Annotated in this window: 109 protein-coding genes, 7 tRNA genes and 5 pseudogenes (2 of these 121 running past the window's edge); 31 read left to right on the top strand and 90 right to left on the bottom strand. The window is 60.9% G+C overall.

Going from position 1 to position 112,163, the window contains the following annotated elements; genetic code table 11:
* The 5 genes from prpF to PFZ56_RS15160 form a co-directional block, all read right to left on the bottom strand.
* Positions 1-153, bottom strand: the 5' portion of a protein-coding gene (gene prpF / locus PFZ56_RS15180; protein WP_170003339.1) for a 2-methylaconitate cis-trans isomerase PrpF. Its footprint begins 1,038 nt before the window's first position; the window shows 153 of its 1,191 coding nt (coding positions 1-153); it begins with the start codon at positions 151-153; the stop codon falls past the left edge of the window.
* A 61-nt stretch (positions 154-214) separates the two neighbouring features.
* Positions 215-2,809, bottom strand: a complete 2,595-nt coding sequence (gene acnD, locus PFZ56_RS15175; protein WP_102878966.1) for a Fe/S-dependent 2-methylisocitrate dehydratase AcnD — start codon at positions 2,807-2,809, stop codon at positions 215-217.
* Between the two features lie 202 nt (positions 2,810-3,011).
* Complete coding sequence (gene prpC, locus PFZ56_RS15170) at positions 3,012-4,139, bottom strand: 2-methylcitrate synthase (protein WP_170003341.1); 1,128 nt, start codon at positions 4,137-4,139, stop codon at positions 3,012-3,014.
* A 69-nt stretch (positions 4,140-4,208) separates the two neighbouring features.
* The gene (gene prpB, locus PFZ56_RS15165; RefSeq protein WP_011060181.1) at positions 4,209-5,102 is read right to left on the bottom strand and encodes a methylisocitrate lyase; all 894 of its coding nucleotides are present in this window, start codon (positions 5,100-5,102) and stop codon (positions 4,209-4,211) included.
* Entirely contained in the window at positions 5,099-5,821 is a 723-nt protein-coding gene (locus PFZ56_RS15160; RefSeq protein ID WP_102863858.1) for a GntR family transcriptional regulator, read from the bottom strand. Before PFZ56_RS15160 ends, prpB begins: the two co-directional genes overlap by 4 nt.
* 267 nt (positions 5,822-6,088) lie before the next feature.
* Here PFZ56_RS15160 and PFZ56_RS15155 point away from each other — a divergent pair, with 267 nt between their 5' ends.
* The 4 genes from PFZ56_RS15155 (at position 6,089) to pabB (ending at position 10,656) form a co-directional block, all read left to right on the top strand.
* Entirely contained in the window at positions 6,089-6,625 is a 537-nt protein-coding gene (locus PFZ56_RS15155) for an ATP-dependent zinc protease (protein ID WP_102863859.1), read from the top strand.
* 5 nt (positions 6,626-6,630) lie between these two features.
* Positions 6,631-8,163 carry an inactive transglutaminase family protein gene (locus PFZ56_RS15150; protein ID WP_102863860.1) on the top strand — a complete coding sequence of 511 codons (1,533 nt, stop codon included), beginning with the start codon at positions 6,631-6,633 and terminating at the stop codon, positions 8,161-8,163.
* Entirely contained in the window at positions 8,163-9,149 is a 987-nt protein-coding gene (locus PFZ56_RS15145) for an alpha-L-glutamate ligase-like protein (protein WP_102878964.1), read from the top strand. Before PFZ56_RS15150 ends, PFZ56_RS15145 begins: the two co-directional genes overlap by 1 nt.
* Before the next feature lie 163 nt (positions 9,150-9,312).
* Positions 9,313-10,656: an aminodeoxychorismate synthase component I gene (pabB, locus tag PFZ56_RS15140; RefSeq protein WP_170003343.1), complete on the top strand. Its 1,344-nt coding sequence runs from the start codon at positions 9,313-9,315 to the stop codon at positions 10,654-10,656.
* 114 nt (positions 10,657-10,770) lie between these two features.
* On the opposite strand, the gene thrH is transcribed toward pabB, so the two are convergent.
* On the bottom strand, positions 10,771-11,388 hold the full coding sequence (gene thrH / locus PFZ56_RS15135; RefSeq protein WP_102863862.1) for a bifunctional phosphoserine phosphatase/homoserine phosphotransferase ThrH: 618 nt from the start codon (positions 11,386-11,388) through the stop codon (positions 10,771-10,773).
* Between the two features lie 175 nt (positions 11,389-11,563).
* On the opposite strand from thrH, the gene PFZ56_RS15130 reads away from it, so the two are divergent.
* The 3 genes from PFZ56_RS15130 (at position 11,564) to PFZ56_RS15120 (ending at position 15,156) form a co-directional block, all read left to right on the top strand.
* Positions 11,564-12,298, top strand: a complete 735-nt coding sequence (locus tag PFZ56_RS15130) for a phosphoadenylyl-sulfate reductase (RefSeq protein ID WP_170003345.1) — start codon at positions 11,564-11,566, stop codon at positions 12,296-12,298.
* A 526-nt stretch (positions 12,299-12,824) separates the two neighbouring features.
* Positions 12,825-14,372 carry an NCS1 family nucleobase:cation symporter-1 gene (locus tag PFZ56_RS15125; RefSeq protein WP_110595225.1) on the top strand — a complete coding sequence of 516 codons (1,548 nt, stop codon included), beginning with the start codon at positions 12,825-12,827 and terminating at the stop codon, positions 14,370-14,372.
* A gap of 55 nt (positions 14,373-14,427) precedes the next feature.
* Positions 14,428-15,156 carry an aspartate/glutamate racemase family protein gene (locus PFZ56_RS15120; protein ID WP_170003347.1) on the top strand — a complete coding sequence of 243 codons (729 nt, stop codon included), beginning with the start codon at positions 14,428-14,430 and terminating at the stop codon, positions 15,154-15,156.
* 36 nt (positions 15,157-15,192) lie between these two features.
* Here the strand turns inward: PFZ56_RS15120 and PFZ56_RS15115 are convergent, their stop codons facing one another.
* Positions 15,193-16,116, bottom strand: a complete 924-nt coding sequence (locus PFZ56_RS15115; RefSeq protein WP_110595224.1) for a LysR family transcriptional regulator — start codon at positions 16,114-16,116, stop codon at positions 15,193-15,195.
* Between the two features lie 126 nt (positions 16,117-16,242).
* Between PFZ56_RS15115 and PFZ56_RS15110 the strand changes: the two genes are divergently transcribed.
* Positions 16,243-16,989 carry a 3-oxoacyl-ACP reductase family protein gene (locus tag PFZ56_RS15110; protein ID WP_110595223.1) on the top strand — a complete coding sequence of 249 codons (747 nt, stop codon included), beginning with the start codon at positions 16,243-16,245 and terminating at the stop codon, positions 16,987-16,989.
* A 133-nt stretch (positions 16,990-17,122) separates the two neighbouring features.
* On the opposite strand, the gene PFZ56_RS15105 is transcribed toward PFZ56_RS15110, so the two are convergent.
* The 4 genes from PFZ56_RS15105 to PFZ56_RS15090 all read right to left on the bottom strand — a co-directional run bounded on the left by PFZ56_RS15105 (position 17,123) and on the right by PFZ56_RS15090 (position 19,476).
* Entirely contained in the window at positions 17,123-17,818 is a 696-nt protein-coding gene (locus tag PFZ56_RS15105) for an HAD-IA family hydrolase (RefSeq protein WP_170003349.1), read from the bottom strand.
* A 159-nt stretch (positions 17,819-17,977) separates the two neighbouring features.
* Complete coding sequence (locus tag PFZ56_RS15100) at positions 17,978-18,139, bottom strand: hypothetical protein (protein ID WP_162884120.1); 162 nt, start codon at positions 18,137-18,139, stop codon at positions 17,978-17,980.
* 109 nt (positions 18,140-18,248) lie between these two features.
* A complete protein-coding gene (locus PFZ56_RS15095) occupies positions 18,249-18,614 on the bottom strand; it encodes a glycine zipper domain-containing protein (protein WP_102863869.1) in 366 nt (121 codons plus the stop codon).
* Positions 18,615-19,011: 397 nt separating this feature from the next.
* Positions 19,012-19,476 (bottom strand): hypothetical protein, encoded by a 465-nt coding sequence (locus PFZ56_RS15090; RefSeq protein WP_222933773.1) that lies wholly within the window; start codon positions 19,474-19,476, stop codon positions 19,012-19,014.
* A gap of 1,183 nt (positions 19,477-20,659) precedes the next feature.
* On the opposite strand from PFZ56_RS15090, the gene PFZ56_RS15085 reads away from it, so the two are divergent.
* Positions 20,660-20,929 carry a hypothetical protein gene (locus PFZ56_RS15085; protein ID WP_123392221.1) on the top strand — a complete coding sequence of 90 codons (270 nt, stop codon included), beginning with the start codon at positions 20,660-20,662 and terminating at the stop codon, positions 20,927-20,929.
* A gap of 1,220 nt (positions 20,930-22,149) precedes the next feature.
* Entirely contained in the window at positions 22,150-22,587 is a 438-nt protein-coding gene (locus tag PFZ56_RS15080) for a hypothetical protein (protein WP_170003351.1), read from the top strand.
* A 65-nt stretch (positions 22,588-22,652) separates the two neighbouring features.
* On the opposite strand, the pseudogene PFZ56_RS15075 reads toward PFZ56_RS15080, so the two are convergent.
* Positions 22,653-22,763 (bottom strand): annotated as a pseudogene (locus PFZ56_RS15075) (IS5/IS1182 family transposase); the annotation flags it as partial.
* An 838-nt stretch (positions 22,764-23,601) separates the two neighbouring features.
* Here PFZ56_RS15075 and PFZ56_RS15070 point away from each other — a divergent pair.
* Positions 23,602-24,676, top strand: a pseudogene (locus PFZ56_RS15070) (tyrosine-type recombinase/integrase); the annotation flags it as partial.
* A 121-nt stretch (positions 24,677-24,797) separates the two neighbouring features.
* On the opposite strand, the gene PFZ56_RS15065 reads toward PFZ56_RS15070, so the two are convergent.
* Together PFZ56_RS15065 and PFZ56_RS15060 are read right to left on the bottom strand one after the other, a co-directional pair.
* Positions 24,798-25,586, bottom strand: coding sequence for a hypothetical protein (locus PFZ56_RS15065; RefSeq protein WP_170003353.1), 789 nt, complete (start codon positions 25,584-25,586; stop codon positions 24,798-24,800).
* A gap of 357 nt (positions 25,587-25,943) precedes the next feature.
* A tRNA-Ser gene (locus PFZ56_RS15060) sits at positions 25,944-26,033 on the bottom strand.
* 319 nt (positions 26,034-26,352) lie between these two features.
* Here PFZ56_RS15060 and PFZ56_RS15055 point away from each other — a divergent pair.
* From PFZ56_RS15055 to PFZ56_RS15045, 3 genes are all read left to right on the top strand, one after another.
* Positions 26,353-27,042: a crotonase/enoyl-CoA hydratase family protein gene (locus PFZ56_RS15055; protein WP_102878956.1), complete on the top strand. Its 690-nt coding sequence runs from the start codon at positions 26,353-26,355 to the stop codon at positions 27,040-27,042.
* A gap of 212 nt (positions 27,043-27,254) precedes the next feature.
* Positions 27,255-27,977 (top strand): 1-acyl-sn-glycerol-3-phosphate acyltransferase, encoded by a 723-nt coding sequence (locus PFZ56_RS15050; RefSeq protein ID WP_170003355.1) that lies wholly within the window; start codon positions 27,255-27,257, stop codon positions 27,975-27,977.
* Positions 27,978-28,135: 158 nt separating this feature from the next.
* Entirely contained in the window at positions 28,136-29,107 is a 972-nt protein-coding gene (locus tag PFZ56_RS15045) for a magnesium and cobalt transport protein CorA (protein ID WP_102878954.1), read from the top strand.
* Positions 29,108-29,148: 41 nt separating this feature from the next.
* Here PFZ56_RS15045 and PFZ56_RS15040 read toward each other — a convergent pair whose 3' ends face one another.
* From PFZ56_RS15040 to PFZ56_RS15030, 3 genes are all read right to left on the bottom strand, one after another.
* On the bottom strand, positions 29,149-29,871 hold the full coding sequence (locus tag PFZ56_RS15040) for an amidotransferase (protein WP_102878953.1): 723 nt from the start codon (positions 29,869-29,871) through the stop codon (positions 29,149-29,151).
* A gap of 105 nt (positions 29,872-29,976) precedes the next feature.
* On the bottom strand, positions 29,977-32,121 hold the full coding sequence (locus PFZ56_RS15035; RefSeq protein WP_170003413.1) for a 3-hydroxyacyl-CoA dehydrogenase NAD-binding domain-containing protein: 2,145 nt from the start codon (positions 32,119-32,121) through the stop codon (positions 29,977-29,979).
* A 25-nt stretch (positions 32,122-32,146) separates the two neighbouring features.
* Positions 32,147-33,352 carry an acetyl-CoA C-acetyltransferase gene (locus PFZ56_RS15030; RefSeq protein ID WP_102863878.1) on the bottom strand — a complete coding sequence of 402 codons (1,206 nt, stop codon included), beginning with the start codon at positions 33,350-33,352 and terminating at the stop codon, positions 32,147-32,149.
* 561 nt (positions 33,353-33,913) lie between these two features.
* Here PFZ56_RS15030 and PFZ56_RS15025 point away from each other — a divergent pair.
* On the top strand, positions 33,914-34,210 hold the full coding sequence (locus tag PFZ56_RS15025) for a hypothetical protein (protein ID WP_262379722.1): 297 nt from the start codon (positions 33,914-33,916) through the stop codon (positions 34,208-34,210).
* The gene (locus PFZ56_RS15020; RefSeq protein ID WP_170003415.1) at positions 34,207-35,013 is read left to right on the top strand and encodes a cytochrome c; all 807 of its coding nucleotides are present in this window, start codon (positions 34,207-34,209) and stop codon (positions 35,011-35,013) included. Before PFZ56_RS15025 ends, PFZ56_RS15020 begins: the two co-directional genes overlap by 4 nt.
* Positions 35,014-35,095: 82 nt before the next feature.
* Here the strand turns inward: PFZ56_RS15020 and PFZ56_RS15015 are convergent.
* From PFZ56_RS15015 to PFZ56_RS14945, 15 genes and pseudogenes are all read right to left on the bottom strand, one after another.
* Positions 35,096-35,378, bottom strand: a pseudogene (locus tag PFZ56_RS15015) (transglutaminase family protein); the annotation flags it as partial.
* The gene (locus PFZ56_RS15010) at positions 35,375-36,325 is read right to left on the bottom strand and encodes an alpha-E domain-containing protein (protein ID WP_170003417.1); all 951 of its coding nucleotides are present in this window, start codon (positions 36,323-36,325) and stop codon (positions 35,375-35,377) included. The gene PFZ56_RS15010 and the pseudogene PFZ56_RS15015, both read right to left, overlap by 4 nt.
* An 11-nt stretch (positions 36,326-36,336) precedes the next feature.
* A pseudogene (locus PFZ56_RS15005) lies at positions 36,337-36,444 on the bottom strand (hypothetical protein); the annotation flags it as partial.
* 384 nt (positions 36,445-36,828) lie between these two features.
* Complete coding sequence (locus PFZ56_RS15000) at positions 36,829-37,170, bottom strand: ribonuclease E inhibitor RraB (RefSeq protein ID WP_102878950.1); 342 nt, start codon at positions 37,168-37,170, stop codon at positions 36,829-36,831.
* A gap of 214 nt (positions 37,171-37,384) precedes the next feature.
* Complete coding sequence (locus PFZ56_RS14995) at positions 37,385-37,618, bottom strand: hypothetical protein (protein ID WP_102878949.1); 234 nt, start codon at positions 37,616-37,618, stop codon at positions 37,385-37,387.
* Between the two features lie 145 nt (positions 37,619-37,763).
* The gene (locus PFZ56_RS14990; RefSeq protein WP_170003419.1) at positions 37,764-38,372 is read right to left on the bottom strand and encodes an START domain-containing protein; all 609 of its coding nucleotides are present in this window, start codon (positions 38,370-38,372) and stop codon (positions 37,764-37,766) included.
* A 38-nt stretch (positions 38,373-38,410) separates the two neighbouring features.
* On the bottom strand, positions 38,411-38,665 hold the full coding sequence (locus PFZ56_RS14985; RefSeq protein WP_102863885.1) for a YkgJ family cysteine cluster protein: 255 nt from the start codon (positions 38,663-38,665) through the stop codon (positions 38,411-38,413).
* A 169-nt stretch (positions 38,666-38,834) separates the two neighbouring features.
* A complete protein-coding gene (locus PFZ56_RS14980; RefSeq protein ID WP_102878948.1) occupies positions 38,835-39,338 on the bottom strand; it encodes a translation initiation factor 2 in 504 nt (167 codons plus the stop codon).
* 76 nt (positions 39,339-39,414) lie between these two features.
* Positions 39,415-40,854, bottom strand: a complete 1,440-nt coding sequence (locus PFZ56_RS14975) for a PLP-dependent aminotransferase family protein (protein WP_110652120.1) — start codon at positions 40,852-40,854, stop codon at positions 39,415-39,417.
* Positions 40,855-41,059: 205 nt separating this feature from the next.
* On the bottom strand, positions 41,060-41,872 hold the full coding sequence (locus PFZ56_RS14970; protein ID WP_102863888.1) for an OmpA family protein: 813 nt from the start codon (positions 41,870-41,872) through the stop codon (positions 41,060-41,062).
* Entirely contained in the window at positions 41,869-42,225 is a 357-nt protein-coding gene (locus PFZ56_RS14965) for a DUF4398 domain-containing protein (protein WP_102863889.1), read from the bottom strand. Before PFZ56_RS14965 ends, PFZ56_RS14970 begins: the two co-directional genes overlap by 4 nt.
* Before the next feature lie 9 nt (positions 42,226-42,234).
* Positions 42,235-43,059, bottom strand: coding sequence for an ABC transporter substrate-binding protein (locus PFZ56_RS14960; protein WP_102878945.1), 825 nt, complete (start codon positions 43,057-43,059; stop codon positions 42,235-42,237).
* Between the two features lie 80 nt (positions 43,060-43,139).
* A complete protein-coding gene (locus PFZ56_RS14955) occupies positions 43,140-44,069 on the bottom strand; it encodes an electron transfer flavoprotein subunit alpha/FixB family protein (protein WP_025128724.1) in 930 nt (309 codons plus the stop codon).
* Positions 44,070-44,071: 2 nt separating this feature from the next.
* Positions 44,072-44,821: an electron transfer flavoprotein subunit beta/FixA family protein gene (locus tag PFZ56_RS14950; RefSeq protein ID WP_015634720.1), complete on the bottom strand. Its 750-nt coding sequence runs from the start codon at positions 44,819-44,821 to the stop codon at positions 44,072-44,074.
* 257 nt (positions 44,822-45,078) lie between these two features.
* Positions 45,079-45,270, bottom strand: a complete 192-nt coding sequence (locus PFZ56_RS14945; protein WP_102863892.1) for a hypothetical protein — start codon at positions 45,268-45,270, stop codon at positions 45,079-45,081.
* 99 nt (positions 45,271-45,369) lie between these two features.
* On the opposite strand from PFZ56_RS14945, the gene PFZ56_RS14940 reads away from it, so the two are divergent.
* Positions 45,370-47,034 carry an electron transfer flavoprotein-ubiquinone oxidoreductase gene (locus PFZ56_RS14940; protein ID WP_110652122.1) on the top strand — a complete coding sequence of 555 codons (1,665 nt, stop codon included), beginning with the start codon at positions 45,370-45,372 and terminating at the stop codon, positions 47,032-47,034.
* A 163-nt stretch (positions 47,035-47,197) separates the two neighbouring features.
* Here the strand turns inward: PFZ56_RS14940 and PFZ56_RS14935 are convergent, their stop codons facing one another.
* A complete protein-coding gene (locus PFZ56_RS14935; protein ID WP_102878943.1) occupies positions 47,198-48,094 on the bottom strand; it encodes an AraC family transcriptional regulator in 897 nt (298 codons plus the stop codon).
* 180 nt (positions 48,095-48,274) lie between these two features.
* Between PFZ56_RS14935 and PFZ56_RS14930 the strand changes: the two genes are divergently transcribed.
* Complete coding sequence (locus PFZ56_RS14930) at positions 48,275-49,327, top strand: NAD(P)-dependent alcohol dehydrogenase (protein WP_102878942.1); 1,053 nt, start codon at positions 48,275-48,277, stop codon at positions 49,325-49,327.
* 114 nt (positions 49,328-49,441) lie between these two features.
* Here PFZ56_RS14930 and PFZ56_RS14925 read toward each other — a convergent pair whose 3' ends face one another.
* Positions 49,442-49,921, bottom strand: a complete 480-nt coding sequence (locus PFZ56_RS14925; RefSeq protein ID WP_102863896.1) for a GNAT family N-acetyltransferase — start codon at positions 49,919-49,921, stop codon at positions 49,442-49,444.
* A 204-nt stretch (positions 49,922-50,125) separates the two neighbouring features.
* Between PFZ56_RS14925 and PFZ56_RS14920 the strand changes: the two genes are divergently transcribed.
* Positions 50,126-51,343 carry a sugar MFS transporter gene (locus tag PFZ56_RS14920; RefSeq protein ID WP_262379724.1) on the top strand — a complete coding sequence of 406 codons (1,218 nt, stop codon included), beginning with the start codon at positions 50,126-50,128 and terminating at the stop codon, positions 51,341-51,343.
* An 83-nt stretch (positions 51,344-51,426) separates the two neighbouring features.
* Complete coding sequence (locus tag PFZ56_RS14915) at positions 51,427-51,753, top strand: hypothetical protein (RefSeq protein WP_102863898.1); 327 nt, start codon at positions 51,427-51,429, stop codon at positions 51,751-51,753.
* 53 nt (positions 51,754-51,806) lie between these two features.
* On the opposite strand, the gene PFZ56_RS14910 is transcribed toward PFZ56_RS14915, so the two are convergent.
* The 20 genes from PFZ56_RS14910 to PFZ56_RS14815 all read right to left on the bottom strand — a co-directional run bounded on the left by PFZ56_RS14910 (position 51,807) and on the right by PFZ56_RS14815 (position 69,766).
* Entirely contained in the window at positions 51,807-52,724 is a 918-nt protein-coding gene (locus PFZ56_RS14910; RefSeq protein WP_110595209.1) for a PfkB family carbohydrate kinase, read from the bottom strand.
* Entirely contained in the window at positions 52,717-54,183 is a 1,467-nt protein-coding gene (locus PFZ56_RS14905; protein WP_170003421.1) for a cytosine permease, read from the bottom strand. Before PFZ56_RS14905 ends, PFZ56_RS14910 begins: the two co-directional genes overlap by 8 nt.
* 122 nt (positions 54,184-54,305) lie before the next feature.
* Positions 54,306-55,304 carry an ADP-ribosylglycohydrolase family protein gene (locus PFZ56_RS14900; RefSeq protein WP_110652125.1) on the bottom strand — a complete coding sequence of 333 codons (999 nt, stop codon included), beginning with the start codon at positions 55,302-55,304 and terminating at the stop codon, positions 54,306-54,308.
* Entirely contained in the window at positions 55,301-56,014 is a 714-nt protein-coding gene (locus PFZ56_RS14895; protein WP_102864106.1) for a GntR family transcriptional regulator, read from the bottom strand. Before PFZ56_RS14895 ends, PFZ56_RS14900 begins: the two co-directional genes overlap by 4 nt.
* A 70-nt stretch (positions 56,015-56,084) precedes the next feature.
* The gene (locus PFZ56_RS14890; RefSeq protein WP_102878938.1) at positions 56,085-56,648 is read right to left on the bottom strand and encodes a DUF1285 domain-containing protein; all 564 of its coding nucleotides are present in this window, start codon (positions 56,646-56,648) and stop codon (positions 56,085-56,087) included.
* A gap of 18 nt (positions 56,649-56,666) precedes the next feature.
* A complete protein-coding gene (locus PFZ56_RS14885) occupies positions 56,667-57,269 on the bottom strand; it encodes a DUF4823 domain-containing protein (protein ID WP_102863903.1) in 603 nt (200 codons plus the stop codon).
* A 100-nt stretch (positions 57,270-57,369) separates the two neighbouring features.
* Positions 57,370-58,338: a GTP 3',8-cyclase MoaA gene (locus PFZ56_RS14880; RefSeq protein WP_102878937.1), complete on the bottom strand. Its 969-nt coding sequence runs from the start codon at positions 58,336-58,338 to the stop codon at positions 57,370-57,372.
* A gap of 138 nt (positions 58,339-58,476) precedes the next feature.
* Positions 58,477-59,115, bottom strand: coding sequence for a TetR/AcrR family transcriptional regulator (locus PFZ56_RS14875; protein WP_011060125.1), 639 nt, complete (start codon positions 59,113-59,115; stop codon positions 58,477-58,479).
* 802 nt (positions 59,116-59,917) lie between these two features.
* Positions 59,918-60,709 carry a TatD family hydrolase gene (locus PFZ56_RS14870; protein WP_102878936.1) on the bottom strand — a complete coding sequence of 264 codons (792 nt, stop codon included), beginning with the start codon at positions 60,707-60,709 and terminating at the stop codon, positions 59,918-59,920.
* 84 nt (positions 60,710-60,793) lie between these two features.
* Entirely contained in the window at positions 60,794-61,780 is a 987-nt protein-coding gene (locus tag PFZ56_RS14865) for a DNA polymerase III subunit delta' (protein ID WP_102878935.1), read from the bottom strand.
* Positions 61,773-62,405, bottom strand: coding sequence for a dTMP kinase (tmk, locus tag PFZ56_RS14860; protein WP_102863907.1), 633 nt, complete (start codon positions 62,403-62,405; stop codon positions 61,773-61,775). Before tmk ends, PFZ56_RS14865 begins: the two co-directional genes overlap by 8 nt.
* A gap of 19 nt (positions 62,406-62,424) precedes the next feature.
* Positions 62,425-63,600: an endolytic transglycosylase MltG gene (gene mltG / locus PFZ56_RS14855; protein ID WP_102878934.1), complete on the bottom strand. Its 1,176-nt coding sequence runs from the start codon at positions 63,598-63,600 to the stop codon at positions 62,425-62,427.
* 3 nt (positions 63,601-63,603) lie between these two features.
* The gene (gene pabC / locus PFZ56_RS14850) at positions 63,604-64,419 is read right to left on the bottom strand and encodes an aminodeoxychorismate lyase (RefSeq protein ID WP_110652127.1); all 816 of its coding nucleotides are present in this window, start codon (positions 64,417-64,419) and stop codon (positions 63,604-63,606) included.
* Positions 64,419-65,663 carry a beta-ketoacyl-ACP synthase II gene (gene fabF, locus PFZ56_RS14845; RefSeq protein ID WP_102863910.1) on the bottom strand — a complete coding sequence of 415 codons (1,245 nt, stop codon included), beginning with the start codon at positions 65,661-65,663 and terminating at the stop codon, positions 64,419-64,421. Before fabF ends, pabC begins: the two co-directional genes overlap by 1 nt.
* 110 nt (positions 65,664-65,773) lie before the next feature.
* Positions 65,774-66,010 carry an acyl carrier protein gene (gene acpP, locus PFZ56_RS14840; protein ID WP_003175607.1) on the bottom strand — a complete coding sequence of 79 codons (237 nt, stop codon included), beginning with the start codon at positions 66,008-66,010 and terminating at the stop codon, positions 65,774-65,776.
* 196 nt (positions 66,011-66,206) lie between these two features.
* Positions 66,207-66,947, bottom strand: a complete 741-nt coding sequence (fabG, locus tag PFZ56_RS14835; protein WP_011060118.1) for a 3-oxoacyl-ACP reductase FabG — start codon at positions 66,945-66,947, stop codon at positions 66,207-66,209.
* A gap of 16 nt (positions 66,948-66,963) precedes the next feature.
* Entirely contained in the window at positions 66,964-67,902 is a 939-nt protein-coding gene (gene fabD, locus PFZ56_RS14830) for an ACP S-malonyltransferase (RefSeq protein WP_102863911.1), read from the bottom strand.
* Between the two features lie 126 nt (positions 67,903-68,028).
* Complete coding sequence (plsX, locus tag PFZ56_RS14825) at positions 68,029-69,039, bottom strand: phosphate acyltransferase PlsX (protein ID WP_102863912.1); 1,011 nt, start codon at positions 69,037-69,039, stop codon at positions 68,029-68,031.
* A 3-nt stretch (positions 69,040-69,042) separates the two neighbouring features.
* A complete protein-coding gene (rpmF, locus tag PFZ56_RS14820; protein ID WP_003179396.1) occupies positions 69,043-69,225 on the bottom strand; it encodes a 50S ribosomal protein L32 in 183 nt (60 codons plus the stop codon).
* A 13-nt stretch (positions 69,226-69,238) separates the two neighbouring features.
* Positions 69,239-69,766 carry a YceD family protein gene (locus PFZ56_RS14815; RefSeq protein WP_011060115.1) on the bottom strand — a complete coding sequence of 176 codons (528 nt, stop codon included), beginning with the start codon at positions 69,764-69,766 and terminating at the stop codon, positions 69,239-69,241.
* Between the two features lie 105 nt (positions 69,767-69,871).
* Here PFZ56_RS14815 and PFZ56_RS14810 point away from each other — a divergent pair, with 105 nt between their 5' ends.
* The gene (locus tag PFZ56_RS14810) at positions 69,872-70,450 is read left to right on the top strand and encodes a nucleoside triphosphate pyrophosphatase (RefSeq protein WP_170003423.1); all 579 of its coding nucleotides are present in this window, start codon (positions 69,872-69,874) and stop codon (positions 70,448-70,450) included.
* 51 nt (positions 70,451-70,501) lie between these two features.
* On the opposite strand, the gene sppA is transcribed toward PFZ56_RS14810, so the two are convergent.
* From sppA to rluC, 3 genes are read right to left on the bottom strand one after another with little or no spacing between them, the layout of a single operon-like run.
* Entirely contained in the window at positions 70,502-71,491 is a 990-nt protein-coding gene (sppA, locus tag PFZ56_RS14805; protein WP_170003425.1) for a signal peptide peptidase SppA, read from the bottom strand.
* Between the two features lie 21 nt (positions 71,492-71,512).
* A complete protein-coding gene (locus PFZ56_RS14800; protein ID WP_102863915.1) occupies positions 71,513-72,175 on the bottom strand; it encodes an HAD-IA family hydrolase in 663 nt (220 codons plus the stop codon).
* Positions 72,165-73,121, bottom strand: a complete 957-nt coding sequence (gene rluC / locus PFZ56_RS14795) for a 23S rRNA pseudouridine(955/2504/2580) synthase RluC (protein ID WP_102863916.1) — start codon at positions 73,119-73,121, stop codon at positions 72,165-72,167. The genes PFZ56_RS14800 and rluC overlap by 11 nt, the downstream gene beginning before the upstream one ends.
* 715 nt (positions 73,122-73,836) lie before the next feature.
* Between rluC and rne the strand changes: the two genes are divergently transcribed.
* Positions 73,837-77,076 (top strand): ribonuclease E, encoded by a 3,240-nt coding sequence (rne, locus tag PFZ56_RS14790; RefSeq protein WP_170003427.1) that lies wholly within the window; start codon positions 73,837-73,839, stop codon positions 77,074-77,076.
* Positions 77,077-77,138: 62 nt separating this feature from the next.
* On the opposite strand, the gene PFZ56_RS14785 is transcribed toward rne, so the two are convergent.
* The 12 genes from PFZ56_RS14785 to PFZ56_RS14730 form a co-directional block, all read right to left on the bottom strand.
* Positions 77,139-77,735, bottom strand: coding sequence for an NTP transferase domain-containing protein (locus tag PFZ56_RS14785; RefSeq protein WP_170003429.1), 597 nt, complete (start codon positions 77,733-77,735; stop codon positions 77,139-77,141).
* Complete coding sequence (locus PFZ56_RS14780; RefSeq protein ID WP_102863919.1) at positions 77,732-78,727, bottom strand: XdhC family protein; 996 nt, start codon at positions 78,725-78,727, stop codon at positions 77,732-77,734. The genes PFZ56_RS14785 and PFZ56_RS14780 overlap by 4 nt, the downstream gene beginning before the upstream one ends.
* Entirely contained in the window at positions 78,727-81,042 is a 2,316-nt protein-coding gene (locus PFZ56_RS14775; RefSeq protein ID WP_170003431.1) for a xanthine dehydrogenase family protein molybdopterin-binding subunit, read from the bottom strand. Before PFZ56_RS14775 ends, PFZ56_RS14780 begins: the two co-directional genes overlap by 1 nt.
* Positions 81,039-81,509: a (2Fe-2S)-binding protein gene (locus PFZ56_RS14770; protein WP_102878924.1), complete on the bottom strand. Its 471-nt coding sequence runs from the start codon at positions 81,507-81,509 to the stop codon at positions 81,039-81,041. The genes PFZ56_RS14775 and PFZ56_RS14770 overlap by 4 nt, the downstream gene beginning before the upstream one ends.
* A 251-nt stretch (positions 81,510-81,760) precedes the next feature.
* A complete protein-coding gene (gene murB / locus PFZ56_RS14765) occupies positions 81,761-82,780 on the bottom strand; it encodes a UDP-N-acetylmuramate dehydrogenase (protein ID WP_102878923.1) in 1,020 nt (339 codons plus the stop codon).
* Positions 82,777-83,241, bottom strand: coding sequence for a low molecular weight protein-tyrosine-phosphatase (locus tag PFZ56_RS14760; protein ID WP_110595198.1), 465 nt, complete (start codon positions 83,239-83,241; stop codon positions 82,777-82,779). Before PFZ56_RS14760 ends, murB begins: the two co-directional genes overlap by 4 nt.
* Complete coding sequence (kdsB, locus tag PFZ56_RS14755) at positions 83,241-84,005, bottom strand: 3-deoxy-manno-octulosonate cytidylyltransferase (protein ID WP_170003433.1); 765 nt, start codon at positions 84,003-84,005, stop codon at positions 83,241-83,243. Before kdsB ends, PFZ56_RS14760 begins: the two co-directional genes overlap by 1 nt.
* Positions 84,002-84,187, bottom strand: coding sequence for a Trm112 family protein (locus PFZ56_RS14750; protein WP_011060103.1), 186 nt, complete (start codon positions 84,185-84,187; stop codon positions 84,002-84,004). The genes kdsB and PFZ56_RS14750 overlap by 4 nt, the downstream gene beginning before the upstream one ends.
* 23 nt (positions 84,188-84,210) lie before the next feature.
* Complete coding sequence (gene lpxK / locus PFZ56_RS14745) at positions 84,211-85,221, bottom strand: tetraacyldisaccharide 4'-kinase (RefSeq protein ID WP_110595196.1); 1,011 nt, start codon at positions 85,219-85,221, stop codon at positions 84,211-84,213.
* The gene (locus PFZ56_RS14740; RefSeq protein WP_102863926.1) at positions 85,221-85,649 is read right to left on the bottom strand and encodes a biopolymer transporter ExbD; all 429 of its coding nucleotides are present in this window, start codon (positions 85,647-85,649) and stop codon (positions 85,221-85,223) included. Before PFZ56_RS14740 ends, lpxK begins: the two co-directional genes overlap by 1 nt.
* Positions 85,646-86,281, bottom strand: a complete 636-nt coding sequence (locus PFZ56_RS14735) for a MotA/TolQ/ExbB proton channel family protein (protein WP_162884118.1) — start codon at positions 86,279-86,281, stop codon at positions 85,646-85,648. The genes PFZ56_RS14740 and PFZ56_RS14735 overlap by 4 nt, the downstream gene beginning before the upstream one ends.
* A 102-nt stretch (positions 86,282-86,383) precedes the next feature.
* Positions 86,384-88,615, bottom strand: coding sequence for a DNA internalization-related competence protein ComEC/Rec2 (locus tag PFZ56_RS14730; RefSeq protein WP_170003435.1), 2,232 nt, complete (start codon positions 88,613-88,615; stop codon positions 86,384-86,386).
* A gap of 139 nt (positions 88,616-88,754) precedes the next feature.
* Here PFZ56_RS14730 and PFZ56_RS14725 point away from each other — a divergent pair, with 139 nt between their 5' ends.
* Positions 88,755-89,270, top strand: coding sequence for a DUF2062 domain-containing protein (locus tag PFZ56_RS14725; RefSeq protein WP_102863929.1), 516 nt, complete (start codon positions 88,755-88,757; stop codon positions 89,268-89,270).
* A 53-nt stretch (positions 89,271-89,323) separates the two neighbouring features.
* On the opposite strand, the gene PFZ56_RS14720 is transcribed toward PFZ56_RS14725, so the two are convergent.
* The 4 genes from PFZ56_RS14720 to PFZ56_RS14705 form a co-directional block, all read right to left on the bottom strand.
* Positions 89,324-90,103: an ABC transporter permease gene (locus tag PFZ56_RS14720; protein ID WP_102863930.1), complete on the bottom strand. Its 780-nt coding sequence runs from the start codon at positions 90,101-90,103 to the stop codon at positions 89,324-89,326.
* A complete protein-coding gene (locus PFZ56_RS14715) occupies positions 90,100-91,032 on the bottom strand; it encodes an ABC transporter ATP-binding protein (protein WP_102863931.1) in 933 nt (310 codons plus the stop codon). The genes PFZ56_RS14720 and PFZ56_RS14715 overlap by 4 nt, the downstream gene beginning before the upstream one ends.
* 132 nt (positions 91,033-91,164) lie before the next feature.
* On the bottom strand, positions 91,165-91,788 hold the full coding sequence (locus PFZ56_RS14710; RefSeq protein WP_110652138.1) for a glutathione S-transferase family protein: 624 nt from the start codon (positions 91,786-91,788) through the stop codon (positions 91,165-91,167).
* Between the two features lie 42 nt (positions 91,789-91,830).
* The gene (locus tag PFZ56_RS14705) at positions 91,831-92,490 is read right to left on the bottom strand and encodes a transglutaminase family protein (RefSeq protein WP_170003437.1); all 660 of its coding nucleotides are present in this window, start codon (positions 92,488-92,490) and stop codon (positions 91,831-91,833) included.
* 228 nt (positions 92,491-92,718) lie between these two features.
* On the opposite strand from PFZ56_RS14705, the gene PFZ56_RS14700 reads away from it, so the two are divergent.
* Both PFZ56_RS14700 and PFZ56_RS14695 read left to right on the top strand, forming a co-directional pair.
* Positions 92,719-95,166 (top strand): acyl-CoA dehydrogenase, encoded by a 2,448-nt coding sequence (locus PFZ56_RS14700; RefSeq protein WP_102878916.1) that lies wholly within the window; start codon positions 92,719-92,721, stop codon positions 95,164-95,166.
* Between the two features lie 85 nt (positions 95,167-95,251).
* Entirely contained in the window at positions 95,252-95,659 is a 408-nt protein-coding gene (locus PFZ56_RS14695) for a PA2817 family protein (protein ID WP_016968255.1), read from the top strand.
* 161 nt (positions 95,660-95,820) lie between these two features.
* Here PFZ56_RS14695 and PFZ56_RS14690 read toward each other — a convergent pair whose 3' ends face one another.
* Positions 95,821-96,774: a LysR family transcriptional regulator gene (locus PFZ56_RS14690; RefSeq protein ID WP_102863935.1), complete on the bottom strand. Its 954-nt coding sequence runs from the start codon at positions 96,772-96,774 to the stop codon at positions 95,821-95,823.
* An 89-nt stretch (positions 96,775-96,863) separates the two neighbouring features.
* Between PFZ56_RS14690 and PFZ56_RS14685 the strand changes: the two genes are divergently transcribed.
* Both PFZ56_RS14685 and PFZ56_RS14680 read left to right on the top strand, forming a co-directional pair.
* The gene (locus tag PFZ56_RS14685) at positions 96,864-97,490 is read left to right on the top strand and encodes an alanyl-tRNA editing protein (protein ID WP_170003439.1); all 627 of its coding nucleotides are present in this window, start codon (positions 96,864-96,866) and stop codon (positions 97,488-97,490) included.
* Positions 97,491-97,533: 43 nt separating this feature from the next.
* Entirely contained in the window at positions 97,534-98,166 is a 633-nt protein-coding gene (locus PFZ56_RS14680; RefSeq protein ID WP_102863937.1) for a LysE family translocator, read from the top strand.
* Between the two features lie 124 nt (positions 98,167-98,290).
* On the opposite strand, the gene PFZ56_RS14675 is transcribed toward PFZ56_RS14680, so the two are convergent.
* The 6 genes from PFZ56_RS14675 to PFZ56_RS14650 all read right to left on the bottom strand — a co-directional run bounded on the left by PFZ56_RS14675 (position 98,291) and on the right by PFZ56_RS14650 (position 98,962).
* Positions 98,291-98,366 (bottom strand) — tRNA-Gly (locus PFZ56_RS14675).
* Positions 98,367-98,369: 3 nt separating this feature from the next.
* A tRNA-Glu gene (locus tag PFZ56_RS14670) sits at positions 98,370-98,445 on the bottom strand.
* Between the two features lie 104 nt (positions 98,446-98,549).
* Positions 98,550-98,625, bottom strand: a tRNA-Gly gene (locus PFZ56_RS14665).
* A 3-nt stretch (positions 98,626-98,628) separates the two neighbouring features.
* A tRNA-Glu gene (locus PFZ56_RS14660) sits at positions 98,629-98,704 on the bottom strand.
* Positions 98,705-98,808: 104 nt separating this feature from the next.
* Positions 98,809-98,884 (bottom strand) — tRNA-Gly (locus tag PFZ56_RS14655).
* 2 nt (positions 98,885-98,886) lie between these two features.
* A tRNA-Glu gene (locus PFZ56_RS14650) sits at positions 98,887-98,962 on the bottom strand.
* A gap of 379 nt (positions 98,963-99,341) precedes the next feature.
* Between PFZ56_RS14650 and PFZ56_RS14645 the strand changes: the two genes are divergently transcribed.
* A complete protein-coding gene (locus tag PFZ56_RS14645; RefSeq protein ID WP_170001250.1) occupies positions 99,342-100,100 on the top strand; it encodes a hypothetical protein in 759 nt (252 codons plus the stop codon).
* A 69-nt stretch (positions 100,101-100,169) separates the two neighbouring features.
* Here the strand turns inward: PFZ56_RS14645 and PFZ56_RS14640 are convergent, their stop codons facing one another.
* From PFZ56_RS14640 to PFZ56_RS14630, 3 genes and pseudogenes are all read right to left on the bottom strand, one after another.
* A complete protein-coding gene (locus PFZ56_RS14640) occupies positions 100,170-100,874 on the bottom strand; it encodes a methyl-accepting chemotaxis protein (RefSeq protein ID WP_394304652.1) in 705 nt (234 codons plus the stop codon).
* Between the two features lie 204 nt (positions 100,875-101,078).
* Positions 101,079-101,132 (bottom strand): annotated as a pseudogene (locus tag PFZ56_RS14635) (hypothetical protein); the annotation flags it as partial.
* A gap of 1,205 nt (positions 101,133-102,337) precedes the next feature.
* Entirely contained in the window at positions 102,338-103,099 is a 762-nt protein-coding gene (locus tag PFZ56_RS14630) for an SDR family oxidoreductase (RefSeq protein ID WP_110595189.1), read from the bottom strand.
* A gap of 237 nt (positions 103,100-103,336) precedes the next feature.
* Here PFZ56_RS14630 and PFZ56_RS14625 point away from each other — a divergent pair, with 237 nt between their 5' ends.
* A complete protein-coding gene (locus PFZ56_RS14625; protein WP_110595188.1) occupies positions 103,337-104,341 on the top strand; it encodes an NADP-dependent oxidoreductase in 1,005 nt (334 codons plus the stop codon).
* Positions 104,342-104,383: 42 nt separating this feature from the next.
* On the opposite strand, the gene pyrF is transcribed toward PFZ56_RS14625, so the two are convergent.
* Positions 104,384-105,085, bottom strand: coding sequence for an orotidine-5'-phosphate decarboxylase (gene pyrF, locus PFZ56_RS14620; protein ID WP_162884117.1), 702 nt, complete (start codon positions 105,083-105,085; stop codon positions 104,384-104,386).
* A gap of 316 nt (positions 105,086-105,401) precedes the next feature.
* On the opposite strand from pyrF, the gene PFZ56_RS14615 reads away from it, so the two are divergent.
* Both PFZ56_RS14615 and PFZ56_RS14610 read left to right on the top strand, forming a co-directional pair.
* Positions 105,402-106,163 (top strand): response regulator, encoded by a 762-nt coding sequence (locus PFZ56_RS14615; RefSeq protein ID WP_102878909.1) that lies wholly within the window; start codon positions 105,402-105,404, stop codon positions 106,161-106,163.
* Positions 106,163-107,212 (top strand): HAMP domain-containing sensor histidine kinase, encoded by a 1,050-nt coding sequence (locus PFZ56_RS14610; protein WP_102878908.1) that lies wholly within the window; start codon positions 106,163-106,165, stop codon positions 107,210-107,212. Before PFZ56_RS14615 ends, PFZ56_RS14610 begins: the two co-directional genes overlap by 1 nt.
* A gap of 197 nt (positions 107,213-107,409) precedes the next feature.
* On the opposite strand, the gene PFZ56_RS14605 is transcribed toward PFZ56_RS14610, so the two are convergent.
* From PFZ56_RS14605 to PFZ56_RS14580, 6 genes are all read right to left on the bottom strand, one after another.
* The gene (locus PFZ56_RS14605) at positions 107,410-108,462 is read right to left on the bottom strand and encodes an AI-2E family transporter (RefSeq protein WP_102863944.1); all 1,053 of its coding nucleotides are present in this window, start codon (positions 108,460-108,462) and stop codon (positions 107,410-107,412) included.
* A gap of 69 nt (positions 108,463-108,531) precedes the next feature.
* Positions 108,532-109,335, bottom strand: a complete 804-nt coding sequence (locus PFZ56_RS14600) for a DUF4892 domain-containing protein (protein WP_170001252.1) — start codon at positions 109,333-109,335, stop codon at positions 108,532-108,534.
* A gap of 8 nt (positions 109,336-109,343) precedes the next feature.
* Positions 109,344-110,003 (bottom strand): glutathione S-transferase family protein, encoded by a 660-nt coding sequence (locus PFZ56_RS14595; protein WP_170001253.1) that lies wholly within the window; start codon positions 110,001-110,003, stop codon positions 109,344-109,346.
* Between the two features lie 50 nt (positions 110,004-110,053).
* Positions 110,054-110,908, bottom strand: a complete 855-nt coding sequence (locus PFZ56_RS14590; RefSeq protein WP_102878905.1) for an alpha/beta hydrolase — start codon at positions 110,906-110,908, stop codon at positions 110,054-110,056.
* On the bottom strand, positions 110,905-111,711 hold the full coding sequence (locus tag PFZ56_RS14585; RefSeq protein ID WP_102863948.1) for an alpha/beta fold hydrolase: 807 nt from the start codon (positions 111,709-111,711) through the stop codon (positions 110,905-110,907). The genes PFZ56_RS14590 and PFZ56_RS14585 overlap by 4 nt, the downstream gene beginning before the upstream one ends.
* 114 nt (positions 111,712-111,825) lie before the next feature.
* On the bottom strand, positions 111,826-112,163 hold the 3' portion of the coding sequence (locus tag PFZ56_RS14580; protein ID WP_102863949.1) for a hotdog fold thioesterase. It continues 106 nt past the right edge of the window; the window shows 338 of its 444 coding nt (coding positions 107-444); the start codon falls outside the window, past its right edge — the gene reads right to left on this strand; the stop codon is at positions 111,826-111,828.

The following is a 112,163-nucleotide window of genomic DNA, read 5'->3' as shown; positions in this document are numbered from 1 at the left end:
GGGGCTGCCGATCACCCGCAGCAGCAGGGCATCGCGGGCCGCGCCCGGCAACTGCGCGGCCTCGGGCAGGTCCTTGAGGTTGAAGAACACACCCTTGCTGGTGCCGCCACGCATGTAGGTGGCCGGAATCTTGATTTGCGCTACAAATGCCATGGATTTCTGGTCCTGATAAAGACCGGGGGCGGCGCCTTGCGGCCCGCCCCCGGTACGTCATTTAGCTGGCGACTGCCGATTCCAGGAAGTCCTGGGCGAAGCGTTGCAGCACCCCGCCCGCCTCGTAGATCGACACCTCTTCGGCGGTGTCGAGGCGGCAGGTTACCGGCACCTCCAACCGCTCGCCGTTGCGGCGATTGATCACCAGGGTCAACTGCGCCCGTGGTGTGCGTTCGCCGATCACGTCGTAGGTTTCGGTGCCGTCGATGCCCAGGGTCTTGCGGTCGGTGCCCGCCAGGAACTCCAGGGGCAGCACGCCCATGCCCACCAGGTTGGTGCGGTGGATGCGCTCGAAGCCTTCGGCGACGATCGCCTCCACACCCGCCAGGCGCACGCCCTTGGCCGCCCAGTCGCGGGACGAGCCCTGGCCGTAGTCGGCGCCGGCAATGATGATCAGCGGCTGCTTGCGCTGCATGTAGGTTTCGATGGCTTCCCACATCCGCGTCACTTTGCCTTCCGGCTCGATGCGCGCCAGGGAACCCTGCTTGACCTTGCCGTTTTCCTCGACCATTTCGTTGAACAGTTTCGGGTTGGCAAAGGTCGCGCGCTGAGCGGTCAGGTGGTCGCCACGGTGGGTCGCGTAGGAGTTGAAGTCCTCTTCCGGCAGACCCATTTTCGCCAGGTACTCACCGGCCGCACTGTCGAGCATGATGGCGTTGGACGGCGACAGGTGGTCGGTGGTGATGTTATCCGGCAGCACCGCCAGCGGGCGCATGCCCTTGAGGCTACGCTCCCCGGCCAGGGCCCCTTCCCAGTAAGGCGGACGGCGGATGTAGGTGCTCTGCGGACGCCAGTCGTACAGCGGCTCGACTTTCGGACCGGTGTCCTCGTGGATGGCGAACATCGGGATGTAGACCTTGCGGAACTGCTCCGGCTTCACCGCGGCCTTGACCACGGCGTCGATTTCTTCGTCGCTCGGCCAGATGTCCTTGAGGCGGATTTCCCGGCCGTTGGCGTCCAGGCCCAGCACGTCCTTCTCGATATCGAAGCGGATGGTGCCGGCAATCGCGTAAGCCACCACCAGCGGCGGCGAAGCCAGGAACGCCTGCTTGGCATAGGGGTGGATACGCCCGTCGAAGTTGCGGTTGCCCGAGAGCACAGCGGTGGCGTACAGGTCGCGATCAATGATCTCTTTCTGGATCACCGGGTCCAGGGCGCCGGACATGCCGTTGCAAGTGGTGCAGGCAAAAGCCACCACGCCAAAGCCCAGCTGTTCCAGTTCATGGCCCAGGCCGGCTTCTTCCAGGTACATGGCCACGGTTTTCGAACCCGGAGCCAGGGACGATTTGACCCACGGCTTGCGGGTCAGCCCCAGCTTGTTGGCATTGCGCGCCAGCAGGCCGGCAGCAATCACGTTGCGCGGGTTGCTGGTGTTGGTGCAACTGGTGATGGCGGCGATGATCACCGCACCGTCGGGCATCTGCCCCGGCACTTCGGACCACTGCCCAGCGATGCCCTTGGCCGCCAGGTCGCTGGTGGCGACCCGGGCGTGGGGGTTGCTCGGCCCGGCCATGTTGCGCACCACCGACGACAGGTCGAACTGCAGGCCACGCTCGTAACGCGCGCTCTTCAGGCTGTCGGCCCACAGGCCAGTGTGCTTGGCGTAGCTCTCTACCAGACGCACTTGTTCGTCTTCACGACCGGTGAGCTTGAGGTAATCGATGGTCTGCTGGTCGATGTAGAACATCGCCGCAGTGGCACCGTATTCCGGGGCCATGTTGGAGATGGTGGCGCGGTCGCCCAGGGTCAGCGCCGCGGCGCCTGTGCCGAAGAACTCCAGCCAGGCTCCCACCACTTTCTGTTTGCGCAGGAACTCGGTCAGCGCCAGCACCATGTCGGTGGCGGTGATCCCGGGCTGCAACTTGCCAGTGAGCTCGACACCGATGATTTCCGGCAAGCGCATCCACGAAGCGCGACCGAGCATGACGTTCTCGGCTTCCAGGCCGCCCACGCCGATGGCGATCACCCCCAGGGCATCCACGTGCGGGGTGTGGCTGTCGGTGCCGACGCAGGTATCCGGGAAGGCCACCCCGTCGCGCACCTGGATCACCGGGGACATTTTCTCCAGGTTGATCTGGTGCATGATGCCGTTGCCCGGCGGGATCACGTCGACGTTCTTGAAGGCTTTCTTGGTCCAGTTGATGAAGTGGAAACGGTCTTCGTTGCGCCGGTCTTCGATGGCGCGGTTCTTGTCGAAGGCATCCGGGTCGAAGCCGCCGCACTCCACGGCCAGGGAGTGGTCGACGATCAACTGAGTCGGCACCACCGGGTTGACCAGCGCCGGATCACCGCCCTGGTCGGCGATGGCGTCGCGCAGGCCGGCCAGGTCCACCAACGCAGTCTGGCCAAGGATGTCATGGCACACCACGCGGGCTGGGAACCAGGGAAAGTCCAGGTCGTCACGACGTTCGATCAACTGGCCCAGGGACGCCTTGAGGGTCGCCGGATCACAGCGACGCACCAGGTTCTCCGCCAGCACGCGGGAGGTATAGGGCAGGCTGTCGTAAGCGCCTGGCTGAAGCGCATCGACCGCCGCACGGGCGTCGAAGTAGTCCAGCTGGCTGCCGGGCAGCGTCTTGCGAAATTCAGTGTTCATGGTCAGGGGACTCGATCACGGTAGTTTCAAAGGGAGCGCCTGGCAGCGTGTTGAATGGACCTCTATCCCTTGTCGGAGCGAGCTTGCTCGCGATGACTGAAGCAGATCCAACATGGCTGTCGGCTGATCCATCGCTATGGCGAGCAAGCTCGCTCCTACAGGTTTGTGGTTCATTCAAGCCACAGTGCCGGCGCCCTCCCGGTCAGCGGCGTTCGATTGGCACGAACTTGCGCTGTTCAACGCCGATGTACTCGGCGCTTGGACGGATGATGCGGTTGTTGCCACGCTGTTCGAACACATGAGCAGCCCAGCCGGTCAGGCGCGAACACACGAAGATCGGCGTGAACAACTTGGTGGGGATGCCCATGAAGTGGTACGCCGAGGCGTGGTAGAAGTCGGCGTTGGGGAAGAGTTTCTTCTGCTCCCACATGGTCTTGTCGATGGCTTCGGATACCGGGAACAGCACCTTGTCGCCCACTTCGTCGGCGAGCTTCTTCGACCAGCCCTTGATCACCTCGTTGCGCGGGTCGTTGTCTTTGTAGATCGCGTGACCGAAGCCCATGATCTTGTCCTTGCGCTCCAGCATCCGCAGCAACTCGGCAGTCGCCTCCTCGGGGCTCTGGAAGCGCTCGATCAGCTCCATGGCTGCCTCGTTGGCACCACCGTGCAGCGGGCCGCGCAGCGAACCGATGGCTGCAGTAATGCACGAGTACAGGTCCGACAGGGTCGAGGCACAGACCCGGGCGGTGAAGGTGGAAGCGTTGAATTCGTGCTCGGCGTAAAGGATCAGCGAGACGTTCATCACCTTGACGTGCAACTCGCTGGGCTTCTTGCCGTGCAACAAGTGCAGGAAGTGGCCGCCGATGGTCTGCTCGTCGCTGACACAGCTGATGCGCACGCCTTCGTGGCTGAAGCGGTACCAGTAGCACATGATCGCCGGGAAAGCCGCCAGCAGACGGTCGGTGACGTCATGCTGCTGGGAGAAGTCCGCCTCCGGCTCGATATTGCCGAGGAACGAGCAGCCCGTACGCATCACGTCCATCGGATGGGCCTGGGCCGGAATCCGCTCCAGCACTTCCTTGAGCGCCTGAGGCAGGTCCCGCAGCTTGCTCAGCTTGGCGCGGTAAGCGGCCAGTTGCTCCTGGGTCGGCAGATCGCCGTACAACAGCAGGTAGGCCACTTCCTCGAACTGCGCATCGGCCGCCAGTTCGCGCACGTCATAGCCGCGATAGGTCAACCCGGCACCGGCCTGGCCCACGGTGGACAGCGCGGTTTGCCCAGCCACCTGTCCGCGCAGACCTGCGCCACTCAATACTTTTGCTTCGGCCATTGCTCTCTCCAATCTTGAATTTGTTAGGGACTTGGCAACTTCATCAACGGTTTGTTCGTGGTTCGCGAATCAACCTTTCTTCTGCGCGAACAGCGCGTCGAGCTTCTGCTCGAAGCTGTGGTAGTCGATACGCTCGTAGAGCTCCATGCGGGTCTGCATGGTGTCGATCACGTTCTGCTGGGTGCCGTCGCGACGGATCGCGGTGTAGACGTTTTCCGCCGCCTTGTTCATGGCACGGAACGCCGACAGCGGGTACAGCACCAGGGAAACATCCACGGATTTCAACTGTTCGGTGGTGTACAGCGGAGTCGCGCCGAATTCGGTGATGTTGGCCAGGATCGGCGCTTTCACCCGGTCGGCGAAGATCTTGTACATCTCAAGCTCGGTGATGGCTTCCGGGAACACCATGTCGGCACCGGCCTCGATGCACGCCGCGGCGCGCTCCAGGGCCGACTCCAGGCCTTCCACCGCCAGGGCGTCGGTACGCGCCATGATCACGAAACTGTCGTCGGTGCGGGCATCCACCGCGGCCTTGATGCGGTCGACCATTTCCTGCTGGGACACGATCTCTTTATTAGGACGGTGACCGCAGCGCTTGGCGCCGACCTGGTCCTCGATGTGGATCGCCGCCGCGCCGAACTTGATCATCGACTTGACGGTGCGGGCCACGTTGAAGGCCGAGGAACCGAAACCGGTGTCCACGTCCACCAGCAGCGGCAGGTCGCAGACGTCGGTGATGCGGCGCACGTCGGTGAGGACGTCGTCGAGGCCGGTGATGCCCAGGTCAGGCACACCGAGGGAACCGGCGGCGACCCCGCCGCCCGACAGGTAGATCGCCTTGAAACCGGCGCGTTTGGCCAGCAGGGCGTGGTTGGCGTTGATCGCGCCCACCACTTGCAACGGCTGTTCGCTGGCGACCGCATCGCGGAAACGCTGGCCTGGAGTGCTCTTGTTGGAACTCATGACTCACCTCGTGGAGTGGCTGTCTGATGGGCGCTGTCCTGGTAGTGACGCGCGATGTTGCGTTTCGAGGCGCCGATGTGGCGGCGCATCAGTAGCTCGGCCAGTTCGCCGTCGCGATCGGCAATGGCGTCGAGAATCCGGTGGTGTTCGGCAAAGGCCTGGTGCGGGCGGTTAGGGGTCGCGGAGAACTGGATGCGATACATGCGCACCAACTGATACAGCTCGCCACAGAGCATTTGCGTGAGGGTGCGGTTGCCCGCGCCCTGGATGATCCGGTAGTGGAAGTCGAAATCCCCTTCCTGCTGGTAGTAGCCGACCCCGGCCTGGAACGCCGCATCGCGCTCATGGGTATCGAGCACCCGGCGCAATTCGTCGATTTCCTCGCTGGTCATGCGCTCCGCCGCCAGGCGACAGGCCATGCCCTCCAGGGATTCGCGAATTTCGTAGAGTTCGATCAGCTCGGCGTGGCTCAGGGATACCACCCGGGCCCCGACATGAGGCACCCGCACCAACAGGCGCTGGCCTTCCAGGCGGTGGATGGCTTCGCGCAGCGGGCCGCGACTGATGCCGTAGGTTCGGGCCAGCTCAGGCTCGGAGATCTTGCTGCCCGGGGCGATCTCGCCCTTGACGATGGCGGCCTGGATGCGCCGGAAGACGTTTTCGGACAGGGTCTCAGAATCGTCCTGTGTCGGCAGCGGATGTTCCAGTTGATCCAACATATTGTCGACACCTTTAAAATCAATGAGGCAAAAACTAGCCAATAACCCCTAAACAGTCAAAGGAAAAATTGAGATTGTCGACAATCGTCTAATAACCCTTTGCACCCAAACGAGACAAAAGGCCCGCCCCCGACGCTGGCGCCATAAAACCAGCATGCTAGAATGCTGCCCGCATTGGCCTGTCATCTTTTTATGACACGCATACGAGGGAGCTTGCGCAGCAATGCCGGTCGCCTTGAACTGAAGAACCCAAGCCCATCAGGATCTATGAGACTCAAGGCCCTTCCCCTACTCCTCTGTCTGCCTGCCCTGCCCGGTCTCAGTGCCGCCGCCGGCAAGACGGTCTACGGTTTGAACGAGTACGCTCATCTATCAGGTATCGACCTGGAAGTTGCTGCCAAGCTCGACACCGGCGCCAAGACTGCGTCCTTAAGTGCCCGCGACATCAAGCGCTTCAAGCGCAATGGCGAGTCCTGGGTGCGTTTCTACCTGGCCATCGACACCGCCCATTCCCACCCCATCGAACGGCCCCTTGCCCGGGTCAGCAAGATCAAGCGCCGCGCTGGCGACTATGATCCCGATGAGGACAAGAATTACACCGCGCGTCCGGTGATCGCTCTGGATGTCTGCATGGGCAGTGCCTTGCGCAGCATCGAAGTGAACCTGACCGACCGCAGCACTTTCCAATACCCGCTGCTGATTGGCTCCGAAGCGCTGAAACGCTTCGACGCGCTGGTCGACCCCAGTCTTAAATACGCTGCTGGCAAACCCGCCTGCGCCACCGACGCTCATACCGCAGAGTAATTCCAATGCGCTCTCTTACCCTTCATCTGAAAGTCCTGATCGCCATCCTGGTGGTGCTGGGCATTTCGATCACGGCCTATCAGATCTTCGTGCTCGGCATTCCGGTGACCGAAGACGCCACCGACGATCTGTGGAACATCGACGCCAAGGTCGAGTTCGTCGCCAACGGCAAGGACCCGATCAAGATCCAGATGTTCGTGCCGCCCCTGAGCCGCGACTACGTGAGCCTCAACGAGAGCTTCATTTCCAACAACTACGGGGTGGCGGTCAACCGCGTCGACGGCAACCGCAAGGTCACCTGGTCGGCACGCCGGGCCAAGGGCAACCAGACCCTGTACTACCGCCTGGTGCTGACCAAGCGCTACAGCGCCGAGAAGTCCAAGGTCAAGGGCCCGACCTTCCGCGACAGCATGGCCGTGGAAGGCGCGGAAAAGATCGCCGCCGAAGCCCTGCTGGCGCCAATCCGCCAGCACTCGGCGGACGTCGAGACCTTCATCAGCGAAGCCATCAAGCGCGTCAACAACGCCAATGACGACAACGCCAAGCTGCTGCTGGCCGGCGACCCCTCCAGCGCCAACAAGGCCAGGATCGTCGAGCTGCTGCTGTCCATCGCCCACGTGCCGATGGAGAAGGTCCACACCATCCGCCTGGTGGCCGATCAGCCGCAGACCCCGGAACTCTGGCTGCGCAGCTTCAACGGCACCGACTGGCTGTACTTCAACCCGGAAACCGGCGAACAGGGCATGCCCAGCGACCGCCTGCTGTGGTGGACCGGCGATGACAACCTGATCACCGTCGATGGCGGCAAGAAGGCCAACGTCACCTTCAGCCTCAACAACAGCGAAATGAACGCCATTCGCCTGGCCAAGCTGACCGACGAGAACACCGACGCCAACTTCCTCGAATACTCGCTGTACGGCCTGCCGCTGCAGACCCAGCAGACCTTCATGATCATGGTGATGATCCCCATCGGCGTACTGGTGATCCTGGTGTTGCGCAACCTGATCGGCCTGCAGACCCTGGGCACCTTCACCCCGGTGCTGATCGCCCTGGCATTCCGCGAGACCCAGTTGGGCTTCGGTATCGTGCTGTTCACGGTGATTACCGCGCTGGGCCTTTCCTTGCGCTCGTACCTGGAACACTTGAAGTTGCAGATGCTGCCGCGGCTGTCGGTGGTGCTGACCTTCGTCGTGGTGCTGATCGCCGCCATCAGCCTGTTCAGCCACAAGCTGGGCCTGGAGCGCGGGCTGTCGGTGGCGCTGTTCCCGATGGTGATCCTGACCATGACCATCGAACGCCTGTCCATCACCTGGGAAGAACGTGGCGGCGGCCACGCGATGAAAGTCGCCATTGGCACCCTGTTTGCCGCGTCCCTGGCGCACCTGATCATGAGCGTGCCGGAGCTGACGTACTTCGTCTTCACCTTCCCGGCGATGCTGCTGATCCTGGTGGGCTTCATGCTGGCGATGGGTCGCTACCGCGGCTACCGCCTGACGGAGCTCGTGCGTTTCAAAGCCTTCGTCAAGGCTGACTCCTGATGTTCGGCCTGTGGAAAACCTGGAAAGCCCTGGAAGCGCGGGGAATCATGGGCATCAACCGGCGTAATGCCGACTACGTGCTCAAGTACAACAAGCGCAGCCTGTACCCCATCGTCGATGACAAGATCATCACCAAGGAGCGGGCGATCAAGGCCGGCATCCATGTGCCGGAACTGTACGGGGTGATCTCCACCGAGAAGGAAATCGACAAGCTCGACGAGATCATCGGTGGGCGCAACGACTTCGTGATCAAGCCGGCGCAAGGCGCCGGTGGTGACGGCATCCTGGTGATCGCCGACCGCTTCGAAGGCCGTTACCGCACCGTCTCCGGGAAGATCATCAGCCATGAGGAGATCGAGCATCAGATCTCCAGCATCCTCACCGGCCTGTATTCCCTGGGCGGCCACCGCGACCGGGCACTGATCGAGTACCGGGTGACCCCGGACCAGATCTTCAAGAGCATCAGCTACGAAGGCGTGCCGGACATCCGCATCATCGTGCTCATGGGCTACCCGGTGATGGCCATGCTGCGCCTGCCAACCCGCCAGTCCGGAGGCAAGGCCAACCTGCACCAGGGCGCCATTGGCGTCGGTGTCGATCTGGCTACCGGCCTGACTCTGCGCGGCACCTGGCTGAACAACATCATCACCAAGCACCCGGATACCACCAACGCCGTGGACGGCGTGCAACTGCCCTACTGGGACGGTTTCATGAAGCTGGCAGCCGGCTGCTACGAGCTCTGTGGCCTGGGCTACATCGGCGTGGACATGGTGCTGGACCAGGACAAGGGCCCACTGATTCTCGAGCTCAACGCCCGGCCCGGGCTGAATATCCAGATCGCCAACGACTGCGGCCTGACCCAGCGTACCCACGCTATTGAAGCCCACCTTGAGCAACTCAAGGCCCGGGGCATCGAGGAAACCGTCGAAGAGCGGGTGCGCTTCGCCCAGGAGCTGTTCGGCCACATTCCGCCGGTGGAAGGCTGATAACGGCTGCCGCGGGGTGCGAAGGCAATTTTCGCAGCCTGCGGCAGCGGCTACAGGTCGGTGAATGCGCCCTGAATCAGGCAATCGCCGACATACCCTCTAGGAGCAATTCCTGCACAGGCATACAATCGCCAACCGCGCTCCGATGGCTGATTTGCCCCGCATGTTGACCTGTTCCGTACACCCGCTTCCTTATCGCGCCAACCCCGCCGAGTATTTCGCGGCAATCGAACACGCCCCCGGTGCCGTGCTGCTGGACAGCGGCCGGCCCGATGCCGAGCGCGGTCGCTATGACCTGCTCAGTGCCTGGCCGCTGGCCGAGCTGACGGTGGCCGCCGACGAAAGTGGCGGCGACTTCCTCCAGCGTCTGCGGCACAACCTGCAGCAGCTGGGCCCGGCCGAGGTCCCGGCGCCCTATGAATTGCCCTTCGCCGGCGGCCTGATCGGCTACCTCAGCTACGACTTCGGCCGCCACCTGGAACGCCTGCCGAACCTGGCCCAGGATGACCTGCACCTACCGGACGCGCGCTTTGGCCTGTATGGCTGGGCGCTGATCAATGACCACCAGACGGGCACCAGCCAACTGCTGTTCCACCCCAGCCTGGACACCGCCGAACGCCAGCGCCTGATCCAGCTGTTCAACCAGCCACTGCCCGCGTCGCAGTCGGCATTCAAGCTGACCAGCGCCATGCAGCCTGATCTGAGCGCCGAGGATTACCGCCAGGCCTTCCAGCGCATCCAGCACTACATCCAGGCCGGCGACTGCTATCAGGTGAACTTCGCCCAGCGCTTTCGCGGCCAGTACCAGGGCGATCCCTGGGTCGCCTACTGCGCGTTGCGCGCGGCCTGTCCGACGCCCTTCTCCGGTTTTCAGCGCCTGCCGGACGGTGGCGCGGTGCTCAGCCTGTCGCCGGAGCGCTTCGTTCATGTCAGCCAGGGCCGGGTGGAAACCCGGCCGATCAAGGGCACTCGTCCCCGGGGCCGGGACGCCGCAGAAGACGCTGCCAACGCCGCCGAGCTGCTGGCCAGCCCCAAGGACCGCGCGGAAAACCTGATGATCGTCGACCTGCTGCGCAACGACCTGGGGCGCACTTGCCGCACCGGCTCGGTGCGCGTGCCGGAGCTGTTCAGCCTGGAAAGCTACCCCAACGTGCACCATCTGGTGAGCAGCGTGACCGGCGAGCTGGCGCACGACAAGGACGCCCTGGACCTGATCGCCGGCAGCTTCCCCGGCGGCTCGATCACCGGCGCGCCGAAGATCCGCTCGATGCAGATCATCGACGAACTGGAGCCCACGCGACGGGCGCTGTACTGCGGCTCGCTGCTGTACCTGGACGTGCGCGGGGAAATGGACAGCTCGATCGCCATCCGCAGCCTGTTGGCCAAGGACGGGCAGATCTGTTGCTGGGGCGGTGGCGGAATCGTCGCGGATTCGGACTGGCAGGCGGAGTACCAGGAATCCATCACCAAGGTGCGGGTGCTGCTGGAAACGCTGCAGGGGCTCTGAACCCCTGTAGCCGCTGCCGCAGGCTGCGACAAGCCCTGCAGGGGCTTCAAGACCTCAAGAGCGACGCCTGCTTCGGAGTCGATCGCAGCCTGCGGCAGTGACTACAGGTGCTGCTTACAGGCTCAAGGTGCGGTTGGAAGCCTTGATGAACTCCTGCTTCAGCTCGGCAAAACTGTGCACCGCGGGGAACTGCGGGAACTCGCGGATCACGTTGTCCGGGGCATGGAACAGGATGCCGGCATCGGCCTCGCCGAGCATGGTCGTGTCGTTGTAGGAATCCCCCGCCGCGATCACCCGGTAGTACAGGCTCTTGAAGGCCAGCACCGATTGACGCTTGGGGTCCTTCTGGCGCAGCTGGTAACCGGTGACCCGACCAGCGTCATCGGTGATCAGGCGGTGACACAGCAAGGTCGGGAAACCCAGTTGGCGCATCAGGGGCTGGGAAAACTCATAGAAGGTGTCGGAGAGGATCACCACCTGGAAACGTTCGCGCAGCCAGTTGACGAACTCCACCGCGCCGTCCAGGGGCTTGAGGGTGGCGATCACTTCCTGGATGTCGGACAGCTTCAGGCCATGCTCGTCGAGAATCCGCAGGCGCTGCTTCATCAATACGTCGTAGTCGGGAATATCCCGGGTGGTTGCCTTGAGGGATTCAATCCCGGTTTTTTCGGCAAAGGCGATCCAGATTTCCGGGACCAAGACACCTTCCAGATCGAGACAGGCAATTTCCACAAGACACTCCCATTGGTTCTGATTATTGAAGTTGAGCGAGCAAAAGGACTGCCGAACTCTAGCGATTCGCCTGCGCAGGCGCAACGCAGAGGAGCGCGCCAGGGCCGGGTGGATTTTGTTAAGATCGCCCCCCTATAGAGCGCACAGCGCCACCGACCTGTAGGAAACCGCCCTGATGACCCCATCGTTCGACGTCGCTGAACTCGCCGCGACCTATGCCAACAAATCCGCCCAGGACATTCTCAAGCTGGCCTTCGCCCAGTTCGGTGACGACCTGTGGATCTCCTTCAGCGGCGCCGAGGATGTGGTGCTGGTGGACATGGCCTGGAAGCTCAACAAGAACGTCAAGGCGTTCAGCCTGGACACCGGGCGCCTGCACCCGGAAACCTACCGTTTCATCGATCAGGTGCGCGAACACTACAAGATCGACATCGAACTGATCTCGCCGGACCACAGCAAGCTCGAACCCTTCGTCAAGGAAAAGGGCCTGTTCAGCTTCTACAAGGACGGCCACGGCGAATGCTGCGGCATCCGCAAGATCGAACCGCTGCGACGCAAACTGTCCACCGTCAGCGCCTGGGCCACCGGCCAGCGCCGCGACCAGAGCCCGGGCACCCGCAGCCAGGTGGCGGTGCTGGAGATCGACAGCGCCTTCTCCACCCCGGAACGTCCCCTGTACAAGTTCAACCCGCTGGCGCAGATGAGCAGCGAAGAGATCTGGGGCTACATCCGCATGCTCGAACTGCCGTACAACAGCCTGCATGAGCGCGGCTTCATCAGCATCGGCTGCGAGCCCTGCACCCGCCCGGTACTGCCCAACCAGCACGAGCGCGAAGGCCGCTGGTGGTGGGAAGAAGCCACCCAGAAGGAATGCGGCCTGCACGCCGGCAACCTCATCAGCAAAGCCTGACCCTCCCCCTTCTCCCCTGGAACCGGCTTGCCGGCGAAAGCTCCTCGGCCTGAGGACGCGTTCGCCGGCAAACGGAACGCCAACCGACGCACCCGCAAAACCTGTACACATAAATGTCACCAAGGGTGCCATTTATGTGTGCACTTTCAGCACCCTCCGCCCCAAAAAGTGACAGGCCTTTCTGCCGTCAGCATTCATACGACAGCCAATCGCATCCGCCGAAAAATAAATACCTGTTCAAACGGTCAATTTTTAATCCATCTGTTTCATACAGTTAGGGACATCCCATAACAAAACGAAATCAGCAGCCGATTTCATAGTTTCAAAACTGGCACAGAAGTGGCTTTAGTCGACCTATGTTTTGTATACAAAAACAGCAAAACATACATACACTAACCGTCCGCACGCCTGATCCACGACTCAAGCTGCAGATGCCCAGAACCCAGTGATTCCGCCCCCGCGACGAAGATTGTCGAGCCTTGCGCTCAAGCACAGTCATCCGGGGCCGGAATCAGGAGCCGCCGGAATGCACACCAGCCCTTCCAACAACATCGCACTGGATCTGCCCTCCTCGCCGCACTCGCACCACCTGCAACAGCCCATCGCCACAACCGACCCGGACAGCGTCATCCTCAGCCCGCGCCTGCACAACCGCGACCTGGCGCCAACCAAGGTCGAAGGCCGGCGCTGGGGTGGCTACAGCATCTTTGCCCTGTGGACCAACGATGTGCACAACATCGCCAACTACTCCTTTGCCATCGGCCTCTACGCCCTGGGCCTGGGTGGCTGGCAGATCCTCCTGTCGCTGGGAATAGGCGCGGCGCTGGTGTACTTCTTCATGAACCTGTCCGGCTACATGGGACAGAAGACCGGGGTGCCGTTCCCGGTGATCAGCCGCATCAGCTTCGGCATCCATGGCGCACAGATACCGGCACTGATCCGCGCGGTGATCGCCATCGCCTGGTTCGGCATCCAGACCTACCTGGCCTCGGTGGTATTTCGCGTGTTGCTCACGGCCATTCATCCGGGGTTCGCCGACTATGACCACAACTCGATCCTCGGCCTCTCGACCCTGGGCTGGGCCTGTTTCGTGCTGATCTGGCTGGTGCAGTTGGTGATCCTCGCCTACGGCATGGAGATGATCCGCCGCTACGAAGCCTTCGCCGGGCCGATCATTCTGCTGACCGTGGCCTGCCTCGCCGGGTGGATGTACACCCAGGCCGACGGGCAGATTGCCTGGTCGATCCGCGAACCTTTGACCGGCGGAGAAATGTGGCGGCAGATCTTCGCCGGCGGCGCCTTGTGGCTGGCGATCTACGGCACGCTGATCCTCAATTTCTGCGACTTCGCCCGCTCCTCGCCGTGCCGCAAGACCATCAAGGTCGGCAACTTCTGGGGCCTGCCGGTGAACATCCTGGTGTTCGCCACCATCACCGTGCTGCTGTGCGGAGCGCAGTTCCAGATCAACGGCCAGGTCATCGAAAGTCCGACCCAGATCATCGCCTCGATCCCCAACACCCTGTTCCTGGTCCTGGGTTGCCTGGCCTTCCTGATCGTCACCGTGGCGGTGAACATCATGGCCAACTTCGTCGCACCGGCCTTCGTCCTCAGCAACCTGGCCCCCAAGTACCTGACCTTCCGCCGCGCCGGGCTGATCAGTGCGGCGCTGGCGGTGCTGATCCTGCCGTGGAACCTGTACAACAGCCCGCTGGTGATCGTGTACTTCCTCTCCGGCCTCGGTGCCCTGCTAGGCCCGTTGTACGGGGTGATCATGGTGGACTACTGGATCCTGCGCAAAGCCCAGATCCACGTGCCACAGCTGTACAGCGAAGACCCGCAAGGCGCGTACTTCTACAGCCGCGGAGTCAATCTGCGAGCGGTGGCGGCCTTCGTGCCCGCGGCGCTGATTGCCATCGTGCTGGCCCTGGTGCCGGGCTTTGCCAGCGTCTCGCCCTTTTCCTGGCTGATCGGCGCCGGCATCGCCGGCCTGCTGTACCTGATCATCGCCAAGCGCCAGCCCAATTACGCGGACGTCAGCGGCGAATCCATCGCCGTGGAAAACGTCAGTCATTGAAACTGAACGGCCCGGTGCGCCGGGCCTTGAACTGCCCAACCTGCAAGGAACCCCCATGCGCATTCTCGTGGTCAACGTCAACACCACCGACAGCATCACCCAGGCCATCGCCCGCCAGGCACAAAGCGTGGCAGCGCCGGGTACGGAAATCGTCGGCCTGACTCCCTACTTCGGCGCCGAATCGGTGGAAGGCAACTTCGAAAGCTACCTGGCGGCCATCGCCGTCATGGATCGGGTGCTGGCCTACGACCAGCCCTATGACGCAGTGATCCAGGCCGGTTACGGCGAGCACGGCCGCGAAGGGCTGCAGGAGCTGCTGAATGTGCCGGTGGTGGACATCACCGACGCCGCCGCCAGCACGGCGATGTTCCTCGGCCACGCCTACTCGGTGGTGACCACCCTGGATCGAACCGTGCCGCTGATCGAGGACCGGCTCAAGCTGTCCGGCCTCTATGAGCGCTGCGCCTCGGTACGGGCCAGCGGCCTCGCGGTGCTGGAGCTGGAGGAAGACCCGCTGCGGGCGGTGGAGTCCATCGTGCACCAGGCCGAACTGGCGGTGACCCAGGACAAGGCCGAGGTCATCTGTCTGGGCTGTGGCGGCATGGCCGGACTGGATGAACAGATCCGCCAGCGCACCGGGGTGCCGGTGGTGGATGGGGTCACGGCGGCGGTGACCATTGCCGAATCGCTGGTACGCCTGGGGCTGTCCACCTCGAAGGTGCGCACCTACGCGACGCCACGGCCAAAAAAGGTGCTTGGCTGGCCGCTGCGTTCAGGGCGCTGAGTCAGGCAACTGCCGGGTTCGCCGGCAAGCCGGCGCCTACAGGGCGCTGAAGGTTTGCGCCAGGCCCTGTTCGGCGAACTGCTCGATGACGAAGTCGACGAACGCCCGGGTCTTGCCCGGGAGCATCTTGTGCTCGGCGTAGTAGATCGAGGTGTAGCCATCATCGACGTACCAATCCGGCAAGACCCGTTGCAGCGCGCCGGAACGCAGGTAGTTGACGGCAAACGGCATGCTCACCAGGGCCAACCCCAGGTCCTGGGCGGCCGCCACGCAGGCGGCTTCGGAATCGCTCATGGTCATGCTGGCCTTGAGCTCCAGCGGGCGCACACCGCCTGCGCGGCCAGTCAGTTGCCAGGGACGGATGCGGCCGGTCTGCGGAGAACGGATCAGGATCCCCCGGCAATGCTGCAGGTCTTCCGGATCACGGATCGGCGCTCGCCCCGCGAGATAGGCCGGGCTGGCCACCAGCACCCGATGGGCCGGTGCCAGGCGCCGGGCGACCACCCCTTGCGGCAGTTCGAAACCGCCACCGATGGCGGCATCGAAGCCCTGGCCGATCAGGTCCACCTGGCGATTGTCGAAATGCCAGTCCGGCTGGATGTCCGGGTAACGCTGCAGGAAGCTTGCGAGCATCGGCACGATGTAAAAACAGCCAAATACCGTTCCCATGCTGACCTTGAGCGTGCCTGCCGGGCGCCCCTGGACGGTGGACAGGCTGCTCACGGCATTCTGGATGGTCTGCAGGCTGTCGCTGACTTCTGCCAGGAACAAGCGTCCGGCCTCGGTCAGGGTCAAACGCCGGGTACTGCGCTGGAATAGACGCACACCCACCCGCGCCTCCAGCTTGGCTACGCTCTTCCCCACCGCGGCCGGGGTCAATCCCAGGCGTCGCGCCGCCTCGGCAAAGCTGCCGACTTCAGCGCTGCGGACAAAACATTCGATACTGCCGAAAGCTTCCATCACTGACCATTCCATACTTTTGGTTTACACAGAGTATAGGAATTACCCGCTACACAGCGGCCAATCAGCAGTCGATACTCGACGCCAAGCACAAGGCAACCCGACCTTGAATCTCTGGAGAAACACATGAGCAAGCACAACCTCAGCGGCAAAGTGGCCTTGATCCAAGGCGGTTCCCGCGGTATCGGCGCCGCCATCGTCGAGCGCCTGGCCGCCGAAGGCGCCAGCGTCGCCTTCACCTATGTCAGCTCCGCGAGCAAGGCCAAGGCCCTGCAGGACAGCATCATCGCCAAGGGCGGCAAGGCCCTGGCCATTCAGGCCGACAGCGCCGACGCCGACGCCATTCGAGAGGCCGTGCAACGTACCGCCCAGGCCTTCGGCCGCCTCGACATCCTGGTCAACAATGCTGGCGTGCTGGCAATGGCCCCGCTGGACGAATTCAAGCTGGAAGACTTTGACCAGACCCTGGCCATCAACGTACGCAGTGTGTTCATCGCTACCCAGGAGGCTGCGCGGCACATGGGCGAAGGCGGACGCATCATCAATATCGGCAGCACCAATGCCGAGCGCATGCCCTTCGCCGGTGGCGGTCCCTACGCCATGAGCAAGGCCGCGCTGGTAGGCCTGACCAAAGGCCTGGCGCGGGACTTGGGACCACGGGGCATCACCATCAACAACGTACAGCCCGGCCCAGTGGACACCGACATGAACCCAGCCGACGGCGCCTTTGCCGAAAGCCTGCTGGATCTCATGGCCGTACGTCGCTATGGCCGCGCCGAAGAAATCGCTGGCTTCGTGGCCTATCTCGCCGGGCCCGAAGCGGCCTACATCACTGGCGCCAGCTTGAGCATCGACGGCGGTTTCAGCGCCTGATCCGTCAACGCAAAAAAACCGGGCCACCTGTAGCGGGTGGCCCGGTTGCTTGCGCGGCATCCGCCAACGGCTGCCGCAGGGGGCTAACCGGCTGGCAACGCCCTCCTTTCTCCCTACCCGTTTCCTTGCGACCTCAGGCCCACACCAGATGCGGCAAACCACAGGCGGCGGGCTGAAACCCCTTGAGCGAGCGCAGAATCCCGTCAGCTTGGGCGAACTTGGTATCCGCCATGGCCGGATCGGGCACCGCAAGCACCCGCATCCCTGCGGCCTTGGCGGCCGTCACGCCGAAGGGCGAGTCCTCGAACACCAGGCACTCCCCTGGGGCTACCCCCAGGCGCCGGGCCGCGGTGAGGAAGATATCCGGCGCCGGCTTGGCCGCCGTCACTTCCGGGTCATCGGCGGTGACGATGGTGTCGAACAGCGCAAACCAATCGCCATGGCGGGTGATTTTCTCGCCGAAGGACATCTGCGACGAGCTGGTGCCCACTGCGATTGGCACCTGGTGCTGCTTCAAATGGCGTACCAGTTGCTGAGCCCCCGGCATGGCCTCGGCTCGAGGAAAGCGCTCACGCATCAAGGGCTCGCGCATGACCAGGAACTCTTCGGCGCTGATGGGCAGGTCCAGGGCCTCGACCACGTAACGCGCCAGATCGGCGGCACCACGTCCGATGATGTTTTGCTTGATGGTCCAATCGTAGGTGCGGCCATAACGCTCGGCGATCAACTGCGTGATCTCGGTGTAGATACCTTCGGTATCCAGGAGCAGACCGTCCATATCGAAAATGATCGCCTTGATCGGCCCCAAATCATTCAACTGTGCATTCATCGCATCTGATCCGTTAGCAAAAGTACATTCCAGGGAGCGGCTCAGGTACGGCCCGTTATGTTCGGCAACGCGTCAATTAAAGGATTCAGCAGCATAGCGGCGGGGCTGGGTCAGGAGCAACCGAGGGGCAAGGTACAGAGTGCGAGAGGCGGGATAGTTTCAGTCGCCAGGATCGAGCTCGCTCTCTCCTTCTTCAGGCCCTTCCTGCAGTGGCACCAGCGCATCATCCATCAAGGAGCCGGGATCTTCATTCCCCGGGTCGTTGATCACCAACGGTGACGCTGGGCCTGGCTCGACATTAGCAGGCATTTCACGGGGCATGATCCTCTCCTTAAACAGCGGGACGGGCTGCATCAAGTATGGCGAAGCCTTGGGCAACACGCACAAAAAACCCGGCGCGGGGCCGGGCTATTTTGAACGAGAGCCTAAATCAATGACGCTTCTTGTGCCCCATGCTGCTCCCCAGGGCACCACCCGCCGCACCACCAATGCCGGCACCCACGGTGGACCCAGTGCTGCCGCCCAGGCGATTGCCGATCAGCGAGCCACCAGCCGAGCCCAGGCCACCGCCAATCGCAGCCTTGGTCCGGCTGCCCTTGCGCGCACCCGCCGCACTACCGGCCGCCCCGGCCACACCCGCACCAATAGCCGCCCCGGTGCTGCCGCCGAGCTGTTGCCCGACCACGTTGCCCAGCGCACCGCCGAGACCACCACCAATGGCGGCAGTGCCATCGCCAGCCATCGCACCTTGAGCCAGCAGAAGTCCTACAACCAGGGCAGGTAAAGTTGAACGCATGACTTGAACCTCAAAAAAAGACTGTCGAACTGACACAAAAGCCCAGCGCGCGCCACCCGCTGCGGAGCGTAACGGCAACACCCGGTTGCTCTCCGGTGGGTTGGACCGCGGATTCTAAAAGAGTTTTATCGTCGCGCAAAAAAAAGCCCGCTGGGGAACGGGCTAGGGGTACTGCTTTTAACGGATGGTTTGAGCGTACGCAGGCAGATGTGAAGATTCTGTGAAAAGTACCCGCGACTGGGAGCAACAGACGCGGATCACACAATTTCCCATCCTGCCAACATCTTCAGTTCACCTTCTGAAGATGCTCGAAGCCGATCAATACAGGCCAGCCCCTTGGTTGGCTACCCCGCCACTGCTTCGATAACGGCCTGATCGCTCACTGGCAACAGTGATCTCAGCGAATGCTGCGAATGCTGCCCTTGTTGCCTTTGACAGTGACCGAGACTTTCTTGAAGACGAAGTAGTTTTCTTCGCTGACTTCATAGCGTGGAGCCACGATCAGGTCGGCACCGGAAGACTTGACTGCCTTGAAGGCAGCAGCCGACTTGACCGCACTCACTGGATCCAGGCCCAGACCACCCAGACCGCCGCCGGTAGCACCGCCGTAGGTCACACCATCAGCAAACTGGCTATCGCCACCAAACTGCAGGAAACCAAAGAGGATATTAACCGACGACTGGCCCGAGATTGCCTCGCCCACTGCTACATCTGCCTTCAGGTCAGCCTTGACCTGGCTATCGATGGGCGACGATGGCTGGCTGATGTTGTAGCTAGTGCAACCAGTGGCTGCGGCTACAAGAGTGGACAGTGCGAGGAGTTTGAAAATAGCTTTCACGTTTATTTCCTTATCGCTTTTCATATAAAGGCATCATCGCTGGATGCGCAGCCCCGTTTGAATCGGGATAAGGAACATATCGCCAGTTATAGCCAATTGAGATAAGAAAATTCCTAAAAGCACAAAGGATGCCTCTTCAATTACCCCCTCTCACTGGCGATAAACTATTAATACGACTACCAAAAAAATCGGAAAAAAATAATACGCAAACAACGGCAAGAACGTTATGCCCCCAACCAACCACCGAAAATGAACCCGCCTACTTCGTGACCAGCCTTCACGTTTGGCAGCACGATAAAGCCCCATTACAGATGCATCGCTCGGCGCAAACAGGGATCTCTATTGCCAGCAGGACTATTGGCGACATCAGGTCTTTTCTCAAACTACTCATTTCTTCCAATTACAACTATCAATCCTGATAGACATTCGAACTTAACGATTTGCGGACAATAAAAAGCCCCGCATCTAACGGGGCACTCAAAACTTAAGATTACTTTCTCTTTGGCATTGCCTTGGGAAAGAACATCGTGCTACTGGCTACCGGCAGCGGCGCAGTTTTCTTTCTGCTACTGACTCGGGATTGTTCTTCGACTTCAAATGCGGCCTGACCGCAACGCACCAAGTTGTTGATTGGGAACTCATCCCCGTTGTCTTCGATATAGGCAAGACTCCTCATATTCCAGCTCCCTCCAACAACCGATCAGTACCGGCAAGCTCCTGATTGCCTGGAAAATACTGACCGTCACGGCGCTTCAGACTAGCCAGTCATTTGTCGACCTGCCGTCCAAACCAGACAAGTGCCGACGAGTGGCAAGGCATCAGAGGAAAAAATGATCCAGAGCACATTTCCGGGCCCATGAACCCGACGACCACTTGATATGGCAGCACGTCCATTCAGAAATTAGCGGGGGCTTGGCATCCAATTGCCTTATGAAGTGGTGCAGTACATGTCTAGGGATGGAGACATTTTCAGGGAGAGCATCAACACCAGGCTCATCAAATTCGAACCCCTGGCAGCTCTTTCCATGAAAAAACCCAGACCACTATCAGCTTGTCAATAGTGCTGTTGAGCGACTGAGCGGGAGGTCGCGCGGTGGTAGGCTTTCATGGCGTCACATTACGCGCGTGCCCGATCTGTTCGGATTACTGATAAAGGCAGGTCAGGCTATGCATAAGCCGCATATCAGCTAACTGAAAGGATTCGAACATGAAAAAATCCATAACTGTTCTGGCCGTTTCCGCGACGCTCGCTTTCACCGCAACTGTCGCGAACGCCTCCGTGCATCAGGCCCCCATCAAGGCTCCCCAGACCGTCAATCAGATGACAGCCTCTGTTGACACTCCTTTCGGACCCCATCAGACAACTGGCGAAATCCAGATGGCCAGCCTGGCCAGTAGTTGCTCCGATGATCGATATTCCTGGTGGGAATACAGCGGCTGGGAAATCGTCGGCTGTCTCATAAGCGGTCAGTGGTAACTATTCTGACAGGCCTGGTGCGCGACTTACGCGGTCAGCACGCACCAGAGCCTGTCAGCCCAGCCACACACGACTTCGAAGATACAGACGCCTTCATACTTTTTACCCGGCAATAGCCCTCGCCAGCAGACAATTGCTTCTGGTTTAGAGGCAACCCTTGTTGCCTCTTCAAAATGGGACTAGAGCAACAAAATACCTTTCCATGTGTATGCTGCTGCGGACATCGCTCGGCGAATTCGACCTCGGCCATTTCGCCTAAATATATACAGCTCATTCACTGCGCAAAGGGGGTAACGCTTAACCAGTTGTTATCCACCCAACGCCACTGAAAAACACCCACCGGCCCATGCTGGGCCCAGGGGGCCATTTTTTAGACGCCAAAAACCACAAACCCCCGACTTTCTCTAGGAAAATCAGGGGTTTGTGTTTGTAGAATGTGGCGTTGAAGCAGAGATTCGAAACTACCCGCAAATCCACTTCCATCATGCAAGCACCCGGATTACAAGGGCTGCCGCCTGATTGCTTTCGTAAAAATCGAGGTCCGCCAGTCCCATGGCTTTGTAAGCCAGGATGCTGCGAGACGCCCCAAATGCCATTTCCCCCCGATTTATGTTGAGCCCTGGGAAAAAGGTAATTTTGGTAACGCGCTGTCAGAGAACCAAGAAAACACAATAAAATCAGTTACTTATTGACCCCTTCAAGAGGTAATAAAAAGGTCAGTAATTGGTTAGAAAATTACCTTCAGTCTGAGTAATACCTAACAGCCCCAAACCCCAGCAAAATAAGGGCTTTAACAAAATATTACCTTTCTTATTACCTAAAATCACCCTCCAAGGTAATGCCTGAAAGCCACGTTATATAAGGGCTCCAGCCCGTTTTGACCCATCGATTACCAAAATTACCTTTTTCCCAGCCCGCATCTGAAAAACAGTCCTGAATCATCAGTCCAGGTGATTTTTCACGTCTTCTATAAAGGTTGCAATGTACAATAGGTTGCCGTTTTAAATAGACAATAGACGTTTGGTTGCCTTTAATCCTGCAGGGGTTAAAATTTACAAATTAATTGAGTGAGCCTTAAGGAGCCAGTTGTTAGCAAGATATTTTTGGGTCGTTTCGACCCTATTGGAGGTAAGGAAAAAATATTGTATTAGCTAAGAGCTCAGAGCAAGGATGGGCTAAACGATTTTTATTAGATGCTGGACTGATAAAAGGAAGAAGGCATGAGTAGTAATGCAAAAGAGTCCCCTGGCAAGGCGGATTATCAAGAGCACTCCATGTGGAAGTATGATGATGAAAGCGATCTTTACTATCCAGTTATTTCTCCGAAAGATTTGCCAGATGCAGAGTCAGATTTGTCGATATATACAAAATTTACGCTGCCTAATGGCAAAAATGTAGAAGGTTATACTGTTGGGGTGGAACGCGTATTTTCAATGGGCTTGTTTGGCGACAATAATATATTTTTCATAAATAAAAACATGCCGGACCTCTCCACCGAACAAATTAAGATGTTTTTAGTCGAGCAGCCACTTCTTGAAATAGAAAAAGCTTCCGATATATTTCCCTTGAAGTATCGAACATTAATTAACGCGGATGGCTTTTCCGATGTGACCGGTACTTTTGATATGGGCGAGACATTTGGGCTTACAGATAAGTGATTTTTTAAGTTTAAGAGTTAGTCAAAGCGATTATTTTAATGTTGTTACCTTGATTTTTTCGAAAGTTACTGCCACATACAACGCAGCTTGCAGAGCAATGTGGCTATAGCTGCAAAGTTTCTGGCCAGCGTCTCATAGTGGGTACCTATTCTGCGGTTCTCTTTTAGCCAGCCATGGCGATGCTGCAGAACATGAGATAGCCACGCCGGCTGGGCCTCAAAGCTGTTTTGATAACAAGCTGACCAGTGAATTGTGCGCACCTGGTGCGAACGACATCAGAAACGAAAACCCAACCTTCCGCAGCTTTTCGTAGCTCACGCCCTTGTAAACTGGGCGCATCCCCACCCAGCCCAATTCGCCAGAGCCGCATACCCCTATGCAATGCCGCTGCACCTCTTCACAAAACCTTGGCACACCGTGTAATCACTAAACGCCCGACAGACCCCGCAGCGGGCCTGGGCGGGGGCATGGTTTGCACCACCACCTGGCTTTGCACAAAAAAGGGATGCAGAACCCGTCGGCGGGAGGGGGATAAGTGATTTTCTATCCAGATTTTTTCGCCGCCTGCGATTTTCCAGCGTCATGGCTGCACCTAGTCGGAAACGGCTATATTGGAATTCGTACTGAGAGGGTTTGAGGTGATTGATGGATGCACTTATGCACAACCCTAATGTTTATCGCTTAGACTGAATTTAACAAAGCAAGGAAGCATGCAATGAACGCTGAATGTGTGTAATGCGGTCAAGTTAATGAGTTCAATGGGGAGCACATGTTTCCAGCTGGTTTAGGCGGCGACAAACGATTCATGATAAAGGACTGTGTCTGTAAGGTCTGTAATACCTACTTCTCTAAACTCGAGGGTGAGCTATCCAGAAGAACCCCAAGTGCATTGGCCAGACTTATTAAACAGTCACAAGGGCGCAACCGTAGTAGGAGATCAAGCTAGCCTGTTATTCAAACCGAAAGCAGCTACATCATCGATGACGGCCGGCTTCTCGAAGCAAGATTTTCTGCACACCAGCAACTATTGCCCAGGCAAAGCGCCTGATCGACATCATCGAATACGAGATCCAGACCGGCACCTTTGATTACGCAAGGCACTTCCCAAATTCGTCCAAGCTGGTCGAAAACACTTTCGGCCACTACCTAGATCTGTGGCTGAAGATCAAAGCCAACAGCGTGGCAGCATCGAGCTATCGAGGCTACGCAAACAAGGCGGAGGTTCATGTACGGCCACGCCGGGGGGAAGGTGCAGATCAATGCGATTGATCACCTGGACCTGCAGGAGTGGATCCAGGGCACCCTGTCGAAGACACTCAAGAACAAGACCATCCGCGACATCATCAGCAACGTGCGACAGGTGTTCAGGCTGTACCGCACCAGAATGAAAGTTGCGCACGACCCCACCGAGGGCCTGATGGTTCACCTGCCAGATCCCGAGGCCCCCGACCCATTCACCAGGGCGGAGATCCGACAGATCCTCGAAACCCCGACCAGTCGCACGCAAGTGCTGCTGATGGTTCAGTTCATGATTTGGGCTGGTCCTCGAGTATCCGAAACCATCGCCCTGGCCTGGGAGGACGTAGACCTGGAGCAAGGCACCGTGACCTTCCGCAGATCAAAGGTCCGCGGAGCCTACCGAGTGACGAAAACCCGGCGCTCGACACGCAAAGTGCGCCTGCTCGCTCCCGCATGGGATGCACTGCGCAAGATCGATGCACTCAATAGAAAGAAGAAGGCGGAAACCGTCGAAGTCGTTGAACGGGACAACAAGACGGTCAGGAAACACAAACTGCACTTTGTATTCCTGAACACCAAAAGCGGCCTGCCCCACGCCAATGACTTTGTCGTACGAGACAGGTTCTTCAAGGCACATTTGTTAGCGGCCGGGGTTCGCTATCGCGGCCCCGGCCAGTGCCGGCACACCTACGCCAGTCAGCTGCTGACAACCGGCGTGGCCTCGATCGACTGGATAGCCGAACAGATGGGACATACCAACGGGAACATGATCCGTCAGCACTATGGGACATGGATCAATGAAGACGGGCCAGATGTTGTTGGGATACTGCAGTTAGCATTAAAGCTATAGCCAACCAAACACCCTCTGCTCGGTATACCAGTCCAGAGGAGTTTGATACACGTGAGCCAATAAAAAGGCCCCCGCGCTTGGCTTAAGTGTGGGGGCCTTTTGTACATAAGCGGCGTTTTATCTATCCGTTGTCGACATCAGCAATCGGTAGCCAATCATTAGACTGGTAGTCGGTGCTTGTTGCTCGTAGAAAGCTAACCTCAAATTCGCGGATTGACACAAACAACTCGTCATCACCAAACGCCTTCGCTGTTAAACAACAAGACATGATGCCTCGAAACATATAATTCCAAAAATCAGCACGATGCTCAGCTTGTCTTGTAGTCTCGTGCATACCTCGCATAAAAAATCCGCAAGTGACTCCCCCATACATATCCATGATTTGAGGTGATGCTGCATGAACGTAACCTGAATATGCCTTGCTGAGCGTTCTAGCAGTATCCAAGTTCTGGCTTGAACCTTTTGTGCCACTCACACACCGATCCAAATAAGCACGAATTTTTTTTCTAGGAACCATCCCCCTATCCGTAGACGACGTGGACTCACCATCGGGATCAAATTCTTCTTGGAAGAAAAACTCCAAGTATTTCTCATGTAAAGGAGTCGACTCTCCGAGTATTACAGAGAATGCCAAGAACGAAATATCTTCGGTAATTTCGTCGAGAATACGTTGTAGAGAAGCCTGCTCTTGAACAAACCCCGCTTCTAAAAGCAGCCTTGCAGCATGGAGACTGCTCACCATCCGCGCGAGCTTCTGCACCAATGCCTGATGTATCGTTTTTTCTACATGCCGATATACAAACGAACGCCTAAATCGGACAGGTTTGGGAGCAGGAACACGGTTTGAAAAAACGTTAACGATGCGCTCCATGTAATCTAAGGCTTGTTCGTAAGGCTCGTTTTCGATCATGGGCAATGAAACCAGGTGTGATTATCCGAAAATACACTTTTGAATGGTTGTACGTCGATGCCATCGCAGGACGCTAGGAGCCCCACGGCTTTACATCCGCTTTAGACCGTAACCAGTAAAGCAGTGAGCCTTCATTATCACCCAAGAGCTGTAAAGCTCTTATGCCCCAAATGCGGGGGAAATCAACGCAAATTTCTTGTCGTCGCTGGCGACGGCCACTCACTGCATTAAAGCCTGTTTCTGCACCAGAGCAGCGCACCAGTCCCATGACGGTCCCATGGGATCATTTTTCAGACGCCAAAAACCACAAACCCCCGACTTTCTCTAGGAAAATCAGGGGTTTGTGTTTGTAGAATGTGGCGGTGAAGGAGAGATTCGAACTCTCGATACAGTTTCCTGTATACACACTTTCCAGGCGTGCTCCTTAAGCCACTCGGACACTTCACCGTATCTCTTCAAACCGATTCAGTCTGTCGAGGCGCGCTAATGTAGTCGATAGCTTTTCAGATGGCAAACTTTTTTTTCAGAATTTTCATGCGCTTAAGGCCGATCCCTGCTTGAAGGGGATTCGCCCTCCATCGACGACAAGGCAAACCGGCCATTCTCCAGCCTTGCCTACAGCTATATAGAAGAAACCACCCGTTACCCGCAGCGCCATACAGGCCAATGTCAGGTCCCAAGCCTGACTCACCAGTCAGTCACGGCGCTTTACCAGATCTATCGTGGTGGGTAACTTCTGCTGCACTTCAATACAAGGAATTGCGTCATGAGTGAGTTGATTTCCTACCATCTCGAAGACGGTATCGCGACCCTGACCTTGAGCAATGGCAAGGTCAATGCCATCTCCCCGGACGTGATTGCCGCTTTCAATGCCGCGCTGGATCAAGCAACGGCCGATCGCGCAGTGGTGATCATTACTGGTCAGCCAGGGATTCTTTCCGGTGGCTACGACCTCAAAGTGATGACTGCCGGCCCTAAAGAAGCCGTGGCGCTGGTGACCCTGGGTTCGACCCTGGCTCGCCGCCTGCTGTCCCACCCCTTCCCGGTGATCGTCGCCTGCCCCGGCCATGCTGTGGCCAAGGGCGCGTTCCTGCTGCTGTCGGCGGACTACCGTATCGGCGTCGACGGGCCGTTCAGCATCGGCCTCAATGAAGTACAGATCGGCATGACCATGCACCACGCGGGGATCGAGCTGGCCCGTGACCGTCTGCGGCGCTCGGCCTTTCATCGCTCGGTGATCAATGGCGAGATGTTCGATCCCCAGAGTGCTGTGGATGCCGGCTTCCTCGACAAGGTGGTGAGCGCCGAGGAACTGCAAGGCGCCGCCCTGGCTGCCGCGCGTCAACTGAAGAAAATCAACATGCTGGCCCACAAGAACACCAAGCTGAAAGTGCGCAAGGCGCTGCTGGAGACTTTGGACAACGCCATCATCCAGGACCAGGAACACCTGGGCTAAAACACCTGCCGTCCCCGATCCAGCCCGACCTGCGTGTCGGGCTTTTTGCATTCGGCTGAACACCCAGCACCAACCGCTCTAGACCGCTGCCGGCCATCGCAGCCGGAAACATGCCCTTAAACATCGCCCATCTCCCGGCTGAGAACGGTAATTGCCGAAAACAGTGCACATCCGTACACTGCGCCACCTTTTGTCCCCGGTGAGCCGTTTAGATGCTGTATCTGTTTCGTATGTCGTTGATGGGCCTGCACTTTATCCTGGCCGGCAGCCTGGGCCTGCTGCTGGGGCTGTGCCGCCCGTTCAACCCCGACAACAGCCGCCTGTGCGCCCGCCTCTACGCCTGGCCGGCCATGTGCATTCTGCGCCTGCGGGTCAAAGCCGAAGTCGGGCCACTGATGGACAAGCCCGAGAGCTGCGTGATCATCGCCAACCACCAGTCCAACTACGACCTGTTCGTGTTCGGCAACGTGGTACCACGGCGCACCGTGTGCATCGGCAAGAAGAGCCTGAAATGGATGCCTTTGTTCGGCCAACTGTTCTGGTTGGCGGGCAATGTTCTGATCGATCGCGGCAACCCGCTTAAGGCCCGACGCTCGATGCTCACCACCACCCACACCCTGCAGCACAAGAACACCTCGATCTGGGTCTTCCCGGAGGGCACGCGCAACTTCGGCGAAGAACTGCTGCCCTTCAAGAAAGGCGCCTTCCAGATGGCCATCGCCGCCGGCGTGCCGATCGTGCCGGTGTGCGTCAGCAGCTACATCAAGCACATGCACCTGAACCGCTGGAACGGTGGCAAGATCCTTATCCGTTCGCTGCCGGCTATTCCCACGGCCGGGCTGACCATGGACGACATGCCCTTGCTGATTGCCCAGTGCCGCGAGCAGATGCGCGAGTGCATTGCCAACATGGATCGCCAACTGCAAGCGGCCTGAAGCTGCCGGCCCATCTGTGACGCCACCAAGCCCGCCTCGTGCGGGCTTTTATTTGTCGCCGAACTCAAGCTGCACCAGTGACTCTGATGCTGCATTGCAGGCTAAGCTGCTGCTGATCTGTCATCGCCACCATTGATAAGAAGAAGTGAACCGCAACCATGGGTAGAGTTGTTGCTGCCGCCGTTTATAGCGGCGGGAAGAAAGTCGCTGATATCAGCCTCGACGAAGGGGCTGCCTGGGCCGCGAAACCCGGCCACTTCGTCTGGATCGGTCTGGAAGAACCCAATGCCCACGAGCTGGCCAATCTGCAGCGCCAGTTCAACCTGCACGAACTGGCCATTGAGGACGCTCTGGAGAAACACAGTCGGCCCAAGCTGGAAACCTTCGGCGACGCACTGTTCATCGTCACCTACTCCCCCGTGCGGACCGAAGGCAAGCTGGAGTTCATCGAAACCCACATCTTTGCCGGCAACGGTTACATCATCACCGCCCGCAACGGCCAATCGGCTTCCTACGGCTATGTCCGCCAGCGCTGTGAGGCGCGCCCACTGTTGCTCGAGCACGGCGAAGACTTCGTCCTCTATGCCTTGCTGGACTTCGTCACCGAGAACTACCAGCCGGTCAGCGAGGCTATCCACGGGGAAATCGACGAGCTGGAACGCAATGTGCTGAGCAACTCACTGAACGAGCGGGATATCCAGAACCTCCACGGCCTGCGCCGCGACGTGCTGCGCCTGCGCCGTTATGTGGCGCCCATGGTGGAGATCAGCGAGGAGTTGCAGAAGCTCAGCTTTCCATTCATCGACAAGAACATGCGCCCGTACTTCCGTGATGTGCAGATTCATGTCACTCGGCAGATGGAAGACCTGTCGACCCTGCGCGACATCGCCAGCCAGACCATCGAGATCGGCGTGCTGCTGGAGGCTTCTCGGCAAAGCATCGTGCAACGCAAGTTCGCCGCCTGGGCAGCGATCCTGGCGTTTCCAACAGCGGTAGCCGGGATCTACGGGATGAACTTCCAGAACATGCCGGAACTGAGCTGGCACTACGGCTACTTTGGGGTATTGGGCTTCATCAGTGTCGGCTGTGTCGGTCTCTGGGCCAGCTTCAAGCGCTCAGGCTGGCTCTGAGTGACGATGGCCCTGCCCTTGCGGCAGGGCCACAGGCGCACTCAGGCCGCTTCAGGCTTGTGAGCGACGAAGCGCATCATCCACTCCGCAACGGTGGTGCCGTGATGATCGTGCTCAAGGCTGGCCACGCCTTTCTGGTAGATCTGCTCGCCGAGAAACTCCTGGCGCAGATCCAGCAGGGCCCGGGAGTAATCGTGGATGAACTCGGGATGCCCCTGGAAGCACAGCACCTGGTCGTTGATGTGGTAGGCCGCGAAGGGGCAGAAATCACTGGAGGCAATCACCGTGGCATTTTCCGGCAACGCGGTGACCTGGTCCTGATGGCTGATCAACAGGGTCAGTTCCTCCACCACCGGGCTCATCCACGGCGCCTTGGCCGCCAACTTGTAGCTGTGGGTTCCCACGCCCCAGCCCTGACTCGCCCGCTCGCTCTTGCCCCCCAGGAGCAACGCCAGCAACTGATGACCAAAGCAGATGCCCAACAGCTTGTCGCCGCGCTCGTAGCGACCCAAAAGGTAGGTCCTGAGGGTTTCGATCCAGGGATCGGTACCGAAAGAATCGGCCTTGCTGCCCGTCACCAGATAGGCATCGAACTCCAGCTCATCGCCGGGATACTCGCCCTGGACCACGTTGTAGACACTGAACTGGGCGGCGATGGGCTGCTGGGAAAACAGACGCTGGAACATCTGCCCGTAACCCTGATATTGATCGACCAGTTCGGGACGCAGGATATCGGTTTCAAGAATGCAGATGCGTAGCGACATAAAAAATTCCTGACAAGGCGATGGCAATAATGAACACCCCAGAGCCTGCCTTGAAATACCACGGCAAGGCAAGCCCCGGGGCGGGTCATTTACTGCCTGCTTGTGTCAGAACAACTGGCCCTGGCGGGCCTTTTCCAGGAGCAGCGTCGGCGGGGTGAAACGCTCGCCGTACTGCTCCGCCAGGTACTGCGCGCGAGCGACGAAATCCTGCACCCCGTACTGGTTGATGAACTGCAGGGCGCCACCGCTCCAGGCCGCAAAACCGATACCAAAGATCGAGCCGATATTGGCGTCAGCGGTGGACTGCAACACGCCCTCCTCCACACAGCGCACGGTTTCGATGGCCTGGATAAACAGCAGGCGGTCGCGCACATCCTGGGGCGAGATCTGCCCGTCGGCCTTGTAGAAGCGCGTGCGCAATTGCGGCCACAGGTGCTTCTGGCCGCCGGCCGGGTAGTCGTAGAAGCCGCCTCCGGCAGCCTTGCCCGCTCGCTTGTATTCGTTGAGCAACAAATCGATCACGGCAAATGCCGGATGCTCGATGGCAGGCCGGCCTTCGGCCTGCAAGTCCTTGGTGGTCTGCTGGCGAATATGGCTCATCAGGCTCAGGGAAACCTCATCGGAGATTGCCAGCGGTCCGACGGGCATCCCGGCCTTGCGCGCCTCGGCTTCGATCATCGGTGCCGCGATGCCTTCGCCCAGCATGGCGATGCCTTCGTTGGTAAACGTACCGAACACCCGGGAGGTGAAGAAACCGCGGCTGTCATTGACCACAATCGGGGTCTTCTTGATCTGCAGGACAAAGTCGAAACCTCGAGCCAGGGTTTCGTCGCTGGTCTTCGCCCCTTTGATGATTTCCACCAGAGGCATTTTCTCCACCGGGCTGAAGAAATGCAGACCGATGAACTTGTCCGGATTGGGTACTGCGGTGGCCAGCCCGGTAATGGGCAAGGTGGAGGTGTTGGAGGCAATCACGGCGTCCGCACCGACCACCTGCTGGGCAGCCCTGGACACCTTGGCCTTGAGTTCTCGATCCTCGAACACGGCTTCGATGATCAGGTCGCAGCCGGCCAGGTCGGTCTCTTCAGCCGTGGTGAGAATCCGCGCCAAGATTGCCTCACGCTGCTCGTTGCTCATGTGTCCGCGCGCGACTTTTTTCTCCAGCAGCGCAGCCGCGTGGGCCTTGCCCTTCTCCGCCGCTTCGCGGCTTATATCCTTGAGCACCACCTCGATGCCTGCGACGGCACTGACGTAGGCAATCCCCGCGCCCATCATCCCGGCACCGAGTACCCCGAGTTTTTTCGTGGTCTGCAGCGCTATGCCTTGAGGACGTGAACCGCCGGCATTGATCTCGTTGAGCTGGAACCAGAAGGTGCCGATCATGTTCTTCGCCACCTGGCCGGTGGTCAGCTCGGTGAAGTAGCGGGTCTCGATCAGTTGCGCGGTGTCGAAGTCCACCTGGGCGCCTTCAACGGCGGCGCAGAGGATCTTCTCCGGTGCCGGGAAGCAACCCTGGGTCTTGTTCCGCAGGATCGACGGGGCAATGGCCAGCATTTGCGCCACTTTCGGGTTCGCCGGCGTACCTCCAGGAATCTGATGGCCGCGCACATCCCAAGGTTGCCTGGCTGCCGGGTTGGCCTGAATCCAGGCCCGGGCCTTGGCCAGCAGGTCGTCGCGATCTGTCGCCAGTTCGTCGATCAGGCCGGCCTGCAGCGCCTGCTGCGGACGCACTTTCTTGCCCTCCAGCAGATAAGGCAAGGCCTTCTCCAGGCCCAGCATGCGCACCATGCGCACCACGCCACCGCCACCAGGCAGCAGGCCCAGAGTCACTTCCGGCAAACCGATCTGTACCGACTTGTCGTCCAGTGCAATTCGGCGATGGCAGGCCAGACAGATCTCCCAGCCACCGCCCAGAGCGGCACCGTTGATCGCGGCTACCACGGGCTTGCCCAGGGTCTCCAGGGCACGCAACTGGCCCTTGAGGGTCAGCACCATGTCGTAAAAAGCCTTGGCCTGCGGCTTGCCGACCTTGATCAGCTCATTGAGGTCACCACCGGCAAAGAAGGTCTTTTTCGCCGAGGTAATGATCACCCCGGCAATGGAATCCTGTTCGGCCTGCAGCCGGGCCACTGCAGCGGCCATGGCATCGCGGTACACCGCGTTCATGGTGTTGGCGCTCTGGCCCGGCATATCGATGGTCAGGACGACGATCTGGTCCTGGCCCTTTTCGTAACGGATGGCATCGGTCATGAAGGAAATTCCTTGAAGTCGGGGCTCAGAGGCGTTCGATGATGGTGGCGATACCCATACCGCCGCCGACACACAGGGTGGCCAGGCCATAGCGCTGGCGCCGGACTTCCAGCTCGTCGAGCAAGGTGCCGAGAATTGCGCAACCGGTGGCGCCCAGTGGATGGCCCATGGCGATGGAGCCGCCGTTGACGTTGACCTTGGCCGGATCGATGGCCATGTCCTTGATGAACTTGAGCACCACCGAGGCAAAGGCTTCGTTGACCTCGAACAAGTCGATGTCCTCGACTCGCAGCCCGGCCTTGGCCAGGGCCTTGCGAGTGGCCGGTGCCGGGCCGGTAAGCATGATGGTGGGGTCGGTGCTGGTCACCGCAGTGGCAACGATCCGCGCCCGGGGCTTGAGTCCCAGCTCCCGGCCCTTGGCTTGCGAGCCGATGAGCATCAGCGCCGCACCGTCGACGATTCCTGAGCTGTTGCCCGGGGTGTGCACATGGTTGATGCGTTCCACATGGCTGTAGACCCGCAGCGCAGTGGCGTCGAAGCCCATCTGCCCCATCATCTCGAAACTCGGCTTGAGGTTGCCCAGGCCTTCCAGGGTCGAATCGGCACGAATGAATTCGTCGTGGTCCAGCAGCACGATGCCGTTCTGGTCCTGAACCGGCACCAGGGACTTGCCGAAGGCACCGCTGGAGCGCGCACGGGCAGCCTTCTGCTGGGATTGCAGGGCAAAGCGGTCGACGTCCTCGCGGGAGAAACCTTCCAGGGTCGCAATCAGGTCGGCACCTATCCCCTGGGGCGTGAAATGACTGTGCATGTTGGTCTCAGGGTCCAGTACCCAGGCGCCGCCATCACTGCCCATGGGGACCCGCGACATGGACTCGACGCCACCGACCACCACCAGTTCCTCGAAGCCCGAGAGCACCTTCATCGCGCCCAGGTTGACCGCCTCCAGCCCCGAGGCGCAGAAGCGATTGATCTGCACACCCGCCACGCTCACATCCCAGTCCGCTGCCTGGACGGCGGTCTTGGCGATATCGGCACCTTGATCGCCGATGGGGGTCACGCAGCCCAGGACCACGTCGTCCACCTGGCTGGTGTCCAGCTCGCAACGTTGTTGCAGGGCCCGCAACAGGCCGGCAACCAGATTCACCGGTTTCACACTGTGCAAGGCGCCATCAGCCTTGCCTTTGCCACGGGGCGTGCGTAACGCATCGAATATCAAAGCTTGGGTCATGACGTCCTCGAACCGCTATCCAGGGGGGAAATGTCGAGCTCCCACATTAGGCGCGGCAGCGACGGATTCAATGACCGATGCGCTCAGCCGCCTTGACGGTGACGCTCAGACGAACGGTAGGCAGCTAAGCGATCCACCGATGAAGGGTCGCGAGCTGTCTAGCCAAAGGGCGGCCACCCGGTATTCGGGCGGATTTATAGCTTTTTAAGGAAGTGCAACTATAACTTCATACGAATTGGATCTAAGCCAGAGGATTCAAGGCCCCTAAGGTAGAAACTGTAGGAAGTCCCAGACGGATTCTGCGCCGGGACAGATCAGAAAAAGGACACATAGCCGGCTCATCGTAAAAAAACAGCGACCGGCGTGCATAGATGCTCAGGAATAACAACAAAAGGCATTCAGCCATGTTCAAACATTCGAAAGTACGCCAGGCGGGGCTCATTCTCTTTGCAACCACACTGCTGCTGATCTTGCCGAACCTCACCAAAGTGATCGGCTGATCTGTGGCTGCTCGACCAACGAGATAGAAAATCGCCCCCCGGTTCCTACCGGGGGACAGTTTTGCGTGCCAGTCTTCCCGAGGAACTGGAGGACGTTATCGGCATCAGTGCCGAGGGCCTGGCCCAACAGTTGCGCAACGTGGTGCTGGCCCCCAACGCCACGGTGGTGAGCTACAGCGACACTGGCCAGCATGCCCTGGAAGCCGAAGAGACCCTGGTCAAACGCAGCCATTTCGGTATCGTCAACGGCGGTAACCATGCAAAACTCCGGGCTGCCCTGTTCGACCATGTGTCGCAACCTGAGGATGTACTCCCCGGCGACGAACCCACTGACGACGATCCGATGGACATCAATTGAAAGCTCTCATCCTCTGCGCTGCTCTGTTGTCGAGCAGTCCGCTATACGCTGCGCAACTGCTGATCGACCTGGGCTCAGACAGCCGCACCTGGCAAACCGAAGAACTGCTCAAGCACCCCGAAGCCCGGGACATCCGCATCAAGGACGATGTGTCCTACAAGCGCGAGATGCAGTACCGAGCCGTGCCCATGGCGGCCCTGCTCAAGGGCCTCAAGGCCGAGGACCATCTGCAGGCCGTGGCCCTGGACGGCTTTGCCGCAGAGTTGAACGCCGCGCCCCTGCTCAATCGCAAGGGCGCCCAGGCCTGGCTGGCCATTGAGGACCCTGACAATCCCTGGCCGTCACTGGCAGCGGACAAGCCCAGTGCCGGGCCTTTCTACCTGGTGTGGAGCAACCCTGCGGCCGGGCATATCAGCCCAGAGCAATGGCCGTTCCAGGTTGCGCGCATTCAGCGCCTGCCGCCGGTGGCGGAGCGTTTCCCGGCCCTGGGCCCGGACCCGAAGCTGGCGGTCGATGATCCAGTCAACCAGGGGTTCGCCCTGTTCCAGAAGAACTGCCTGGCCTGCCACCGACTCAATGGCGCTGGCGACTCTCAGTTCGGACCGGACCTGAACATTCCCTATAACCCCACCGAGTATTTCGGCAGTGATTTTCTCAAGCGCTATATCCGCGATCCGCAAAGCCTGAGGCGCTGGCCCCAGGCGAAAATGCCTGGGTTCAGCAACAGTGTCCTGCCGGATGGGGAGCTGGAATTGTTGCTGGAGTACCTCCGGCATATGGCGGGGCGCAAGCAGATTCCTTGAGTCCCTTTCGCCGGCGAGCCGGCGCTTGCAGAAGTGACTGCTGCTTGCACAATCCTGGTATGCATCTGTTCGCCGACACCGCCCCGGCGAAAGCCTCGGCCGCGCTGGTAGCCACATCCGTTGCCCTCAATGTGTAGGCCATGAGCTGGTGAAGCCCTGCATCAGGTCGACCAGAGCGGTGCGATCACAGCGCCTTGCGCATTGCTGACTGGCAAATTCACGCAACGCTTCATCAGCCTCGATCAGGCGAGCACCTGCTGGCGCTCTCTGTCGTGGGGCGTCAGGCTCAAGTACTGGATGCTGGTTCGTACCGGGTGCTGGTGCTGGTAGCGATAGGCGGTTGCGTGGCTGATGGAGAGTCTCACGCAGCCTCCAGGTAGGCACGGTGAATGGCATCGCCCAACTGGCGCACCAGGGGAATGAAGTCGGTCAGCCAGGCATGCAGGCCCTCGTCGAGAATTTCATCAATGCCGATGCAGCGCAGACGCGCATTCATCTGCGCCGCCAGACGCTGGGCCGGAAGCCCGTTGTCCCCTGGCAGGCTGGCGAGGATCTGGTCGATCTCTTCGGTGCAGGCGCGCAACGAGCGCGGCACGTCGGCATGCAACAGCAGCAACTGGGCGACATGCCGGGCTCCGGGAGCTTCGCGGTAGATCTCGGTATAGGCCTCGAAGGACGACAGGGCGCGAAGCAAGGCGCTCCATTGGTAATACGCACGGGCGCTACCGTCACCGACCGCATCAACCTGGTCGCCAGTCATCTCGTAGCGGGCATCCAGCAGGCGCAGGGTGTTGTCGGCCCGTTCGATAAAGGTGCCCAGGCGGATAAACCGGAAGGCATCGTTGCGCATGATGGTGCCGTAGGAAGCTCCGCGAAACAGGTGGGAGCGCTCCTTGATCCATTCGCAAAAGCGGTTCATGCCGTAGGTACTGAGACCTTGGCGGGCAATCTGTTGAATATCCAACCAGGTGGCGTTGACGTTTTCCCACATATCGGCGGTGATCCGCCCGCGTACCGCGTGGGCACAGGCCCGGGCCGAACCCAGGCAACTATAAATGCTGGCCGGATTGGCGGCATCCAGGGCAAAGAACTGCAACAGCCGCTCGGCATGCAGCGTCTCATGGCGAGCCCGGTAATCCTCAAGGGTGCCGGTGATCAACAGCGGCATGGCCAGTTCATACAGACCGTCACCGTGCCCATCCTGGGGCATCAGCGACAGCGAATAGCTGACGTCGAGCATCCGCGCGAGGTTTTCCGCGCGCTCCAGATAACGGGACATCCAGTACAGGTCTGAAGCGGTTCGACTCAACATGGCAGGCGTCCTTAATCCTCCACTACCCAGGTGTCCTTGGTGCCGCCAACCTGGGAGGAGTTCACCACCAGGGAGCCTTCACGCAGGACCACACGAGTAAGACCACCGGACACCACACGGGTTTCGCGATCGGCGAGGACAAGCAGCAACCTGGCGTGCCTACCCTCGCTGCGCGAGCCGCTGCCCCTCCCTTGTACGTAATGGCCAGGCGCAGGTTTTGGCTATCACCAGCATAGTCAGAGTTGATTTCACCGCTGGGGGACACACGGGGATAATCGCCCCATCGAGCAAACACTTCACCAAGCCTGATGAAGTTGCTGCTGCAACCTTGATGACGCCGATGACAACCGGGTCCGGGCTCTCCCGACCGGTTCCCTCTCCTGACCGGTCTTCCCTTTTAGCCACTCTATCGGGTGGCTTTTTTTTGCCTTTGCGGCCCCTGAAAACACAATTGGCCGACCCGCAGGCCAGCCAATTGTCAGTCTCGATGCACACAACCTTAGCTATACCAGACGCCCACGGATCTCCTGTTTCACCCCCCAGCCTTCAATGATGCCGCCCAGGGGTTCGACCACTGCCTCGAAGTCCTGTTCAAAATCCCCGATGCCGCCATGGGTGGCGTACATCACCTTGCTCAACTCCAGATACCAGGCGCCGTCGTCACGCACGCTGACCTGGGCATTCAAGGATTCACCGCGAAACTGTCCTGCCGCCCTGCGTGCCCGCTCCTCATCCGGGAAAATGGCGTAGAACTCGATGGGATGGAATCGTGAAAAGTCAAAACCGCCTTCTTTCATGCGGCGCAACACACTGCTGCTGAGGTCTTCTTGAAAGGCTGTGCTCATGAAACGTCCTCCTCAAACCGATGGATAGACTTTCCGTGCTTCCCGACCCGCCGGCCAAAAGTGACCGACATCACGACCCGGGGCGGGTCGTCAGGAAACAAGCATGGAGCTGACAAGATCAGAGCTTAGCGAAGAATTCGCTGATCTCGTTTGCAGATTAGCGCCAACACCTGGACGACGCCAGAAATTGCTGTCGGAGCCCTCTCTGCTCTCATTACATCGGCGTAATGCTGAGAATCTGAATGCTGTTTTGCTCTTTCAAGCTCTTGAGGGTGGGGGAATCGGTGCGCCCATCCAGATCATTGAGATCCAGTTCGGCACTCACTGGCAGCAACCTGGCCCGGACCAATTGTGCGGCGCGTTCCAACGTCGGTTGCTGCTCGCAATCGAACTGCTCGACGGACTGGACGCCATGATCATCCACGAAAGTGACTTGCCACTTTTGCATCAACGCCTCCTTGATAGCCCCATGAGTGGACCTACAGCATCTCGACCTTGAGTGCGAGGCAAACGTTCCACAGTGCTGGCGGGGACAAACCAATAAAAAGACCGCCCGGAGGCGGCCTTGATGAATCCCGTGGACAATCAGCCGATTACGGCTTTTCGGCACGGGCCTTGAGCGCCTTCAAAGTGTTGAAGGGCGCGTCCACCACGAACTTGTTGGCCAGCCAGGACGGCACGCTGCCACCCGGCTCGGTATGCACCTGGTAGGTCACTTCCACCTGATCGGCCCCTTTGGGCACAAACTTCCAGTAACCCTCAACCTGGGACACACGCACGAAGCCTTTCTCTTCGGGAATGTAGGTGGGCACGCCTTCCAGCTTACGGATCAGGCTGCCATCGGCGGCCTCGCTGGAGGTAATGTGCAGCACCGAGTCACGGGCAGTCACTGGCCAGGGGGTATTGAACTGAGTGTAGGTCCAGCTTTGATCGCCCTCATGCTTGAGCAGCTTCTGGCTCTTGCACTCATGAATCCAGGAGCAGGCACCGGCCACGTCTTCCTGCAGCGCGCGAAGCTTGGCGATGGAGGTCTTCATGGTGGTGACGCCGCGATAGGCCTTGTATTTGGAACCGGCCACTTCACTCAAGGAAATCTTGATGCCGTCTTCATCCTTGGCCGTTTGCCAGTCTTCGGCGTGGGCCGTTGCCGACAGCAGCACGGTTAAACCACAGAGCACAGCAATTCGATGCAGCGAACCCATTGTCTTATTCCTTATTGTTGAAGTTCCGTTCATTAAAACTAAGCAGCCGTCACTTGCTCCCACCAACCGAGCAAACGGATGGCGTCTTCTCGGCTTTCGCCACACACCTCAGGATCCGCCTGAAATGCCCCACAAACCGCTGGCCGCTCCGGCCTGCCGAAAAGACCGCACAGGTGTTCGACAGAAAGGTGCAGGCAACGTTCTCCCGCCGGCTTGCCATTGGGCATTCCGGGAATCGGCGTACTGATAGAAGGGGCAATGCAGCAAGCGCCACAACCTTCACGGCAGTTCATGACGAAAAGCTCCTCGCGACAAGCATAGTGTTGAATGAGGCCGGACAAGAGTAACCGCTAAAACAGCCGTTTAAAATTACTCAAAGAACGGATTTGACGCACAACCGTGCGTGACTGATCAGTCTCCGACAAAGTGCCGGTCAACTCGGTCACAGAGAGGTTGATGAATTTACTGCTTGAACTCGAAATCCAGGGCAGCGCCCTCGATATCCCGACGCTCCTCGTTGCGTAACTGCAACTGCATTTCGTTGCTGAGCAATCGACCGTTGAGTTGGAACGGACTGCTGTCCTTGGGCTTCTCGCCAAACATCTGCGGCAGCAGAGGCTCGCGCTTGGGCAGCGGCAGTGCTCCCACAGGCTGCAAGTGCTTGACCATTTCCGGTGGCAGGCTCAAGTCGAGCTTGGGACTGGCCAGAGGTGTGTTGATATCTTGATAGGCCCACTTGGACTTGGCCTTCTTGGGCGCAGGCTTGGCCTTTTTCTTGGGCTGGGCTTTGCTGGCATTGGCGGACGGTTTGGTCTTGCTCGCTGGAGCCTGCTTGGTGCTGGAGGCCTTGCTTGAATGAGTAACGCTGGCAGCCGGTTTATCCGGGGTCGAGGCCGCCTGGACAGGCGCCGCAACGACTCCCAAGAGGCAGGCACTCAACCAGATGGCAGGAAAAAAGGCTTTCATAAAGGCAGGTAGATCGACAAAAGGTGCCCTATGCTCGCTTGTTGCAAGCCCCATGACAAGCATGGGACCGCACTGTCTAGAATCCGCCGGCCGCTTCTTGGCATAACTGACTGGCGAGCATGCCCAGGGTCATCAAGGCTCGCTCGGCCTCGCGGTTCCAAGGTGTCCCGCAATTCAGGCGCACGCAGTGGTTGAACTGTTCGGTGTTACTGAAGATCAACCCCGGAGCGATGCTGATGCCCTGCTGCAAAGCCCGCACGTGCAGTTCCTGGGTGTTGACCCGTCCCGGCAGGCTGACCCAGAGAATGAACCCGCCGTTGGGCCGGGTAATCTGCGTACCTTCCGGAAAATGCTGCTGCACCGCCAGTTGAAAGGCGCTGAGGTTCTTGCGGTATTCCTGGCGGATGTAGCGCAGATGACGGTCATAACCACCGTTCTCCAGATACGCCGCAACCCCCATCTGCGTCACGCTGCATGCGGAATGGGTACTGAAGGTCTGCAGGCGCTGGATCTCCTGCTGATACTTGCCAGCAATCATCCAGCCGATACGCACTCCCGGCGATAGGGTCTTGGAGAAGCTTGAGCAGTAGATCACCCGGTCCAGGCGGTCATAGGCCTTGAGGGCCTTGGTGCGCCCCACTTCGAACATCAACTCGCCGTAGATATCGTCCTCGACCACCTGGATATCGAAGTCCGAAGCCAGGCGCAGCAGTTGCTTCTGCCGCTCCTCCGGCATGGTTCCACCCAGGGGGTTGCTCAGGCGCGTAGTCAGTACCAGGGCCTTGATCGACCATTGGTTGGCCGCCAGCTGCAGGGCCTCAAGGCTCATGCCCGTAGAGGGGTCGCTGGGAATCTCGATGACCTTGAGCCCCAGCAGGTCCGCCAGTTGCAGCAGCCCGTAATAGGTCGGCGATTCCGCGGCGATCAGATCACCCGGCCGGGTCAGGACCCGTAGGGACATCTGCAAGGCATCGACGCATCCGTGGGTAATCACCACTTCCGAAGGGTCGACCACGACCCCGGCATCGCGCATGCGAATCGCCACCTGACGCCGCAAGGGCTCGAATCCCGGGCTGAACATATAGCTGAACGCCCGCGGACTGTGAAAACGCGTGACCTTGGCCAATTGCTGGTGCAGCGCACGCACCGGCAAATAGTCAACGCTGGGCACTGCCGCACCCAGGGGAAACACGCCCTCGCGACGGGACTCCACCAGCACCTGCTGAATAATACTGCTGCGCGTGACCAGTCCTGGACGTTCGACCCGGGCAATATCCGGGGTCGGCGCGGTCAGAGCCGGAGTCTGGTGCACGTAGTAACCCGATTGGGGACGCGCGCGGATCAGCCCCTGATCTTCCAGATTGGCGTAGGCCTGGAGCACCGTGGCGTGGCTGACATTGAGCTGCGAGCTCATCTTGCGCACCGACGGTACGCGCTCCCCCGGCTGGTAGACACCACGGCGAATATCCTCAGCCAGTTGCTGAGCGATACGTTGATAGAGCAAGAGATTGGTCATGGCGCAGCACTCGATTTCACGGCGTTTTATTCTTGTGTGAAACAATACCGGCACAGTTTAGAAGTGTACTGGGACAGTTTCTACAATAGTCGAGGACACAGGGCAGTGAAAAGTAGAACTGTCGAGTTTTTGCGACACCCTCAGACATAAAAAAACCCAACGCTTGCGAGGCGTCGGGCTTTTCAGGGGCAAAGGGATCAGTGTTTCAGCGAGCAGCGCCGAGCTGGCCCTTGTCGTCGGAGAAGACGATTTCCACCCGACGGTTCTGCGCCCGGCCCCGCTCGGAGGCATTGGCTTCCACTGGGTACTCGTCACCATAGCCCTGGACATGGACACGCTTTTCGTCGATTCCCAGGTCCACCAGCACATCGGCCACCGCCTGGGCACGATCGCGAGACAGCTGCAGGTTGCTCTGACGCTCCCCGGTGTTATCGGTGTAGCCCTCGATGCGTACCACGCGCTTAGGGTTCAGCTGGAGGAACTGCACCACCTTGAGCACCGTGCGGTTCGCCGAACTCTTCAACTCAGCTTCACCGGTGTCGAACAGCACGTCTCCCAGCGTCATCACCAGACCACGATCGGTCTGGGTGGTGGCCAGGCTGATGATCTGCTCTTCGAGCCATTTGCCCTGCTGCTGCACGCTCAGCAACTTGGCCTCACGCAGGGCCAGTTGCAGACGTTGACGCTCCAGCTCGAGCTTGGCCGCACGCTCCTGATTCAGCGCCTGTTCGGTGTGCTCACGGGCGATTTCGCTGTAACGACGGCTCAGGTAGGCATAGTGCTCCACGTCGCCGCCGCTGCCCCAGTAGGTCGACAGACGATCGGCGCGAGCCAGGGACTCACCCGCACGTATCACGTCCTTGGGCGCGATACGCAGCACATTGGAGTCTTCCTTGACCTTCTGGAAGTCGTTGCCGGCTTGCTGCAAGGCTTCCTCACTGTGCTGGCCGGCGCAGCCATAGAGACCGGCGCAGGCCAACAGCACAGCGCCGCCGAAGATACGGATAGAGAGGCTCATTGGGCGTCTCCCAACTGCTTGCGCAGGCGCGTAATGCGGGTATTGAGCACATTCACCTGCTCCTGGCTTTTCTGAGTCAGGACCTTGGCTTCTGCCAGACGCGCATCCAGCTCGGCCTGCTCGGCGCGCATCCGCGCCTTCTTGTACGACTCATCCTGCATATTGCCCTGGGCACGGGCGAACTTGTCTTCGGCCAGTTTCAACTCAGGCATGTCCTCGGCCGAAGCCCCCACGGCCTTGGCTTGTTCCAGGGCCTGGGCAGTAAGGCGCATCTGCTCGTTGGGCGCCGGATCGGTTGCACAACCCGCCAAGGCCAACAGGGCCAGGGCAGCGAAAAGAGGTCGAATAGTCACACGTGATTCCTACGGTTTTGGGCTGCTGACGGGTTGCTGCAACTGGGCCTTCCAGCGCTCCAGATTGCGCTGCAGCAAGGCCTCCGTCAGACCGGACGCGGGCAATTCTGTCATCTTTTTTGCCAACTGTCCGCGCAACCATGGATCATTGCAGGCGGAGTTGTGGGACAAGGCCAGGAACAGCCCCGGTTTGTCGACAGGCTGGGGAAAGGACACCAGATCCGCCGCCATCCCCAAGGACTGGGCCATGGCCATGCCCGCGTAACGCGGCGCCAGAACATAGTCCACTTCCCCCAGGAGCAAGGTCTGGAAGACTTGGGTCAGATTCGGCAAACGCTTGAGTTGCAGATGCTCCTTGGCCATAGCCTGAAAGGGCTGGGTCAGCCTGGCCTTTTCCGATACCGCGCCGGGATGACCGGCAAGATCCAACGGCTGGGCATAACTCAGAGTGGAGTCCTTGCGGGTCCACACCAGGTAGTCGTTCTGCACCAGGGCCGGATGGATGTAGTCCAAGGACTCCAGTTCGTTCAAGGTCAGGGGCGCGTCGGCTAGCAGATCCATGCGCCCACTGCGCACTTCATCCAGGGCCTCGGAACGTTTGCCGGCGTACAGCAACTCGATCTTGAGCCCCAACTCTCCCGCCACCTGCTGCAACAGATCGGCACTGGCCCCTATCAGGTGCTTGGGATTCTGCGGATCGCGCCACAGGTAGGGCGGTGCGTCCGGGCTGCCGGTGACCACCAGGCGTTCGCACTTACCCGCAGCCATCGACAGCGATGGCAACAACGCCAAGCCCAACAGCGCTGACCAGCCACTCATGCGGCGCAGATCCATGGCGAAATTCTCCCCAACAAAAAACAGACAAAAAAAAGCCCGGCCAAAGGGCCGGGCTCTTTATAAGTGAAGCCGCCGGATTAGACCAGCTTCTCCAACTCAGGTACGGCTTCGAACAAGTCCGCCACCAGACCGTAGTCGGCCACCTGGAAGATCGGAGCTTCTTCGTCCTTGTTGATCGCAACGATCACCTTGGAATCCTTCATGCCTGCCAGGTGCTGGATCGCGCCGGAGATACCGACGGCGATGTACAGCTGTGGCGCGACGATCTTGCCTGTCTGGCCGACCTGCATGTCGTTGGGCACGAAGCCTGCGTCCACGGCTGCGCGGGAAGCGCCGACCGCTGCGCCAAGCTTGTCGGCCAGGGCGTACAGGTGCTTGAAGTTGTCACCGTTCTGCATGCCACGGCCGCCGGAAACGACGATCTTGGCAGCGGTCAGTTCAGGACGATCGGACTTGGCCAGCTCTTCGCCAACGAAGCTCGACTTGCCGGCATCGTGAGCGGCGCCAACGGCTTCAACCGCAGCCGAACCACCTTCAGCAGCAACGGCGTCGAAGCCGGTAGCGCGCACGGTGATAACTTTCACGGCAGCCGAGGACTGCACGGTAGCGATGGCGTTACCGGCATAGATCGGACGCTTGAAGGTGTCAGCGCTTTCTACCGAGATGATCTCGGATATCTGGTCAACGTCCAGCTGAGCGGCAACCCGCGGCAGGATGTTCTTACCGTTGGAGGTAGCGGCAGCCAGGATGTGGCTGTAGCCAGCACCCAGCTCGGCCACCAGCGGCGCAACGTTTTCCGGCAGTTGGTGAGCGTAAGCGGCATTGTCTGCCACCAGCACTTTGGCCACGCCAGCGATTTTTGCAGCGGCTTCAGCCACAGCGCCAACGCCCTGGCCGGCGACCAGTACATGAACGTCACCACCGATTTTGGCGGCGGCGGCAACGGTGTTCAGGGTGGCCGGAGCCAGCGCCTTGTTATCGTGTTCGGCGATTACCAAGATAGTCATGATCAGATTACCTTCGCTTCGTTTTTCAGTTTCTCGACCAGTTCAGCCACCGACTTGACCTTGATACCTGCGCTGCGTGCAGCCGGCGCTTCGACTTTCAGGGTCTTGTTAGTGGAGGCGGTGGAAACGCCCAAAGCATCAGGAGTCAGCGTTTCAAGCGGCTTCTTCTTGGCTTTCATGATGTTTGGCAGAGACGCATAGCGCGGCTCGTTCAGACGCAGGTCGGTGGTGACGATGGCTGGCAGGTTCAGCGCAACGGTCTGCAGGCCGCCGTCGATTTCGCGAGTGACGTTGACCTTGTCGCCGGACACTTCGACCTTGGAGGCGAAGGTGCCTTGAGCGTAACCGCTCAGGGCCGCCAGCATCTGGCCGGTCTGGTTGTTGTCGCTATCGATGGCCTGTTTGCCCAGGATCACCAGCTGTGGCTGTTCCTTGTCGACCACAGCCTTGAGCAGCTTGGCCACAGCCAGGGAGTTCAACTCTTCAGCGGACTCGACGAGGATTGCGCGATCGGCACCCAGTGCCAGGGCGGTACGCAGTTGCTCTTGAGCAGTAGCAGGACCGATGGAGACGACGACGATTTCAGTCGCTACACCTTTCTCTTTCAGGCGTACGGCTTCTTCCACTGCGATTTCGCAGAAAGGGTTCATCGACATCTTGACGTTGGCGAGGTCGACGCCGGAGTTGTCCGCTTTGACGCGAACCTTGACGTTATAGTCGACCACTCGTTTGACAGCTACAAGAACCTTCATGGATTCCTCGTTACTCTCCGGTGAAAAGAAAGTCGCCTAGGCGAGAACCTGGCGGTTGATGCTCATCGGCACAAGGGCACCTCCAAAAACGCTGGCGCATATCAGGTTGACCTTGCTCACGGGGTGATGACCGTTCGTCAGTGGTGACCGACGAGTCATTCATTATCGCGGCGTGTAAACTGCGCACTTTCAAGCTGCGCGGTGCGTCACCTTTATTGCCTTTGCCCTGTCTTTAGAGGTGCTCTTGAAACCAACAGTCAGCCTACGGCGAGCGCAAAACCGACCGTATCTTGACCGGAACGCCTTTTCCGGTCAATACGGCAAAATAGCCGTTTATAAGCCGCGCTTCTTTGATTTATCTGGGCTGCGGCAAATTCAAACAAACGTTTGTATTGGACGCTGAGAGTGGTGTAGATATAATGCGCCGCCCAGAGAGAAAGGTCGGCCATCCTCCCCTTCTCCCCCCATTTGTAATGGGAGAAAGCGCGGATGCAACGCCAAACCTCCAATTAGAAAAAACCGTTGAGCCTTGAGTAGGAGATAGCCTAGTGGAACGCGAATACATGGAATTCGACGTGGTCATCGTCGGTGCCGGCCCCGCAGGCTTGTCCGCCGCTTGCCGCCTTAAGCAGAAGGCCGCTGAAGCCGGTAAGGAAATCAGCGTCTGCGTGGTTGAAAAAGGCTCCGAAGTCGGTGCTCACATCCTTTCCGGTGCCGTGTTCGAGCCTCGGGCCCTGAATGAACTGTTCCCGGACTGGAAGGAACTGGGCGCCCCGCTCAACACCCCGGTCACCCGCGACGACATTTATGTCCTGCGTAGCGGCGACACTTCCACCAAGGTTCCAGACTTCTTTGTGCCCAAGACCATGCACAACGAAGGCAACTACATCATTTCCCTGGGCAACCTGTGCCGCTGGCTGGCCCAGCAGGCCGAGAACCTGGGCGTGGAAATCTACCCGGGCTTCGCCGCCCAGGAAGCCCTGATCGACGAAAACGGCGTGGTCCGCGGGATCATCACCGGTGACCTGGGTGTCGACCGTGAAGGACAGCCGAAAGATGGCCTCTACACCCCAGGCATGGAACTGCGCGGCAAGTACACCCTGTTCGCCGAAGGCTGCCGCGGCCATATCGGCAAGCAACTGATCAAGCGCTTCAACCTGGACACCGACGCCGACGCCCAGCACTACGGCATCGGCCTCAAGGAAATCTGGGAAATCGATCCGGCCAAGCACCAACCGGGCCTGGTGGTCCACACCGCCGGCTGGCCGCTGGACATCATGAGCAACGAGAACACCGGCGGTTCCTTCCTCTATCACCTGGAAAACAACCAGGTCGTGGTGGGCCTGATCGTCGACCTGTCCTATGCCAACACCTACCTGTCGCCGTTCGACGAATTCCAGCGCCTCAAGCATCACCCGGTGCTCAAGCAGTACCTGGAAGGCGGCAAACGCATCAGCTACGGCGCCCGTGCACTGGCGAAGGGCGGTATCAATTCGCTGCCGAAGATGGTCTTCAAGGGCGGCGCGCTGATCGGCTGCGACCTGGGCACCATGAACGTGGCCAAGATCAAGGGCAGCCACACCGCCATGAAGTCCGGCATGCTCGCCGCCGATGCCGTGGCCGACTCGCTGTTCGCCGGCTCCGAAGGGGCTGACGAGTTGAAGAGCTACGTCGACTCCTTCAAATCCAGCTGGCTGTATGAAGAGCTGTTCGCCAGCCGCAACTTCGGCCCGGCCATGCACAAGTTCGGTCCGATCATCGGCGCCGGCTTCAACTGGATGGATCAGAACATCTTCGGTGGCAAGCTGCCCTTCACCCTGCACGACACCAAGCCGGACTACGCCAGCCTGAAGCTGGCCAAGGACTGCGCGAAGATCGACTACCCCAAACCCGACGGAAAAATCAGCTTCGACAAACTGAGCTCGGTGTTCATCTCCGGTACCAACCATGAAGAAGAGCAGCCTTGCCACCTCAAGCTGACCGACCCGAGCATCCCTCTGGGCCGCAACCTGCCGCTGTACGACGAGCCTGCTCAGCGTTACTGCCCAGCCGGCGTGTATGAAGTGATCACCCAGGAAGACGGCGAGAAGCGCTTCCAGATCAACGCCCAGAACTGCGTGCACTGCAAGACCTGCGATATCAAGGACCCGGCCCAGAACATCACCTGGGTCACTCCGGAAGGTGCCGGCGGCCCGACTTACCCGAACATGTAAGTCGCCGCGGTACACAAGAGGCCCCCTTTATGGGGGCCTTTTTCATGCCCGGGATTTGCTGGCACAGTCTCCGGTAGAAACCGACTTGTCGGCGAAAAGCCCCTCAAGCCTTGTACCGGCCCAAAGGCGTCGTCGCTGGCAAGCCAGCGCCTACGAACAGCATCTACAGAGCAACGGCCCGCTCATCCCCGGGATTACGCTCAAAGTAGCGCTTGTACTCGCGACTGAATTGCGAGGTGCTCTGGTAACCCACCCGATGCGCTACCTGGGCCACACCCAGCCCTTCTCCCACCAGCAACTGCTGGGCCTTGAGCAACCGCAGGCGCTTGAGGTACTGCACTGGCGACAGCAGGGTGCTGCGCTTGAAATGCTCGTGGAAGGTCGACGTGCTCATGTTGGCGCAGCGGGCCAGGGTCTCGACGTTCAACGGCTCGGTGTAATGCTCGTGCAGATGATTGAGCGAAGCCGCGACCCGCGCGAACTGCCCCTGCTGCTCCACCAGCGCCCGCAGCGCATCGGCCTGAGGCCCGCGCAGGGCAGCAAAGAGCAGCTCGCGCACCCTCGATGCCCCCATGACCTTGCACTCCAGAGGATCGTGCAGGCAACGCAGCAGGCGCTCCACGCAACCACGCATGACGTCGTCGAGCACCGCCGAGGTCATCGATTCCAGGGTTTGCGCCGAAGCCGCCCGGCCTTCGGCGATCCCCATGGCCAGCACCAGCTCGCTCAGGACTGCCCGGTCGATGGCAATGGAAATCCCCAGCAGCGGTGCATCGGGCAAGGCGAAGGTTTCGCACTCGAAGGGCACCGACAAGGCCTGGATCAGGTAGTGCCCGGCGCCGTATTCCAAGGTCCGCGTGCCCAGGTAGGCCAGTTTGCTGCCCTGGACAATGATCATCAGGCTCGGTTCATAGATCTGTGGACCTCGCGCCACATCACAGCTGGCCCGCAGCACCTGGACCCCAGGCAAGGCGGTGGCAACAAAACCATCTCGGCTGGCAAGGGGCTGGATCAGCGAAACCAGGGTGGCATTGGCGTCAAGGTGACGGGTCAGCAGCATGCAGAAAACTTCACGAAAAAAGGGATGAAAACATCATCGCAGGTCTGCTGGCCAATGCCGCGCAAAAACCGCCAATACCGGAGGAATAGGCATGACATGCCGAGGAATCGCCATGGCCGCCCTCAGGCTCGACGCCGAGAATGCACCGCCTCACTTGTCAGCGCTTTTGCGAGGTTCTTCATGTACACCGCCATCGGTTATGCCGCCCAATCGGCCACCACTCCCCTCGCCCCCATGAGCTTCCAGCGCCGCAGCCCACGCGCGGACGACGTCGCCATCGAGATCCTCTACTGTGGCGTCTGCCACTCCGACATCCACCAGGCCCGCAACGAATGGGGCATCGCCGTGTACCCGCTGATGCCGGGCCACGAGATCGTCGGCAAGGTCACCGCCGTCGGCGCCAACGTCAGCAAGCACAAGGTCGGCGACTTGGTGGGCGTCGGCTGCATGGTGGACTCCTGCCGCCATTGCGAAGCCTGTGCTGCGAACCTGGAACAGTACTGCCTGGAAGGTCCGACCATGACCTACGCCACCCCGGATCGGGTCGATGGCAGCAACACCATGGGCGGCTACTCCGACAGCATCGTGGTCAGTGAGCACTTTGTCGTGCGCATCCCGGAGAAACTCGACCTGGCCAGCGCAGCACCGATTCTCTGTGCCGGCATCACCACCTACTCGCCCCTCAAGCACTATGGCGTCAAGGCTGGCGACAAGGTGGGGATTCTCGGCATGGGCGGCCTGGGCCACATGGGCATCAAGTTCGCCAAGGCCCTGGGGGCCGAAGTGACCCTGTTCACCCGCTCGGCGAGCAAGGCCGAAGAAGCCCGCCGCCAAGGCGCGGACCATGTGATCGTATCCACCGATGCGGCGCAGATGCAGTCGGTAGCCGGGCATTTCGACTTCCTCCTGGACACCATCCCAGTGCCCCACGACCTCAATCCCTACCTCGACACCCTGCGCTTTGACGGCGTGCACATCCTGGTGGGCCTGATCGAGCCGGTGGACCCGGCACTGCACGCCGGCAAGCTGGTGATGAGCCGTCGCGTACTGGCCGGATCGCTGATCGGCGGCATTGCCGAGACCCAGGAGGTGCTGGATTTCTGCGCCGAGCACGGCATCACCTGCGACATCGAGATGCTGGATATTCGCCAGATCAACCAGGCCTATGAGCGCATGATCAAAGGGGATGTGAAGTATCGCTTCGTGATCGACATGGCGACCTTGAAGCTCTGAATCTCGATGCCATGACGGCCCGGCTTGTCACGAGGAGGCGCTCCACGCAATACGCCTTCGCCGACAAGCCGGCTCCGGCACGGGCCAGCCGGCGCCAGCCCATGGGGGCTGGCGTCAGCCCCGGGCGAACGCCCGCAGCACTTCGCCGTCCATGCGGTACTTGACCCACTCCTCCTGAGGCTGGGCGCCCAGGGACTTGTAGAACTGGATCGCCGGTTCATTCCACTCCAGCACACTCCATTCGAAGCGTCCGCAATCGTTGTCACAGGCGATCTGTGCCAGATGCCGCAACAGTTGCTTGCCCGCCCCGCCACCGCGTTGTTCCGGGGTGATGTAGAGATCCTCCAGGTACAGACAGTTGCTGCCCAGCCAGGTGGAATAACTGAAGAAAAACACCGCAAAGCCAATTGGCACGCCGTCACGCAGACAGATCAGGCCGTGGGCCGTAGCCCCCTCACTGAACAAGCTGCGCTCGATATCGGCGACGCCGGCAATCACTTCGTGACGAGCCCGCTCGTAGTCGGCGAGCTCAGTGATGAAAGCAAGAATCTGTGGGGCATCGCTGGGCAGTGCAGGACGGATTACGACGGTCATCGACGGTTCTCTAGGCGGAATCAGGTGGCCATATTAGAACGACAGCCGAAATACATGCACGGCCATTTACGCGCAAAGCTGATTCCGCGGCTCGCGGCTTACTCCGCTGTCGACTAACCCTGAGGCGTGCAGGATCAGAACAAACAGCGCAGAAGGCCATGCTAGAAAGCCCTCCACGAGTACAAGCATAAGAGAGGAGTTTTCATGTCCGTGCGGGCTATGCAGGAATCCAGGGGGCCGGGGCCATTGTTCGGGTTGTTCTGTCTGGGCAGCTATCTGTTGTCACTGTCTTACGGATCGACCTTTCTCCTGTCCTTGCTGATCAGCAGCCGCGGCGGCAATGAGCACGACGCCGGCAGCGTGATTTCGGCGGCGATGCTCAGCACCTTTGTTGCGGTGATCGGTTCCGGGCACCTATCGGACTGGCTTGGCGCCGCACGTTCGGTGGCGCTGTTCGGCTGCCTGCTGGCCCTGGCCAGCCTGGGCTTTGCCCTGACCCCCGGGTTCGGCCACGCCCTGCTGCTCTTCGGCCTGACCCTGGGCCTGGGCTGGGGAGTGTTCTACACCCTGGGGCCAATCATCGTGGCGATGCTGGTGGAGCCCACGCAACGAGCCCGTTACTTCGCCCTGCTGTCGGGCAGCATGATGACCGGCATAGGTTCCGGGCCGCTGCTGGGACGCCTGGCCAGCGCCCTGGGCTATCCCGTGACCAGCGCTTTTTTCATTGCAGCGGCGGCCAGCCTGGTGGGGGTGCTGATCTTTTGGCGACTGGGCGCCCGCTTGAGTCGCGAACCCAATCACTTGGGCACTTCGGCAGCCCGAATCACCTGGAGCGGAGCGGCACGCGTACTGTCTTCCAGGGCCCTGTGGCCAATCCTGATGGTGGGCCTGGGTGGCTGTGTGTTCGGCGGGCTGTCCAGTTTCCAGACCAGCTACGGTGTATCCCGAGGCGTGGACTACTCGCTGTTCTTCCTCGGGTTCATGAGCGCCGCCATCGCCAGCCGGATGCTGATCGCCGGCATCGTGGTCAAGCATGACCCCTATCGCGCATCCTGCCTGCTATCGGGGCTGATGGTGGTGTCGATCCTGCTGTTCCTGTTTGTCGTCGACAGCAGCACCAGCTACCTGCTGGCCGCAGTGATACTAGGCGTTGGCTATGGCCTGACGTACTCGGTGATCAACGGCCTGGCCGCCAACGAAGCACCTGCCGGCAGCACCTCGCAAGCACTGCTGTTGTTCAGCCTGTCCTATTTTGTCGGGGTATTCGGCTTTCCCTGGCTGGCCGGGCGGATCATCGTCGAGGCCGGCATGCAGGCGCTGCTGTTCACCGTACTGGCAATTGCTCTGCTGAACTGGCTGATCAGCCTCGGCCGCCTGGGCTGGCGCCGAGCGTTCCAACTGCGTATCGCCCACACCCCGTAGCGCCGTTCGTCGATCATCCGGCACCAACCCCACGCCAGGGCAGACCAATATCAGGTAACGACTCTAACAATGGAGGCGACACCATGATCAAGGTCCAACTCTCAGCCCTGGCCCTGGCCGGACTGTTGTCCAGCGCCGCCCTGGCGGGCACCACAGGCCCCACCAATCCGGTAGAAGGCCCGCAATCCCCTGCCCCCCAGAGCACACCGAAGATCAACATCAACCCGCCGGCCATGGACGAAGGCTCGCTGCCGCCGGCCACCGGCACCGACCCTAGAATCCAGGGCAACGACAACGGCCGCCAGGGCGGCGCCGGCACCCTGGATGCCACGACTCCGGACAATGGCAAGACCGGTAGCGGATCGAAAACCACCACCGGCGGCTCAGGCTCAGAGGGCAGCAGCCAGTAACACCCGGCGCCGGCTCAATCCAGCTGGTGCTGCGCAAGGCTGGTGACGGTCCATCAGGCCCGCAACATTGCGTCCACTTCCGCGCTGCACGGTGCGGTGGCCGGGCCACGGCGGGTCACCGCGATGGCCGCCGCCGCATTGGCCCGACGGGCCGCTGCCTGCGGCTCATGACCCGCAGCAAGCGCGGCGACAAAGACACCGGCATGGGCATCACCGGCACCATTGCTGTCCACTGCCTCGACCTTGAACCCCGGCACCAGCACAGCACGCCCCTCTTGATTGATCCAGCAACCTCGGGGACCGTCACGCAGTACCAGCATGGCCTTGGACGACAACCTTGAGCCCAGCCGCTGCAAGGCTTCGACCATTTCCGAGCTGGCACTCAAGCGCAGGGCCTCGACCCGGTTACTGCTCCAGATGTCGATACGTGGCAACAAAGCCGCCATCAAGGGAGAATCCAACGAGCCCACCAGCGGCCCCGGATCGAACATCAGGGGCACCGAGGCTGGCAACGCCAGCACCCAGTCGACCAGGGCCTTGGCCTTGCTCGCCTGCAGCAGGCTGTAGCCACTGACGTAGAGGTAATCCCCCGCTCTCACCTCGACCTGCGCCAAGTCTTCGACCGTCAGTTCGCCCTCGGCACCTATATGGGAAATGAAAGTGCGTTCGGCAGAGGCTTCGGTCAAGGCCACGCATAGACCCGTGTCGGCCCCAAGACTGGGTTCCAGGCTCATCTGGATGCCTTCGGCCTGCATCGCCTGCCGCGCCAGATCACCAAAACGCCCCTGGCCGTGACGACCGAGATAGACCACCGGCAGGCCATTGCGCGCGGCCGCCGCCATGACATTGAAACCGCCACCCGCCTCGAAACTGGCCGACTGCGCCAGCACATCGCCGCCAGACTCCGGCAGGCGATCAACGGCCATCACCAGATCGACGATCACCTGGCCACTGTGGAGCAATCTAGGCATTGGCATTCTCGATAAAAGCCCGACGCCGGTCACGGGCGCCGCCCAGCACGCCATAGACGCCGCCGGCCACCAGGAAGGTGACGATCCAGCCCAGGCCGTTATGCCCCAGCCAGGAATCGGCCAATGGTCCCGTGAACCAGACGTCCTCGACCGTGGTGCCAATGCTGGTGAAACAGAAGCCAAGGACGATGGCCAGCACCCAGGCACCAAAGGCCCGCCATTCGATGCCGCCCTGATACCAGTAGGCGCTGCTCGGGCCCACATTTAATAAATCATCGGCGCTGTAGTAGTGGCGATGGATCAAGTCCACCACGAAGATTCCCACCCAGGCCGTGATCGGCACCGCCAGCAGGGAAATGAAGCTGATGAAGGGGCCGTAGAAACTGTCAGCGATCAACATGAAGTAGATCGACCCCATGAAGATCGCCACGATGTCCACCAGTACTGCGTAGACCCGCTTGACCTTGAGGCCCAGGGTCAGCGCGGTGAGACCGGCGGAATACACCGACAGGTTGTTGGACAACAGCAGACCGCCGAAGGCAGCGATCAGGTAAGGCACGGCCATCCAGGTTGGCAGCATGTCGCGGATCGCAATGATCGGGTCCACCGCTGAGGCCAGATGATCGTTACCGACCGACAGCAAGCCTCCCAGGGTGATCAGCAGCACCAGCGGAATACCGGCACCGAAGGCCGCCGAGGCCACCAGGCGTCCGGCGGTGACCGAACGTTGCTGATAACGGGACATGTCCGCCCCAGAGCTGGCCCAGCCGATCCCGGTGCCTGCGGCCATGGTGCCGACGCCGATGATCATCGCGCTCATGGGCGCGGGGGAGGCATTGAACACTGCGGTCCAGTCGATGGTGGCACAGAGAAAACCACCCACCACAACGTTCAGCGCGCCGAATCCATAGGTGGCCCACTTCTGGATCACCAGCAACGTGGCATGACCCAGACCGGACACACTCAGCGTCAGGAGCACGAAGAGGCCGATGAACAGCAGGGTCAACAGCGGCGCGTCCTTGGCCGAGGCCGGGGTGTGGAACAGGATCGAACTCAGGGACAGGAGAACGAAGGCTGCGGTGGTGGTATTGACCGTCTCCCAACCAACTCGCGACAGCATGGACACCAGGGTCGGGCCGATATTGCCGCGCACACCGAAAATGGCCCGAGACAGGGTCAGGCTCGGCGCCCGGCCACGACGGCCGGCCACGGATATCAGCCCGACCACGGCGAACGATCCCACCGAGCCCAGGACCGCCACCAGCAGCACCTGCCAGATCGACAGGCCGCGAAACGCCACCAGGGTCGCCCCCAGGGGCAACCCGAGGATGCTGATATTGGCCGCAAACCAGACCCAGAACAGCTGCAAAGGATGACCGTTGCACTCCGCTTCCGGGACCGGCTCGATGCCACGGGTTTCCAGTTGTCCGACACCTGGCCCGGCGGTCGATGAACTCATGAATAAGGCTCCTGTTGCCATTGTTGTGATTTTTGGCAATTTCGGAAGTCGCTGAACATCCCGGCATTCCTGGCCGTGTTTTTAGCTTTCCATAGCCATAGGTGTTCTCAGAGCAAGCTGGCTCAGCGCAGAGCCAGCAGCTCTTGTACCAGGGGCTGCAGATCCAGTTCATTGACCTGCTGCACCCGGTCGATCAAATCCCTGGGCCACGCCTCCAGCCCAAGGCAGGCGCCGAGCATGGCCCCGAGAATCGCGGCGATAGTGTCGGTATCGCCCCCCAGGCTGGCAGCCATGCACAAGGCCTCGAAGGCTTCCAGATGACCAAGCGCCACTTGCCCGGCCAGGGCAAAGCTCGTTACCACCGACTCTTGGGACGCCACCGAGGTCCCCACCAGCTCATAGAGCATCCGGGCAAACCCCTGCTTGTCGCCATCCACGCTCAGAGTGGCAGCCCACTCCAGGCGCGCGGCAATATTGGCACCGGCGACCCAGTAACCTTGCGCCTGTGCCTGCCAGGCAACCTGCCTCCCAAGGGGCAAAGCGTCCGCCAGGCAAGCGCCATTGACACCTGCGGACACGACTGCGGCCACCGCTGCCGCACTGGCAATGCCCAGGCTGGTGTTGTGGGTGACCTGACAGGCCTGGACCACCGCCTGGATAAAACGATCGGAGTGGGCAACATCGCTGGCGATGCCCACTGGCGTGATACGCATCGCGGCGCCATTGGTGGTGCCGTAGCGGCCGGCCTCTTCCACCGAGTGACCGGCGAGGATCAGTTCAATCGCGTGTTTGGTGGAAGGCCCGAGCAGGTCCTGGGAGCCTTTGGCCTGCATCGCGGCCTCCCATTCAATCAGGCTGCTGGCCAGCGCGGTCGGAGCGATACGGCCTTGGCCCTGGACCAGCAGGCGGCCCACCAGGATCGCCTGTTCGGTGTCGTCGGTAATGGAGCCGGCAGGCATGTTCGCCGCGATCGGCTGGTCCGGGCCGGCATCTTCCAGGGTAGCGATAGCGCCGAAGCGCTGCTGGATCTGTTCACGACTCAGGGACTGGGTCGGCATGCCCAGGGCGTCGCCCAAGGCCAATCCATAAAAAGCGCCAAGCGCCCGCCGGAGCTGGCTCACCCTGACTCTCCAAATTGCAGGTGCAGGCGAAAATGCTGCGGGTCCAACAGACTCTCCACCTGCTCCATGAAGCGCCCCTGGCGGTCATAGGTAGTGCGCAGGGCCTTGAGGAACACTTCTCCGGGAGCACGGCCCAGCAGCTCGGCGTCTTCGGCATTCAAGGGTTCGGCGCCGATCCACTGATCGCCACGCTCGCCGATATAGCCGTAGGCGGCCAGGGTAATGGTCAGGGAATCATCGATCAGGCCAACCCGGGGCAGGCCTTCAAGTTCGCCGGATGCAGGGATCAGGGAGCGCTCAAGAGACAGCACCCGTCCCTCGGTGCTGCGGCGACGGCGGTCCAGGGCAATGAATTGGTCAGTGCCCAGGCGGTGCTTGAGCTCGGGACGGCAGATCGCCTCCAGGCGCAACACCTCGGTATTGACCAGCGCTCCACTGTCGGCCAGCGCCTGGGCCCAACCGTGATGCTGGTCCAGGGCCACGCCATCGAAGGTGACAATGGAGCCGACGCCGCTCTGTGTGGCGATGTAGTTGCGACGCTTGAGCTCGGCCAGGGCCTCACGCAAGGTGCCGCGACTGACACCGAACTCTTCGGCCAACTGATGCTCCCCCGGAAGCTGGAAGCCGTCTTCCATGAGACCGCTTTCAATGCGCCGGATCAGCTCGTCGACCACTCTTGTTTTCTTATCGAATCGGACATGTTTGATCATGTCCGGTTGATACATGAAAGATCGGATCAAGAGCAAGAAATATCTTCTTACACCGGCTGGAAACGTCCGTCTAAGGCTCAAGACCTATGGGGAAAAACGTTCCGCCGCTCCACACTCCCAACCAGTTCTGGCCTTCAAGGGTGCGGGTCTGCGCCAGTTCCACCAGTTGGTAGAAGACGTTGCGATGGATCAGCGCCTCAAGATTGTGTCGAACCAGGATATAGGGCGCAGGCTCCTGGGTCTGAGGATCGATCACCACGCGCAGGGGATGCTCAGCGCCGGCAACCACCTGTTCATCGACATGGGTGGTGAAGCGCAACACCTGGTTTTCGCCCTGCCCTTCGACCTCCAGGGTCACGGCAACGAAAGGTGCGTCATCAACCTTGATCCCCACTTTCTCAACCGGAGTGATGAGAAAGTACTGGTCGCCATCGCGGCGGATGATCGTGGAGAACAGCTTGACCATGGGCTTGCGGCCGATGGGTGTGCCCAGGTAATACCAGGTACCGTCACGAGCGATGCGCATGTCGATATCGCCGCAGAAATCGGGATTCCACAAGTGGACCGGCGGCAGGCCCTTCTCAGCCTTGGGAATCTGCGCCAACAGGTCGTTGGCCTTGCCTGGACCACTCATACCGCTCTCCTCAATCAATCAGTCACTCAAGCCCAGCAAACCGCGCGCGTATTGCTGCAAGGGCGGGCCGAGCAGATCCTGGGGCTTGTTGTCGTGGAACGTCAGTAAACCGCCACGACTGCGAATACGTGCCGAATCGATCAGATACTGGGTACTGGTTTCGATCAGCATGATCTGGATGGTACTGGTATCGACCCCCAGGCGGTCCACGGCTTCCTGATCCAGCCACTCATCGGAGTTGCCGATGCGGTCATCCGCCTTGGCAAAACGGGCGTAAAGCAGATAGTGCGCGCCTAGCTCCCGGGCTTCGGCCATGGCTTCGTTGAGGCCTTCGGCTGCTCGGGCGCGACGCACCATGGGGAAATATTCGATAAAGCCGTTGAAGGCTTCCTCCGCCACCACGTTGGGCCGCGGGTACGCGCTGCCTGGAGGAGCGAAAGGCCCCTGGGCGATGAAAATGAACGAATCCGGCTGAATGCGGAATGAGCTGGTACGGCGGGTATCACTGTGGTCGAGCACCCCGGCGTCACTCAGGTGATAACGCACCCCTTCGCCCATATCACTGACATTCATGCAGCCGCCAAGTGCCAAAAAGGCCAGCAGCAAAACCAGGCTACGCATCCTACCCTCCAAAATCCGGTGACGGAAAACCGGCGAATGGCCACGGGATGCAGCTTCCGCGCCAGCTACGCGATTGAAGGAAACTCACGGAAAATCAGCATCAGCCACCGATGATCTTCATCACCGTGGCTCCGCCGGAGAAGGCCACATCCTGCTTGTCTCCCAAGGCCTTGACCAACAGGCGCTGCAGGGCCGGCAAAGCTTGATGACGCGGCTTGTCCAGCAGATCGCCAACATAGTGACGATTGCTCGAAGACAGGCAGCCGTGCAACCAGCCAGTGGAAGACAGTCGCAGGCGCGAGCAAGTCCGGCAGAACGGTACACTCTCGTTGGCAATCACTCCGAAATGGCCAAGCCCGGGAATCTCGTAGCGTACGGCCGTGGCATCCAGTGGCGCGTCGGCCTGCAGGTAGTCGTAGCGCTGGCCGATCAGGTCCAGCAACTGCTGCAGGCTGACAAACTGCTGCAGGAAAGCATTGCCGTCGCTGGCCAGGTGGCCCATGCGCATCAACTCGATGAAACGCAATTCATAGCCCTGCTGCAGACAGTAATCGAGCAACGGCATGACCTGGTCCAGGTTCTGTCCGCGCAACGGCACCATGTTGACCTTGATCTTCAACCCCGCGGCACGGGCTTGCTGCATGCCATCGAGCACAGTGGCCAGATCCCCGCCGCGGGCGATGCTGCGAAAGGCCTTGGCATCCAGAGTGTCGAGAGAAACGTTGATTCGACGGATCCCTGCTTCCAGCAACAATGGCAGCTTGCGCGCCAGCAACTGACCGTTGGTGGTCAGACTGATGTCTTCCAGATCCATCCGCCCCACCGCCTCCATGAAAGCTTCCAGCTTGGGGCTGACCAGGGGCTCACCGCCGGTGATGCGCAAACGCTCGATGCCAGCCGCTTCGATCAGATACGCCACGCCCCGGGCCATCGCCTGGGCCGACAACTCATCCTGGGCAGCCACCAGCCGCTTGCCGTTGGGCACGCAGTAGGTACAGGCGTAGTTGCAGGCAGACGTCAGGCTGATCCGCAAGTTGCGAAAGCGCCTGCCTTGACGATCAACGATCATGGATGACTCCGGCCTAAGAAGGGAGAACCGGCAAAACCTGACTCAAAAATCAGGTTTTAGCAAGTCCCATGCCTGAGTATATTCCTCGGACACCGCGCCATACAGTTACCCGATGGCGCAATACAACGGGCGAATGCCTCAGCTGTTGGAAGTGTCGGGGTCGCGCTTGCGCTTGTTGCCCATGCGCACGCCGATGTCCATCAGGAACTGGAAGAAACCTTCCTGATCCTCGAGCACATTGCTCCAGAATGGCGAGTGATAGAGCGCCACGGCACCGTGTACCAGCGCCCAGGAAGCGCAGTAGTGGAAGTAAGGCGGCACGTCTTCCAGCTTGCCTTCGCTGATGCGGCCCTTGATCAGCAGGGTCAGGCGCTCGAAGTTGGAAGCACGGATCTTGTGCAGCTCCTCGACCATCTCCGGCACCTGATTGCCCTTGACCACCTTCTCTTCCAGGCGGTCGAACAACCGGTAGCGCTGCGGATCGCGCATGCGGAACTCGAAGTAGGCCCGAGACAGAGCCTCCTTGTCCTTGTCGACATCGGCAGAGTGCAGCAACTCGTTCAGATCCCGCTCATAGTCGAGCATCAGGCGCAGGTAGATCTCCGCCTTGGACTTGAAATGCTTGTAGATGGTCCCTTTGCCGATACCCACGGCATCAGCAATCATCTCGACGGTGACGCTGTCTTCACCTTGTTCGAGGAACAGCTTGAGCGCGGTATCGAGAATTTCTTGCTCACGGCGACGAAACTCACGGACCTTACGAGGTTCTTTTTGCATAAGAAAAGGTCTGTTCGGGGTCAAAATCGAAGCCGCGTATTATGCCTAACTTGCGCCAAAATGCACGGATCATCCGTCGTTGCCACTGTTTCTGACGTAAAAGCCCTCGAGACGAAAAGACCCAGATGAGTCGCAAACGTCCGGAAAATCCAGTGAATACGGGCCCGGCAAGCGGTTCAAATAGAAAACATCGACAGCTGTAAAGCCTCGTATCAGACCGTAAAGTCTCGATTTTTCTGTAATCGGGTCTCGATACCGGCCTCAGCCCCACACTCGACGAAAATACCGCAATGAGTCGCAATTGCTTCACTGCTTCGCAGGAGTGTTGCCTTTATCAGCATCAGGAAATATTACCGATGAGCCTCGAAAGCTCCATCCAGGACAGGTGAAAGGTCTGAATGTATCGATACCATTGATGGGGATCAGGCTTCTCGGGAAACTAAACTGCAACAGCTTGTGTGTTTACCGAAGGGGGAAAATCGTCGAATTCGTGCAAATTTTGCGAAAACAGACTGTTTTTTTGGAATTTTCAACGAAATCAGCCCCAAAACACCGCAAATGAGAACTCAACCGAAGCGCTCGTATTCCAAATTTGTTTAAAAAACGAGCAGGAGCAACTGGACTGAATGCAATAGTGATCAATACTTGAACTGTCGGCGGGACATCTCCCCCAAGTGAAACGCCGATCAAGGTACCGAAGGACCGCGTGCCTTAGTTTTACTCCTAATGGTCTTAACCCGGATTCACCCCCCAGAACCCGGGTTTTTTTTGCCTGAAATTTGCTCTTCCACACACCGGCGACTCAGGCCTCGCCCTTGACTCGCGCCAGGGGAAACAGACGTTTGAAGTTGGCTGTGGTCTGTTCGGCAAAGGCGTCATAGGCTTCGCCCCGCAACATCGCCAGGAACTCCGCCACTTCACGTACGTACTGCGGCAGGTTGGGCTTGCCGCGATAGGGGATAGGCGCCAGATAAGGTGAATCGGTTTCCACCAACAAGCGATCGGCAGGCACCTGCCGCGCTACATCGCGCAAAGCGTCGGCATTGCGGAAGGTGACAATGCCCGACAGAGAAATATAGAACCCCAGGTCCAGAGCCGCCTTGGCCATGTCCCAGTCCTCGGTGAAGCAATGCAACACGCCGGCATTGGGCAATGCAGCTTCACGCAACAGCGCCAGCGTATCGGCCCGGGCACCGCGGGTATGCACGACCACCGGCTTGCCAGTCTGCTGCGCGGCCTGCAGGTGCAAACGGAAGGACTCCTGCTGCAACTCGGCCGCTTCCGGCTCGTAGTGATAGTCCAGGCCGGTCTCGCCGATGGCCACCACCCGCGGGTGGTTCAATTCATCCAGCAACCAGTCCAGCGCCGGAGCCGCCCCCGGCTGCACATCCAGCGGATGCACCCCCACCGAACAATCGACGTCGTCATAACGCTCGGCCAGCGCTTTGACGTCCGCCGCGTTGTCGGCACTGACGCCAATGCACAGAAAATGCCCGACACCGCGCTGACGGGCGGCATCGAGCGCAGCATCCAGTGAGCCGTCGTGGGCGGCAAGGTCGAGACGATCAAGGTGGCAATGGGAATCTACGAGCATAAGAGACTGCAACTACATCCGATAAATGAAAGGGCCGGACTGCACAGTCCGGCCGGATACAGGCTTGATTCTAGGCGCTGCCTGTCAGCGCTGGGTAGGCAGCGCCGACCATTGCACCAACAGCGCTTCCAGCAGCAACACGCGATTGAGGTTGGCCTTGCTCAGAACCTTTTGCCGCTGGGCCAGGATCCAGTCCTGGATCGCCAGCACCTTGTCCTGGCCGGACTTTTGCGCCAGGTACTGCAGCACCTTGCGCATGTCCTGCAACCCCAGTCCATCTTCGTCCTGGGTCAGTTGGTAGCGCAGGATCAGGTTCGACCAGTCACAGAACCAATCGAACAGCAGCAACAAGGGGATGGCATTCCAGGCCTCGGCCAACTGGGTTGGCGACTGTTGCTGCTTGAGCAACTTCTTCACCCCCTCTACCACCAACGCCCGCTGCTCACGCACCCCTTGGGCCTGCAAGCCGACGGCAGCCAGCGGCGATCCCGCCGCGAGGGTCAGCAGCTCCAACCGCTCCTCCTCGGTGCATTCAGGCAAGGCCTGGGACAGCCACTGCTGACTCATTGCCGCGCTGGGCAATGGGCACGCCTGCTGCACACAACGGCTCTTGATGGTGGGCAACAGCCGGCTGGGCTGATGGCTCACCAGCAACAGCACGGTGTCGCCTGAAGGCTCCTCAAGGCTTTTCAACAGGGCGTTGGAGGCGTTGATGTTCATCGACTCCACAGGCTCGATCAGCACCACCTTGCGTCCGCCCAGCTGCGCAGTCTGGACCACGAAACTCACCAGCTCGCGAACCTGGTCGACCTTGATCGCCTTGTCCGCTTCTTCGGGTTCCAGCACGTAATTGTCTGGATGACTACCCGCCTGCAACAACAGACAAGACTTGCACTGACCGCAGGCATCCAGCCCGTCGGGGCGCTGGCACAACAGGCGCGCCATCAGGCGCTCAGCCAGGGCCCGCTTGCCAATTCCCGCCGGGCCGTGCAGCAGGTAGGCGTGAGCATGTTGCGCGCGCCCCGCCAACTGTTGCCAGAGGCCGTCCTGCCAGGGAAAGACCTCAGCCACGGGCGCGCTCCAGCAATTGTGGCAGCAAGGCATCCAGGGACTGCTGGACCTGCGCCAGTGGCTGCGCCGCATCCACCAGGAAATAACGCTGCGGAGCAGCTTCAGCACGCTTCAGGTAAGCCTCACGCACCTTCTGGAAAAACGCCTGGCCTTCCTGCTCGAAGCGATCCAGCCGGCCACGGGCACTGGCCCGGGCCAGGCCAACGTCCACTGGCAGGTCAAACACCAGGGTCAGGTCCGGGCGCAGTTGGCCCTGGACGAAATCCTCAAGGGCAGCGATGCGCGCAAGGCTCAGGCCACGACCAGCCCCCTGATAGGCGTAGGTCGAGTCGGTGAAGCGGTCGCACAACACTACCGCGCCCCGGGCCAGTGCCGGGCGAATCACCGAGGCCAGGTGCTGGGCGCGGGCCGCGAACACCAACAGCAGCTCGGTATCGGCGCTCATGACTTCCTCCCCCGGAGTCAGCAACACTTCGCGAATCCGTTCAGCCAGGGGCGTGCCACCAGGCTCGCGGGTCAACAACACTTCGATGCCTGCAGCGCGCAAACGCTCGGCGAGGTACTCGCGGTTGGTGCTTTTGCCGGCACCTTCCGGGCCTTCCAGGGTAATAAACAAGCCAGTCACAGGCAGTCCTTAATCAAAGTCATTGCGGGCGTTTCGGCGCGGGTTCGGGCTCCACCGGAGCCACAGCCGGCGCGGGTGACGCTGGCGGCGAGCTGTCCGGCGCCGCCTGAGGCGCAACTGCCGGCGCCGAACTCTCGGCTTCGGGAGCGGCCGGAGCAGTAACTGGCGCCGGGCTGGAACGATAGTCGGCGCGACGCTTGAGCTGGAACTCGCGCACGGCGCTGTTATGGGCATCCAGATCATCGGAGAACACATGGCTGCCGTCACCCCGGGCAACAAAATACAGGCTCTTGCCCGGCACCGGATTGAGAGCGGCATGAATCGCCTCGCGCCCGACCATGGCAATCGGCGTGGGTGGCAACCCGGCAATCACATAGGTGTTATAGGGCGTGGCTTCCTTGAGATGCGCCCGGGTCAGCTTGCCGGTGTAGCGCTCGCCCAGACCATAGATCACGGTAGGATCGGTCTGCAGCAGCATGCCGATCTGCATGCGCCGTACAAAGACCCCCGCGATCTGTCCACGCTCATGGGGCACGCCGGTTTCCTTTTCCACCAGCGACGCCATGATCAGCGCCTGATAGGGATCACTGTAAGGCGCATCATCAGCCCGCCTGCTCCACTCCTTGGCCAGTACATCGTCCAGGCGGTCGTAGGCTTTTTCCAGAAGTTCGGCATCGGTCATGCCGCGCACAAAACGATAGGTATCGGGGAAGAAACGCCCCTCGGGGAACACGCCGCCGTGTCCGAGCTTCTCCATCACCTGGCTATCGCTGAGACCGGTCAGGGTCTGTTGCAATTTGTCGCTCTTGGCCAGGGCACTGCGCACCTGACGGAAGGTCCAGCCCTCCACCAGGGTCAGGCTGTACTGCACCACCTCGCCTCGCTGCCAGAGACCGATCAGGCCTTCGGCAGTCATGCCCGGTGTCATGCGGTACTCGCCGCTGTGCAAAGGCTGCCCCGGCAAGTTGAAGCGCCAGTAAAGGCGCAGCCAGAACGCGTCCTGGATCACGCCATCAGCCTGCAGACGATTGAAGGTTCCGGTGGGCGTAGAACCGGCGGGAACATCGAGCAGTTGCTCCTGACTCAGGTTCAGCGGTTGTTCCAGGGCCGAGTGCAGTTTCCAGGCACTCGCGCCCAGCAGCAGACCTGCCAGGACCAGTCCGGTTTCCAGCAGGAGCAGAAATTTACGTCTCACGAATCAAGCATCCAGTAGTGCGCGGGTAATGCCCTGCAGTTTACGGGTGAGCGCACCCGCCGACCAGCTCATCCCGGCGCAGCCAAGCACTGGCCAAATGCCGTAGACACTGTTGCAGACGAAGACCTCGTCCGCCTGTTGCAGTTGATCAAGGCTGATATCCGCCACTTCAAAGGGAATGCCTTGTGACTCGGCCTGAAACAAAATTTCAGCGCGCATCACTCCAGCCACACCGCAGCGACTCAGATCAGCCGTCAGGAGACGCCCCTGACTGACCAGAAACAGATTGCTGAATACACCTTCGATCACCCGTCCGGCACCATCGAGCATCAAGCCTTCGGCGTGCTCGGGGTCGCGCCATTCAGCGCGAGCCAGAACCTGTTCAAGGCGATTGAGATGCTTGAGGCCAGCCAGTAGCGGCTGCTCGGATAAACGCGTGACGCAAGGGAACAGCACAACCCCCTGATCGGCATGAGCCGCCGGATAAGCCGGCAAGGCCCCGCCCTGGAGAATCCGCCGCGCAGCGCCTGCAGGATCGGCGGCATATCCTCGCAGGCTGTCGCCCCGGGTCAGGATCAGCTTGAGCACGCCCTCCCCCAGGGCCGCCGCATAGGCCAGCACTTCGTCGCGAATCAGCGCCTGATCCGCGCTCAGCGCCAGACGTCGGCAGCCTTCGGCCAGACGCTGCAAGTGCCGCTCCAGCAGTTGCGGTTGCCCGGATCGGACAGCGATGGTCTCGAACAGACCATCGCCATAGGCCAGGCCGCGGTCCCTGAGCGACAGCGCGTCAGCTGGCCGACCGTCGACCCAGCTTTGCATCACTCGGAGAACCGGCGGAACACCAGGGAGCCGTTGGTGCCACCAAAGCCGAAGGAGTTGGAGAGCACCACATCGATGTCCATGCTGCGCGCAGTGTGCGGCACGAAATCGAGGTCGCAACCCTCATCCGGTTCATCCAGGTTGATGGTGGGCGGCGCGGCCTGACTGTTGATTGCCAGTACGCTGAAGATCGCCTCGATCGCCCCGGCGGCACCCAGCAGGTGACCGGTCATGGACTTGGTGGAACTGACCGCGAGCTTGTAGGCATGGTCGCCGAACACGCTCTTGATCGCTTCGGCTTCCGCCAGGTCACCGGCCGGAGTCGAAGTACCATGGGCGTTGATGTACTGCACTTGATCGACATTGAGCTTGGCATCACGCAAGGCGTTGGCGATGCAGCGAGCGGCACCGGCGCCATCGGCGGGTGGCGACGTCATGTGATAGGCATCACCGCTCATGCCGAAGCCGATCAGCTCAGCGTAGATGGTGGCGCCACGAGCCTTGGCGTGCTCCAGTTCCTCAAGAACCAAGGCACCCGCACCGTCGGCCAGCACGAAGCCATCACGCCCCTTGTCCCACGGACGGCTGGCACGGGTCGGCTCGTCATTGCGAGTCGACAGCGCACGGGACGCACCGAAGCCCCCCATACCCAGGCCACAGGCGGCCATTTCGGCGCCACCGGCAATCATCACGTCGGCTTCGCCGTAGGCAATGTTGCGCGCGGCCATGCCGATGCAGTGGGTACCGGTGGTACAGGCAGTAGAAATGGCATAGTTCGGCCCCTGGGCACCCAGATGGATGGACAGGAAGCCGGAAATCATATTGATGATCGAACCGGGCACGAAGAACGGAGAAATCCGCCGTGGGCCGGAATCGTGCAGGATGCGGCTGGTTTCTTCGATATTGGTCAAACCGCCAATACCCGACCCCATGGCCACGCCGATGCGCTCACGGTTGGCATCGGTGACTTCCAGGCCGGCGTTACGCACCGCCTGAAACCCGGCCGCCAGACCGTATTGAATGAACAGGTCGAGTTTGCGGGCCTCTTTGGCCGACAGGTACTCCTCGACATTGAAGCCCTTTACCGAGCCGCCAAAACGGGTGGAATAGGCAGAAAGGTCGGTGTGTTCGATCAGACCAATGCCACTTTGGCCAGCCAGAATGCCCTGCCAGCTACTCGGTACATCCGTACCCAGTGGCGACAACATACCCATACCGGTGACTACGACGCGTCTACGCGACACAGCACTCTCCTTTTTCTAATGACGACACTTTGTATCAGGCCTAAAGAAAAAACCGCACGCCGTAACGGCAGTGCGGTTTTTCCATGACAGCAAAAGACGACTACAAACGATTAAGCCTGGTGGCTAGTAACGTAGTCGATAGCTGCTTGAACGGTAGTGATCTTTTCAGCTTCTTCGTCAGGGATTTCGGTCTCGAATTCCTCTTCCAGAGCCATCACCAGCTCAACGGTGTCAAGGGAGTCGGCACCCAGGTCTTCAACGAAGGAAGCGGTGTTCACAACTTCTTCTTCTTTAACGCCCAGTTGCTCAGCAACGATTTTCTTGACGCGCTCTTCGATGGTGCTCATACCTTGTTTTCACTCCTAATGGACAAATTCAGGCAGCTGGCCAGTGGGTAAGTGTATAGAAAGGCTTTTCAGCTTTTCAACTGAAAGCTTCATCCCTCAAACCCTTTGGCCATCTGCCTATAAATTGATTGCAGCTTTATAACGGATTTTAGACAGCTCGTATGACATTTTTTTGAAGCAATCCGTCACATTTGACTCACATATACATCCCGCCGTTGACCGGGATTGTAGCCCCAGTAACGTATGCCGCACCGTCGGATGCCAGAAAAGCGACCACTTGCGCGATCTCTTGAGCCTGACCCAGACGACCCAGCGGAATTTGCGTCAGCAGGGCTTCACGTTGTGCTTCCGGCAACTCGCGGGTCATATCGGTATCGATAAAACCTGGAGCAACCGAGTTCACAGTGATCGACCGCGAACCCACTTCACGCGCCAGGGCACGGCTGAAACCTTCCAGACCGGCTTTGGCGGCGGCGTAGTTTACTTGGCCTGCGTTGCCCATGGCACCCACAACCGAGCCAATACTGATAATTCGCCCCCAACGAGCCTTGGTCATGCCACGCAAAACACCCTTGGACAGGCGATACAGACTATTCAAGTTGGTATCGACCACGTCGTACCACTCGTCATCTTTCATGCGCATCATCAGGTTGTCGCGAGTGATACCGGCATTGTTCACCAGGATCGCCGGCGCACCGAACTGCTCGGTGATGCTGGCCAGAACCGCAGCCACGGACTCGTCGCTGGTGACATTGAGCTCAAGGCCGGTGCCTTGAATGCCGTTTTCCTTAAGGGTAGCGGCGATGCGCTCGGCCCCCGAAGCGGAAGTGGCAGTACCCACCACGGTGGCGCCCATACGCCCCAGCTCAAGCGCGATGGCCTGGCCGATCCCACGGCTAGCGCCGGTCACCAGTGCAACTTTACCTTGCAGACTCATGCAAGCTTCTCCTAGTTCAGGCCAACGCTGCACGAGCGGCAGCGAAAGCATCTGGGGTATTCAGGTTAGAGGTCGACACGCCTTCGGCGCAGCGCTTGTTGAGACCGGCCAGGACCTTGCCCGGACCGCATTCCACCAGCTGGGTGGCGCCCTGGTTCGCCAGGGTCTGCACCGACTCGACCCAGCGCACAGGCTTGTACAGCTGTTCCAGCAAGTCGCGCTTGAGAGTATCGAGGTCGGCCGCCACGGCGGCGCTGACATTCTGTACCAGCGGAATCTGCGGTGCCTGCCAGTTGATCGCAGCAATCGATTCAGCGAAACGCTCAGCCGCAGGGCGCATCAGCTCGCAATGGGACGGCACGCTGACCGGCAATGGCATGGCGCGCTTGGCTCCGCGCGCCTTGCAACCCTCGATAGCACGGTCCACCGCCGCCTTGGCACCAGCGATCACCACCTGGCCCGGGGAGTTGTAGTTCACCGCACTGACCACTTCACCTTGCGCCGCTTCTGCACAGGCCGCCACGACATCGGCGTCGTCCAGACCAAGAATTGCCGCCATGCCGCCTTGACCTGCCGGCACGGCTTCCTGCATCAGCTGACCACGACGCTCGACCAGCTTGACCGCTTCGGCCAGAGTCAGACTGCCAGCGGCCACCAGGGCGCTGTATTCACCCAGACTGTGACCCGCGACGAAGGCCGGACGCGCACCACCCTCAGCCAACCAGACACGCCACAGGGCGATGGAGGCGGTGAGGATGGCCGGTTGAGTCTTGTCGGTTTGATTGAGCAGCTCTTCGGGACCTTGCTGGGTCAGCGCCCAGAGGTCGTAGCCCAGAGCATCGGAGGCTTCCTTGAAGGTATCGAGGATCAGTGGGTACTGCGCGCCCAACTCGGCCAACATGCCGAGGGACTGCGAGCCCTGTCCTGGAAAGACGAATGCGAGGGATGCAGACATGTAACAAGCCCCTAATGATCTTGTCGTCGGAGAATTGACGTCACACCGCGGTGGACGCAAGAAACTGACAGTTGGATGGCCAATTGAACTGAGCGGTCACATTTAAGCACTCCACAGGATAAACGCCTAAAGCAAGAGATCTTCAAGGCGCCCATGCAGGCGTCGCGGCAGGTCTTCCTGGATTTCGATCAATGCACGCTGAATCGCACTCTGGAACCCCTGAACGCCCGCAGAACCGTGGCTTTTCACCACTATTCCCTGCAACCCGAGAAAGCTCGCACCATTGTGCCGAGCCGGCGCCAGGTCCGCCTGTAATCGCCGCATCAGCGGCAAGGCCAGCACACCTACGGCCCGGGATAGCAGATTGCGCCTGAACAATGCCTCGATACGAGCAGCAATCATGGTGGCCAGCCCCTCGCTGGACTTGAGCAGGATGTTGCCGACAAAACCGTCGCACACCACCACATCCGCCTCGCCGCGATACAACCCGTCACCTTCAACGAAGCCTATGTAGTTCAGCCCTCGCGCCTGCTGAAGCAGACTCGCCGCCAGCTTGACCTGCTGATTACCCTTGATGTCTTCGGTACCGATATTCAGCAAGGCCACTCTTGGCCGCACGATGCCCAGGCTTTGCGCCGCAACCGACCCCATGATTGCGAACTGCAACAGGTGCTCGGCACTGCAATCGACGTTGGCCCCCAGGTCCAGCAACTGGCAATAGCCGCGCTGAGTGGGAATGGCAGCCACCATCGCCGGACGATCGATACCGGGCAGGGTCTTGAGTACGTAACGCGACAGAGCCATCAGTGCCCCGGTATTACCTGCACTGACACAAGCCTGGACCTTTTCATCCCGCAACAACTCGAGCGCCACCCGCATCGACGAATCAGGCTTGCCACGCAATGCCTGGGCAGGCTTCTCGTCCATGGCAATCACTTCGCTTGCCGGAGTAATCGTCAGGCGCGCGCGATCCACGGCCGAATGACCGGAGAGCAGCTCTTCAAGTAGGGAGGGTTGACCGACCAGGGTCAGATGCAGCGAGGGGGTAGCAGACAGGCAAGCAATACTGGCCTGAACAATGCTGCGGGGACCGAAGTCCCCGCCCATTGCGTCAATCGCGATGACTTGAGCGGACAAGGATTACTCGTCAGCGCCCTTGTCGATCACTTTACGACCACGGTATACGCCTTCTGGCGATACGTGGTGACGCAGGTGAACTTCACCGGTGGTCTTTTCTACGGACAGGGTGCTAGCCTCGAGAGCATCGTGGGAGCGACGCATGTCACGGGCAGAGCGGGATTTTTTGTTCTGCTGAACAGCCATAATTGATTAACTCCTAAACGTTTGGGTCACGCTTTAACTGCGCCAATACACTGAACGGGTTGGACCGCGTTACCTCGTCCTCGCTCGGTTCGGGCTCATCGAGCCCCGCCGGCTGCTGGCATTCTTCCGGATGATGAGCAGGCACGATGGGCAAGGCAAGCAAAAGCTCTTCCTCGACCAACGCCTGCAGATCCAAAGGATCTTCGCCCAGTTCCAGCACGTCATAACCTTTCGGCAACGACTGGGTATTCGCACCCTCCTTCACCACGGCGTAACTGCACTCGCTGTGGATCGGCAGGGTGACCAGCTCAAGACAACGCTGGCAAACCATTTTGACTTCGACGTCGATGGAGCTGTGGATAACTACAGCTTTACGCTCGTCACGCTCGAAAACGAATTTAGCCTGCACCGTACCGACATTGTCGGAAAGCGGGTCGCAGAGTCTCTCCAAATCGGCCAGCAGCAGTTCACCTTGAAGGGTGGTGCCACGGTCAGCCAATTTGCGCGGGTCAACGTGAGGTGGAATCGGGTCATTCAACATAGGCGCAGCATTATAGGGATGCCCCCGGCCATGTCAAAGGAAATTCAGCCCTGTCCGTCACTTGCGAGCCCCGCTAGAATTCCCGCCCCACCCCAGGAGATGCACATGCTGCCTTTATTACTAGCTTCGAGCTCGGTGTACCGCCGAGAATTGCTCTCTCGCCTGCAGCTCCCCTTCACTTGCAGCTCTCCTGACATTGATGAAAGCCACCGCCCCGGCGAGCACGCCATAGAGCTGGTGAAGCGCCTGGCGGAGGAAAAAGCCCGCGCCCTGGCAACCACCCACCCAGCACACCTGATCATCGGCTCGGATCAGGTGGCGGTACTGGGAGAGCGCATCATCGGCAAGCCTCACACCTTCGACAAGGCCCGCCAGCAGTTGCTGGACGCCAGCGGCGCGAGCGTGACCTTCCTCACCGGCCTGGCCCTGCTCAACAGCAAGAGCGGCCAATGCCAGGTGGACTGCATCCCCTTTACGGTCAACATGCGACACCTCGACAGCGCCCGCATCGAACGCTACCTGCACGCAGAGCAGCCCTTCGACTGCGCCGGCAGCTTCAAGGCCGAAGGCCTGGGCGTCAGCCTGTTCCAGAGCACCGCCGGCAGCGATGCCACCAGCCTCATAGGCCTGCCACTGATCCGCCTGGTGGACATGCTACTGACCGAAGGCGTGGAAGTACCCTGAGCAGACACTAAAAAGCCGGCACTACGGCCGGCTTTTTACTCACCCTCGAAGTCAACGCAAGGTTGGCCCCTGAAAACCCATCCACATGGCGATCTGCTCAGCCACACTGGCACCAAGCTTCTTCGAGAAACGATCGAAAGGCGATTCCTGAACAGTAAAATCCACCACTTCCTTCTCACCGATCACATCCCGCGCCACCGAACTGGTGCTGCCCAGGCCGTCAATCAAGCCCAACTGCAGTGCCTGCTCACCAGACCAGACCAACCCGGAGAACAGCTCAGGATGCTCCTTGTCCTTGAGACGCTCGCCACGCCCACGCTTGACGCTGGCGATGAACTGACGATGAGTTGTATCCAGCACACCTTGCCAGAACTGGGTCTCTTCAGGCTTTTGCGGCTGAAACGGATCAAGGAACGACTTGTGCTCGCCAGAGGTGTAGGTACGGCGCTCGACCCCCAGCTTCTCCATGGCACCGACAAAACCGTAACCGGCAGCCGTAACCCCAATGGAGCCCACCAGACTCGCCTTGTCGGCATAGATCTGATCAGCAGCACTGGCAATGTAATAAGCGCCAGAAGCACCGAGATCAGAAATCACCGCATAAACCTTGGTGTCCTTGTGCAGAGCCCGTAAACGGCGAATCTCGTCATAAACATAGCCAGACTGCACCGGACTGCCGCCAGGACTGTTGATACGCAAAACAATGCCCTTGACCTTGGGATCATCAAAGGCCGTGCGCAAGCTACCGACGATATTGTCTGCACTTGCAGACTCCTTGTCGGCAATCACCCCCGTGACATCGATCACTGCGGTGTAGCTACCACCACGAGCGGCGCTCTTCTCCATGGTCATCAACGGAGTAAACAACGCCAGCGCGACAAACAGGTACACAAAGGTCAGCAGCTTGAAGAAAATCCCCCAACGCCGCGAACGACGCTGCTCCTGAACACTGGCCAGGAGGGTCTTTTCCAACAACTGCCAGCTTTTATCGTCACCACCTTCAGCGCTGGCCTTGCTTGGCGCCTTCCATTCATCAGACATGCTTGCTACCCCAACGAAAACTTAATCGACACCCTGACTGAGCCAGGCGTGCAACTCAGGAAAACGATCAATGGACAGGCGCGGCTCAAACACCTGCAAGGCCTCAATGGACTGAGCACCGTAGCTAACCGCCACCGAATCCATGCCAGCATTACGCGCCATCAACAGATCGAAGGACGAATCCCCGACCATCAATGCCTGCCGAGGCCCAACACCGCAATGAGCAAGAATCTCCTCCAGCATCAAGGGATGGGGCTTGCTGGCAGTCTCATCGGCGGCCCGGGTGATATCGAAATACTCTTCCCAGCCATGAGACTTCAGCACCCGATCCAAGCCCCGGCGCGCCTTGCCCGTAGCGACCGCCAACCGATAACCCTCAGCCCGAAAGGCCTCAAGAGACGACACCACTCCGGCAAACAACGGTGAAGGCTCAGCCTCAAGCGCGATGTAGTGTTCCGCGTAATGCTGACGAAAGGCGACCAACTGGCCGTCGTCGATTTCCGGATACAAGGTACGAATCGCCTCCGGCAACCCAAGCCCGATGATGCCCTTGACAGCAAAATCATCACGCCGAGGAAAACCGGATCGATCGGCAGATACGTGCATCGACTCAACAATCCGACCAATGGAGTCAGCCAGAGTGCCGTCCCAATCGAAGATCAGCAGTTGGTAATCAGGGTGCACTCAAGCGCTCCACGGTTTTGGCCCACATGTCGTCCACTGGGGCCTGCAACTTCAGCTCACCACCATCCGGCAGCGGCACCGTCAACATATAGGCATGGAGAAACAGGCGCTTACCGCCCAACTCGCGAATCTCACGAGTGAAATCGTCGTCGCCGTATTTGCTGTCGCCAGCGATGCAGTGCCCGGCGTGCAGGGTGTGCACACGAATCTGATGCGTACGCCCGGTGACCGGCTTGGCCTCGACCATAGTGGCGAACTCACCGAAGCGGCGCAGCACCTTGAACACCGTCAAGGCCTCCTTGCCCTCCTCGTTCACTTCCACCATGCGCTCGCCCGAGCGCAGATTGCTCTTGAGCAACGGCGCCCGCACCTGCTTCAGCGCAGTAGCCCAGTGACCACGAACCAGCGCCATATAGCGCTTATCCACACCATCACCGCGCAAAGCGGCATGCAGGTGGCGCAACATGCTGCGCTTCTTCGCGATCATCAACAGGCCAGAAGTATCGCGATCGAGGCGATGCACCAACTCCAGTTCCTTGGCATCCGGGCGCAACTGACGAAAGGCTTCGATTACCCCGAAATTCAGGCCGCTTCCGCCATGCACAGCAATGCCTGCAGGCTTGTTGATCACAATCAGGGCCTTGTCTTCGAAGACGATCGACGCCTCAAGACGCTGCAGCAAACCTTGCGCCAGCGGCACCGGCTCGTCGCGCTCAGGCACGCGCACCGGCGGCACGCGCACCACATCACCCGCCTGCAGCTTGTATTCGGGCTTGATCCGCCCCTTGTTCACCCGCACTTCGCCTTTGCGCAAAATGCGATAAATCAAGGTCTTGGGCACGCCTTTGAGCCGAGCAAGAAGGAAGTTATCAATTCGTTGGCCGGCATATTCCGGCGAGACCTCAAGCATTTGAACGCCTGGGGTCGAGGGGGCAGTAGTCGTCATGGCGCGAATGATAACAATTTTTTATGGATTTGAAGCACTTAATGATTGCTGCTATAGTCGCGAACGCCGCCAAAAGCGGCTGGACAGCGGAACAGCGGCAACTAGCCGGCCCTGACCAACGCAATTCATAAGGACGCAAGGCCGTCCTACGCAGCTCTCGCTACATACCGGAAGAGTCTGACGTTGTAACAAGCGCAGGTGACATGAGGCCTGAAACCCGTAGAAAGCAGAGTTATCACTCGCCTTTTACGCAGCGATTAACGGCCAGTTCACAAAGTGCAGTCGGCGACAGACAACCCCGAGCGAAGGTTACGGAAACAACGCCTTTAGCCATGATGCGTGACCTCCCCTTTCGGAGTTCACGGTAAATGCCAACCCGCTGCGGATTCTGCGCGCGGCAGCACCCGAATTATCAGGGATACGTGTAGGGTGGAGATGCACAACCGTCGGACTGTGTAGCATTAGGCTTTATTCAAGACGCTTCATCTCGTCCACAGTCGCCGGTTGATTCCTCCTCCTGACAGACTTTTGCTTAAGCGGTGCCTTAGTCACCACAGCAAGCAGGACGCGTGAGTCGCGACTTCGTTCTTAGTTATTCGGACGAACCTCGCTAGACACTCGAGTGGTCAACCACTCCTGACGCACCTGACACCGACCGTGAGAAGTCGTGTGTGCCGAACGCCGTTTCCGGCAGCCCGGAAACCGACGGTACTACATGAAAAGAATGCTGATTAACGCAACTCAACCCGAAGAGTTGCGTGTTGCCCTGGTAGACGGCCAGCGCCTCTACGATCTGGACATCGAGTCCGGTGCACGCGAGCAGAAAAAGGCCAACATCTATAAAGGCCGCATCACTCGTATCGAACCAAGCCTTGAGGCTGCCTTTGTCGATTTCGGCTCTGAGCGCCACGGCTTCCTGCCCCTCAAAGAAATTTCCCGCGAATACTTCAAGAAAGCCCCTGAAGGCCGCGTCAACATCAAGGACGTCCTGAGCGAAGGCCAGGAAGTCATCGTCCAGGTCGAAAAAGAAGAGCGTGGCAACAAGGGCGCCGCCCTGACCACCTTCATCAGCCTGGCGGGCCGTTACCTGGTACTGATGCCGAACAACCCACGTGCCGGCGGCATCTCCCGTCGCATCGAAGGCGAAGAGCGCAACGAACTGCGTGAAGCGTTGAACGGCCTGGTAGCTCCTGCCGACATGGGCCTGATCGTGCGCACTGCCGGCCTGGGCCGCAGCAGCGAAGAAATGCAGTGGGACCTCGACTACCTGCTGCAACTCTGGACCGCCATCAAAGAAGCATCGCTGGATCGCTCCGCGCCATTCCTGATCTACCAGGAAAGCAACGTGATCATCCGCGCGATTCGCGACTACCTGCGCCAGGACATCGGCGAAGTGCTGATCGACAGCGTTGAAGCCCAGGACGAAGCCCTGACCTTCATCCGCCAGGTGATGCCGCAGTACGCCAGCAAGATCAAGCTGTACGAAGACAGCGTTCCGCTGTTCAACCGTTTCCAGATCGAAAGCCAGATCGAGACCGCCTTCCAGCGTGTGGTTGAACTGCCTTCCGGCGGCTCCATCGTCATCGACCCAACCGAAGCCCTGGTGTCCATCGACATCAACTCGGCCCGCGCCACCAAAGGCAGCGACATCGAAGAAACCGCCCTGCAGACCAACCTGGAAGCAGCGGAAGAAATCGCTCGCCAGTTGCGCCTGCGTGACATCGGCGGCCTGATCGTCATCGACTTCATCGACATGACCCCGGCCAAGAACCAGCGCGCAGTGGAAGAGAAAGTCCGCGAATGCCTGGAAGCCGACCGCGCCCGCGTGCAGATCGGTCGCATCTCGCGCTTCGGCCTGCTGGAAATGTCCCGTCAGCGCCTGCGCCCATCCCTGGGTGAAAGCAGCGGCATCGTCTGCCCGCGCTGCAACGGCACCGGCATCATCCGTGACGTCGAGTCGCTGTCCCTGGCGATCCTGCGCCTGATCGAAGAAGAAGCCCTGAAAGACCGCACCGCCGAAGTTCGCGCCCAAGTGCCGATTCCGGTCGCGGCTTTCCTGCTCAACGAAAAACGCAACTCGATCACCAAGATCGAACTGCGCACCCGTGCCCGCATCGTCATTCTGCCGAACGATCACCTCGAAACGCCGCACTTCGAAGTACAGCGTCTGCGCGATGACAGCCCGGAAGCCAACACCAACCAGTCCAGCTACGAAATCGCTGCTGCTGCCGCCGAAGCCGAAGAAGTTCAGCCAACCGCCGCCACCCGCACCCTGGTTCGCCAGGAAGCCGCGGTGAAGACCGCTCCGGCCCGCGCCAACGCACCAGTTCCAACCGAAGCCCCTGCCCCGGTTGCCGCTCCTGCTCCGGTTGTTGCCGAGCCAAGCCTGTTCAAAGGCCTGGTGAAGTCCCTGGTCAGCCTGTTCGCCACCAAGGAAGAGCCAGCGGCTCCAGTTGTGGTCGAGAAGCCAGTGACCGAACGCCCTGCACGCAGCAACGAAGAGCAACGTCGCAATGGCCGCCAACAGAGCCGCAACCGCAACGGCCGCCGCGATGAAGAACGCAAGCCGCGCGAAGAACGTGCTCCGCGTGAAGAACGCGCACCACGGGAAGAGCGTCAGCCACGGGAAGTTCGTGAAGCCCGTGAAGAAGTACAAGGCGTAGCCCGCGAAGAACGCGCTCCACGCGCACCTCGTGAAGAACGTCAACCACGCGCCCCTCGCGAGGACCGCAAGCCACGTGGCGAACGTGAAGAGCGTGTTCGCGAACTGCGTGAACCGCTGGATGCCGCTCCGGCTGCAGCCGCCGCTACCGCCGTTGCTGTGACTGAAGAGCGTCCAGCTCGCCAGCCACGTGAAGAGCGCCAGCCGCGTCAACCACGTGAAGAGCGCCAACCACGCGCCGAGCAGGCTCAAGCCGCTGCCGCCAGCGAAGAAGAAGTGCTGCCTAACGAAGAGCAACTGCAGGAAGAGGGCCAGGACAACGCCGAAGGCGAACGTCCACGTCGTCGCTCCCGCGGCCAGCGTCGTCGCAGCAACCGTCGTGAACGTCAGCGCGATGCCAACGGCAATGTGATCGAAGGCTCGGAAGAGAACGGCGAAGAGCCGAGCAGCGCCGACCTGGCTGCCGGCCTCGCGGTTACCGCTGCCGTTGCCAGCACCGCCATCAGCGCCAACGCTGAAGCCGAAGCACATCAGCAAGCCGAACGTGCTACGGCCGCGGTTGAAGAAAAGGCTCCGCAAGCGCCTGTTGTTGAAGCCAACACTGCAGTGGAAGCTCCAGCAGCTCCAGCGGTTGAAGTTGCTCCAGTAGCCGAAGCGGCCCCGGTGGTTGCAGAACCCGCCCAGGTTGAAGTTGCTGCCGAACCGGCCGTGGTTGTGGAAGCACAGCCAGTGGTTGCCCAGCAGCCTGTGGCAGAACCTGTAGCCCCAGCGCCAGTGACTGAAGAAAAGGCCATCGAGCCGGCTCAGGAAACTCCAGTGCCTGCAACTGAGCCTGTAGCTGTCGAGCAGCCAGTGGTTGCTCAGCAGCCAGCCCAGGCTGAAGAGCCTGCTCCGGTTGTCGCCCCTGTGGTTGCCGAAGCACCCGCTCCAGTGATCGAGGCCGCTCCTGCCAGCGCCCTGACCAGCAACGGTCGCGCACCAAACGATCCGCGCGAAGTGCGTCGTCGCAAGCGTGAAGCCGAGCGTCTGCAGAAGGAGGCCGAACTGGCTGCCGCAGCTGCCCCGGTTGAAGCCGTGGTCGCTGCCGAACCCGCTCCGGTAGAAGCGCCAGTGGTCGTCGAGGCCGCTCCAGCGCCTGTCGAAGCAGCCGAAGCAGCACCTGCGCCTGTCGCCGAACCTGCGGTCGAGCAAGCTGCCCCAGCCGTGGAAGAGGCTCCGCACAACGTCGAACACGCCGTTGAGCACGTAGCCCACACCGAGGAGAAACAGCACGAGCCTAAACCTCTCGTCTGACTCCATCGGCAATGAAAAAGCCCCGCCCGGTTAACCGAGCGGGGCTTTTTCATGCCTGCCATTCAGCGTTCCCGATAGACCAGCGCCTCGGGTCGATCCACATCCCATACCACTCCCGGGTCGGTCACTGCCACCTCGACCACCTTGCCCGAGGTAAACAGGCACTTGGCACCGCGATCACCGGACAAGCCTTGCAATGCAGCGCCATAAGCCCGACCAAACCCCACCGGATGCCCCAGATCGTCACCCAGCCGAGGCACGCTGATGCCCTCCTCGGTCAACGCCTCGATTACCCGCGTTATGGTGCCAGGCAAGATAAAGGGCATATCCCCCAGCAAAATCACCCAACCACCGGCATCGGCACTAGCAGCCACTGCCGCCGCCAGACTCTGGCCCATGCCAAGGGAATCCAGCAACAGCACCTGGCAGCCATAAGCCTGCGCCAGTTCCGCCACCTGCGGCCGACCCGGCGTCGTGACCAGCACTCGCCGATGCATTTCCACCGGCAGGTTGACCAGCACCTGCTCCAGCACCGGTCGCAATACACCATCGCGACCTCTGCAAGGTGCCAGCAACTTATCCTGATCGCTCCCTGCCACCTCTCGATAACGACTGCCCTGCCCCGCCGCCAGGATGACGGCGCAAGGCGGGGCAATCATGTGGTCGCCTCGGCCACTCGGGCCAACGGCTTCTTCTGCAAGGGCTCAATGCCATTCTTGATCGCCACGATCTCCGCCATCAGCGACAGGGCAATCTCCGCCGGCGTATGACTGCCGATGTGCAACCCCACCGGGCCATGCAAACGCTCGATGGCCGGCGCTGACAATCCCAAGAGCGCCAGATTGTCCCGACGTTTCTGGCTGTTGACCCGAGACCCCAGGGCTCCGACATAAAACGCCGGGGAATCGAGCGCCGTCAGCAGGGCCATGTCATCCAGACGCGGATCGTGAGTCAGCGCCACCACCGCCGTGCGCTCATCGGGCTTAATACTCAGCACCGCATCGTCGGGCATGCCGGCGACAAAGCGCCCATCCTGATCCTCCCACCCTTGCACGAACTCCTGGCGCGGATCACAGACCAGCACCTCGAAGTCCAGCAGACGGGCCATTTGCGCCACATAACGGGAAAGCTGCCCGGCGCCGATCAGCAACAGACGCCAGCGCGGCCCATAGATCGCCCGCAGAGTGAGCCCGTCGAACGCCAGCTCATCCGTCTTGCTCGCCGCCTTGAGCAGCACCTGGCCGCTACTCAGGTTCAATTCCCGAGCCACGATCTGGTGCGCCTCGCAGCGCTCCAGCAACTCGGCGACCCAGGAAGGATCGCCAACCCGCTCCTCGGTCAGGCGCAAGGTGCCGCCACAAGGCAGGCCAAAACGTGCCGCCTCCTCCAGGGTCACACCATAGGTCAGCAACTGCACCGGCGGCCCGGACAGGGACAAGCGCCCATCCGCCAGGCGCGTGATCAAGTCGTCCTCGATACAACCACCGGATACCGAGCCAATCACCACCCCATCGTCGCGCAAGGCCAACATGGCACCCGGCAACCGGGGCGCACTGCCCCAGGTCTGCACCACGCTATAGAGCACCACCGTGCGCCCGGCGCGGCGCCACTCCAGAACACTGCGCAGGACATTCAGGTCGACGCTGTCCATCAGGCACCCGCCTGCTGCCAACCCTGCAGCTGGTAGCGCACGGGCAGATTGCGGATGCGCTTGCCGGTGGCGGCGAAGATGGCGTTGCACAGGGCCGGCGCAATCGGTGGTACACCCGGCTCACCAACACCTCCCAGCGGCACCTCGCCCGGCGGAGTCAGCAAATGCACCTGCACCTCTTTCGGCGCCAGGGACATCCGTGCCACCTCATACATATGGAAATTGTCCTGCTGCACCTTACCGTCCTTGAAGCTGATCTCCCCCAGCACCGCATTGCCCAGGCCCATGACACAAGCCCCCTCGAACTGCGAGCGAATACGCTCGGGGTTGATCTGCGGACCGCAATCCACGGCGATATCAGCCTTGTGCACAATCAGCGTGCCATCCTCCTTCACCTCCACTTCGATCACCGCTGCCACGTAGGTCACGAAGCTGTAGTGCACCGCCAACCCCAGGCCACGCCCCTTGGGCAGCGAGCGCCCCCACCCGGCGGCCTTGGCCGCGGTTTCCAGCACCGCGCGCATGCGCCCGGTATCGATCGGGTAACGCTCAGGGGACTCGCCGTAATTCCATTCTTCGCTCAGGGTTCGCGGATCGATCTGACGGTCCGGCCCCAACAGCTTGAGCTGGTACTTCAGTGGGTCCTGGCCCGCCTTGTGGGCCAGTTCGTCGACAAAACTCTGAATGGCAAAACCGTGGGGAATATTCGACACCGAGCGATACCAACCCACCCGGGTATGGGCCGCCGCTTCGGGGTTTTCCAGGCGCACATTGGGAATCGCATAGGCCATGTTGGTGAAGCCCATGCCCAGCTCGAAGGCGCCTTCATGGTTCATCCCCGGGGCAAACAACGCGGTAATGCTCGGCGCCACGGTGCGATGCAGCCAGGCGGCGGGCATGCCGTCCTCGCTTAACCCGGCCTTGAGGTACTCCGCCGACACCGTATGGAAGTAGGAGTGGTGGATATCATCCTCCCGGGTCCACTGCACCCGCACCGCCTTACCGGGAAATGCCTTGGCCAGGATGGCCGCTTCAAGAATGAAGTCCGGCTTGGATTTGCGTCCGAAGCCGCCGCCCAGCAGGGTGACGTTGACCGTGACCTGGTCAAAGCCGATGCCCAGGCGCTCGGCAATCCGCTCACGGGTCACCTGAGGCGCCTGACTCGGCGCCCAGGCCTCGCAACGGCCATCCACGAAGCGCGCCACGGCCACCATCGGCTCCATGGGTGCCTGGGCCAGGTGCGGCAGGTAATAGGTGGCTTCCAGGCTGCTCTGCGCACCACTCAGGGCTTCATCCAGGTTGCCGGTGCTGCGCACCACCTTGCCCGGCTTTTGCGCCGCCGCCTCCAACTCCTTGCGATATTCGATGGAGTTGTACCCGGCATTGACTCCATCGTCCCACTCGATCTTCAGGGCATCGCGGCCCTTGATCGCCGCCCAGGTGTTGCTCGCCACCACCGCCACACCGCCCAGGGGCTGGAACTCGGAAGGCAACGGACGGCCATCGATGGGCATGACCTTGATCACCCCAGGCACCTTCAGCGCTGCACTGTCATCAACGGACTTGACCTTGCCGCCATAGACTCGGGGCCGCGCCACCGCCGCAAACAGCATGCCTTCAAAGTGCACATCGGCGCCGTACACCGCACGACCATTGACGATGTCCTCGCCGTCGATGGCCCGGGTCGCCTCTTTACCGATATAGCGAAACTCCGACGCCTGCTTCAGCCGCAGGCTGTCCCGGGCCGGCACCGCCAGAGCCCCCGCCGCTGCGGCCAGAGCGCCATAGCCCAGTTCGCGCCCGCTGGGTTGGTGAACCACTTTGTGCAACTGCGCCCGGCACTCGCTCAGCGGTACTTGCCATTGATCGGCGGCGGCCTGTTCCAGCATGGTTCGCGCAGCGGCGCCGCAACGACGCATGGGCTCGTACCAATGGCGCATGCTGCGCGAACCGTCGGTGTCCTGGTTGCCAAAGCGCGCCTCGTCCCCGGGCGCCTGCTTGACCTTGACCTGAGCCCAATCGGCCTCCAGCTCATCAGCCACCACCATGCTCAGGCTGGTCCGCACCCCCTGGCCCATCTCCGAACGGTTGCAGATCACCGTCACGCTGCCGTCACTGGCGATGCTCACATAGACCTTGGGATCGTCGACCCAGCCATGGGGCATGCCATCGGCACCGAACTTCTGGTCTTCGGCAAACGCCTGCTGCCAGCCCCAACTGGCCGCCAGCACCAGGGCTCCGGTTGCACCCACGCCCTTGAGAAAACTCCGGCGGCTGAGGTTGCTCAGGGCAAAATCACTGGGTAGGTGGTTCATGCCTTGGCCTCCTGCAGATGGTTGGCTGCCTGGCGAATCGCGGTCTTGATCCGGTTGTAGGTACCGCAGCGACAGATATTGCCGAGCATCGCCTCCTCGATCTGCTCGTCGCTGGGATTGGGATGGGTCTTGAGCAATGCAGTGGCGGACATGATCTGTCCGCCCTGGCAATAACCGCACTGGGCCACCGCTGTATCCAGCCAGGCCTGCTGCACCACCTGCCCGACCGGATCGTTGTGCAGGTTATCGATGGTGCTGATGTTCTTGCCCAGCACCGAGCCGGCCGGGGTGATACAACTGCGCGCCGGATCACCGTCGATATGAACGGTGCAGGCGCCGCACAGGCCCATGCCGCAGCCGAATTTGGTGCCGCTGTAACCCGCCACATCGCGGATGGCCCACAACAGTGGCATGTCCTCGGTGACGTCCAGTGGATGATCTTGACCGTTAAGCTTCAGGGTAATCATGGGCACGCCCGCATTCTATGAGGTGATGGGGTCGAGCCATCTGCCACGCAGCAGCGCGGCTGCGGTGCGCGCAGATCGGCTCAGGCTAATCGGGCTCTCTTGTGAAGACGGCGCTTCACCGGGCCTTTGGCGACGACAAATACTCACATTGTTAGCAAGCTAAGTTAAGTCGTCATGCATAAAAAAGCCTTGCAGGGTGTAAACCGTGCAAGGCTTTGGACTCAAGCGCTGAGCTTAGTTCAAGAGCTGCCTCAATACAGATTCGGCTCCATCTCCAGCTCGACACCGAAGCGCTCGGCGATATCGCGCTGGATTCGTCGGGCCAACTCCAACAGCTGCAAGCCTGTGGCCGTACCGTAGTTCACCAGCACCAAGGACTGCAGGCGATGCACGCCAGCATCGGCATCGCGAAAGCCTTTCCAGCCCGCCTGCTCGATCAGCCAGCCGGCCGCCAGCTTGACCTGCCCGTCGGCCTGGGGATAACCCACCAGCCCCGGATGCGACTGCTTGATCTGCGCCGCCAGCACCGCCGATACCACCGGGTTCTTGAAAAAGCTGCCGGCATTGCCAAGCACCGCCGGGTCCGGAAGTTTCTCGCTGCGGATACTGCAAATCGCCCGGCTGACATCCCTGGCGGTCGGCTGTTCGATGCCCTGCTCACTCAAGCGCTGACGCACCGGACCGTATTCAAGATGCAAATGATCGACACGGTTCAAGGCAAAACGCACCCGCAGAATCAGCCAGCGGCCGGCCTGATGCTTGAACAGGCTGTCGCGGTAGGCGAACTGGCACTGATCCAGATCGAAGTCCCGCAGTTCGCCGGTCTGCCGATCAAGGGCGGTGAGACCGACGAACACGTCCTTGATCTCGACACCATAGGCACCGATGTTCTGCATCGGCGCGGCGCCGACGGTGCCGGGAATCAGGCTGAGGTTCTCCAGCCCGGACAAGCCCTGGTCCAGGGTCCATTGCACGAAGGGATGCCAGGTTTCGCCAGCCTCGGCTTCCACCACCACCCGCTGCCCATCATCGCTAAGCAAGCGAATCCCACGGGTGGCCATGCGCAACACCAGTGCCTGGATATCCGTCGTCAGCAGCAGGTTGCTGCCGCCGCCGATCACCAGCAGTGGCAACTGCTGATCGGCGCAATAGGCCAGGGCCTCGCGTACGTCGTCATCGCTGTGGGCCTGGGCGAACCGCTGCGCCTTGACCTCGACCCCGAAACTGTTGAACGGCTTGAGGGACACATCGGATTGAATGTCCAGGCTCATAACCGCCCCTTCAGTTCGATCACCAACCGATCACAGGCATCCTCGATCAGGTCCAGCACCTGCTCGAAGCCCTGCTCACCGTCGTAATACGGGTCCGGCACTTCATCCAGCGGCGCCTCGTAGCGGCGCAGGAACAGATCCAGCTCGGCCTTGCCCAAAGCCGGCTGCAAGGCCTTGAGGTTGCGCAGGTTGCTCTGATCCATGGCGAAAATCAGGTCATATACGGCGAAATCGGCACTGCCAACCTGCTGCGCCCGTTGCGCAGAAAGGTCGTAGCCACGCCGCAAGGCCGCCTGCTGGCTGCGCTTGTCTGGCGCCTTGCCAACGTGCCAGTCGCTGGTGCCGGCGGACGCGACCTGAACCTGATGACCCATGCCGGCTTCATTCAACTTATGGCGCAGCACGCCTTCGGCGGTGGGCGAGCGGCAGATGTTGCCCAGGCAGACGAACAGAACCCGCATCACGCCTCCAACAGGCGCCGAACGCGCTCAAGGTCTTCGGCGGTATCGACGCCAGTGGGAGGTGCTTCCAGGGCATCGGCAACGTGGATGCGCACGCCATGCCACAGAGCACGCAACTGCTCCAGGGACTCGGTGTTTTCCAGCCAGCACGGCCCCCAACTGACGAAGTCATGGAGAAAACCTGCACGGTAGGCGTAGATACCGATGTGCCGGCGATAAGGCACGCCTTCCGGCAACTGATCATGACTCTTGGCAAAGGCATCCCGGGCCCAGGGCAAGGTGGCGCGACTGAAGGTCAGGGCCAGGCCGTTGAGGTCAGTAACCACCTTGACCACGTTCGGATTGAACAGAGTCTCTGCGTCCTCGATCGGCTCGGCCAGGGTAGCCATGCGCGCTTCGGTATGAGCCGCCAGGTTGGCCGCCACCTGATCGATCACCGAAGGCGGAATCAGCGGCTCATCACCCTGGACGTTGACCACAATGGCATCCGCCGCCAGGCCGAGCTTGCCCGCGACTTCCGCCAAACGATCGGTACCCGAATTGTGGTCCTCCCGCGTCAGCAGCGCTTGCGCGCCAAAGCCCTGGCAGGCCTCGACGATACGCTGATCATCGGTGGCCACCACCACTCGCTCGGCGCTGCTCTTGCAGGCCTGCTCCCAGACCCACTGGATCATCGGCTTGCCGGCGATCAGTTGCAGGGGTTTGCCTGGCAGACGGGTGGAGGCGAAACGCGCCGGGATGACCACGGTGAAAGCGCTGCTCATTTGTCCAGACGCTCTTCGGTGGTCAGGGTACGGGCCTCGCTTTCCAGCATCACCGGGATGCCGTCGCGAATCGGGTAGGCCAGGCCGGCGCCCTTGCTGATCAGCTCGGTCTTGTCGGCGCTGAGTTTGAGAGGGCCTTTGCAGATCGGGCAGGCCAGGATGTCGAGCAGTTTGGTGTCCATGAGGTTTCCCTGGATAAAAGCGATTAAGGCAACAGACGATCAGGCAGCAGGCGCATCAGCTGGGTATCGAACCAGGCGACGAAGGCCGCGGACGGCACGGCGTCCACCGCCAGGTACCACCAGTCGGCTGCCGCGAAGTCACGGCACTTGACCGCATCTTTTTCGGTCATGACCAGCGGCAATGACGGGGTGAAGGCCAAGGCCTGCGCACTGTATTGGGCGTGATCGGCAAATGCATGGGGGACAGGCCGCCAGTGTAGCGTTTCAAGGGTATTGAAGAAACGCTGGGGGTTGCCGATACCGGCCACCGCGTGCACCGCCTGCCCTGGCGCGAAGTGTTCCACCGGGCGACGCTCGCCGCTCTGCAGATTGACCAGCGCCGAAGGCTTGAGATGGAAGGCAAAACCGTCGGTGCGATCATCGGCAGCGCCGTTGTAGAGCAGGGCATCGACACTGTGCAGACGCTCCACCGGCTCACGCAGCGGGCCGGCCGGCAAACAGCGACGATTGCCCAGGCCGCGGGCCGCGTCGATCAGCACCAACTCCAGATCACGGGCCAGACGGTAATGCTGCAGGCCATCGTCGGAAAGAATCAGATCCAGCGGTTCGGCAGCCAGCAAGGCCTGCACCGCGCGGCTACGATCCGGGTCGATCATCAGCGGCACGCCACAGCGCTGAACGATCAGCAGCGGTTCATCACCAGCCACGGTGGCGCTGTCGTCGGCCGTCACTCGCCAGGGCAATTGCGGCGGCTTGGCGCCATAGCCACGGCTGACCACCCCGACCCGCAGGCCAAGGCGCTGGCAGTGCTCCACCAACCACAGGATCAACGGCGTCTTGCCAGTGCCTCCGACGGTGATGTTGCCCACCACGATCAAGGGCACCGGTGGTTGATAGATCGCCCCCTCGCCTGCCAGGAAACGCTGGCGCTTGCCCACCACCACACGGCGGTACAGCCATTCCAGGGGCTGCAGCAGTTTCAGCGCAGGATGGCCGTTGTACCAGGCGGCGAGCAGACGATCAGAAAGTGCCATCAGGGTGCCGGCGCCGCCTCGACGGTGGTCATGCGCAAATGGCTGAAGCCGAGCTTGCCGGCCGCGTCCATGGCAGTGATCACCGCTTGATGTTGAGTCTTGCCGTCGGCACTGATGGACAGCGGCAGGTTGGTGTCTCCCGCCGACTCCTTCTGCAAGGCGTCCATCAGGGTCGCCAGGTCATTCTTCGGCAGCACCTGATTGTTGACCGAGAACACGCCATCAGCGCTGATGGCGATATCCAGCTGCTTGACCTGCTGGTCTTCGGCGGGCGAGCCGCTGACCGCTTCCGGCAGATCGACCCGCAGTTGGGTCTCCCGGGTAAAGGTGGTGGTGACGACGAAAAACAGCAGCAGGATGAACACCACGTCAATCAACGAAGCAAGGTTGATGTCCACGGTTTCCCGGGGTTTGCGACGGAATTTCACGCTTTGCCCTCAGCCAGGTCGACATCGCGGTCGCCCTGGATCACTTCCACCAGCTTGATCGCTTCCTGTTCCATGCCCACCACCAGCTCATCGACCCGGCGTTGCAGGAAACGGTGGAAGAACACCGAAGGAATGCCCACCATCAAACCGGCGGCAGTGGTGATCAGTGCCTTGGAAATACCACCGGCAAGCACTGCAGCGTTGCTGGTCATGCCCGATCCCATGAACGAACTGAAGATATCGATCATGCCCAGCACCGTACCCAGCAGGCCCAGCAGGGGCGCCATGGCGGCGATGGTGCCGAGGGCGTTGAGGTAGCGCTCCAGTTCGTGAATGACCCGGGCGGCGGCTTCCTCGATGCATTCCTTCATGATCTCGCGACCATGCTTGGAGTTGGCCAGGCCCGCTGCCAGGATCTCTCCCAGGGGCGAATCGGCACGCAGTTCCTTGAGTTTCTCCTTATTGAGTTGCTTGTCCTTGATCCAGCGCCAGACCTGGCCCAGCAAATGGGGCGGGGTGACTCGGCTGGCCCGCAGGGTCCACAAACGCTCGGCGATGATGCCCACAGCCGCGATGGAACTCAGAATGATCGGCAACATCATCCAGCCGCCGGATTTGACCAATTCCCACACAGTGACAGTCCCCTCGAAAAAGTGCGCCACTCTAACATAGGGGCTGGACGCACCGAAGACCGTGATGTCGCATGCTCAGGGGCTTTAATAACCCACGGTTATTTAAGGCATTGCTGGCCAGTCGCGCCAGAAGCGCCGCTGTTGGCGCAGGCTTTCAGGCTGGCCGAAAGTCCCCAGCCGCAGCTTCAGTGCGCCTTGCTCGGCACTGTCATGAATCACCATGCCCAATTGCCGGTAGCGCGCCACCACCTGGGGATGAGGATGGCCAAAGGCATTGCCCCGCCCCCGGGAAATCAGCACCGCCTTCGGCGCCAGCCGCCGGAGCAAGGCCATGGACGATGAGGTACGGCTGCCATGATGGGGCGCCTGCAACCAGTGAATGCGAACCGCCAGCGGACTGTCGAGCAAAGCCCGCTCAGCATGGACATCGATATCACCGCTGAGCAGCAGGCGTTCGCCGCCGGCCTCGACCAGCAGCACACAGGAAGCCTGATTGCCGTCTGCCGCCCCCGTCCACTGCCACAGCGTGAAGCGGGCGCCATTCCAGTGCCAGCTCAGCCCGCTATCACAGGGGGCCGACTGCAGGGCAGCCGGCAAGGCCTCGGGCTCGCCGCTGCGCACCTGGCTCACCGGTATCCCGCGCTGGACTGCCAGGGCGCCTCCGGCATGATCGTTATCGGCGTGGCTGAGCAGCATCAAGTCCAGCCGTCGAATGCCAAGCTTACGCAGCGTCGGCAGCACCACTCGCTCCCCCAGGTCGAAATCCGCGACCCGGGCACCGGCGTCGTACAACATCGCGTGATCACGGGTACGCAGGATGAACGACAAACCCTGCCCCACATCCAGCTGCCAGATCTCCACCTCGCCCTCGGGTACAGGGTCCTGGGGAGGCCAGACTGCCAACAGCAACAACGGCCAACCCAGCACCCGCAGTGGCACGCCCTTGGGCAACAGCAACAACAGCGCGCCCAGGCTGCTCAGGCCCCAAACCCAAAGGGGGATCAACGGCGCCACCCAGGCTGGCCATAATCCGGCCATCGCCCCCAGTAAGCGGAACAGCCCATCCAGCAGGCCACCCGCCAGCCATAACAGGCCTTCACCCACATAAGGCACAGGCAACAACAGGCAGCCCAGCAAGGCCGAAGGCAGGACCAGCAGACTGATCCAGGGCACCGCCAGCAGATTGGCCAGCGGACCACTGAGACTGATGGGCAAGCCAAGGGCCAGCAAGGGTGGCAACAGGCCAATACCCATCAACCACTGGGCGCGGGTCCAACTCTGCCACCAACGCCAGGAACCCAGGCGCCCGGCAAAGGTGAAGATGAGCACCGCCACCGCGGCATAGGACAGCCAGAACCCTGGCTGCAAGCTGGCCAGGGGCTCGAACAACAGCACTGCATTCAACGCCAGCAACAAGGGCCACCAAGCCCGCAGGTGACGAAAGCGCCAGCGCCAGAGCAGCACCAGCGCAACCATCACGCAGGCCCTCTGCACCGGCACATCGAACCCTGCCAGCAGGCCGTAGCCCAGCGCCCCGACAAAGGCCAGGGCGCAGGCCCAGGGCAGCCAGGGCCAGCGCGCAGGCCAAAGCCCGTAACGAGCCAGCCCTGCCACGGCAAGGTAGATCACTGCGGCCAGCAGGCTGATGTGCTGTCCGGATATCACCATCAGGTGCACCGTGCCGGTGTCCTGCAACAGTTGCCAATCTTCCCGCGTCAGCCCCGAACCGTCGCCCATCACCAATGCCGCCAGGCCTGCGGCGCGGCCGTGGGCCTCGACCGCGAGTAAACGCTGGCGCAGACCGTCACGCCAGGCTTGGCGTGCCGGCGCCAGCAGTTGCCCATCCTTGACTGTGCCGGTGGCCCCAATGCGCCGGGCCAGCAGCCAGGCTTCGTAATCGAAACCGTGAAGATTGAGCAGACCGGCAGGACGCCGCAGCTTGACCGCCAGGCGCCAGCGTTCGCCGCTATTGACGGGTGGCCCACCGTGCCAGGCCAGGCGAATTCGCCGCGGCAGGCGCTCTCGTCGGGACTGGGCATCCTTGAGCTCAAAGCGCACCACGCCCGCCCCCGGTTCCGGCAAGCCGACCACCCGCCCTTCCAGCCAGCGGGTTTGCCCATCCAGGGACTGAGGCAGGCGATCATCCAGCGCCCATTGCCCGGATGCACAGGCCCAGGCCAAACCGAACAAAAAAAATGCCACCGGATGTGTACGAAAAGGCAGCAACATCAGCCCCCCTATCGCCATCAGCAGCAACAACCAGCCGGGCGGCAGCACCGGCATGAAACCCAGCGCCAGCAGTCCTGCGGCCAGGGCCAGCATCCCTGTAACCATCCATCAGCCCATCCTTGGCAGTTCCTAGTCTTGGCTTAGCCGAGGATCGCAGGCGCGGCTTTATCATTTGTCACAATGTCTGAATTTGCGCTGGCTAGAATCCAGTCATAATCCTCGCCTGAACTGACCGAGAAGCCTTATGCCCCGGCACTTATTCAAACGTTACATGCCAGATCCGGTCAGCATCCGGGAACACAAGTCCTTACGCTTTCTTGGCACCCTGTTGCATGACGCCAACCTCTGGCACCTCAATCGGCACTCGGTAGCCCGAGCCATGGCTGTAGGCCTGTTCGCCGCCTTTATCCCGATCCCGATGCAGATGCTGCTGGCCGCGGTACTGGCCATCTGGCTGCGGAGCAACATGCCCATCAGCGTCAGCCTGGTCTGGCTGACCAACCCCATTACCATGCCGCCGGTGTTCTTCTGCACCTATCAACTGGGCGCCTGGCTGATGAATGTGCCGACGCGCACCTTGCCCGACGAACTGACCTGGGAATGGATCAGCAGCCAGCTCAGTACCCTGTGGCAACCCTTCCTTCTCGGCTCGGTGGTGGCCGGATTGGTGCTGGGAGCCCTGGCCTATTGCCTGACCATGCTCTACTGGCGCTGGTGGGTCGGCCGCCAATGGCACAGACGCAAGCAACAGCGGCGATGACAAACGAAAACGGCCTCCCAAAGGAGGCCGTTTTCAGTACACCATCACGGCGTTTACTGACGCATGCCGCGGCCGCTGACCAGCAGTCGGGCACAACCGATATAAAGCACCACGGTGGCCACCAGCATGAAGGTGATGGCCACACTGATCTTGATGTCCGAAACCCCGAGAATGCCGAAACGGAAGGCGTTGACCATGTGCAGCACCGGGTTGGCCAGGGACACGGTCTGCCAGAACGGCGGCAGCAGATTGATCGAGTAGAACACTCCGCCCAGGTAGGTCAGGGGCGTCAGCACGAAGGTCGGGATAATCGAGATATCGTCGAAGTTGCGCGCAAACACCGCGTTGATAAAGCCCAGCAGCGAGAAGATGGTTGCCGTCAGCACCACCACCAGCACGGTCACACCCAAGTGATGCACCTGCAGCTTGGTGAAGAACAACGACAACAGGGTCACGATGATTCCCACCATCAAGCCCCGCAGGACCCCACCCAGGGTGTAGCCGATGAGAATGGTGTGGGGCGATACCGGCGACACCATCAATTCCTCGATGGAGCGCTGGAACTTGCTGCCGAAGAAGCTCGACACCACGTTGCCGTAGGAGTTGGTGATCACCGACATCATGATCAGCCCCGGCACGATGTACTCCATGTAGGTGAAACCACCCATGTCGCCGATCTGCCGACCGATCAGATTACCGAAGATGACGAAGTACAGAACCATGGTAATGGCCGGCGGCAGCAGGGTCTGTGGCCAGATCCGGGTAAAGCGTCGGACCTCGCGATAGACAATGGTGTTGAGCGCCACCAGATTGGGTTTCAACTCGGAACTCATACCGCCACCTTCGACAGATTCTTCTCCACCAAGGACACGAACAACTCCTCAAGTCGGTTGGTTTTGTTACGCAGGCTCAAGACCTCGATGTTCTGCAGGGCCAGTTGACCGAACAGCGCCGTAATCCCCACAGCCTTGTCCACCTGGACTTCCAGGGTGTGGCTGTCCACCAGCCGGGTCGGGTAGCCCGCCAGCTGCGGCGCCACACTGAGATCGTGCTTGAGATCGAGAAGGAAGGTTTCCACATGCAACTGGCCCAGCAACTGCCGCATGCTGGTGTTCTCGACGATGGTGCCGTGGTCGATGATGCCGATGTTGCGGCACAGCTGCTCAGCCTCTTCCAGGTAATGGGTGGTGAGGATGATGGTGATGCCTTTCTGATTGAGCTCGGTGAGGAAGCTCCACATCGAACGGCGCAGCTCGATATCGACCCCGGCAGTGGGTTCGTCGAGGATCAGCAGGCGCGGCTCATGCACCAGCGCACGAGCGATCATCAGGCGGCGCTTCATGCCGCCGGACAGGGAGCGCGAAGGCACATCGCGCTTGTCCCAGAGGCCGAGCTGGGTCAGGTACTGCTCGGCCCGCTCCTTGGCGATCTTCGCCGGAATGCCGTAATAGCCGGCCTGAGTGACGACGATGTCGAAGGTCTTCTCGAACTGGTTGAAGTTGAACTCCTGCGGCACCACGCCGATGCAGCGCTTGAGCGCCGCAGGCTCACGATCCAGGTCGTGACCGAAGACATTCACGGTGCCGCTGGTCTTGTTCACCAGGGTCGAAAGAATGCCGATGGTGGTGGATTTACCGGCCCCGTTAGGACCAAGCAGGGCGAAAAAGTCACCTTCGGCGACATCCAGATCGATACCACTCAGGGCCTGGAAACCGTTGCCGTAGGTTTTGGTTAGCTGCCGGATGGACAGAGCGGAACTCATATCGGATTCATGCACCAAGAAGAGGGAATTGTATAAGTGAGGGCAGCCTGGCTGGATTGCAACGACGCCAGGCGCTCGCCATGTTGCGGGTCGAGGCCGCGCAAGTACAGTCACGCGTATCGATAGTGGGTATTAAGTCAACGCGGTCATCACCGCCTGACGATAGGCCGGACGCTGCTTCAAGCGCTGGTACCAGGCCTCAAGATGGGGCATCGAAGGCCGCTCGATGGGCATCTCGAACCAGGCATAGATGAAGCTGCCCAGCGGGATATCGCCCACGCCGATTTCTTCTCCCGACAGATAGGGCTGCCCAGCCAACGCCTGATCGACCCGGGTCAGCAACTCGGCGCAAGTGGCCTTGGCGGCATTGATCTGTTGCCAGTCCTGCTGCGCCTCGGGGGTACGCAACACGCCCCAGAACAACTGCCGGAACGGTTCGGCGAAGGTCGAGGTGGTCCAGTCCATCCACTTCTCGGCACTGGCCCGGGCCTGCACATCGGCCGGATACCAGTGGCTATTGGCGGCATGCCGGGCCGCCAGGTAACGCACGATGCTGTTGGACTCCCAGAGCACGAAGCCATCGTCTTCAATCATTGGGATGCGCCCATTGGGGTTCAGCGCCCGATATTCCGGGGTGTCCACTAGGCCGAAGGCACCGCCGGCATCCAGGGACTCATAGGCCAGCGCCAATTCTTCAGCGCACCACAACGCCTTCCTGACATTCGACGAGTTCTTGCGACCCCAGATCTTCAGCATGACCATCCCTCAGTAATGAATGCCGGGGCAGTCTACGCCTGATCAGCCGCGACTCAAATCGTCGTGCATGTCCCCCAGCGACACAGGGTTCTGCTCATTGAACAGATGGGGGTAGCACTTTTCCAGGTGGCTAAAGAACAGGCTCTGCGGCACATCGGCGAAGCGCCCATGGTCCACCAGGTACTCCATGGATTGGTCACCCTGGCGGTTGAAGGGGTGGAAAACACTGTCCTGCACACCGTCAAAATCCAGCGGCGCCACGTCGAACAACTCGCACAGACTCTGATTGAACGCCGGCGTCGCCTTGACCCAGCGTCCGTGCAGGTACAACTCGGTGTAGCCGTGCATGGCGAACACATCGCTGCGCAGCAACTCCAGCAGACGGGGCGTCGACAGATGATTGCGCACATCCGCCAGACCGATACGCGCCGGAATCCCGCAATGCCTTGCGCAGCCGGCGAGCAAAGTGGCCTTGGGCACGCAATAGCTTTCGCCGCTGGCCAGGGCATGGCTGCCTCGCAAGGTCTCGGGGTCGCGGCTGAAGGAATAGAAGTTGTAGCGCACGGCCTCACGCACGGCGTAGTACAGGCTCACCGCCTGCTGTCGCGGATCACCACTGGCACCGCGATGAGATTCGGCGAACTCCACCACTGCAGGGTGGTCACTATCGATGAAGCGGCTGGGACGCAGGTACTCGTGCATGGGCAAAACCTCCGAGCGAAGCCTGGAGTCTATCGAGGCGTGCGTCCCAGCGATAACGACGTTTCGGCCAAAGGTCAGGGTCGGCTCGATCCAATCGGACCGGGTTTGCCAGCCTTGGCTCGACGACAAAGTCGACCGCTGTACTCGCACCGCACCGATCACCCGCTTTGTCGGAGGCCGACTAAGCTCTGATGGTGATTTGGCCCCTGGTTTCATGGAGGATTGAATATGCTGTTGTTGTGGATACTGGTTCTGCTGGTTGGAGTGGCCTACCTGGCGCACCGCCGCACTGCCCCTCTGCCCGCCCTGGGCGCAGTGGCCGTTTTCCTGCTGGCCATGGGCGCCTTCAGCCGAGCACCCGGCTGGTTGTTGCTGGTTTTCTGGGTAGTGCTGGCGGCCGTCGCCGCGCCTTTGCTGCTGCCGGACCTGCGACGCAAGTACTTCAGCGCACCGCTGTTCGCCTGGTTCCAGAAAGTCCTGCCGCCGATGTCGCAGACCGAGCGCGACGCCATCGACGCCGGCACCGTGTGGTGGGACGGTGAGCTGTTCAGCGGCCGTCCGGACTGGAACACCTTGCTGGCCTACCCCAAGGCCCAGTTGACCGATGAAGAACAAGCCTTTATCGACGGTCCCACCGAGGAACTCTGCGCCATGGTCAGTGACTGGCAGATTGGCCAGCACATGGACCTGCCGCCCGCGGCCTGGACCCATATCAAGGAACATGGCTTCTTTGCCCTGATCATTCCCAAGGAGTACGGCGGCAAGGGTTTTTCCGCCTACGCCCACTCTCAGGTAGCGATGAAGCTGGCGACCCGCAGCGGCGACCTGGCCTCCACGGTCATGGTCCCCAACTCCCTGGGCCCGGCGGAACTGCTGCTGCATTACGGCACCGAAGAACAACGCAACCACTACCTGCCACGCCTGGCTCGTGGTGACGACATCCCCTGCTTCGCCCTCACCGGCCCATTGGCAGGCTCCGACGCAGGAGCCATGCCCGACACCGGCATCATCTGCAAGGGCCAATGGCAAGGCGAGGAAACCCTCGGCCTGCGCCTGAACTGGGAAAAGCGCTACATCACCCTGGGCCCGGTGGCCACCCTGCTGGGGCTGGCCTTCAAGGCCCACGACCCGGATCACCTGCTGGGGGACGAGGAAGACCTGGGCATCAGCCTGGCGCTGATCCCTACCGATACCCCGGGGGTCGAGATCGGCCGCCGCCACCTGCCCCTGGGCGCGGCCTTCATGAACGGCCCGAACTCCGGCAAGGACGTGTTCATTCCCCTGGACTACCTGATCGGCGGCCGGGAAATGCTCGGCAAAGGCTGGATGATGCTGATGAACTGCCTGTCGGTGGGACGCTCGATCTCCCTACCGGCGGTGGGCACCGGCGCCGCCAAGTTCACCAGCCTGGTGACCGGCCAGTACGCCCAGGTACGGGAGCAGTTCAATGTGCCCCTCAGCGCCTTCGAGGGGATTCAGGAGGCCCTGGCCCGCCTCGGCGGCAATGCCTGGCTGATGGACAGCGCGCGCATGCTGACCGCCAACGCCGTGGACCTGGGAGAGAAACCCTCGGTGCTGTCGGCCATTCTCAAGTACCACCTCACTGAGCGCGGACGCGAGTGCATCAGCCACGCCATGGACGTGCACGGTGGCAAGGGCATCATCATGGGGCCCAACAACTACCTGGGCCGCAGTTGGCAGGGCGCGCCGATCTTCATCACCGTGGAAGGCGCCAATATCCTCTCGCGCAACCTGATGATCTTTGGCCAGGGGGCCATCCGCTGCCATCCGTTCGTGCTCAAGGAAATGGCCCTGGCCGGACGCGAGGACCATGACCAGGCCCTGCAGGAATTCGATGCCCTGCTGCTGCAGCACATTGGTTTTGCCGTGAGCAACGCCGCCAGCACCCTGGTGCTGAACCTGGGCCTGGGCCACTTCGAACAAACCCCAGGAGACAAGCTCAGCCAAGGCTACTTCCGCGCCCTGAACCGCCAGGCTGCGGCCTTCGCCCTGCTGGCCGACGTGTCCATGATGCTGCTGGGGGGCGAGCTCAAGCGCCGCGAGCGCCTGTCGGCGCGCCTGGGCGACGTGCTCAGCCACCTGTACCTGGCCTCGGCGGCGCTCAAGCGCTATCACGATCTGGATTCACCGGAGTACCTGCGGCCCCTGCTGGCCTGGGCCCTGGAAGAAAGCCTTGGCCACTCCGAACGTGCCCTGGACGAGTTGCTCGGCAACTTCCCCAGCCGAGTGTTCGGCTGCCTGCTACGGGTATTGGTGTTCCCCTTCGGCCGTCGCCATACCGGGCCGTCGGACCGCCTGGATGCCGAAGTGGCGGCGATCATTGGCCGCGCCCAGGGCGACCCGGCCCTGGAAGCGGTGCTCGCCGGCTGCTATCGCCCGCAATCCACGGACGATCCGGTAGGCGCCCTGCAGCACGCCTGCGACCTGCTGAGCGCGACCCATCCGCTGCAGAAAAAACTCCACGAAGCGCTGAAAAGCGGCCAGGTCAAACCGGCAGCGGGCGAGTCGCCCATCGATGCGGCCCTGGACGCCGGCGTGCTGCAAGCGGCCGAAGCCCAGAGCCTGCGGGACGCCGAAGCGGCGCGACGCAAAGTCATCGATGTGGATGATTTCGCCAAGGAGGAACTGACCTTGAGCGAGGGCAAGACCCGCTAAACGGGCCCCTTGGGACAGGTCGATTATGAAACCGGGCGCGAGGGCTATATACTCCCGCGCCCGTTTTGCTCTTGAGGACCCTGTCATGTCCAACGTCGTCGCCGATCATCTCGTCCTCCTGGACCACCTGCGCAGCATCCTGGTGGCGGTGGGAGAAGCCGAACAGGTTCCCGAAGAAAGCCATGCGCTGTTCCTGGAGCGCTTCGATGAACTGCGCGCCTCGCTGCCGATCGACCCGATCGAAAGCCAGTACCTGGGCCAGGACCTGCTGTGCCAGATCATGCAGCGCTATCCGCAGATCGCTCATCTGGTGCCTCGCGACCTGCTGTGGTTCTTCGCCGGTGACTGCCTGCACTACATGCCCGATGAAGAAATCGACCTGTACCAGGCCCTGGAAGAACGCCGTTTCGAAGCCGAGCAGAACGACGAGCCCTTCGACTGGAACCAGGAAAAACAGCTGCTGGCGCTCTCCGCCCAGGACAGCAAGCACTGATTGCCGCGCCTCGCGCAGCCAAGGCCCGCCCGGCTTTTCCGGCGGGCCTTTTTTATGCCCGCCTTATCGCGTCGTCCTCGTAGGAGCCGGCTTGCCGGCGAAGAGGCCCTTGGGTTTTTGCATCGCCCTCAAAGGCATCTTCGCTGGCAAGCCGACAGTTTCTACAAGATGCGTTCGGCTTTGCCGGGGCGGTTCAAGGTCGGCTCCCGAGCCAGGCACTCCACCAGATAGTCGATGAAGACCCGCAGCTTGGGCGGCAGGTAGCGGGTTGGCGAATGCAGGAGCCAGGCACCGCCGTGATAGGACGCAAGAAAGGTCCACTCCGGCAACACCTGGACAATCAGCCCCTGTTCCAGAGCATGCCGCGCGGTGAAATACGGCAGGCTGCCAATGCCCAGATGCTGCAGCACCGCATCCAGGCGCACCCCTGTGTGGTTGGCGGCATAACGCCCGCGCACACCGACAGTCACCGCCTTGCCGCCTTGAGTGAACTTCCACCGCGCATCGCTGGGGGTTTCGCCAAGATAGATGCAACTGTGCTGGCGCAGGTCCTGAGGATGCTGCGGCGTGCCCTGCTGCGCCAGGTACTGCGGGGTGGCACACAGCAGGTGATCAATGCGCAACAACTGACGACCAATCAAACCTGGCGGCGGGCGATCGGTGATGCGAATCGCCAGGTCGACATTGTCTTCAATCAGGTCGATATCCCTGTCTTCATGCAGCAGTTCGACATCCACCTTCGGGTAGCGCCGAAGAAACTCCGGCATATGGGGATGCACCACGAAGCGCCCCACTGCCTTGGGCACACTGACCCGCACCACGCCCTCAGCCTCATGAGTGAACTGACCGCTGATCTCCATGACCGAACGGGCCGCACTGACCATCTCGCTGCAGCGCTTGAAAACCTCTTCGCCGCCGTCGCTCAAGCGCAACTTGCGGGTGGTGCGTTGCAGCAGGCGCGTGGCCAGGGCCTTCTCCAGCCGCGAGATGCTGCGGCTTACCGCCGACGGCGAGGAACCCAGCTGACGCGCTGCTTCGGAAAAGCTGCCGGTTTCTACGACCCTGACGAAGATGGCCATTTCTGCCAGTAAAGGCAGGGGGAGATTTATGCTCATGACGCAATAGTCCATTGAGTTTTGAACGGATTATCACGCAATTACCCAAGCCTCATAATAAAAAAACACTTGGTTCCAGGGTTTGAGAAATGACGCTTCGCCTGTACTTCGAACACGACCTGCTGACTGCCCCGGTAGAACTGCTGACCTGCGTGCCCCGGGACGATCTGTTCGCCGCAACCTTGCACGCCACGCCCTTTCATCCCCAGGGTGGCGGCCAACCCAGCGACACGGGCTGGATTGGCGAGGCCCGCGTGCTGCGAGTCACTCAGGAAGGCGAGCAGATCGTGCATTACCTGACCCAGCCGCTGACGCCGGGAAGCCATGAAGCTCGCGTCGATGAAGAGCAGCGCCTGTTCAACAGCCGCATGCATTCCGCCGGACACTTGATTGGCCACTTCGTACAGAGCCTGGGCTGGATACCGATCAAGGCTCATCACTGGCCGAACGAGGGACGGGTGTCGTTCAAGCCCGGCGAACAGCCTCAGGCAATCGACTGCGCCCGGGTGCAGAACGCCCTCGCACAATGGATCAGCGAGGATTTTCCCCGGCATATTTCCCTGGCCGCCGGATCGCGCCAGATCAGCTTCGGCCAGTTGCCCGCCTACGGTTGCGGCGGCACTCACGTCCAGCACCTGCAACAGCTGGGACGGGTGCTCATCGACTCGGTCGCGGAGAAAAAAGGCACCCTTTCAGTCAGCTACAGCCTCGGCTGAGCCACCCACGCTTTTACCCACCTTCCTGCCTTGCGGAGTCCGCATGCTGTCCAATTATCTTGGGGAATTTCTTGCCCTGGCCGTCGTTCACTTTCTTGCCGTGGTCGCCCCGGGCCCGGACTTTGCCGTCACCATTCGCCAGAGCGTGCGCTTTGGCCGAATGACCGGTGTCTGTACCGCCCTGGGAATCGGCGCCGGCATTTCAGTGCATGTGCTCTACACCCTGCTGGGGGTCGGCGCACTGATGCACGCTACACCCTGGCTGCTGAGCGCCGCCAAGCTGCTGGGCGCGGCCTACATTCTGTACCTGGGCGTCAGCCTGTTGCGCAGCAAGGCCAAGACCAGCATCCCAGGCGACACGGCGCCGGATGAGCCGCAGCAGACGTTGCTGCGGGCCTTTATCACCGGTTTCCTGACCAACGCCACCAACCCCAAGGCGACCCTGTTTTTCCTGGCGATCTTCACCACCCTGGTCAGCGCCACCACGCCGTTGAGCATTCAGGCGCTGTATGGCGCCTGGATGTGCCTGGTGAACGCGCTGTGGTTCGTCATCGTCGCGCTGTTCTTTTCCAGCACCCGGGTCCGCCTGCTGTTCATGCGCCTGGGCCACTGGTTCGAGCGCTGCATGGGGCTGATCCTGCTGCTGTTCGCCGGACGCCTGCTGCTGTCGCTGTAAGCGACCCACGACAAAGGCCCGCACAGTCGTCTGACTGGCGGACCTTTTTTTGTCCATGGCAGGACGAAGCGTTGAATCGCAGACAAACAAAAACGCCGCTCAGTGAGCGGCGTTTTTGTGAAATTGGAGCGGGAAACGAGACTCGAACTCGCGACCCCGACCTTGGCAAGGTCGTGCTCTACCAACTGAGCTATTCCCGCAAATGGCGTCCCCTAGGGGACTCGAACCCCTGTTACCGCCGTGAAAGGGCGGTGTCCTAGGCCACTAGACGAAGGGGACACGCTACCCGGAACACATGGTGTGTGTTTCGGTGTCCAGACCCGCATCCGAAGACTTGGTTCTGGTTTCACTCGACCCCGCCCGAAAGCAGTGCCGTTTAAAATTGGAGCGGGAAACGAGACTCGAACTCGCGACCCCGACCTTGGCAAGGTCGTGCTCTACCAACTGAGCTATTCCCGCAAATGGCGTCCCCTAGGGGACTCGAACCCCTGTTACCGCCGTGAAAGGGCGGTGTCCTAGGCCACTAGACGAAGGGGACACGCTACCCGGAACACATGGTGTGTGTTTCGGTGTCCAGATCCGCATCCGAAGACTTGGCTCTGGTTTCACTCGACCCCGCCCGAAAGCAGTGCCGTTTAAAATTGGAGCGGGAAACGAGACTCGAACTCGCGACCCCGACCTTGGCAAGGTCGTGCTCTACCAACTGAGCTATTCCCGCATTGGCGTCCCCTAGGGGACTCGAACCCCTGTTACCGCCGTGAAAGGGCGGTGTCCTAGGCCACTAGACGAAGGGGACACGCTACAACATTCACTACCTTCAACGTTTCGCGCTTTGCTTTCCGTTGAAAGTGGCGCGCATTCTATGGATGCTTTGGGAGGCCGTCAACCCCCAGATATAATTTTATTTAAATCAATGACTTCGGAGTGGTTTTAGGCTCACTTCGGGCTTTTCTGCCGTCCGCGCTTTGACGCCTATATTCTGGCACTCGACAAGACGCTATAGTCCCCCGCAGCCGGTGATGGCAATTTGAACCTGGGGCTCACCCTGGTGGTTCTATACCTATATAAGCAGCACAACTCATGCCCGGCTCGTCGAGCGGCGCTATGCGTCTAAATGCCAAGCCACTACACTCGCACGCGAATCCTATAACGAGGTTTTAACGGTGACACCACTCATGATCACCCTGCTGGTAATAGCCGGGATCGCACTATTGATCGCCATTGGCTACATGAACCATGTGGTGGAAAACAACAAACTGGAAAAGGCCCGCACCAAAGTCGAACTCAATGATCGCCTGCGTCGCTGCGGCGAGATCACCGAAACCTTCCCTGGCCAGTTCATGTCACCGGCCCTCAAGCTGCTGCTGACACGCCTGGAACTCAACGTTGTGCAGCGCATGCTCAACCTCGACAAGGCAGATAGCGCTCTCAAGGCGCGTCTGGCCGAACTCAATACCTTGGTGGGACAGGGCGAATCGATTCCGGTGAACAATCCACCGTCGCCGATCCAGACCGAAGCCAAGGCCAAGGATGTTCGCTTCCTGCTGGAGGCCATGCACGGCCAGGTCACCCGTGCCGCCCACGATGGCTTCCTGCAACCCAATGAAGCCAAGCGCTGGATCAAGGAGATCCGCCATATCCTGGTGTTGCTGCATATCGAGTTCTTCAACAACCTGGGGCAATACGCCCTGCAACAGAACCAGCCGGGCCAGGCCCGCCTGGCCTTCGAACGCGGCGTGCAATACCTGCGCAAGCAACCGGACCCGGCGGTCTACAAGGAACAGCTGGAATACCTGGATAAGCTCCTGGCCCGTGCCAACGCCATGGTGCTGTCGACCCTGGAGCCCGCGCCAGACGAGGACAACGAGCTGACCCAAGGCCTGAAGACCGTGGAAGCCGACGCCGACTGGAAGAAGAAAGCCATCTACGACTGATATGAAAAACCCCTGCCTGGCGCATCCAGCGCCAGGCAGGGGTTCGATGCAACAGCGCCCTCTTCGCCGCTACAAGCGGAAATGCCCCACCATCCCCTTCAACTCCACACCCAACTGCGCCAGCTCGATGCTCGACGCAGCATTGCCTTGCATGGCCAGGGAAGACTGGTCGGCACTGGCACGAATGCTGGTGACACTGCGATTGATCTCTTCAGCCACCGAACTCTGCTGTTCGGCGGCAGCGGCAATCTGCTGGTTCATCTGCTGAATCAACGACACCGCCGCGGCAATACTGCCCAGGGCACTTTCAGTCTGCAGGGCATCGCTAACCGCCAGCTTCACCAGCTCGCCGCTGCTCTGGATCTGCTGCACGGAAGAGTCGGCAGCCGCATGCAATGCCGTCACCAGACGCGCGATCTCCTCGGTGGACTGCTGGGTACGTTTGGCCAAGGCCCGCACTTCATCGGCCACCACCGCAAAGCCCCTGCCCTGCTCCCCCGCCCTTGCCGCCTCGATGGCGGCATTGAGGGCCAGCAGGTTGGTTTGCTCGGCAACGCTCTTGATGACATCCAGCACGCTGCCGATGTTGTCGATCTCTGCGCTCAGGCTCTCGATGCCGCTGCTGGCCCGGGTCGCAGAATCCGCCAACTGCTCGATGCGCTGCATGCTCTGGCGCACGACCTGCTGGCCACTCTCCACCTTGTCATCCGCCGCCTGGGCGGCCTGGGCCGCTTGCTCGGCATTGCGCGCCACATCGTGCACCGTGGCGGTCATCTGATTCATCGCGGTGGCCACCTGTTCGGTTTCTTCCTTCTGGGTACTGACTTCAAGGTTGGTCTGCTCGGTCACCGAGGACAGTGACTGGGCCGAACTGGCCAGTTGCTCGATCCCGGCCTGCAGGCCACTGACGATACCGCTCAGGCCACTGCCCATCTGCTGCATCGCCTGCATCAACTGGCCGATCTCGTCACGCCGGGTGACCACCACCGTGGCGCTCAGGTCCCCCGCCGCGATCTGCTGGGCCACATGCATCACGCTGCGTAGCGGACGAACGATCAGGCGAGTGATGCTCAAGGCCGCCAGCAGCCCCACCAGCAATGCCAAGGCCGAGGAGCCGATGATCAGCAGGGTGTTTTTCTCCAGCTCCCCCTGCATCGACAGATCTTCAGCGGCATAAGCCTGGTCGACCCGTGCCATCACCTGGGCGGCGCGCTCATGCAACGTCTGATAGACCTGCTTCTCCTGAGCCAACAGGCCGGTGTATTCGTTGAGTTTTTCGCTGAAGTTGCCGATGTGCCCAGCGACCTCGTTGAGCACCGTCTGGTAGCCCCCATCCTTGACTGCGCTCTTCAACTGCTCGGCTTGAGCCAGGGCCTGCTCGGCCTGCTCGATATTGCCCTGCTCGGCACTGCCTTGCTCATCCCCCTTGCGATTCTGGTCCAGGCGCACCCGAGCTTCGTTCATGGCTTGCAGCATCAGGCGCGAAACCTGGCTGATCTGATTGGCCTGTTCGATGAACTCCGCGCCCTCCTTGCCCTGGGAATCCTTGAGCGTATAGGCGCCGTCATCCGCCAGACCGGCCTGCAGCACGTCAAGGTTGTTGGCCACACTGGACACCGACCAACTGGCCATTTCCAGGGCCAGGTCCTTGGCCTGGGTCAGCTCGACGAATTCATCGAAGGCCTTGCGGTAGTCCGCCAGCGCCAGTTCGACCTCCCCCATCACTGACTGGTTGGCGGTCGACTGCCCCTTGAGCTGCTGGGCCAGGAGCAACAGTGCATCCAGGCTTTCATGCAGGCTGTCCACCGTCTTGCTGTCGCCGTGCAAGGCATAGTCCTGTTCCAGCAGTCGCACCTTGAGCACGCCACTGTTGAGCTGGGACATCTGCTTGAGGCCATCGAAACGCTGGCTGACGGTTTGCAGGGACCAAACGCCGATGCCGGCCACCAGGGCCGTCAAGAGCAACACCAGGGCAAAACCGATACCCAGTTTCTTTGCCATGCCCAGGTTGGCAAAACGTCCACTCGCGGCCGAAGTCATGGTGCGCAGTCCCCTTCCAATCCCCAATGGCAATAAGGCCATTTTGTCTTTGCGAAGGGTCGCAACGGCGTGTACCGGCGCACAAGTCTCTGACGTCGGAATAATGGCAAAAAGCTACGCCGAGGTCGTTTTCAGGACACTGGAGGTCGATTCCATCGGGCCCCGGCGGGCTGTTGCGCCAAGGCCCGAGCCTGCAGTCAGATGGCCGTGGCGCCGCCGTCGACGGTCAAGGCGTGTCCCGTGGTGAAAGCGGCGCCATCACTGCACAGATAGAGCACCGCACTGGCAATCTCCTCGACTTTGCCGATACGCCCCACCGGGTGCATCGCCGCGGCAAATTCGGCCTTCTTCGGGTCAGCCTCATAGGCACGGCGGAACATGTCGGTATCGATCACTGCCGGGCAGACGGCATTCACCCGAATCTTCTTTTTGGCGTACTCGATGGCCGCAGACTTGGTCAGGCCGATCACGGCATGCTTGGACGCCGCATAGATGCTCATCTTCGGAGCGGCGCCCAGGCCAGCCACCGAAGCGGTGTTGACGATCGCGCCACCGCCCTGGGCAAGCAGCAGCGGCAGCTGGTACTTCATGCACAACCAGACCCCTTTGACGTTGACCCCCATGATGGCGTCGAACTCATCCAGGGAGCCTTCCGCCAACCGCCCCTTCTCGATCTCGATCCCGGCATTGTTGAAGGCATAGTCCAGACGGCCATAAGCCTCAACCGTCCGAGCCATGAGGTTCTGCACATCCGCCTCCCGGGTGACGTTGCAGGGTACGAACAGCGCCTCGCCTCCAGCCGCCCGGATAAGCGCCACCGTCTCTTCGCCTCCGAGCACATCCAGATCCGCCACCACCACTTTCAAACCTTCTGCGGCGAACGCCTGGGCAGTCGCCCGGCCGATACCGTTGGCCGCGCCGGTCACCAGGGCCACCTGGCCGGAAAACGTCATGCTCATTGCAAAGATCCTCGATCAAGTACGGGTCAGCTACCCAATCCAATCTAGCCACAGCAGGCCATGGTCGCGTCAGCACTATCAAAAGGCCGGTTGAGGTCTTATGCCTGCTGGTGATGAACGCCCCCCTCTCTACATCACCACACTGGATTGGCTCCCATTCGCTGGACTGGCAAACCTTGCGACAACGTCCTTGAGGGTCTATCAACTAGAGCTTCATTCACCCCTTGAGTGCCTGTCATGACCACCCTGACCAATCGCCAGTTCCTGCTTGCCAAACGTCCCGTCGGGGCAGCCACCCGCGAGACCTTTACCTACCAGCAGGTCGCCGTCGGCGAACCGGCAGCGGGGCAGATTCTGGTGAAGAACCAATACCTGTCCCTGGACCCGGCGATGCGCGGCTGGATGAATGAAGGCAAGTCCTATATCCCTCCGGTGGCGATTGGCGAGGTCATGCGCGCCCTTGGGGTGGGCCAGGTGATTGCCTCGAACAACCCGGGATTCGCAGTCGGCGACTACGTCAATGGTGCCCTGGGTGTGCAGGACTATTTCCTGGGCGAGCCTCGCGGCTTCTACAAGGTCGACCCCAAGCTGGCCCCTCTGCCGCGCTACCTTTCAGCCCTGGGCATGACCGGCATGACGGCCTATTTCGCCCTGCTGGATGTCGGCGCGCCCAAGGCCGGTGACACCGTGGTGCTGTCCGGTGCGGCAGGCGCGGTGGGCAGCATCGCCGGGCAGATCGCCAAGATCAAAGGCTGCCGGGTGGTGGGCATCGCCGGCGGCCAGGACAAGTGCAAGTTCCTCATCGACGAACTGGGTTTTGACGGCGCCATCGACTACAAGAGCGAAGACGTGCACGCCGGGCTCAAGCGTGAGTGCCCCAAAGGCGTCGATGTGTATTTCGACAACGTCGGCGGCGACATTCTCGATGCCGTGCTCAGCCGCCTGAACCTCAAAGCCCGGGTGGTGATCTGTGGCGCCATCAGCCAGTACAACAACAAGGAAGCGGTCAAGGGACCGGCCAACTACCTGTCGCTGCTGGTCAACCGTGCGCGCATGGAGGGGTTCGTGGTGATGGACTACGCCTCGCAGTTCGCCGCCGCCGGACAGGAAATGGCCGGCTGGATGGCCAAGGGGCAGCTCAAGAGCAAGGAGGATATTGTCGAAGGACTGGAGACCTTTCCGGAAACGCTGACCAAGCTGTTCAGCGGCGAGAACTTCGGCAAGCTGGTACTGAAGGTCTGACCTGCAGGAGCCGGCAAGCCGGCTCCTGCAAGAGGAGGCGTGTTACAGGGCCAGTTCGGCCACTACGTCGGCCAGGGCCTTGGCCGGATCGGCCGCCTGGCTGATGGGACGACCAATCACCAGGTAATCGGAGCCTGCGTCCAGAGCCTGACGCGGGGTGAGAATCCGCCGCTGGTCGTCCTGGGCGCTGCCCGCCGGACGAATCCCCGGGGTCACCAGTTGCAGGGTCGGATGGGCGCTCTTCAGTGCCTGGGCTTCCAGGGCCGAGCACACCAGGCCGTCCATGCCGGCCTTCTGCGCCAGGGCGGCCAGGCGCAGTACCTGCTCCTGGGGCTCGATATCCAAGCCGATACCGGCCAGGTCTTCACGCTCCATGCTGGTGAGCACGGTGACGCCGATCAACAGCGGTTTGGGACCTGTGCGCTGATCCAGCACCTCGCGGCAGGCAGCCATCATGCGCAGGCCGCCGGAGCAATGCACGTTGACCATCCACACGCCCATTTCCGCAGCAGCCTTGACCGCCATGGCGGTGGTGTTGGGAATGTCGTGGAACTTCAGGTCCAGGAACACTTCGAAACCCTTGTCACGCAAGGTCCCGACAATCTCGGCGGCACAGCTGGTGAACAGTTCCTTGCCGACTTTGACCCGGCACAGTTTCGGGTCCAGTTGATCGGCCAGTTTCAGTGCGGCGTCACGGGTGGGGAAATCCAGGGCGACGATGATAGGAGTCTGGCAGGCGGACATGAAGGGGCTCTCAGGCAAGTCGAAATCGGCGCGGATTGTAGCGCAAGCCGTGGCGCTCCGGGACCCGATGAAAGGTAAAACATCCTCAACGGTGGTCGCGAATGCCGATCCGGCCGACAAATCCCCCGGGAGGCGCGGACTTTGTATCAAGCCGGATACACTGACGACACGTCAGCAACAATCCCCGACGCTACCCTCCCCAGCCGCAATACCCTCGAACAGCACTTCCAGCCCCCGGGCCGGACGCCTATGCTGAAGCCACAACCCCGCCGTCACCTTCTAGTGGCGGCAAGCCTACCTGGCAGATGAACGCCCCATGCACAACACTCCAGCCCCTCTCAACGACTCCAAAGCAGCAGTCAATGCCGATGACAAGCGCTGGAACACCCGGGCCCTGATCGTCGACGACGACGTACCGATCCGCGAACTGCTGATCGACTACCTGGCGCGCTTCAACATCCATGCTAGTGGCGTCACCGACGGAACAGCAATGCGCCAGGCCCTGCAGGCCGAACACTTTGACGTGGTGGTACTGGATCTGATGCTGCCCGGGGAGGACGGCCTGTCCCTGTGCCGCTGGCTGCGCACCGAATCGGATATTCCGATCCTCATGCTCACCGCCCGCTGCGAACCCACCGACCGCATCATCGGCCTGGAACTGGGTGCCGACGACTACATGGCCAAGCCCTTCGAACCCCGAGAGCTGGTGGCGCGAATCCAGACCATCCTGCGCCGGGTCCGTGATGATCGCAGCGAACAGCGAGCCAATATCCGCTTCGACAGCTGGCGCCTGAACAGCGTCCTGCGCCAACTGATCTCGGCCGATGGGCTGGTGGTGCCGCTGTCCAATGCCGAGTTCCGCCTGCTGTGGGTATTCATCGAGCGCCCGCGCCGGGTGTTGAGCCGCGAACAACTGCTGGACGCCGCCCGCGGACGCTCCATCGAAGCCTTTGATCGCAGCATCGACCTGCTGGTCTCGCGTCTGCGGCAGAAGCTCGGGGATGATCCGAAATCGCCGCAGTTGATCAAGACCGTGCGCGGAGAGGGCTACCTGTTCGACGCCCGAGATATCGGCTGATGCGTGGGCGTTTCGATACGCTGTTCGGCCGCCTGTTCGGCGTCCTGCTGATCGCGATCGTACTCGCCCACCTGCTGGCGTTCTTCTGGTTTCACCATTACGGACCACCGCCCCCACCGCCGCCGCCCCATTCGGCGACGTTCAACAATGGCCAGCCTCCAGTTCAGCCACCGCATTTCCCGAGACGCCCGCCACGGCCCTGGTTCGGTGGCCCGCTGGTGCCCCTGACTTTCCAGTTCATTTCCTTGATCATCGCCGCCTGGTACGGCGCCAAGCTGCTATCGCGCCCCATCCAGCGCCTCAGCGATGCCGCGGAACGCCTGAGTGAAAATCTCGACAGCCCGCCCCTGGAAGAAGTCGGCCCCCGGGAAGCGCGACAAGCGGCCAGCGCCTTCAACCAGATGCAAAAACGCATACAGGAACAGGTTCAGCAGCGGGGGCGCATGCTCGGCGCCGTGTCCCATGACCTGCGCACGCCACTGTCACGCCTCAAGCTGCGCCTGGAACAGATCGAGGACAGCAAGCTGCAAGGGCAAATGCGCCAGGACCTGGACGACATGATCAAGATGCTCGATGCCACCCTCAGCTATCTGCATGAACAGCGCACCAGCGAGGCGGCGCAGTGGATGGATGTGCAGGCGCTGGTGGAGTCGCTGTGCGAGAACGCCCAGGACCAGGGCGCCGACGTCCAGGCCCAAGGCCATTGCGCGCCCCTGCTGGTGCAGCCGATGGCCCTGCAGTCCTGCCTCAACAACCTGCTGGACAACGCCTTGCGCTATGCCGGGCAGGCCACCCTGACCCTGGAAGACAACCGTGAGCAGCTGCTGATCCGGGTCATCGATCATGGGCCGGGGATTGCCGCCGACAAGCGTGAGGCCGTGTTCGAGCCCTTCTTCCGCCTCGAAGGCTCACGCAACCGCAACTCCGGCGGCGTTGGCCTGGGCATGACCATTGCCCGCGAGGCGGCGGAGCGCATGGGTGGGCAATTGCTGCTGGACGAAACCCCGGGCGGCGGCCTGACTGCAGTGTTGCACCTGCCCCGCCCCTGAGCGCCTTGTGTAGCGACGGGGACAAAACTCAAATACCCAGGACAGCGACGCCCAGAGCCAGCAGGCCAACATCGCCGAAGCCCTGGGCAAGATGATCGCCAACCTCAGCAAGCAGTATCAGTTGAACCCCGGCAGCAGCGTCAACGTCGCCGTTTGTTGGCTCCTTGCCGCTCCCTCGGGGAGCGGCAATCCGCACGTCAGCGCGGTTCCTGGGCCCGGGCCTGGCTGGCACTCCAGTCCAGCAGCAGGCTGTAGGCCACCGCCAGCAGGGTCGGCCCGATAAACAGGCCGATAAAGCCAAAGGCGATCAGGCCGCCGAACACGCCCAGCAGCACGATCACCAGGGGCAGATTGCCACCGCGACTGATCAGATACGGCTTGAGCACGTTGTCGACGCCGCTGATGATGAAGGTGCCCCAGATTCCCAGGAACACCGCCATGCCGTATTCGCCCTTCCAGGCCAGCCAGGCCGTGGCCGGAATCCATACCAGGGGCGGTCCCATGGGAATCAGGCTGAGCAGGAAGGTGACGATACCCAGCACCAGCGCCCCGGGAACGCCGGCAATCAGGAATCCGATCAGCGCCAGCACGCCTTGGGCCGCTGCGGTACCTATGACTCCGTTGACCACCCGTTGCACCGTGCCGGCCACCAGTTCGATGTAATACCCGGCCCGGTCACCGATCAGGCGTTCCAGCAGCTTGTGCACGAACAGCGCCAGGCGCGGACCGTCGCGGTAGAAGAAAAACACGAAGACAATACTCAGGGTCAGCTCAAGAATGCCCCCGCCTATCTGCGCACTGCGGGCCAGCAACCAGTTGCCGACCTGCCCCAGGTACGGCTTGACCGCCAGCATCAGGGCCGCGCCCTGCTGGTCGATGCTGTCCCACAACGCCACCAAGCGCTCTCCGACCAATGGCAAGCCACCGAGCCAGGCGGGAGCCTCGGGCAGCCCGTCCACCTGCACGTCCTTGATAAAGGCCGTGGCATCGCGCACATGGTCCGCCAGATTGAGGCCCAGCCAGACCAGGGGCGCCGCCACCAGGACCATCCAGCCCAGGGTCAGCAGCGCTGCGGCCAGAGATTCGCGGCCATTGAGCCAACGGGTCAGCAATCGCATCAGAGGCCAGCTGGCAAAGGCCAGCACCGCGCCCCAGAACAGCGCCGACCAGAAAGGCGCCATCACCCAGAAGCTGGCACCGAACAACACCAGGAGCAGGATCTGCACCAGCAGGCGATCGTTATTGGGCATGAAATGTCTCGCGCAAGAAGAATCAGAGAAGAGTAGGCGAACCCGCGAATGCGGGCCGCCTGAAACAGCTTAACGCAGCCGTTCGACGTGCAAGCCGGTCACTTCGGTGTTGCCGGTCTCCATGCGCGTGGCCAGCACGCCCTGGCTGATCAGGGCCTGGCGCCAGGCTTCAGCCTGCTTGCCGGACAGGCTGATCCGCATCGTGGTGTCCAGATTCAAGCCACGAGAGAGCAGATTGAGCCAGACGGGCTGGGGGTCCGCGAGTTTTGGCAGATCCAGTTTTCCCGTGTCCTTCAGCTGCCGTAGCAAGGTCGCCGAGGTGGGTAGCAGGTCGCCCAGAGGCGCTGCAGCATCAAACTGTTCCACATGGAGGTAGGCCCGGCGATTACCCCGGGTGATGCTATACAAGGCCACCAGGGTGTTCTCCTGGGGCTCCGCCAGGCGCAACAGCAGATAGGCCTGCTGCTCATCGGCGCCGTACAGCTTGGCGTTGCCGAACACTTGATTGGCCCACAGGCTGCTCTCGCCGCAATCCCTGGCCTGGCACCAGAACAACAGCTCGGCCCCCTGCTTCTGCAGGGCCTCCCGGGCCAGGGTGAAGGCCTCGTTGGAGGTGCGCTCGGCGGGTAATTGGTAGGTAATGGCGGTGAGTTTGCCCCTGGCATTGACCTGTCCGTCAAAACGCAGCTGGCCGCTGATCCTGCGGACCGACCCCAAGGGGTAGACGCGCTCCTGCTCCACTTCGGGGCGGTAGTCGACGATTTGTGCGTCGGTCAGACGGGGAACCAAAGGCAGGTCATGACTGCCCGGCAGATCGGCGGCAAGCGCCAGCGAGCTTAACAAGGCCAAGCTCAAAACACTGATTGAACGCATGAACACTCTCATCGGATAAGCATGGCCTGGGCGCCTTTGACGACGCTGGCGTCATCATTGCGCTGCGGAACCTGCAAGCCGCGCTGGACCGCAGGCCGGGCCTCCAGGGCCACCATCCAGCGTTGCAGGGCCGGCAATCCCTGTACCGAGACACCGGACCATTCATGACCGCGCACCCAGGGGAAGGTGGCGATATCGGCAATGCTGTAGTCCCCGGCCAGGTATTCGACCTGCTGCAGACGAGTATCGAGCACCTCGTACAGGCGCCGGGTTTCATGCTGGTAGCGGTCGATGGCGCCCTGGAGCTTTTCCGGGAAATAACGGAAGAATACGTTGGCCTGGCCCTGCATGGGCCCCACCCCGCCCATCTGGAACATCAGCCATTGCATGACGATGGAGCGGCCCTTGGGGTCGGCGGGCAGCAACTGGCCACTGCGCTCGGCCAGGTACACCAGGATCGCGCCAGATTCGAACACGGGGAAATCACCATTGTCGCGATCGACGATGGCCGGAATACGTCCATTGGGATTGATCTTCAAAAACGCTGGCGCCTTTTGCTCCCGCTTGTCGAAACTCAGGGCGTGCACGGTATAGGGCAGGCCGAGCTCTTCGAGCAGGATGGAAACCTTGTGGCCATTGGGGGTCGCAGCGGTGTACAGATCTATCATGGTTGTCTCCCATTTCAACCCGCCCAGCCTCGACAGTTGACCCCGTCAAGTCAAGGAACGGCGAAAAACCGATTGAAACAGTCTGCGACAAAGCGGGCACCGGTCTCATCGTTGAGATGCAGATGGTGGCCGCCTGGCAGCTGCTCACGGCTAAAGGGTAGACGCTGCAACAGCGCTTCATGCCTGGCCAACATGCCATCGGCCGCTACCACCAGTTGAGTTGGACAACTGACACGCTGGACGAAGGACATGGCCTGTTCCTCGGTCAGCCGCAGCGGCGAGGCTAGGGTCAGGCGACTGTCACTGCGCCAGGTGTAGCCACCGGCAACCGGCATCAGGCCACGCTGGGCCAGCAGTTCGGCAGCCTCGCGACTGACCGCGACCAGTCCCTTCATCCGTGCTTCGATGGCCCGTTCCAGAGTGCGATAGACCGGTTTGCTCTTGTCCTGCAGGTTGATTTGCGCCTGCAGGGCCATGCCCAGGCGTTCGGCGGCGTCCTCGCCCTTGGCGGTCGGTGGAATGACCCCGTCGATCAAGGCCAGGTGGCTGACCCGCTCCGGCAGCGCGGCCGCCAGCACCAGGGATACGATCGCCCCCAGGGAATGGCCCATCAGGGCGAAACGCTTCCAGCCCAGCTGTTCAGCGACTTGCAGCACGTCGTACACGTAGTCCCACAAGGCATAGCCGGCCCCCAGGGGGCGATGCCCGGAATGACCATGGCCGGCCAGGTCCAGGGCAACGATACGCAGACCTTTGAGCTTGGGCGCCAGCCGGGCAAAGCTGTTGGCGTTGTCCAGCCAGCCGTGCAGGGCGATGACCGGTAAACCGTCCTCGGGCCCGAACAGATGAGCCGCCAGTTCGATGTGGGGCAGACTCAGGCGCACTTCCTCGACGGTATGGCTCATGCACAACTCCGTTGCTGGCGATCGTCCCAGCGGCTGAACAGCTCCTTGAGCAAGGCCGCCGTGGCAGTGGGCCGCTCAAGAGGAAACATGTGGCCGCCGGGCATGGTCAGCGATTCCCCATGGGGCATGCGCCCCACTGCACTGGTGTGATGACGCATCACTACCCGACTCTGCTGCCCCCGCACCACCGCCAGGGGCACCTTTAGCTGGCGGGCACTGCCAGGACTGGTGTGGGGCACGCCGCGATAGATGCTGATCTCGGTAGCCGGATCGAAGCGCAACCGCAGGCGGTCGCCCACTTGCTGCAGGCCATGCTGCAAATACGCGTCCAGACAGTCCGGATCGAACGCGCGAAACAGGGTCTTGCGCGAGAAGTAGCTGCGGGCCGCTTCGATATCGGCAAATTCCTCACGACGTCCCAGGGTGCGCCCGGCGGGAGTCAAGCGGTCGATGAAACCAAACCGCTTGGCGGCGCGGATCACCCATTGATCGGCACGGGTCAGCACCGGGGAATCGAGCATGACCACGCCCCGATACAGTTCCGGACAACGCAAGGCCGCATGCAAGTGCAACACCCCGCCCAATGAATGTCCGACGCCCCATACCGGCTGGGCCTGCTGTTGCAGGTGGTGAATCAATTCGTCCACCAGGCTGCGCCAGTTATCGTCCACCGGAAAACGCGGGTCATGGGCGTGCTGCTGCAAGTGGCTGACCTGGAATTCAGGCGCCAAGGCAGCGAACAACTTGCCGTAAGTCCCGGAGGGAAACCCATTGGCGTGAGCGAAAAACACCTGTTGCGACATACCGACTCATCCATCCACCAAACCAACAACGATTGTCCGCAAGGCCCCGTACCAGGGCAATGACCGTAACGGACAGGAATGCTGACACCCGGGCTCAGCCTATGACCCGTTGTTTCAAGCCACCGGCGGTTTCTGTCCCAGTGGCACCACGGCCATGGTCAGGCGCGAGACGCAACTGGCCTTGCCTTCATCACTGCTCAAGCGGATGTCCCAGACATGGGTAGTGCGCCCGATATGAATGGCCCTGGCTACCGCTGTCACCCGACCGCTGCGCAAGCCCCGCAGGTGGTTGGCGTTGATCTCCAGGCCCACGCAATAGAACTGGCTGGCATCGATGCACAGATAGCTGGCCATGGAGCCGACGCTTTCCGCCAGCACCACCGACGCGCCGCCATGCAACAGGCCATAGGGCTGGTGGGTGCGATGGTCGATGACCATGCTCGCCGTCAACG

The sequence above is a fragment of the Pseudomonas danubii genome, assembly GCF_042980055.1.
GTDB lineage: Bacteria > Pseudomonadota > Gammaproteobacteria > Pseudomonadales > Pseudomonadaceae > Aquipseudomonas > Aquipseudomonas danubii.
This window is presented reverse-complemented; position numbering and strand designations above follow the sequence as displayed.

Excerpts from the sequence above, each read along its gene's own strand:
- acnD (WP_102878966.1), bottom strand. The coding sequence starts at position 2,809 with ATGAACACTGAATTTCGCAAGACGCTGCCCGGCAGCCAGCTGGACTAC.
- prpC (WP_170003341.1), bottom strand. The coding sequence starts at position 4,139 with ATGGCCGAAGCAAAAGTATTGAGTGGCGCAGGTCTGCGCGGACAGGTG.
- prpB (WP_011060181.1), bottom strand. The coding sequence starts at position 5,102 with ATGAGTTCCAACAAGAGCACTCCAGGCCAGCGTTTCCGCGATGCGGTC.
- PFZ56_RS15160 (WP_102863858.1), bottom strand. The coding sequence starts at position 5,821 with ATGTTGGATCAACTGGAACATCCGCTGCCGACACAGGACGATTCTGAG.
- PFZ56_RS15155 (WP_102863859.1), top strand. The coding sequence starts at position 6,089 with ATGAGACTCAAGGCCCTTCCCCTACTCCTCTGTCTGCCTGCCCTGCCC.
- PFZ56_RS15150 (WP_102863860.1), top strand. The coding sequence starts at position 6,631 with ATGCGCTCTCTTACCCTTCATCTGAAAGTCCTGATCGCCATCCTGGTG.
- PFZ56_RS15145 (WP_102878964.1), top strand. The coding sequence starts at position 8,163 with ATGTTCGGCCTGTGGAAAACCTGGAAAGCCCTGGAAGCGCGGGGAATC.
- pabB (WP_170003343.1), top strand. The coding sequence starts at position 9,313 with ATGTTGACCTGTTCCGTACACCCGCTTCCTTATCGCGCCAACCCCGCC.
- PFZ56_RS15130 (WP_170003345.1), top strand. The coding sequence starts at position 11,564 with ATGACCCCATCGTTCGACGTCGCTGAACTCGCCGCGACCTATGCCAAC.
- PFZ56_RS15125 (WP_110595225.1), top strand. The coding sequence starts at position 12,825 with ATGCACACCAGCCCTTCCAACAACATCGCACTGGATCTGCCCTCCTCG.
- PFZ56_RS15120 (WP_170003347.1), top strand. The coding sequence starts at position 14,428 with ATGCGCATTCTCGTGGTCAACGTCAACACCACCGACAGCATCACCCAG.
- PFZ56_RS15115 (WP_110595224.1), bottom strand. The coding sequence starts at position 16,116 with ATGGAAGCTTTCGGCAGTATCGAATGTTTTGTCCGCAGCGCTGAAGTC.
- PFZ56_RS15110 (WP_110595223.1), top strand. The coding sequence starts at position 16,243 with ATGAGCAAGCACAACCTCAGCGGCAAAGTGGCCTTGATCCAAGGCGGT.
- PFZ56_RS15105 (WP_170003349.1), bottom strand. The coding sequence starts at position 17,818 with ATGAATGCACAGTTGAATGATTTGGGGCCGATCAAGGCGATCATTTTC.
- PFZ56_RS15100 (WP_162884120.1), bottom strand. The coding sequence starts at position 18,139 with ATGCCCCGTGAAATGCCTGCTAATGTCGAGCCAGGCCCAGCGTCACCG.
- PFZ56_RS15095 (WP_102863869.1), bottom strand. The coding sequence starts at position 18,614 with ATGCGTTCAACTTTACCTGCCCTGGTTGTAGGACTTCTGCTGGCTCAA.
- PFZ56_RS15090 (WP_222933773.1), bottom strand. The coding sequence starts at position 19,476 with ATGAAAAGCGATAAGGAAATAAACGTGAAAGCTATTTTCAAACTCCTC.
- PFZ56_RS15085 (WP_123392221.1), top strand. The coding sequence starts at position 20,660 with ATGAAAAAATCCATAACTGTTCTGGCCGTTTCCGCGACGCTCGCTTTC.
- PFZ56_RS15080 (WP_170003351.1), top strand. The coding sequence starts at position 22,150 with ATGAGTAGTAATGCAAAAGAGTCCCCTGGCAAGGCGGATTATCAAGAG.
- PFZ56_RS15065 (WP_170003353.1), bottom strand. The coding sequence starts at position 25,586 with ATGATCGAAAACGAGCCTTACGAACAAGCCTTAGATTACATGGAGCGC.
- PFZ56_RS15055 (WP_102878956.1), top strand. The coding sequence starts at position 26,353 with ATGAGTGAGTTGATTTCCTACCATCTCGAAGACGGTATCGCGACCCTG.
- PFZ56_RS15050 (WP_170003355.1), top strand. The coding sequence starts at position 27,255 with ATGCTGTATCTGTTTCGTATGTCGTTGATGGGCCTGCACTTTATCCTG.
- PFZ56_RS15045 (WP_102878954.1), top strand. The coding sequence starts at position 28,136 with ATGGGTAGAGTTGTTGCTGCCGCCGTTTATAGCGGCGGGAAGAAAGTC.
- PFZ56_RS15040 (WP_102878953.1), bottom strand. The coding sequence starts at position 29,871 with ATGTCGCTACGCATCTGCATTCTTGAAACCGATATCCTGCGTCCCGAA.
- PFZ56_RS15035 (WP_170003413.1), bottom strand. The coding sequence starts at position 32,121 with ATGACCGATGCCATCCGTTACGAAAAGGGCCAGGACCAGATCGTCGTC.
- PFZ56_RS15030 (WP_102863878.1), bottom strand. The coding sequence starts at position 33,352 with ATGACCCAAGCTTTGATATTCGATGCGTTACGCACGCCCCGTGGCAAA.
- PFZ56_RS15010 (WP_170003417.1), bottom strand. The coding sequence starts at position 36,325 with ATGTTGAGTCGAACCGCTTCAGACCTGTACTGGATGTCCCGTTATCTG.
- PFZ56_RS15000 (WP_102878950.1), bottom strand. The coding sequence starts at position 37,170 with ATGAGCACAGCCTTTCAAGAAGACCTCAGCAGCAGTGTGTTGCGCCGC.
- PFZ56_RS14995 (WP_102878949.1), bottom strand. The coding sequence starts at position 37,618 with ATGCAAAAGTGGCAAGTCACTTTCGTGGATGATCATGGCGTCCAGTCC.
- PFZ56_RS14990 (WP_170003419.1), bottom strand. The coding sequence starts at position 38,372 with ATGGGTTCGCTGCATCGAATTGCTGTGCTCTGTGGTTTAACCGTGCTG.
- PFZ56_RS14985 (WP_102863885.1), bottom strand. The coding sequence starts at position 38,665 with ATGAACTGCCGTGAAGGTTGTGGCGCTTGCTGCATTGCCCCTTCTATC.
- PFZ56_RS14980 (WP_102878948.1), bottom strand. The coding sequence starts at position 39,338 with ATGAAAGCCTTTTTTCCTGCCATCTGGTTGAGTGCCTGCCTCTTGGGA.
- PFZ56_RS14975 (WP_110652120.1), bottom strand. The coding sequence starts at position 40,854 with ATGACCAATCTCTTGCTCTATCAACGTATCGCTCAGCAACTGGCTGAG.
- PFZ56_RS14970 (WP_102863888.1), bottom strand. The coding sequence starts at position 41,872 with ATGAGCCTCTCTATCCGTATCTTCGGCGGCGCTGTGCTGTTGGCCTGC.
- PFZ56_RS14960 (WP_102878945.1), bottom strand. The coding sequence starts at position 43,059 with ATGGATCTGCGCCGCATGAGTGGCTGGTCAGCGCTGTTGGGCTTGGCG.
- PFZ56_RS14955 (WP_025128724.1), bottom strand. The coding sequence starts at position 44,069 with ATGACTATCTTGGTAATCGCCGAACACGATAACAAGGCGCTGGCTCCG.
- PFZ56_RS14950 (WP_015634720.1), bottom strand. The coding sequence starts at position 44,821 with ATGAAGGTTCTTGTAGCTGTCAAACGAGTGGTCGACTATAACGTCAAG.
- PFZ56_RS14945 (WP_102863892.1), bottom strand. The coding sequence starts at position 45,270 with ATGGCCGACCTTTCTCTCTGGGCGGCGCATTATATCTACACCACTCTC.
- PFZ56_RS14935 (WP_102878943.1), bottom strand. The coding sequence starts at position 48,094 with ATGCTGCTGACCCGTCACCTTGACGCCAATGCCACCCTGGTTTCGCTG.
- PFZ56_RS14930 (WP_102878942.1), top strand. The coding sequence starts at position 48,275 with ATGTACACCGCCATCGGTTATGCCGCCCAATCGGCCACCACTCCCCTC.
- PFZ56_RS14925 (WP_102863896.1), bottom strand. The coding sequence starts at position 49,921 with ATGACCGTCGTAATCCGTCCTGCACTGCCCAGCGATGCCCCACAGATT.
- PFZ56_RS14920 (WP_262379724.1), top strand. The coding sequence starts at position 50,126 with ATGTCCGTGCGGGCTATGCAGGAATCCAGGGGGCCGGGGCCATTGTTC.
- PFZ56_RS14915 (WP_102863898.1), top strand. The coding sequence starts at position 51,427 with ATGATCAAGGTCCAACTCTCAGCCCTGGCCCTGGCCGGACTGTTGTCC.
- PFZ56_RS14910 (WP_110595209.1), bottom strand. The coding sequence starts at position 52,724 with ATGCCTAGATTGCTCCACAGTGGCCAGGTGATCGTCGATCTGGTGATG.
- PFZ56_RS14905 (WP_170003421.1), bottom strand. The coding sequence starts at position 54,183 with ATGAGTTCATCGACCGCCGGGCCAGGTGTCGGACAACTGGAAACCCGT.
- PFZ56_RS14895 (WP_102864106.1), bottom strand. The coding sequence starts at position 56,014 with ATGATCAAACATGTCCGATTCGATAAGAAAACAAGAGTGGTCGACGAG.
- PFZ56_RS14890 (WP_102878938.1), bottom strand. The coding sequence starts at position 56,648 with ATGAGTGGTCCAGGCAAGGCCAACGACCTGTTGGCGCAGATTCCCAAG.
- PFZ56_RS14885 (WP_102863903.1), bottom strand. The coding sequence starts at position 57,269 with ATGCGTAGCCTGGTTTTGCTGCTGGCCTTTTTGGCACTTGGCGGCTGC.
- PFZ56_RS14880 (WP_102878937.1), bottom strand. The coding sequence starts at position 58,338 with ATGATCGTTGATCGTCAAGGCAGGCGCTTTCGCAACTTGCGGATCAGC.
- PFZ56_RS14875 (WP_011060125.1), bottom strand. The coding sequence starts at position 59,115 with ATGCAAAAAGAACCTCGTAAGGTCCGTGAGTTTCGTCGCCGTGAGCAA.
- PFZ56_RS14870 (WP_102878936.1), bottom strand. The coding sequence starts at position 60,709 with ATGCTCGTAGATTCCCATTGCCACCTTGATCGTCTCGACCTTGCCGCC.
- pabC (WP_110652127.1), bottom strand. The coding sequence starts at position 64,419 with ATGCAAAGCTGGGTCGACGGTCGGCCAGCTGACGCGCTGTCGCTCAGG.
- acpP (WP_003175607.1), bottom strand. The coding sequence starts at position 66,010 with ATGAGCACCATCGAAGAGCGCGTCAAGAAAATCGTTGCTGAGCAACTG.
- fabG (WP_011060118.1), bottom strand. The coding sequence starts at position 66,947 with ATGAGTCTGCAAGGTAAAGTTGCACTGGTGACCGGCGCTAGCCGTGGG.
- fabD (WP_102863911.1), bottom strand. The coding sequence starts at position 67,902 with ATGTCTGCATCCCTCGCATTCGTCTTTCCAGGACAGGGCTCGCAGTCC.
- rpmF (WP_003179396.1), bottom strand. The coding sequence starts at position 69,225 with ATGGCTGTTCAGCAGAACAAAAAATCCCGCTCTGCCCGTGACATGCGT.
- PFZ56_RS14815 (WP_011060115.1), bottom strand. The coding sequence starts at position 69,766 with ATGTTGAATGACCCGATTCCACCTCACGTTGACCCGCGCAAATTGGCT.
- PFZ56_RS14810 (WP_170003423.1), top strand. The coding sequence starts at position 69,872 with ATGCTGCCTTTATTACTAGCTTCGAGCTCGGTGTACCGCCGAGAATTG.
- sppA (WP_170003425.1), bottom strand. The coding sequence starts at position 71,491 with ATGTCTGATGAATGGAAGGCGCCAAGCAAGGCCAGCGCTGAAGGTGGT.
- rluC (WP_102863916.1), bottom strand. The coding sequence starts at position 73,121 with ATGACGACTACTGCCCCCTCGACCCCAGGCGTTCAAATGCTTGAGGTC.
- rne (WP_170003427.1), top strand. The coding sequence starts at position 73,837 with ATGAAAAGAATGCTGATTAACGCAACTCAACCCGAAGAGTTGCGTGTT.
- PFZ56_RS14785 (WP_170003429.1), bottom strand. The coding sequence starts at position 77,735 with ATGATTGCCCCGCCTTGCGCCGTCATCCTGGCGGCGGGGCAGGGCAGT.
- PFZ56_RS14780 (WP_102863919.1), bottom strand. The coding sequence starts at position 78,727 with ATGGACAGCGTCGACCTGAATGTCCTGCGCAGTGTTCTGGAGTGGCGC.
- PFZ56_RS14775 (WP_170003431.1), bottom strand. The coding sequence starts at position 81,042 with ATGAACCACCTACCCAGTGATTTTGCCCTGAGCAACCTCAGCCGCCGG.
- PFZ56_RS14770 (WP_102878924.1), bottom strand. The coding sequence starts at position 81,509 with ATGATTACCCTGAAGCTTAACGGTCAAGATCATCCACTGGACGTCACC.
- murB (WP_102878923.1), bottom strand. The coding sequence starts at position 82,780 with ATGAGCCTGGACATTCAATCCGATGTGTCCCTCAAGCCGTTCAACAGT.
- PFZ56_RS14760 (WP_110595198.1), bottom strand. The coding sequence starts at position 83,241 with ATGCGGGTTCTGTTCGTCTGCCTGGGCAACATCTGCCGCTCGCCCACC.
- kdsB (WP_170003433.1), bottom strand. The coding sequence starts at position 84,005 with ATGAGCAGCGCTTTCACCGTGGTCATCCCGGCGCGTTTCGCCTCCACC.
- PFZ56_RS14750 (WP_011060103.1), bottom strand. The coding sequence starts at position 84,187 with ATGGACACCAAACTGCTCGACATCCTGGCCTGCCCGATCTGCAAAGGC.
- lpxK (WP_110595196.1), bottom strand. The coding sequence starts at position 85,221 with ATGGCACTTTCTGATCGTCTGCTCGCCGCCTGGTACAACGGCCATCCT.
- PFZ56_RS14730 (WP_170003435.1), bottom strand. The coding sequence starts at position 88,615 with ATGGTTACAGGGATGCTGGCCCTGGCCGCAGGACTGCTGGCGCTGGGT.
- PFZ56_RS14725 (WP_102863929.1), top strand. The coding sequence starts at position 88,755 with ATGCCCCGGCACTTATTCAAACGTTACATGCCAGATCCGGTCAGCATC.
- PFZ56_RS14720 (WP_102863930.1), bottom strand. The coding sequence starts at position 90,103 with ATGAGTTCCGAGTTGAAACCCAATCTGGTGGCGCTCAACACCATTGTC.
- PFZ56_RS14715 (WP_102863931.1), bottom strand. The coding sequence starts at position 91,032 with ATGAGTTCCGCTCTGTCCATCCGGCAGCTAACCAAAACCTACGGCAAC.
- PFZ56_RS14710 (WP_110652138.1), bottom strand. The coding sequence starts at position 91,788 with ATGCTGAAGATCTGGGGTCGCAAGAACTCGTCGAATGTCAGGAAGGCG.
- PFZ56_RS14705 (WP_170003437.1), bottom strand. The coding sequence starts at position 92,490 with ATGCACGAGTACCTGCGTCCCAGCCGCTTCATCGATAGTGACCACCCT.
- PFZ56_RS14700 (WP_102878916.1), top strand. The coding sequence starts at position 92,719 with ATGCTGTTGTTGTGGATACTGGTTCTGCTGGTTGGAGTGGCCTACCTG.
- PFZ56_RS14695 (WP_016968255.1), top strand. The coding sequence starts at position 95,252 with ATGTCCAACGTCGTCGCCGATCATCTCGTCCTCCTGGACCACCTGCGC.
- PFZ56_RS14690 (WP_102863935.1), bottom strand. The coding sequence starts at position 96,774 with ATGAGCATAAATCTCCCCCTGCCTTTACTGGCAGAAATGGCCATCTTC.
- PFZ56_RS14685 (WP_170003439.1), top strand. The coding sequence starts at position 96,864 with ATGACGCTTCGCCTGTACTTCGAACACGACCTGCTGACTGCCCCGGTA.
- PFZ56_RS14680 (WP_102863937.1), top strand. The coding sequence starts at position 97,534 with ATGCTGTCCAATTATCTTGGGGAATTTCTTGCCCTGGCCGTCGTTCAC.
- PFZ56_RS14645 (WP_170001250.1), top strand. The coding sequence starts at position 99,342 with ATGATCACCCTGCTGGTAATAGCCGGGATCGCACTATTGATCGCCATT.
- PFZ56_RS14640 (WP_394304652.1), bottom strand. The coding sequence starts at position 100,874 with ATGACCGCCACGGTGCACGATGTGGCGCGCAATGCCGAGCAAGCGGCC.
- PFZ56_RS14630 (WP_110595189.1), bottom strand. The coding sequence starts at position 103,099 with ATGAGCATGACGTTTTCCGGCCAGGTGGCCCTGGTGACCGGCGCGGCC.
- PFZ56_RS14625 (WP_110595188.1), top strand. The coding sequence starts at position 103,337 with ATGACCACCCTGACCAATCGCCAGTTCCTGCTTGCCAAACGTCCCGTC.
- pyrF (WP_162884117.1), bottom strand. The coding sequence starts at position 105,085 with ATGTCCGCCTGCCAGACTCCTATCATCGTCGCCCTGGATTTCCCCACC.
- PFZ56_RS14615 (WP_102878909.1), top strand. The coding sequence starts at position 105,402 with ATGCACAACACTCCAGCCCCTCTCAACGACTCCAAAGCAGCAGTCAAT.
- PFZ56_RS14610 (WP_102878908.1), top strand. The coding sequence starts at position 106,163 with ATGCGTGGGCGTTTCGATACGCTGTTCGGCCGCCTGTTCGGCGTCCTG.
- PFZ56_RS14605 (WP_102863944.1), bottom strand. The coding sequence starts at position 108,462 with ATGCCCAATAACGATCGCCTGCTGGTGCAGATCCTGCTCCTGGTGTTG.
- PFZ56_RS14600 (WP_170001252.1), bottom strand. The coding sequence starts at position 109,335 with ATGCGTTCAATCAGTGTTTTGAGCTTGGCCTTGTTAAGCTCGCTGGCG.
- PFZ56_RS14595 (WP_170001253.1), bottom strand. The coding sequence starts at position 110,003 with ATGATAGATCTGTACACCGCTGCGACCCCCAATGGCCACAAGGTTTCC.
- PFZ56_RS14590 (WP_102878905.1), bottom strand. The coding sequence starts at position 110,908 with ATGAGCCATACCGTCGAGGAAGTGCGCCTGAGTCTGCCCCACATCGAA.
- PFZ56_RS14585 (WP_102863948.1), bottom strand. The coding sequence starts at position 111,711 with ATGTCGCAACAGGTGTTTTTCGCTCACGCCAATGGGTTTCCCTCCGGG.